Below are 115,343 nucleotides of genomic sequence, written 5' to 3' on the forward strand. Positions count from 1 at the left end.
TCCGCGGCACTCCCCCACGACGAGGCGATCGGGGCGCATGCGCAGCGCCTCGCGCACGAGCCGGGCAAGCGGCACAGCGCCGGCGCCCTCGAGATTGGGTTGTCGTGCTTCGAGCCGGACGTGGTGCGGGTGCGCGATGCGCAGCTCGGCGACGTCCTCGATCGTGACGATGCGCTCGGAGGCGGGCACCCGACCGAGCAGTGCCGCCAGCAGTGTCGTCTTTCCTGCACCAGTCGCGCCCGTGACCAGGAGGTTGGCCCGACGTTCGACGAGCGCCTCGAGCCTGGCGCCGGTCACCGCGTCGAACATCCCCGACCGGCCGAGCGCGTCGAGGTCCGGCACCTCCACGTGCGGCAGGCGGATCGAGATCGCCGCGCCCGAGCACGCGACCGGCGGCAGCACGGCGTGCACGCGCGCACCGTGCTCCCAGCGCACATCGACGAGCGGCGAGCCGTCGTCCAGATGCCGCCCGCCGATTCCGATGAGCGCCACCGCGAGCGCGCGCAGCTCGTCGGCGCCGGCGCTCCACCCCGCCACCGGCTCGACGCCGTGCCCGCGATCGACGAAGAGGCCGTCGGTGCCGTTGACGAAGACGTCGCTGACGGCGGGGTCTGCCAGCAGATCGCGCAACGGCGCGAGCGCGGGGTGGTCGGGCAACTCGCGACGTGCCGCGGGCGCAACCGGCGCCGCGGCGGCAGCAGACGCAAGAGGCGCAAGAGGCGCAGCCAGGGCATCCACAACAGGCACCGCAGCACCGGCGGCCATCCCCCACGCCTGCGCGGGCGCCTCACGACGCACCGCCTCGGGGATGCGGCGACGGACGATGAACGGCTCGGACATGCCCACGACGGTAGATCGCGCCGGCGCGCCGTGGCGGGCCAGCACGGCGATCCGTGGACAGTCTGCGAAACCCGCCGATTGGGGAGGAGGCGGTGAATTAAGAAGGGCGGCATCCCATTTGGGGGGAAATGGGATGCCGCCTGCGCAGTGCCGTCAGTTGGGGGGGTGATCTGACACTGCGGTGCTCGAATCGAGTTCGGCCGGACACGAGCATACGCATCCAGATCACGGACGAAGAATCCCGGCGCCGTGTCGCCGGCGATATATCACCTGACGAGCGCGCGGCCGACTCCCTACTATCGGAGGTAGTGAGGCCGCGACGGGTCTGGCTAGATTTCCTCCATCCCTCGGGAAACACCGCCGCAAAGGAGCGCGCACTGATGACCAGCCAGATCGACCACCTGCTGACCGAGAACCGCCGATTCGCCCCGTCGCCTGAGTTCGCCGCGAACGCGATCGCGAGCGCCGACCTGTACGCGGCGGCCGAAGCCGACCGCGACGGCTTCTGGGCCGAGCAGGCGCGCGCGCTGCACTGGCACAAGCCCTTCACCCAGGTGCTCGACTGGTCGAACCCACCGTTCGCGCAGTGGTTCGCCGACGGTGAGCTCAACGTTGCGTACAACTGCCTCGACCGCCACGTCGAGGCAGGTCTGGGCGACCGCGTCGCGCTGCTGTGGGAGGGCGAGCCCGGCGACGAGCGCCGCGTCACCTACGCAGAGCTGACCGACGAGGTCAAGCGGCTGGCGAACGTCCTCGGCGACCTCGGCATCGGTGACGGCGACCGCGTCGCGATCTACATGCCGATGATCCCCGAGGCGGTCGCGGCGATGCTGGCCGTCGCCCGCGTCGGCGCGATCCACTCCGTCATCTTCGGCGGCTTCTCGGCCGACAGCCTGCGCACGCGCATCGACGATGCGGGCGCGCGGCTCGTGATCACCTCCGACGGCGGCTACCGTAAGGGCCGCGTCTCGCCGCTCAAGCCCGCCGTCGATCAGGCCCTCGCCGATCGTGGCGCGGGGCCGCAGCAGAGCGTCGAACACGTGATCGTCGTCCAGCGCACCGGTGGTGAGGTCGCGTGGACCGAAGGTCGCGACCTGTGGTGGCACGACGTCGTCGCCACCGCCTCCACCGAGCACGAAGCGCAGCCGTTCCCCGCCGAGAACCCGCTGTTCATCCTCTACACGTCGGGGACGACCGGAAAGCCCAAGGGCATCCTGCACACCTCCGGCGGATATCTGACGCAGGCGGCGTTCACGAACCGGGTCGTGCACGACCTGCACCCCGAGTCCGATGTGTTCTGGTGCACGGCCGACATCGGCTGGGTCACGGGGCACACCTACGTCACGTACGGACCGCTCGCCAACGCGGCGACCCAGGTGCTGTACGAAGGAACGCCGGATGCCCCGCACCCGGGCCGCTGGTGGGAGCTCGTCCAGAAGTACGGCGTGACGATCCTCTACACGGCACCCACGGCGATCCGCTCGTTCATGAAGCTCGGCCGCGAGATCCCGAAGAAGTTCGATCTGTCGTCGATCCGCCTGCTGGGCTCGGTGGGTGAGCCCATCAACCCCGAGGCATGGATGTGGTACCGCAAGATCATCGGCGGCAAGACCGCGCCGATCGTCGACACGTGGTGGCAGACCGAGACGGGCGCGATCATGATCTCAGCCCTGCCCGGCGTCACCGAGACCAAGCCCGGCAGCGCGCAGGTGCCGGTGCCCGGCATCGCCGTCGATGTCGTGGACGAAGACGGCGCGCACGTGGGCAACGGCAACGGCGGACTGCTCGTGCTGACCAAGCCGTGGCCGAGCATGCTGCGCGGCATCTGGGGCGACCCGGAGCGGTTCGTCGAGACGTACTGGGAAAAGTTCCAGAAGCAGGGCTACTACTTCGCCGGCGACGGCGCCCGCCTCGACGAGGACGGCGATGTGTGGTTCCTCGGCCGCGTCGACGACGTCATGAACGTGTCGGGCCACCGCTTGTCGACGACCGAGATCGAGTCGGCACTGGTCGGCAATGAAGCGGTCGCCGAAGCGGCGGTCGTCGGCGCAAGCGACGAGACGACGGGCCAGGCGGTGGTCGCCTTTTGCGTCATCAAAGAGTCGTACATGAAGGAGCACGAGCTCGACGGGTTGGTCGATGGCCTGCGTCGGTGGGTTGGCGAGCAGATCGGCCCCATCGCTCGGCCGCGAGACGTGTACATCGTGACCGAACTGCCGAAGACACGCTCCGGCAAGATCATGCGTCGTCTCCTCCGCGACGTTGCAGAGGGGCGCGATGTGGGCGACACGACGACCCTCGCAGACACGATGGTGATGAGCACGATTCAAGGGCAGGTCAAGAAGCGGTAGCAGCGGGCGATGATCAGCGGCACCGGCTGAACGATATCGCTCTCATCGGCGCGGGATCTCGTGCCGCGAGGGTGTCCGGGTTCGTCCGGGATTGCGGGAACGGCTTGGTACAAGGGCGCGCGGGTTCGTACCTTCGAGGCGACGGATGCGCAGGCGTCCATTCAACTGGACGCCTGCTCACCGAGAGGTTCCCCCATGCCCCACGGCATCCCGTCGGCCCATGCCGCTCACCGTGCGCGAGCGCTGCTCGCGATGATCGTGTCTGCCGTACTGGTGATGTTTGGCCTGGCTGCTGGGTCACTGCGGCCGTCGCCGCAGACGCGGAAAGCTACACGATCCGCGGACACATCTCGGTGCCGGGCGGCGTGACGCCCGCCGACTACCTCGCCGACGCCACGCTGGGGCGGTACGACGACAGCTAGACCTACGGCGCAGACAATGCCTACGGCACGCTGTCGCTCGACAAGACAACCGGCGACTACGAGATCAGGGGCGTCGATGCCGGCCGCTACTCGATCGAGCTCGCGGGATCGACCACGATCGGCGACATCACGGTTCAGTGGCGCGGTGCCGCAGGCGCCAACGAGCCGGCTGTGCCCTGCACGAGCGTCTGCACCGGGGCGGGCACGGGAGTAGGTCTGGACTCGGCGGCGCGCGCCGCGGTGTACAACGTCGCGGTCGTCGACCAGGATGTGGTCGCCCCGGACATCGAGACATCCGCATTCGGGCGGGTCAGCATCGCCGTCACGCTCGCGGATCCCGTCGTTGCCAGCGTCTACGCCGACGTCTGGTTCGAAGTCAGCGCCGACGGCGACGGCGGTGCGACGCGCGGCTCCGTGGAACTCGAGGCGGGTCAGCAGACGGCGAGCTACAGCTTCCTCACCGGGGCCGCCGCAACCTACTCCATCAACGCCTACTACAGGGTGTACGACGGGGAAAACTACACGACGTGGGACCGGATCGGGAGCTTCACGGGCGTCGTCGTCAACGCCTGGACGACCACGACGCTGACTGTCCCGACGGTCACTGGCCCCGAGCCTGCCGAAACAGGTGGACCGTCCGAGGCGGAGCTGACCGCCGATTCCACGTGCGGGGTGTCCGTGCCGGCTTCCGGTACTCGAGGCGCCACGGTTCAGGTGGACGTCGGTGCCGGGTACGCCGCCACCGAGGTCGTCGCGTACATCTTCTCGACGCCCATCTCGCTGGGTGCGCACACGGTCGCCGCCGACGGCACGATCTCGGTGACGATCCCCGCCACCATCGCAGGAGATTCGCATCGGATCGCCGTCTACGCAGGGGACGGGACGCTCATCGGATGGGGTGCGATCACGCTGAGTGCAACCTCGACACCCAGCGGGGAGGCGACCTCGACACCCAGCGGAGACAAGGTGCTGGCCGCGACTGGCGCCGGAGACGTCCGAGGACTCGTCGCGCTCGCCACGCTTCTACTCTCGCTGGGAGGTGTGCTGCTGCTCGTTCGCAGACACCGCCGCGCTACCGCCTGAGCCGCGGGCTGAGAGCGGCGCCGGGGGTCACTCCCAGCGGAAAACAACCTCGACCTCGACGGGGCTATCCAAGGGCAGCACCGGCACACCCACGGCCGACCGCGCGTGCCGCCCTGCCTCGCCGAAGATGTCACCGAGCACTTCGCTGGCGCCCGCCTCGATGAGGACGGGGATGTGTGGTTCCTCGGCCGCGTCGACGACGCCATCAACGTGTCGGGCCACGGCCTGTCGACGACCGAGATCGAGTCGGCACTGGTCGGCAACGAAGCGGTCGCGAAGCGGGCACGGCCATGCGGCGCCTGCTGCGCGACACCGCCGTCATGAGCAATCTCTGCGCAGGTGAAGTAGCGAGGGCCTCGAACGTCTCGCGCCGCTGCTCGTGGTGCGGGGCGCTCACCGCGCGGGGGCGTTGAGTGTCTGCATCCGCTCGCGCACGGTGCGAAACACCGCAGGGTCGAACGGGAAGTCCCCTCCGTCCTCGCCGACCAGCCGCATGACCTCGTCGCCGAGTGTGACGGAGAAGTTCACGATCATCCGCGCCTCGGTGGCGTGATCGGCGTCCACCAGACGAGCGGATGCCGGATGCTTATCAAGCCATCTCTTGATCACTTCCTGCAGCCCGGCGCGACTCGTCCCCGCTGCCCACGACACCGTCGTTGTCGTTCCCGGCTCACGCGCGAAGAGTGCGAATCTCTTGCGCAGGAGTTCGTCATCCCCTTGCCCGCGTACGGACTCCATCACGATCAATGAGGCCGCGACCACGAGATCGTCCTCGTGCGCCGCGAGGATGCGCTCGGTAAGGGCGAGGTCGTATGTCAACGCGGGCCCGAAGATCGCGTGTTCGAGCGACGGGAAGTAGTTGAAGAACGTGCTGCGCGAGACCATCGCAATCGCGCAGACGCGGTCGACCGTCACCGCTTGTACGCCGTCGTCGTAAGCGAGCCCGACCGCCGCTTCTTCCATCGCGCGACGCGCGAGACGCATCTTGCGCCCTCTGAGCCCTTCGGTCATCACTCTCCCCTCGATCCGGATGCCATCCTACGTTCGTCGATACTTGGCTTGTATCCAAAATTGGACCTAGTCCATACTTAACGGAGAACGATCAGAAGGGATCGCCATGCCCCGCCTCACCGAACCACGTCGTCGCGACCGGATGCCACGTGCGCACACCCTCGGCGCGCTGTCAGCGATCACCGGACTCGTCCTCATGACGCTGCCGTTGACCGCCAACGCCGCTGAAGCCGAACGTGTGCTCATCACGACGAGGATCTCGGACGACGTGGCCTCGGCGCCACTGGGCGGCACGACCGTGAGCGTGCACCCCGCAGACGACCCTGATCAGGTGATCGCCACAGGCGTCACGGGCGCCGACGGAACCGTTTCTCTCGACGTGCCGGCGACCGACACCAGCTTCATCGCCGAGGCATCCTGGCGCGGCGCCATCGGCGACCTCGTCGACTCCGCGGCGCGGACCGAGTTCAATCCCGCCCTGGGCGAGCCGGTCTCCGTCGTACTGGGAGGTTCATTCGGCGCCATAGGCGGATCGGTCACGGCGACGACGGATGCGGGACCCGTCTCAGACCTCTCCGGCTCGACCATCACCATTCTCAGCGGCGGCACGGCTGTGCAGCGCATCGCCGTCGCCGCCGACGGCACTTTCACGTCCGGCGCCCTACCGACCACATCCACCGACGACTACAGCATCTCCTTCGAACCCGCCACGGGCTTCACGCTCACCGACGCGCAACCGTCGACCAACCCCGCCTTCGCCCTTCCCCGCGGCGTCGAAAGCCCCAGCACCATCGATGTGACCCGGTCGTTCGCGCTCACCGCGGACAGCGCGACACCGACTCCGACACCGACACCGGATCCCTCGCCGTCGACACCGACACCGACACCGACACCGACACCGGATCCCTCGCCGTCGACTCCGACTCCGACTCCGGATGTACCCTCCATCGGCCCGATTCAGCAGCCCTACGTCACCTTCTTCCAACGCCCCGATGACACCGGCCTTACTGACGTGTTCAGCGGCATATCGGAATCCGAGCTTGCAGCTCTGCTCGCGACCGCGGCAGGCACGCCGAACAGCGCAGTCCCCCTTCTCAACGCCTCAGGACAGGCGCTCGGCCTCGCACAGCAGCCGACGGCGGACAAGGCGGCCGCCGCATCCCAGTTGTTGGCGCCGGTCGTCGCCGACGGACCGGGATTGACCGTGAACCAGATCTCGCTCACCGCGTTCGATCTCGAAGGAGCTCTGCTCGCTGTCCAGAGTGGGCGCGCTCAGCTGCTCGACCAGCAGCTGTCTTCGCAGCTCACGGATGTGCACAAGCGCAACGCCCGCGTCGCCACACTCAACAAGGCCATCTCGGCCCTCCGCGCATACGTCGCCGACCCGACTGACGGATCGCTGGCCGTTGCAGTCACGACCGCAGGCGCGGCGGTGGAGTCGCACGATCTCCTCTCGGCGACGTCGGACTCGCCCGAGGCGAGAACGGCCGCCGCCTCGCTCGTCGCATCGTTGCGCATCGAACTCGACTCCGTCACGAACACTCAGCAGACGGACATGCTGCGGCTGGCCAGCCTGTCGAACAAGCGCAATGACGCGTTCGACATGATGACCGACGTCTTCCAGAAGATGCTGGACTCGCGGTCGGCGATCATCGGCAGCATGCGGTCGACCCCGGTCTCGATCGGCACCGTCCAGTGGGACAGTGGAGCCATCACCGGCCGCTTCGATCTCGCCGCCGTCGAGGACGGCGAGCACCACCTCATCATCACCTTCGACGACATCGGCCTCACAGTGGTCGCCGCGGTCACCGTCGAGCGCCGCGAACTGGCAGCGACCGGCTTCGAGTCGAGTCCGGCTCCCTGGGTGGGTGCTGCCCTGCTTGTGCTCGGGGGCGCGGCGCTGATCGGCTCATCTGTCCGGGCGAGGCGCCACGAGCACGTCTGACCTCGAACTGCAACGGGGATCGTGGCGTGAAAGCGGCGCCTGGGCTCACACCGTCGGCTCAATGTCGCCGACGGCCGTGACATCGGCGACACGACGACGCTCACCGACACCACCGTCCTGAGCGTCCTCTCGGCGCAGGTGAAGTGAGCACGGCCGACGCGAGCGTCGCTGAAATGCGGCGCCGCGTCAGGCCCAGCTGAAGACGACCTCGACCTCGACGGGGCTGTCCAGGGGCAGGACCGGCACGCCCACAGCCGAGCGGGCGTGCCGTCCTGCCTCGCCGAAGATGTCGCCGAGCACTTCGCTGGCACCGTTGATGACGCCGGGCTGTCCGGTGAAATCGGGCACGGATGCCACGAACCCGGTGACCTTCACGACACCGACGAGACGGTCGACACCGCCGACGGCGGCGGCAGCCGCGGCGACGGCGTTCAGCGCGCTCTGGCGCGCGTAGGCCTTGGCATCCTCGGCGTCCACAGTGCCGCCGACCTTGCCGGTCGCGGGCAGCGAGCCCGCCACCATCGGCAGCTGCCCCGAGGTGTAGACGAGGTCGCCGTGCACCGTCGCGGGGAGGTACGCGGCTACCGGCGGAACGACGGACGGCAACTCGATGCCGAGCTCGGCGAGGCGGGCGGCCACGCTCATGCCTGACCGCCCTCGAACTGCTGCGCGGCGACGGCCGCAGCATCCAGCCCGGCGTTGGCGGCACCGCCGCCGGCGGGACGCTTGAAGTAGGCGACGAGCCCACCCTCGGGGCCGGGGACGATCTGCACGAGCTCCCAGCCCTGCTTGCCCCAGTTGTTCAAGATGGCTGCCGTGTTGTGGATCAGCAGCGGCGTCGTGAGGTACTCCCACGTGATCATGAGGGGCTCCTGTGGTGGTGGATCGCGGTCGGGCCGCCGCCGATACGCACGCCGGCGCATCAAGGCTTCGCCCAGGGTTTTCCCTTACGATCAAGCCTATGCCCCATGTGAATAGGACAGCCACCGGCGTGCTCGGAGGCCTCGCAGGCCTCGTCGGACTGAGCGTCGTCGCCGGTGTTCTCGTGACCGCGACGGTGACCCCCGCACTCGCCGTCTCGGGCTACGCGGCCACGAGCGCCCTCGACTCGTTCGACAACATGCCCAGCGTGCTCGAGATCGACCCGCTCATGCTGCCGACCGAGATCTACCGCAAGGATTCTGCGGGCAACGACGTGCTGATGGCCGAGTTCTACGACCAGAACCGCATCCCCGTCACCTACGACGAGGTCAACCCCGTCATGTACGAGGCGATGGTCTCGAGTGAAGACAAGAACTTCTACACGCACGGTGGCGTCGACTTCGTCGGCACCCTCAGCGCACTCGTCGGCAACGCCTCCAGCGGCGGCAACCGCGGTGGCTCGACGATCACGCAGCAGTACGTCAAGAACGTGCTGCAGCAGAACTGTGAGACGCAGGCCAACGGCGACCAGGATCTCGTCGACGCGTGCTACGCCGCGACGACGGTGAACTCGGGCACCGAGGGCTACCAGCGCAAGCTGCAGGAGATGCGGTACGCGATCCAGGTCGAGAAGCAGTACTCCAAAGAAGAGATCCTGCTCGGCTACCTGAACATCACCAACTTCGGCGGCACGGTGTACGGCATCGGCGCAGCCGCCGAGCACTACTTCGGCGTCTCGGCCGCCGACCTCACGATCGCGCAGGCGGCGACCATCGCCGGCATGGTGCAAGAGCCCAACACGTTCCGCATCGACCAGCCGGGCGGCACCACGACCGACAAGGCCGGCAACGCGGTCAACGGTGAGGCGGACGGCTACTCGCTGACCCTCGACCGCCGCAACTACGTGCTCGGGCGCATGCTCGAAGACGGCAAGATCTCGCAGGCCGAGTACGACGAGGCCTACGCGACCCCCATCACTCCGAACATCGTGAACCGCCAGCAGGGTTGCCAGATGGCATCGGGCGCCGAGTTCTTCTGCGAGTACGTCGTCTCGATCATCAAGAGCGACCCCGCCTTCGGAGACGAAGACGAGCGCGCGCTCAACCTGCGTCGCGGCGGCTTCAAGGTCTACACGACGCTCGACCCCGACCTGCAGCAGACCGCGAACGACGCGATCTCGATCGTCCCCGCGACCGTCAGCTACATGGACCTCGGCTCGTCGGGCGTCCAGGTCGAGGTCGGCACCGGCCGTATCCTCTCGATGGTGCAGAACCGGCCCTACAGCGCGACGGGCACCGAAGAAGGCAAGACTCCCGTCAACTACAACGTGCGCGAGGCCAACGGCGGCAGCATCGGACACTCCGCCGGCTCGACGTACAAGGTCTTCAGCCTGCTCAACTGGCTGCAGCAGGGCAGGTCCGTCAACGAGGTGATCAACGGTCGCATCGGCGTCAAGAAGGTGCAGACCTGTGACGGCGCAACCCAGAGCGTCCCCGCCGACAACACCGGCGTGGCAGGCCACATCGGCAACTTCGAGAACAGCAGCGGCTACACCGGCACGATCTACAACTTCACCCGCGACTCGCTCAACTCGGGCTTCCTGGCGATGGCCGAGCAGCTGAGCGTGTGCTCGACAAACGAGGTCGCCGGCCAGATGGGCGTCACGTGGGGCGACGGCACGCCGCTCACCTCGGTGCCCTCGTGGTCGACCGACCCCGCCAACGCGCCGTACAACGTGCTCGGCTCGTCGGCCGTCGCGCCGCTGGACATGGCCGAGGCCTACGCCGCGATCGCCGCGAACGGCGTGCTGTGCCAGCCGAAGTCGATCGACAAGGCGCTGGATGCCGACGGCAACGACATCACGCCGCAGACCACCTGCAACCAGGCGCTGACCACAGAGGTCGCCTCGACGGCGGCGTACACGCTCGTCGGCGTCATGAGCGGCACCGGTGTGGGCGCGCGCATCGGCGATGGTGTGCCGGTCTTCGGCAAGACCGGTATCCACCAGTACGAGCAGACCTGGATGGACGGCTCGTCGACGAAGGTCGCGACGGTCGTCTGGGTCGGCAACGCGACGGGTGCGGCCAAGCTCAACCTGTACCGCGAGAACGGGTGGCAGCTCTCGCGCATCCGCAACGCGATCTGGCCGGCGATGCAGGGTGCCGCCAACGCCAAGTACGGCGGCGACAACTTCCCCGATCCGGCAGCCGAGCTCACCAAGCGGGTGCTGACCGACCTGCCGAGCGTCATCGGTATGACGGTCGACCAGGCGACGACGACTCTTGAGGCCGCTGGATTCTCGGTGACTGTCGGCGACGCGGTCGACGGTGTCGAGGCAGCCGGCACCATCGTCCAGCAGGATCCCGCGGCCGGAAAGGTCGGTGGCGGCACGACCGTCACGATCAACCCGAGCAATGGGAACGGGCTGACCGTGCCCGCCGTCAGCGGCACGCTGAGCAGCGCCACCCAGACGCTGCGGTCGGCCGGGTTCAGCGATATCAGCAGCTCGTGCACGCAGCGTGACAGCGCTTCGGACGAGGGTACGGTCACCGGCACCGATCCGTCGGCCGGCACGGTCGTCTCGCGCAGCGCGTCGATCACGATCAACTACCAGGCGAAGTCCTGCGGCAACAGCAACCGCGGCAACAACAACGGCAACAACGGGTGACCGTCTCCGCGCCGCGCACCGCCCTCGCCGCCGCCTCGGCGGTGGGGGCGGTGGGAGTCGGCGCCGTCGTGTGGGGAACCTGCATCGAGCGGTTCCTGTTCACGGTGCGCCGCCACGACCTCGCCGTGCTCCCCGCCGGATCGCCGTCGCTGACGGTGCTGCACCTGTCCGATGCGCACATGGCGCCGTGGCAGCATCGCAAGCAGGCGTGGATCGCGCGGCTTGCCGAGCACGTGCAGCCCGACCTCGTGATCAACACGGGCGACAACCTCGGGCATGAGGACGGGCTGCGGGGCATCCGCACCGCTTTCGCGCCGCTGCGCGGCGTGCCGGGCCTGTTCGTGCACGGATCGAACGATGTCATCGGCCCGTCCGGCCGCAATCCCCTGCGGTACTTCCAGGGGCCGTCGCAGCGCAACGACCGCGGCGTCGACCTCGACACGGCGGCGATGGACGCCTTCTTCACCGACGAGCTCGGCTGGAACGATCTCGACAACACCGCCGCGACGATGACCGTCGCGGGACTGCGCGTCGACGCCTTCGGCGTCGACGACGCGCACCGCGACTGGGACGAGCTGGACGCACTGCCCGCGGCGATCGCGCAGATGCGGCGGCGGCCGCTGCTGCGGCCCGCCGCCACCGCTGCGCTGACCCTCGGCGTCACGCACGCGCCGTACCGCCGCGTGCTCGACCGGTTCGTCGACCTCGGCGCCGATGTGCTGCTCGCGGGGCACACGCACGGCGGCCAGGTGCGCATCCCGTTCTCCCCCTCGGCGCTCGTCGCGAACTGCGACATCCCCTTGGACCAGGCGCGCGGCATGAGCACGTGGACCCACGACGGGCGCACCGTGCCGCTGAACGTGTCGGCGGGGCTCGGACACTCGATCTACGCGCCGGTGCGATTCGGCTGCCGGCCGGAGGCATCCGTTCTCACCCTGCGCGCGGTCAACTGATCGTGCGCGGCCGATTCGCGCCGACCCGATTCGTGCCTGGCCGATTCGTGCACAGCCGCGGAACACTGTAGACTCGGAGGGTTGCCACGGGGTGTGGCGCAGCTTGGTAGCGCGCGTCGTTCGGGACGACGAGGCCGCAGGTTCAAATCCTGTCACCCCGACAGCTGAAGGGCTCCGCTATGCGGAGCCCTTCGTTGCAGAACCCCCCGAAACGGAGCGCCGATGACTTCCCCTCGCCTGGTCGCCTTCGACCTCGACGACACACTCGCCCCCTCCAAGAGCGCGATCGACCCGCGCATCGGCGAGCTGCTCATCGCCCTCGCCGAGCGTGTCGAGGTCGCCATCATCTCGGGCGGTCAGCTCGCACAGTTCACGAAGCAGGTCGTCGACCGCCTGCCCGCGACGACTTCCACCGTGCTGAGTCGCATCCACCTCATGCCCACGTGCGGCACGCAGTACTACACGCTGTCCGCGTCGGGCATCGAGACCGTGTACACGCGGTCGCTGACCGACGACGAGAAGACGCGCGCGCTGACCGCCGTCGAAGAAGAGGCACGGCGCCTGGGTCTGTGGGCGAGCGAGACGTGGGGCGACATCCTCGAAGACCGCGGATCGCAGATCACGTTCTCGGCGCTCGGCCAGAGCGCACCGTTGGATGCCAAGAAGGCGTGGGACCCGACCGGCGAGAAGAAGAACACGCTCCGCGCCGCCGTGGCTGACCGCATCCCCGACCTCGAGGTGCGCTCAGGTGGATCGACGTCGGTCGACATCACCCACCGCGGCATCGACAAGGCCTACGGCATGCGCCAGCTGGCCGAGCAGACGGGCATCCCGCTCGATGACATGCTCTTCGTCGGCGACCGCCTCGACCCCGACGGCAACGACTACCCCGTGCTCGCGATGGGTGTCGCCTGCCGCGCCGTCGAGGGCTGGGAAGAGACCGCCGACTTCCTCGACGAGCTCATCCCCACCCTCCCCGCGCGCTGACGGCGGGCGCGGCGGGGTGCGCGGCGATGCCTCGGCGGCCCGTCCCGCACCCCGCCCACCCCACCCTCATCCGCGAGACTGCAGTGGTGCACCGAGACTGCACGCGACGGCTGCTGTCTCGGTGCACCACTGCTGTTTCGGCGTCGGGGCGGGGTGCGGCGGCCCGCGCGCTGACGGCGGTCAGGCCTTCGCGCGAGCGGGGGTGCGACGGGCGGGAGTGGCGGCCGCTCCCCCAACACCCGCGATGGGCGTGAGGCGCTGCAGCTGCGTCACGTGGCGCGGCTCGAGCTCGGCGAGCGTCGAGACGCCGAGCAGCTTCATCGTGCGCTCGATCTCGGTGCGCAGGATCTCGATCGTGCGGTCGACGCCGCGGCGCCCACCCGCCATCAGCCCGTACAGGTAGGCACGGCCGATCAGGGTGAACTTCGCGCCGAGCGCGACGGATGCCACGATGTCGGCGCCGTTCATGATGCCGGTGTCGACCATGATCGTGGAATCCTTGCCGACTTCGCGCACGACCTGCGGCAGCAGGTGGAACGGGATCGGCGCACGGTCGAGCTGGCGTCCGCCGTGGTTCGACAGCACGATGCCGTCGACGCCGAGGTCGATCAGGCGCTTCGAGTCGGCGACGTTCTGGACGCCCTTGATGACGATCTTCCCGGGCCACATCGAGCGGATGACCTCGAGGTCTTCGTAGCTGATCGTGGGGTCCATCGCGGCGTTGAGCAGCTCGCCCACGGTGCCGCCGGTCGTCGTCAGCGACGCGAACTCGAGGCTCGGCGTCGTGAGGAAGTCGATCCACCACCACGGCCGCGGGATCGCGTTGATGATCGTGCCGAGCGTCAGCTGCGGCGGGATCGAGAAGCCGTTGCGCTTGTCGCGCAGGCGCGCGCCGGCAACCGGAGTGTCGACGGTGAACATGAGCGTGTCGAAGCCCGCCTTCGCGGCCCGCTCGACGAGTCCGTACGAGATCTCACGCTCGCGCATGACGTACAGCTGGAACCAGTTGCGCCCATGCGGGTTCGCGGCGCGCACGTTCTCGATCGAGGTCGTCCCGAGGGTCGAGAGGGTGAACGGGATGCCCGCGGCGCCCGCCGCCCCCGCTCCGGCGATCTCGCCCTCGGTCTGCATGAGCCGCGTGAACCCGGTCGGGGCGATGCCGAACGGCAGCGCCGACGGGCCGCCGAGGATCTCGGTCGAGGTGTCGACGTCGGCCGCCGGGCGGAGGATGTCGGGGTGGAACTCGATGTCTTCGAACGCCTGGCGGGCGCGCGCGAGCGACAGCTCGCCCTCGGCGGCGCCGTCGGTGTAGTCGAAGGCGGCCTTGGGGGTGCGGCGCTTCGCGATCGCGCGGAGGTCCGCGATCGTCAGCGCGCCGTCGAGGCGCCGCTTCACGCCGTCGAGCTCGGGCTTCTTGAACTGCATGAGCTCGAGCAGTTCGGGGATCTTGGGCAGCTGACGCTGAACCATGGTGTGCCTTTCGGGTGTCAGGATGTGTCAGGACGCGGTGGGCGCCGGCAGCCCGGCATCCGCGTAGTAGCCGGTGATGTGCGCGCGCACGAGGCCGCGCGCCGTCTCGGATTCGCCGCGTTCGATCGCGTGGAGGATCTCGGCGTGTTCGTGCCGCAGGCGGGCGCCTGTGGCCGTCCAGTCGGGCACACGCTCGGCTCCGGCCCGGATGTAGCTCTCGATCGTCTCGCGCAGGCCCGCCATGGTCGCCGAGACGACGAGGTTGCCGGATGCCTCGACGAGGCGCACGTGGAACTGCGAGTCGAGGGCGAGGAAGTCCTCGAGCGAGAGCTCCGGGGCATCCATCGCGACAAGCGTCGCGCGCGCCTCGGCGAGGTCTGCGCTCTCGCGGTCGGCGAGGTGGGCGACGGCCCACTCCTCCAGCAACAGGCGGGTCTCGTAGACGTCGGGGATCGGGAACCCGTGCGCGGCCACCTGCAGGCGCAGCAACTGGGCGAGGCCGCCCTGCGGCGTCGCCGTGACGATCGCACCCGCCGCGGGGCCCGAGCCCGTCGCCGTGCGGATCAGGCCCATCACCTCGAGCACGCGCAGCGCTTCGCGCACACTCGAGCGCCCGACGCCGAGTGTCGACGCGAGCTCGCGCTCGGGGGGCAGCCGGTCGCCGGGTCCGATCGTGCCGCTCAACAGGTCACCCTCGATCTTGTCGAGGACGACACGCCACGCCTTCGCCGGTGTGCTGTCGGTCATACGACCCCTTCCGTTGTCTGACCACATTATCTCCAGTGGTCAGACCTTGCAACGTGAGGGTCGATGCGATATCAGTTCAGGCGGCCGCCGGACTCACGCAGGTAGCACTCCGCGCACATCGACTCGTACGTGACCTTCTGGTGCGAGAGCTCGTCGATCGCGACCTGATCGCCGTCGAAGACGAACCTCCCGCCGACCAGCCGCGCGTTGAACAGCGCCTTGCGCCCGCACCGGCAGATGGTCTTGAGCTCTTCCAGGCTGTGCGACAGCTCAAGCAGGCGCGCAGAGCCGGGGAACGCGCGCGTCTGGAAGTCGGTGCGGATGCCGTACGCGAGCACCGGGATGCGGTCTTCGACGACGATCCGCAGCAGATCGTCGACCTGCGCGGGGGTGAGGAACTGCGCCTCATCGATCAGCAGGCATGCGACCTCGCCGACGCGGTCGGCGTGCGCCGAGACGAGCGCACGCACATCGTCATCGGGTGCGATCAGGAAGTCGACCGTGCGCGCGACGCCGAGCCGACTGGAGATCTGATCGGCACCCTTCGTGTCGATCTCGGGCTTGGCCAACAGCACGTGCTGCCCGCGCTCCTCGTAGTTGAACGCCGCCTGCAGCAGCGCCGTCGACTTGCCCGAGTTCATCGCCCCGTAGCGGAAGTACAGCTTGGCCACGCGCGCCTCAGCGGTTGATCTGCAGCGCCTGCGCTGTCGCGCTCAGCGAGGCGTCGGCGCGTGCGGCATCCGGGTTCAGCTGCTCGCCGTAGCTCGGGATGAGCTCTCGCAGGGTCGGCTCCCACTCGGGCATCCGGTCGGGGAAGCACGTCTGCAGCAGGTTCAGCATGATGGATGCCGCCGTCGACGCGCCCGGCGAGGCACCCAGCAGGCCCGCGATCGAGCCGTCGGCCGAAGTGACGACCTCGGTGCCGAACTGCAGCACGCCACCCTTCGTTGGATCCTTCTTCATGACCTGGGCGCGCTGGCCGGCCTGGATGAGCTCCCAGTCCTCGTCCTTCGCGGTGGGCATGAACACCCGCAGCGAGTCGACCTTCTTCTTGTGGTTCTTCAGCAGTTCGCTGAGCAGGTACGTGATGAGGCTCGGGTTGTCGATCGCAACCTTGAGCATCGGGCCGAGGTTGCCGGGGCGCACCTGCGCGACGATGTCGGTGATGCGGCCGTTCTTGAGGAACTTCGGGCTGAACGTCGCGAACGGACCGAACAGCAGCGACGCCTCGCCGTCGACGACGCGCGTGTCCAGGTGCGGCACCGACATGGGCGGGGCGCCGACGGATGCCTGCGAGTACACCTTCGCCTTGTGCTGGGCGACGATCGCGGGGTTCGAGGTCTTGAGGAACTGACCGCCGATCGGGAACACGCCGTAGCCGGAGATCTCGGGGATACGCGAGGACTGTAGCAACTTGATGGCCCAGCCACCCGCGCCGACGAACACGAAGCGTGCGTTCAGGCTGCCGGGGGTCTTGCCGAGCGAGCGGCGGTACGAGACCTTCCACGTGCCGTCGGCCTGCTTGCGCAGCTTGCGCGCCTCGATGTTGGTGCGCACGTCGACACCCTCGGATGCCAGGTTCGCGAACAGCTGACGCGTCAGCGCCCCGAAGTCGACGTCGGTGCCGGCGGGCACCCGGGTCGCGGCGAACGGCTCGCCCACGCGGCGCTTCTGCATGAGCAGCGGCGCCCACTGGTTGATGACGCGGGAGTCCTCGGAGTACTCGATGCCCTCGAACAGGGGCTGGGTCTTGAGCGCCTCGTAGCGCTTCTTGAGGTAGGCGACGTCCTTCTCGCCGCGGACGAACGTCATGTGCGGCGTCGCGTTGATGAAGGTCGAAGGCCCGTCGAGGATGCCCCGGTCGATGAAGCTCGACCACAGTTGCCGGCTCTGCTGGAACTGCTCGTTGATCGACACGGCCTTCGCGGGGTCGACCGAGCCGTCGCTCGCTTCGGGCATGTAGTTGAGCTCGCACAGGGCCGCGTGGCCGGTACCGGCGTTGTTCCAGGCGTTGGAGGATTCCTCGGCGACATCGCTGAGGCGCTCGAGCACGACGATCTTCCAGTCCGGCTGGAGCTGGCGCAGCAGGGTTCCGAGGGTGGCGCTCATGATGCCACCGCCGATCAGGACGACATCAACGGGTTCACTCACGATGTCCCAGTCTAGGCGCGGTTTCGCGCGCGGCCCGCCGCCGTGGCATCCCTCGCCTGTCAACTCCGGTGGTTCTTACGCGAACCGTGAATTTCGCAGGGTGCGGGTCAGGCCACGGGGGCGGCGAGGCGGGCGGCGACGATCTCGGCGATCTGGACGGCGTTGAGGGCCGCGCCCTTGCGCAGGTTGTCGTTCGACAGGAACAGCACGAGGCCCTTCCCCTCGGGCGCCGACTGGTCGGCGCGGATGCGGCCGACGTAGCTCGGGTCGTTGCCGGCCGCCTGCAGCGGCGTCGGCACCTCTTCGAGGGCGACACCGGGGGCGGATGCCAGGATCTCGCGCGCCTGGTCGGGCGTGATGTCGTCGCGGAACTCGGCGTGGATCGACAGCGAGTGCCCCGTGAAGACGGGCACGCGCACGCACGTGCCGGCGACGCGCAGGTCAGGCAGCTCGAGGATCTTGCGGCTCTCGTTGCGCAGCTTCTTCTCTTCGTCGGTCTCGTTGTCGCCGTCGTCGACGAGGTTGCCCGCGAACGGGATGACGTCGAACGCGATCGGGGCGACATACTTCTCGGGCTGCGGGAAGTCCACCGACGAGCCGTCGTGCACGAGGTCGAGCGTGTGGTTCTGCGCCAGGACGCCCTCGACCTGGCCGAGGAGTTCCTGGGCCCCGGCGAGGCCCGAGCCCGAAACGGCCTGATAGGTCGACACGATGAGGCGCTCGAGGCCAGCGGCGGCGTGCAGGGGCTTGAGCACCGGCATCGCGGCCATCGTCGTGCAGTTGGGGTTGGCGATGATGCCCTTGGGCAGGTTCAGGGTCGCGTGCGGGTTGACCTCGCTCACGACGAGGGGAACCTCGTGGTCCATGCGCCAGGCGCTGGAGTTGTCGATGACGACGGCGCCAGCCTCGGCGAACCGCGGCGCGTGCGCGCGCGATCCGGTCGCACCGGCCGAGAACAGGGCGATGTCGATGCCGGCCGGGTCAGCCGTCGCGACGTCTTCGATGATGATCGTCTCGCCGCCGAACTCGACCGCGGTACCCGCCGAGCGCGCCGTCGCGAACAGGCGCAGCTCACGGATCGGGAACGAGCGCTCCGCGAGAATCTCGCGCATGACGGTCCCGACCTGGCCGGTGGCGCCGACGACGGCGACGGAGAGTCCTGAATCGGAGATGCGGGTCATGACGGATCCTTGCGTGCGCGCCGCGGGTGCGGCGAAGTCGGGGTTTTCGGCGATTCTACCCGCCGGCGCGCGGCAGCTTCGGCCGCATGACGGAGGCATCCTGCCGAATCCACTGCCAACCATGTCCCAAAAACGGTTGTTCAGGGCCGGGGAATCCAGCGTTTATTGGGACATGCTCCGCATCAAGTGGGACATGGAGGGGCGGCGGATGCCCGGGCGCTGGCTCAACGGCCGGTGCCGGCGTGGACGACGGCTTCGGCTTCGCCGTCCAGGCCGTAGGCCGTGTGCACGACGCGCGCGGCCTCGGCGAGGTCGTCGCCGCGGACGACGACCGAGATGCGGATCTCCGACGTCGAGATCATCTCGATGTTCACGCCCGCGGTCGACAGCGCCTCGAACAGCGTCGCCGAGACGCCCGAATGCGTGCGCATGCCCGCGCCGACGACCGACAGCTTGCCGATCTGGTCGTCGTGGACGAGGCTCTCGAACCCGATGCCGGGCTGCTCGGCAGACAGCGCGCGCAGCGCCGTCGCGGCATCCGACTTAGGCACGGTGAACGAGATGTCGGTGCGCCCGGTCGCGGCGGCCGACACGTTCTGCACGATCATGTCGACGTTCGCGCCGCTCTTGGCGACGACGGTGAAGATCTCGGCGGCCTTGCCGGGCACGTCGGGCACGCCGATGATGGTGATCTTGGCCTGGCCGAGGTCGGTGGCGACACCGGCGACGATGGGCTCTTCCATGGCGGACTCCTCTAGGTGAGCCGCGATCGCGGCGGGGACGGTCATACCGGCGCCGAGCACGAACGTGCCCTGGCCGGAGCTGAAGGTGGAACGGGCGTTGATCATGACGCCGTGGCGGCGCGCGTACTCGACGGCGCGGATGTAGAGCACCTTGGCGCCATTGGCGGCCAGCTCGAGCATCTCTTCGGACGAGACGACGTCGAGCTTGCGCGCCTTGGGCACGACGCGCGGGTCGGCGGTGAAGATGCCGTCGACGTCGCTGTAGATTTCACACACGTCGGCGTCGAGGGCCGCAGCGAGGGCGACGGCGGTCGTGTCGGAGCCGCCGCGGCCGAGGGTCGTGATGTCGCGGGTGTCGCGGTTGAAGCCCTGGAAGCCGGCGACGATGACGATCGCGCCCTCGTCGAGGGCTTCGCGCAGGCGCACCGGGGTGACGTCGACGATGCGTGCGGCACCGTGCGTGGCATCCGTGATCATGCCGGCCTGGCTGCCGGTGAAAGACCGCGCCTCGAAGCCCATCGAGTGGATCGCCATCGCGAGCAGCGCCATGGAGATGCGCTCGCCCGAGCTGAGCAGCATGTCGAGTTCGCGCGGCGCCGAGATCGGCGCGACCTCGTGCGCGAGGTCGAGCAGCTCGTCGGTCGTGTCGCCCATCGCGCTGACGGCGACGACGACGTCGTGGCCGGCCCTGCGGGTGTCGACGATGCGCTTGGCGACGCGCTTGATGCTTTCGGCGTCGGCGACGGACGAGCCGCCGTACTTCTGGACGATCAGCGCCACGTGTGGAACTCCCGAGTGTGTCGACGGGGCGACGGACAGATGCCGACCCCAAAGGAACATTCTAGAGACGGCAGGATGCCGCATCCGCCATGTGACGGCGGCGCCGGCGACCAGAAGCGGCCGTCACTGCAGCGTGAGTCCCGCCGCCGCGGTGCAGAGAGCGTCCCTCACGCCGCGGGCGGTGCGGGTGGCGCCGGCTGCGCTGGCTCTGCCAGCGGCATACTCACCGCGGCATCCGCTCGTCTGAGCCTGCCGCCGGTCGCGGCGAGCCAGCAGCCGACGATGACGATCGGGAAGCCGATCAGCAGGCCGCCCGACAGGTGCTCACCGAGCACGAGCACGCCGAGCAGGATCGCGACGACGGGGTTCACATACGTGAACAGCGGCGCGCGCACGGGGCCGACCTCGCCGATGAGCGCGAAGAACGCGAGGAACGCGAGGGCCGTGCACAGGATGCCGAGCAGTACCAGCGACACCGCGCTGCGCGCGGTCGGAACCTCGTGCTGGGTCAGCAGCGCGAACGGCAGGTACGCGATGCCGACGACCATCAGTGACAGCGTGATCGTGCCCAGTGAGGGCACGTGTGCGAGCTTCGTCGCGATGATGAAGGGCGCGACCGCGTAGAGGAACGCGACGAGCAGCACCTCGCCCATCGCGGCAAGTGCCTGCCCCGGGTCGCCGATCGACAGGCCGGGGCCGATGACGATGACCCCGACGCCGATGAACCCGACGACCAGGCCGATCGCGCGCAGTGGCGAGAGCATCGTGCGGTCGCCGCGTGCGAGGGCGATCACCGCGGCGAACAGCGGCACCGTCGCGACGAGCAGGCCGGTGATGCCGGAGGGCAGGGTCTGCTCAGCGTGCCCCAGCAGGAAGAACGGCCCCGCCATCTCGATCGCCCCGAACGCGAGCACCCACGGCCACAGCTTGAGCGCGGGTCGCAGCGCGCCGCGGCGCAGCGCGATCGGCAGCAGGATCGCGGCGCCGATCAGCGTGCGCCCCGACACGATCGCGGCGGGCGAGAACGTGTCGACGGCCTCTTTGATGAACAGGTACGGGATGCCCCACAGCAGCGCCATCAGTCCGTAGAGCATCCACGCCCGCCCCGAGACGGCCGCGCTCATCAGACGCTCCGTCGGCCCTCGAACGCGCGGCCCAGGGTCACCTCGTCGGCGTATTCGAGGTCTCCCCCGACGGGAAGACCCGACGCGAGCCGGGTGACGCGGATCTCGAGCGTGTGCAGCAGCCGGCTGAGGTAGGTCGCGGTCGCCTCACCCTCGAGGTTGGGATTGGTCGCGAGGATGACCTCCTGCACCGTGCCGTCGGCGAGGCGCTGCATGAGCTGCGTGATGCGCAGATCGTCGGGTCCGATGCCCGCGATGGGGCTGATCGCCCCACCCAGCACGTGGTAGAGCCCGCGGAACTCGCGCGTGCGCTCGATGGCCGACACATCCTTGGCATCCTCGACGACGCAGATGAGGCTGCCATCGCGCCGCGGATCGCGGCAGATGGCGCAGCGCTCCTGCTCGCTCACGTTGCCGCAGATCTCGCAGAAGCGCACGCGTTCGCGCAGCTCGCCGAGCAGTTGCGACAGGCGCGTGACGTCGAACGTGGGTGTCTGCAGGATGTGGAACGCGATGCGCTGGGCCGACTTCGGGCCGATGCCCGGAAGTCGCCCGAACTCATCGATGAGATCTTGGACGATGCCGTCGTACATGAATCAGTTGAACCTCGTCGGCGGGTTGTGCGGCTCTTCCCGCACGAAAGTGGCGCCCAGCACCTGGCGGACGACGGCCTCGCCGACACGTTCGATGCCGTTCGTGCGCGGCGCGCGCGGCGGCGCCGCCGAGGCACGCCGCTCGACCGCGACCGGCGCACGCGGCGGCAGCGGGGCGTCGTCGTCGGGCGGCGGCGGGACGTCGTCTTCGTCGTCGGGCGGGATGTCGGAGACCGGGATCACATCGCCGTCGTGCTCGCGCTGGATCGTGAGGGTGCGCACGGGCGCCGCCTCGGCATCCTCGGGCTCGTCGTCGACGGCCAGCTGCGCGACCGGGCCCGGCTCGCCGTCGGCCGGGATCGCGGCGACGGCCCACTCGGTCACCGGCGCGGCCGCGCTCGCGGAGCTGCGCGGGGGTGCGGATGCCTCGGGACGCACGACGGGCGGCGTGCCGCCGTGGCCTACCTGACCTGCGGGCGGGGTGCCCGGGCCTGCGGCGGGCGAGGCGGGGGTGCCGCCGGGGCCGGCCTGACCGGCGGGCGGGGTGCCCGGGCCCGCGGCGGGCGGGGCCTGCGGGGCCTGCTGCCCACCCGCGTCGTGGCGTGCGACATACTTCACGCGCACATCGAGCACCGCCAGGATCGCGCTGCGGAGGTCTTCACTCGGCCCCTTGCCCGCGGCGAGCTTCTTGAACGCTGCGACATCGCCCTGACTCTGGAAGTTCAGAGCCAGCACGTCGTCGGCGTAGCCGACGGGGGTCGCCGCCGCCGCGAGCATCCACGAGGTGCGGCTGATCGGCTCGAGCGTGTCGAGGATCCGCTGCCAGGAGTCGAGCACGGTGGCGAGGGTGACGGGCCCGGCGGGAGGCGCCGGGTCGGATGCCGGCTGCGCCTGCGCCGCGGGAGCGGGGGTGGGCGCGGCCGGCGGCTGGGCCGCGGGAGCCGGCGTCGCCGCCGGAGGCGCGGCAGGCGCCTGCGCCTGCGGCGCGGGCGTGGCCGCCGGAGCGGCCGCAGGAGCGGCAACAGGCGCGGCAGGAGCGACCACCGGCGCAGCGGAGGCGATCGGCGCACGCGAGGCATCCACCGGCACCGACGCGACGGGGCCGCCCGCCGTGTGTGCGAGCACGCGCGCGACCAGCAGTTCCAGTTGCAGCCGCGGCGAGGTCGCACCCGACATCTCGTCGAGCGTCCCGACGACGAGGTCGGCGATCTGCGAGAGGCCGTCGGTGCTGAACGCGCGTGCTTGCTGCGACATCCGTTCGAGCTCGTCGGCGGGGATGCCTCGCAGCACCGCGGCCGCGCCGTCGCCGGTCGCGGCGACGATGATGAGGTCGCGCAGCCGCTCGAGCAGGTCGTCGACGAAGCGGCGCGGGTCCTGACCGGTCTGCACGACCCGGTCGACGGCGGCGAAGGCCGCTCCGGCGTTGTGCGCGGCGAACGCCGAGACGACCTCGTCGAGGAGCTCCGCGTGCGTGTAGCCGAGCAGCGCGACGGCGCGCTCGTACCGCACGACACCGTCTTCGGAACCGGCGATCAGCTGGTCGAGCAGTGAGAGCGTGTCACGCGGCGAGCCGCCGCCGGCACGGACGACGAGCGGCAGGACGCCGGGTTCGACCTGCACGCTCTCTTGCGCGCACAGCTGCTCGACGTACTCGAGCATCGCGGCGGGGGCGACGAGGCGGAACGGATAGTGGTGCGTGCGCGAGCGGATCGTGCCGATGACCTTCTCGGGCTCGGTCGTCGCGAAGATGAACTTGACGTGATCGGGCGGCTCTTCGACGAGCTTGAGCAGGGCGTTGAATCCCTGCGGCGTCACCATGTGCGCCTCGTCGAGAATGAAGATCTTGAACCGGTCGCGGGCGGGAGCGAAGATCGCGCGCTCGCGCAGGTCGCGGGCATCGTCGACACCGTTGTGGGATGCCGCGTCGATCTCGACGACGTCGAGCGATCCGCCGCCGCCGCGCCCGAGCTCGATGCAACTGTCGCACTTTCCGCACGGGGTGTCGGTCGGGCCCTCGGCGCAGTTGAGGCAGCGCGCCAGGATGCGCGCCGAGGTGGTCTTGCCGCACCCGCGCGGACCGCTGAACAGATAGGCGTGCCCGACCCGGTCGCCGCGCAGCGCCGTCATCAGCGGATCGGTGACCTGGGCCTGCCCGATCATCTCACCGAAGCTCTCGGGCCGGTAGCGGCGGTACAGGGCTGTGGTCACCTGAACAGACTACGGCGTACGCCCGACATCGCGGCCGGCGCCATGCACAGCTCGCGAGCGCGCGCCCGGTGTTTCGGACGTTTGAGGGGACCGAAACTCCGATCAGGCGAGTTTCGGCCGCTTCAGGGGTCCGAAACTCGCGCGGCGTCTGTCCGAGCGGGCCGTGGGAACAGTGCCGCGGGGCGGGGCGTTGCAGCAGGCATGGAACCCCGCCTCGTCGACGTCGTCGTCATCGGCGCCGGGCAGGCAGGGCTGTCGGCGGCCTATCACTTGCGGCGGCGCGGCTACTCCCCCGCGGTGATCCCCGCCCCGACCCGCACCCCACCCGACGGCCCGTCGTTCGTCGTCCTCGACGCCGACGAGAAGCCCGGCGGCGCCTGGCAGCACCGCTGGGAGTCGCTGCGGATGGCGACGGTCAACGGCATCCATGAACTGCCCGGTTTTCCGGTGCCGCCTGCCGATCCGAACGCGCCCGCGCGCGACGTGCTGCCCGACTACTTCGCCGAGTACGAGCGGCGCTACGACCTGCGCGTCGAGCGCCCCGTGGAGGTGCGCGCGGTGCGCCGCGAGGACGACGATCCGCACGGCCGGCTGCTCGTCCAGACCGACCGGGGTGACTGGAGCGCCCGCTACGTCATCAACGCGACGGGCACGTGGCGACGCCCGTTCTGGCCGCGCTACCCGGGCGGCGAGACCTTCCGCGGGCGCCAGCTGCACGTGCACGACTACGTCTCGGCATCCGAGTTCGCGGGCCGGCGCGTCGTGATCGTCGGCGCGGGCATCTCGGCCGTGCAGCTGCTAGACGAGATCTCGCACGTCGCCAACACGTTCTGGGTGACGCGGCACGAAGTGCGGTGGGATGCCACCGAGTTCGACACCGCCGCGCGCATCGCGGCGATCGCCGGCGTCGAAGAGCGCGTGCGGCGCGGCGAGCCACCCGGCAGCGTCATCTCGGTGACCGGCCAGCACCGCACCGCGTGGTCGGAGGCCGCGCAGGCGCGGGGCGTGCTCGTGCGGCATCCGATGTTTTCGCGCATCGAACCAGACGGCATCCGGATGCCCGACGGGACGCTCGAGCGCGCCGACGTGATCCTGTGGGCGACGGGCTTCCGCGCCGACATCGTCCACCTCGCACCCCTCGCGCTGCGCACGCCCGCGGGCGGCATCCGCGTCGCGAACGGGCGGTCGCTCGACGAGCCGCGGGTGTTCCTCATCGGGTACGGCCCGTCGCAGTCGACCGTCGGCGCGAACCGCGCGGGCCGCGACGCCGTGCGCGCGATCGTCGCCGAGGAACGCGGTTCGGGGTCGCCTGTGGTCGCCTCAGCCCACGCGTAGCGACCACACGCGACCCCAAACCCGGACGCACGCGACTACACGCGACCCCAAACTGAGGAGCGAGCGGGCGAAAGGGACCGCACGCGACCCCAAACCCGGGATGCCTCAGGAGTCGAGTGCCTCCTCGGGCAGCTCGCCGATGATGGGGATCGACCCCGTGATCACGGGGATGCTCGTCGTCAGGGTGGGCACCGAGGCCGACAGCAGCGTGCCGTCGTCGCGCACCGACTCGCCGATGTCGCTGAGGCTCGGGCGGCCCGACAGGCGAGGGCCCTGGCCGCGCAACGGGATCGTGATCGAGGCATCCCGCTTGACGATGTAGTCGCGCCCGCGCACCGAGAACTCGACGTCGTCGCCACCGGTGGCATCGACCTGCAGCGTGTCGGCGGTCACCGTGACCTGCAGGGCCGTCCCGTGCCAGTGCAGCGGGAACGACAGCGACGGCCAGTCGGCGGGCAGCCGCGGATCGAACGACAGCTCGCCGTAGTGGTCGCGCATGCCGCCGAAGCCCGACACGAGCGCCGTCCACACCCCGCCCGCCGATGCGACGTGCACGCCGTCGGCCGCGTTGTGGTGCAGGTCACCCAGGTCGACGAAGATCGACTGCGAGAAGTACTCGAGAGCGAGGTCTTGGTAGCCCACTTCGGCGGCGAGGATCGACTGCACGACCGCCGAGAGGGTCGAGTCACCCGTCGTCAGCGGGTCGTAGTACTCGAAGTCGGCGAGCTTCTCGTCATCGGTGAAGTGGTTGCCCTGCAAGAACAGCGCCAGCACGACATCGGCCTGCTTGAGCACCTGGTAGCGGTAGATCACGAGCGGGTGGAAGTGCAGCAGCAGCGGCCGCTGCTCGGCCGGCGTTGACTCCAGGTCCCACACCTCGCGCTCGAGGAACACCTCATCCTGCGGGTGGATGCCGAGCGTGTCGCTGTACGGGATGTGCATCGCCTCGGCGGCGGAATCCCAGGCATCCGCTTCGGTCTCATCGAACTCGAGACGCTCGACCATCGCGGCGTACTGCTCGGGCGCTTCGGCGGCCATCTCGCGCACGACGCGCGCCGCGTAGCGCAGGTTGTAACGGGCCATCACGTTGGTGAACAGGTTGTCGTTGACGACCGTCGTGTACTCGTCGGGGCCGGTCACGCCGTGGATGTGGAACACGCCCTCGACACCGTCCTCATTGGCGCGCCAGAACCCGAGCGTGGCCCACAGTCGCGCCGTCTCGACGATGATGTCGACGCCCTCGCGGTAGAGGAACTCGTTGTCGCCGGTCGCCCGCACATACTTGCCGAGCGCGAAGCTCACGTCGGCGTTGATGTGGTACTGCGCCGTGCCGGCAGCGTAATAGGCGGATGCCTCTTCGCCGTTGATCGTGCGCCAGGGGAACAGGGCCCCCGCCTCGTTGAGCTGCCCCGCGCGCTTGCGCGCCGCCGGCAGCATCAGGTAGCGCATGCGCAGAGCGTTGCGTGCCCACAGTGGCGTCGAGTAGATGAGGAACGGGAGCACGTAGATCTCGGTGTCCCAGAAGTAGTGACCGCTGTAGCCCGACCCGGTCACACCCTTCGCGGGCACGCCCTGGCCGTCAGCGCGCGCCGCGGCCTGCGCGAGCTGGAACAGGCACCAGCGCGTCGCCTGCTGCAGGTCGGGGTGGCCCCCGATGACGACGTCGGAGCGCTGCCAGAACGCAGCCATCCACGCCGCCTGCCGGTCGTACTGTGTCTGCACGCCCTCCGACTCGACGCGGTCGAGGGTGCGCCGACCACGGTCGACGAGCTCGCGCGCGGGCACGCCGCGCGAGGTGTGATAGCTCACAAGCTTGGTGACGGTGATGGGGACGCCCGCCTTCGCCTGCACGCGGAACACGTTCTTGGCGATGTCGGGCTCGATGAGCGAGCGCGCCGAGAACTCGTTCTCGGTGTCGATGAGGTGGTCGGCGACGATGGCCATCGTCATGCCGGATGCCGTGACCTGGTACGACATCGCCGAGCGTCCGCCGTCCTGCCAGTACTCCTGCGGCTGCAGCACGCGCTCGTGGATCTTCTCGGCCTTGCGCGGGTCGAAACCGCCCTTGCCGCCGCGGCCGTGCGCGACCGGCGCGGCGCCGCCGTACACGTCTTCGCCGTCTTGCCGGTTGATCAGCTGACAGCTGATCGTGACCGGGGCATCCGCGTTGAGCACCGTCACCGTGACGCGCATGATCGCGAGGTGCTTCTCTTCGAAGGACACGAGCCGGTCGAAGTCGATCACGACGTCCTTGCCGCTCGGGGTCATCCAGCGCAGGTGTCGGCTGAGCGTGCCCGTCCGCATGTCGAGCACGCGCTCGTACTCACGGATGTCGGCGACATCGAACGCAAGCGGCTCGTCGTCGACGTAGACGCGCATGACCTTGGCATCCGGCGCGTTGATGATCGTCTGGCCCACCTCGGCGAACCCGTAGGCCTGCTCTGCATGCCGAATCGGGAATGTTTCATGGAAGCCGTTGATGAAGGTGCCGTGCTCGTGCGCGTGCCGACCCTCGGGGTGGTTGCCACGCAACCCCAGGTAGCCGTTGCCGAGCGCGAACAGGGTCTCGGTGACGCCGACGTCATCCAGCGAGAACGAGTTCTCGACGAGGCGCCATTCGTCGACGGGGAAGCGATCGCGATCCAACTTGTCCATCCCTCGGTGCTCAGTGTTGTGGTCGGTGCGGCGTGTGGTCGTCACGAGACGAACGCTGCGAGGTCGTCGACGACGAGGTCGGCGCCCAGGTCGAGCAGGGCCTGCGCGCCGGCGCCGCGGTCGACGCCGATGACGAGGCCGTACCCGGCTGCCGCGGCCGACTGCACGCCCGAGTGGGCATCCTCGACGGCGGCGCTGCGGGCGGGGTCGACGCCGAGCATGCGCGCGCCGGCGGCGAACATGTCGGGCTCGGGCTTGGAGCGCAGCCCGTCGCGCGCCGAGACGACGCCGTCCACGACGATCGCGAAGAAGTCGCGGATGCCCGCGGCGCGCAGCACCTCTTCGGCGTTCTTCGAGCTCGACACGACTCCGATCGGCGTGCCCGCGTCGCGCAACTTCTCGATCAGGGCGAGCGAACCCGGGTAGGGATCGATGCCGTCGGCGCGCAGCACGGCGGCGAAGACCTCGTTCTTGCGGTTGCCGATGCCGCACACCGTGTCGGCGGTCGGCAGGTCGTCGGGGTCGCCCCAGGGCACTTCGACGTCACGCGAGCGCAGCAGGCTCGCGACGCCGTCGTAGCGCTGCTTGCCGTCGAGATAGCGGAAGTAGTCGTCCTGCGTGTACGCGGGCTCGATGCCCCACGCCGAGAACAGGTCGGCGAACATCGTCTGCCACGCGTGCATGTGCACTTCGGCGGTCGGGGTGAGCACGCCGTCGAGGTCGAAGAGAACGCCCTCGAGAGTCGTCAGGTCGGGAAGATCCTCGGTCACGCACCCAGCGTAGCCGCGGGGTGCGAACGGTGCGTGTCGGATCTTCGATTCACGCCGGTCCCGCAACCTGCAGGGTCTGTCGCGCGATCTCGAGCTCTTCGTTGGTCGGCACGACGAGCACCGTCACCGCCGAGTCGTCGGCCGAGATCACCCGCACATCGCGGCGGCGCTCTTCGTTGCGCTCGGGGTCGAGCTTCACCCCGAGGAACCCGAGGGTCGCGATCGCCTCGGCCCGCACGAGCGGCGAGTTCTCGCCGACCCCGGCGGTGAACGAGATCACGTCGACGCCGCCGAGCTGGGCGATGTACGCACCGATATACGCCCGCAGTCGGTGGATGTACACGTCGAACGCGAGGCGCGCGGCGCCGTTGCCCTCGGCGCGACGCTCTTCGATGTCGCGCATGTCGGATGCCCCGGCAAGGCCCAGCATGCCGCTGCGCTTGTTCAGGAAGGTGTCGAGCTCGCCCGGCGACATCTCCTCGCGGCGCGCCAGCACCAGCAGCACCGACGGGTCGATGTCGCCCGAGCGCGTGCCCATGACGAGACCCTCCAGCGGTGTGAGTCCCATCGAGGTCTCCACCGAGTGACCGCCGTCGACGGCGGTCACCGACGCGCCGTTGCCCAGGTGCAGGACGATCTGCTTGAGATCGCGCAGCGGGCGTCCGACGTACTCGGCCGCAGCCTCGCTGACGAACTTGTGCGACGTGCCGTGGAACCCGTACCGGCGGATGCGGTGCTTGCGCGCCATGTCGCGGTCGATCGCGTACGTGTATGCGGCCGGGGGCAGCGTCTGGTGGAACGCGGTATCGAAGACGGCGACGTGCGGCAGATCGGGGAACGAGTCGCGCGCCGCACGGATGCCCTGCACCGCGCCGGGGTTGTGCAGCGGCGCCAGCACCGCGAGCTCGTCGATGTTGATCTCGACGAGATCGTCGATGAGTGTCGGCTGGAAGAACCGCGCGCCACCCTGGACGACCCGGTGGCCGACCGCGACCGGCGGAGCGTCGTGCAGCAGCGGGCCGTACTCCTCGAACGCCCGCAGCATCACCGCGAACCCCTCGGTGTGGTCGGGGATCGGCAGCTCGCGCTCGAACTCGACATCCCCGGTACTGGCCCCGAGCACCTTGTGCTTGAGCGCACCCATCGGCTGCCCGATGCGCTCGACGAGGCCGGATGCCAGCGGCGTCTGCGACTCGACGTCGAGCAGCTGGTACTTGAACGACGACGAGCCGCTGTTGATGACGAGGACGACGGTCACGCAGACACTCCCTGAGCTTGGATCGCGGTGATCGCGATCGTGTTGACGATGTCTTCGACGAGGGCGCCGCGGGACAGATCGTTGATCGGCTTGTTGAGCCCCTGCAGCACCGGCCCCATCGCGATGGCGCCGGCCGAGCGCTGCACGGCCTTGTAGGTGTTGTTGCCGGTGTTCAGGTCGGGGAACACGAACACCGTCGCCCGGCCCGCCACCTGCGACCCCGGCATCTTGGCCTTCGCGACAGCGGCATCGGCGGCGGCGTCGTACTGGATCGGGCCTTCGACCAGCAGTTCCGCGGCGCGCTCGCGCACGATCGCGGTCGCGGCGCGCACCTTGTCGACGTCTTCCCCCGAGCCCGATTCACCCGTCGAGTACGACAGCATCGCGACGCGCGGGTCGATGCCGAACTGGCGCGCGGTCGCCGCCGACGAGATCGCGATGTCGGCGAGCTGCGTCGCACTCGGGTCGGGGATGACGGCGCAGTCGCCGTAGACGAGCACACGATCGGCGAGCGCCATCAGGAACACGCTCGAGACGACCGAGACGCCGGGGCGGGTCTTGATGATCTCGAACGCGGGGCGGATCGTGTGCGCCGTCGTGTGCGCGGCGCCCGACACCATGCCGTCGGCCAGGCCCAGGTGCACCATCATCGTGCCGAAGTACGAGACGTCGGTGACGGTGTCGGCGGCCTTCTCGTACGTGACGCCTTTGTGCTTGCGCAGTTCGGCGTACTCGCGGGCGAAGCGGTCGACCGTCACGGGGTCGAACGGGCTGAGCACGTGCGCCGCGCTGAGGTCGAGCCCGAGCTCGACGGCGCGCCCGCGCACGTCGGCCTCTTCACCGAGGATCGTGAGGTCGGCGATGCCGCGTGCGAGCACGGTCGCGGCGGCCTTGAGCACGCGGTCGTCGCCGCCCTCGGGCAGCACGATGCGCTTGCGGGTCGTGCGGGCGTGCTCGAGCAGCTGGTACTCGAACATGAGCGGCGTCACGACGGCGGAGTGGGCCAGGCCGAGCGCGCGCGTGAGCTCGTCGGTGTCGACGTGCTGCTCGAACAGCGCGACAGCCGTGTCGAAGCGGCGCTGAGAGCCGGCCGCGAGGCGGCCCCGCGTGCTCATGACGTGCACCGCGGTGTCGTACGTATCGAGGTCGGTCTGGATGATCGGCAGCGAAGAGTCCAGGCCCGCCATCAGCTCTTGCACGGCATCCGGCAATGCGAACGGACCGTTGAGGATGATGCCCGCGATCGAGGGGAACGTGCCGGACGAGTTGGCCAGCAGCAGGCCGAGCAGCACTTCGGTGCGGTCGGCGGGGACGATCACGATCGAGCCTTCGGTCAGGCGCGGCAGGATGTTGTTGAGCGACATGCCCGCCACGACGACGTCGAGCACCTCACGGGTGAGCAGCGCCTCGTCTCCGCGCAGCAGATGACCGTCCAGACGCCACATGATGTCGCGCACGGCGGGTGCCACGAGGAAGACGTCTTCGGGGATCGACCAGACCCCGACGGGCGCTTCGCGCGTGCCGTCGACGGCGGGGGTCTGCGCCACGACTGCTCGCACGGCCGCGTTGATCTGCGGCAGCGCGGCGGGATCGGCGCGGTTGGTGATCACGGCGAACAGCTCGGCGCGCTGGTGGGCGATGTCTGTCAGCGCGAGCGACATCACCTGGCCGACCTGCTCGGGTGTACGCGCGACGCTCGCGCCGAGTCGGTCGCCCTCGCCGGCGCGACCGTTGAGCACCACCAGGACGGGCGCGCCGAGGTTCGCCGCGATGCGGGCGTTGTAGCCGAGTTCGCTCGTGGACCCGACGTCGGTGAAGTCGCTGCCGACGATCACGACGGCGTCGCACTTGGCCTCGACGGCTTTGAACCGCTCGACGATCGTCGACAGCGCGGCATCCGGGTCGCGTCGCACATCGTCATAGGTGACCCCGACGCACTCTTCGTAGTCGAGGTCGACGCCGATGTGGTCGAGCAACATCTCGAGGACGTAGTCGCGCTCGGCGGTGGAGCGAGCGATCGACCGGAACACCCCCACTCGCGGGATCGATCGGGTCAGCGCATCGATGACACCCAGCACGATCGTGGATTTTCCGGACAGGCCCTCGGTGGAGGTGATGTAGATGCTCTCTGCCACCCCGCCAGCCTATGGCGGCACGCTCCCCCGAGGGCACGAAAGGCCCGGAGAAAATCCCCGCCTGTTGAGGACCACGGGGAAAAGAAAGACTCTCCGCGAACCCGGCAGAGCCTGGTTACCCTTGCTACGTTTCCGTCCTGGGGGAGTTGGCCTGGATGCCGCCTCGCGGAGAGCTTCAGACAGTCTACGCGATCACAGCACCCAGCAACCTCGCAGGGTGCGTGAGACGGGATGCCACCCCTCATCGTCGCCGCATTGTTACGATCTGACCGTGGTGCACCCGTGCCGCACGTCTTTCCGAAGGGGGTTCGGATGATCGATGCCGCGACGACAGGGGGCCAGCCGCGCACGGCCGCGACCGCGGAGGACTTCGCCCGCGACACCGGCCGCATCCTGACGGCCATCGAGAGCGTGATCGACGGCAAACCCGCCGCCGTCCGCGCCGCGCTCGTGTGTCTGCTCGCCGAAGGCCACCTGCTCATCGAAGATGTGCCCGGAGTCGGCAAGACGATGCTGGCGCGCGCTCTCGCGGCATCCGCCGACGCGACCGTCCGTCGCATTCAGTTCACGCCCGACCTGCTCCCGGGCGATGTGACCGGCGTGAGCGTCTACAACCCGGTCGATCGTGAGTTCGAGTTCAAGCCGGGCGCGATCTTCGCCCACATCGTGATCGCCGACGAGATCAACCGCTCCTCCCCCAAGACGCAGTCGGCGCTGCTGGAGGCCATGGAAGAGCGCCAGGTCACCGTCGACGGCGTCTCGCACACGCTTGAAGACCCCTTCCTCGTCGTCGCGACGCAGAACCCGCTCGAGATGGAGGGCACGTACGCGCTGCCCGAAGCGCAGCGCGACCGCTTCATGATGCGCATCTCGATGGGGTACCCGGATGCCACGAGCGAAGCCCTCATGCTGCGCCAGCGCGACACCGCCAACCCGCTCGACGCGCTGACCGCGGTCGTCGATGCCGACGCCGTGCGCGCGCTGATCCTGTGGGCGCGCGGCGTGCACGTCTCCCCCGCCGTCGAGGAGTACACGGTCGCCCTCGCGCGCGCGACGCGCGAGCACCCCGAGGTGCGCCTGGGCGCGAGCCCCCGCGCGACGCTGCAACTGATCCGCGCCGCGAAGGTGTGGGCCGCCCTCGACGGCCGCGAGTTCGTGATCCCCGACGACGTCGCCACCCTGATCGAGCCGGTGTTCGCGCATCGCATGGTCGCCGCCCGCGGCTCGGCGAGCGCGCGTGCGCGCTCGAACGCCGAGACCATCAGCCTGATCCTGCGCGGCATCGTGGGCTCGGTGCGCGTGCCGCTCGCCACCCGCTGAGGTCGCCCGGATGTCCCGCTGGCCGCTGACGGTACGACGCACCGGCGCCGTGCTGCTCGCCGTGCTGTGCTTCATCGTCGCGCACGCCGCGAAGATCACCGAGCTGCTCTACGTGAGTGCGCTGCTGGTCGCGGTCGTCGCGGCGAGCATCGCGACGCTCTACGTCGTGCGCCGCACCGAGAAGGTCAGCCGCTCATTCTCGCCCGACGTCGCCACGGCGGGGCGCGAGGTCGACGTGCACCTGCAGGTCGAGATCCGCTCGCCGCTGCCCGGCGCGCAGGGCCGCTGGCGCGATGCGCTGCCCGACGGCGTCACGGGCGACGCGGTCGGGGTGTTTCCCGAGACGGCGTCCGGCATGCGGTCGGGCGGCGGCGTGCATCTGGCGTACACGGTCGTGGCGCAGCGCCGTGGCATCCGCCCCATCGGGCCCGTCTCGGTCGTCACGACCGATCCCTTCGCCTTCGCACGGCGCCGACACACGATCGGGCAGGCACTGCCGCTCACGGTCGCCCCCGCCATCGTCGACCTGGGACCGCTGGCCGACCAGCCCGGCGAAGCGGGTGGCAGCATGCACTCGACGACCGATCAGCTCGGCCAGGGCACCGACAACCTCATCCCCCGCCACTACATCCCCGGCGATTCGATGCGCCGCATCCACTGGCGCGCCAGCGCGCACCGCGACGAGCTCATGGTGCGCCAGGAAGAGCAGGAGACGACACCCGAGGCCATCGTCGTCCTTGATCGCGGCGCGACGCGCTGGGACCCCGATGCCGTCCGCGCCCCCGGTGCCGACCCCGGCTTCGAGATCGCGGTGTCGGCGTGCGTCTCGACCGCGGCGCGGCTCGTGCACGAGGGATACCTCGTGCACGTCGTCGACGCGGACGGCACAGCACTCGCCGACCCCATCGACGGCGGAGACACCACGGCGATCGAGCAGCTCACGATCGACTTCGCGACGATCACCGCCCACCGCGGCGACACCACCGCCGCACCGGTCGCGTTCCTCGCCGGCACGATGACCGGGCCGCTCGTGTACATCACCGGAGCGATCGGCGAAACGGATGCCGCGCTGCTGGCACCGCTCGCGCACCACAGCTCGCTGCCGATTCTGCTGGCCGTCACCCCGCGTGGCGATGCGCTCGCCCGCGCCGCCGCAGCCGGCTGGCGCGTCGCGGCGATCGGCACCGACACCGATCTGGCCCTCGCGTGGGGTTCGGTCGTGGACCGAGGGGCGCACCGTGTCAGCTTCTGAGGCGGCGCCCCGGCAGAAGCGGCCGCGCGGCGAGGTGCGGCTGACGATCGCCCTGTGGATCGCGATCGTCGCGGTCATCGTCCCGCTGCTGCGCGTCGTCGCAGGCGGCCCGTGGCTGCTCGGTGTGACGCTGCTGCCCGCCGCACTGCTCGGCATCGGCTTCGGGCTGCGGCGGCTGCGCGCGCCGGCGATCGGGGTGACCCTGGTCGAGCTCGCCGTGTGGGTGGGGACGGTGACCGCGTTCTTCCTGCCCACCGCCTCGTTCCTGGGCGTCATCCCGACCGGCGCCGCCATCGCCGAGGTGCCGCGGCTGGTCGAAGTCGCCTCCGGCGAGATCTTCCTCGGCGTCGCTCCGCTCGAGCCGACGCTCGCGCTCAGCTTCGTGATCGTCGCATCGCTCGGACTGCTGACGGTGGCGCTCGACCACGTCGTCCTGACGGCACGGATGCCTCTGCTGGCGGCAGCGGCGCTCGTGATGGTCTGGCTGATCCCCTCGATCGCGGTTCCCGCCGACATCGACGTGTTCGCGTTCGTGCTGCTCGCGGCATCCCTGCTCTACCTCATCCGCGCCGAGACCCGCACGCGCGAGGCAACCGTCATGGCGGCCCGCTCGCGTGGCGTCATGGCGGTCGCGACGGCCATCGGCGCGGTCGCCATCGTCGGCGCGCTCGTCGTCGGCCCGGCGCTGCCGCCGCCGACGATCGCGGCCGCCGGGTCGGGAGTGGCCGCCAGCATCGACGCGAGCCTCGACCTTGGGCGCGATCTGCGCCGGCGCAGCGATGTCACCGTCCTCACGATGCGCAGCGACGCGCCGCAACTGCCCAACCTGCGCGTCGCGACGCTGTCGGTGTTCGACGGCGACGTGTGGCTGCCCGACCGCATGCGCTCGATGTCGGCGACCGAGGTGGTCTTCGACCCGGTGGCCGTCACCGAGGGCATCCGCGTCACCGAGTACCGCACCAACGTCGAGGTCGCTCAGCTGTCGTCGGCGTACCTGCCGATCTCGTACCCGGCCGTCGAGATCACCGGGCTGGAGGGCATCTGGCGCACCGTGCCGTACAGCCGCACGATCGTCAGCGGTCAGAGCAACGCGCAGGGGCAGAGCTACGAGGTCGTCTCGCACGTGCCGCGCCCGACGCTCGAGCAGATCCGCGCGGCACAGACGACCACGCGTTCGTCGGTGGTCGACGTCTTCTCACTGCCCGAGGGCACCCCCGCCGTGATCGGCGAGCTCGCGCAGGAGGTGACGGCGGATGCCGCGACCGACTACGACAAGCTCGTGGCGCTGCAGAGCTGGTTCCGCGGGCCCGAGTTCACCTACTCGCTGTCCACCCCCGTCGCCGACGGATTCGACGGCACCGGCGTCGACGCGGTCGCCACGTTCCTCGACGTGAAGGAGGGCTACTGCATCCATTTCGCCAGTGCGTTCGCGCTCATGGCGCGGTCGCTCGGCATGCCGTCGCGCGTCGTGGTCGGCTTCCTGCCCGGCGACTACACCGGCGATACCGTCGACGGCGAGCGCGTCGCCGAAGTCACGACGGGGCAGTTGCATGCTTGGCCCGAGGTCGAGTTCGACGGCATCGGCTGGGTCGCGTTCGAGCCGACGAAGAGCCTGGGAGCGCCGACCACGTTCTCGAGCGCCGCGTCGCCCGTCGACGAGTCGGGCGAAGACGTGACGGATGCCACGATCGCACCGACGCCCACGACAACGTCGACGGCGACCGCCGACGAGCGTCCGGCGGATGCGCAGGATGAGGCATCCGGAACCTCCGTGCGCCTGGTCGACCTGCGACCCTACCTCGCCGTTGTCGGCACGCTGCTGGTGCTCGCGTTCGCACCGGGTGCTGCGGCAGCCCTGCGGCGCCAGCTGTTGCGCCGGCGCGGCACGGTCGCCGCCGCGTGGCGGCTCGTGCAAGACACGGCGATCGATCTGGGCGTCGCCGTGCCCGGCGCGGAGTCGCCGCGCGCGTTCGGCGCGCGGCTGATGGCGACCCACGATGCGCCGCACACCGAGACGGCACGACTCGTCGCCGCCGTCGAACGCGCCAGCTACGCCGATGCGGCGACCGCGACGGACGCCGCCGCGCGCGGAGCGCAGGCGGTCGCCGACGCCGAGGGCATCCGCCGCGAGATGCTCGCCGCCCTCACCGGCAGCGAGCGGGTCCGCGCGCTCGCGCTGCCCCGCTCGCTCGTGATCCGTCCGGGGTCGGCCTTCGCCGATCGCGACCAGCTGGCATGAGTGAGGGGGTGGATGCCTCGGCATCCACCCCCTCACTCACCTCACGCTCGCGTCACGCGCGGGCTGCGGCGAGCTCTTCCTCGCTGTCGTCGGCGAACGGTTCGCCGTCGCGGGGCGCGTTGTACAGATCGATGTCCAGGATGCCTTCGCGCTTGGCCACGATCGTCGGCACGAGCGCCTGACCTGCGACGTTGACCGCGGTGCGGCCCATGTCGAGGATCGGGTCGATCGCGAGCAGCAGGCCGACGCCCTCGAGCGGCAGGCCGAGCGTCGAGAGGGTCAGCGTCAGCATGACCGTCGCGCCGGTGGTGCCCGCTGTCGCGGCCGAGCCGACAACCGAGACGAGCGCAATCAGCAGGTACGAGACGATGTTCAGCTCTATGCCGAAGAACTGGGCGACGAAGATCGCGGCGATCGCCGGGTAGATCGCGGCGCAGCCGTCCATCTTGGTCGTCGCGCCCAGCGGCACCGCAAACGACGCGTACTCGCGCGGCACGCCGAGGTTGCGCTCGGTGACGCGCTCGGTCAGCGGCAGGGTGCCGATCGACGAGCGCGAGACGAAGCCGAGCTGCACCGCCGGCCACACGCCGGAGAAGTACTGCTTGATCGACAGCCCGTGCGCACGCACGAGGATCGGGTAGACGACGAACAGCACCAGCACGAGGCCCGCGTACACCGCGATGACGAACCAGACGAGCGTGAGCAGCTTGTCGGTGCCGTAGTTGACGACGGCCGACGCGATGAGACCGAGCGTGCCGATCGGTGCGATGCGGATGATCCACCAGAGCACCCGCTGGACGATCTTCAGGCTCGACTGCGTGAACACCACGAACGGCTCGGCGCGCTTGCCGAGCTTGAGCGCGGCGATGCCGACGGCGACCGAGATGACGATGACCTGCAGGATGTTGAAGCCGACCGTCGATGTGACGGCGCCGGTCGTGGCATCCGCCGAGCTCGACACCGTCAGGCCGAGGAAGTTCTGCGGGATGAGCCCCTTGAGGAAGTTCCACCACGTGCCGACGGCGTACGGGTCACCCGTCGTGAGCTCGTCGTGCGCGACCCGGCTGCCGGGCTGGATCGTGATGCCCAGGACGATCCCGATCGTCACGGCGATCAGCGCCGTGATGCCGAACCACAGCAGCGTCTGGCCGGCCAGTCGCGCGGCGTTGGTGACGTTGCGCAGCTGCGTGATGCTCGCGACGATCGCGAGGAAGATGAGCGGGACGACAGCGACCTTCAGAAGCGTGACGTACGCGCTGCCGATCGTGGACAGCGTCGCCGTGAGGCCGTTGGGGTTGCCCTCGGCATCGGGCCCGAGGTTCAGCGCGAGGATGCCGAGCAGGATGCCGGCAATCAGCGCGATCGTGATCTGGAACCCGAACGACCGGTAGAACGGCTTCTTCGGCTTGGGTGCGCGCGCGGGCGCAGGCACAGCGGAGCTGGTGGAACTCATGGGGGGTGTTTCTCCTGAAGCGGGATGTGACTCGAGAAGACAACCACCGTGGCGCGGGGTGCATTCCCGTGTGACGAAACATGAACCCGTATGACGAAAGATGAGCGCCGCCCTCGGGCGACGCTCATCTCGTGGCGGAAGTGACAGGATTTGAACCTGCGAGGCGAGTTACCCCGCCTACATGGATTCCAGCCATGCTCCTTAGGCCGCTCGGACACACTTCCAAGGGGAGATCCTATCATCGGCGCTGAGGCGCCCAGAATCGCGGCAGCCCGTCGCAGAACGCGTTACGGCACCAGTGGTAGCTCACGTTCGCGGTCCCACGGCTCGGTCCAGCCGAGGCGGTCGAACAGCACGTCGAGCACCGTCCCGGTGAACCCCCAGACCAGGTGCGTGCCGCCGTCGTGGCGCGGCACGAGGAACCCCGGCCCGCGCCACTGCTGCCCGTCGCGCTCGATCACCGTGACGACCCGGCGCGCCGGGTCGAGAAGGTCGGCGACGGGCGCGCGGAAGACATCGGCAGACTCGGCTTCGTCGACGACGCGAACGGCCGACGGATGCCGCCACCACCCCAGCACGGGAGTCACGAGATGCCCCGAATACTCCAGCGGGATGTCGGGCAGCGTGCCGAGCACCTCGACGCCTGCCGGATCGAGGCCGGTCTCCTCCTCCGCCTCGCGCAGCGCCGCGGCGACAGGGCCGTCGTCGCCCGGGTCGAGGCGTCCACCGGGGAACGCCACCTGACCGGGGTGGGAGCGCAGTGTCGCGGCGCGTGCCAGCAGCAGCACATCGAGGTCACGCGAGACCGCGGCATCCTGCGCCTCATACGTCGAAGGGCGGTCGTCGAGCACTCCGAACAGGATGAGCACCGCTGCCGCACGCGCCGGTGCCCCGGCAGGCAGCTCGAGCGGCGGCACACCCCACGGAGTGCCCGCCGCCGCGAGGGCGGCAAGCTCGGCACGCGCGGCGTGGCCGGCGCGCTCCGCACGCTGCGACGACAGCACCTCTGTCACGCCCGCAGCGCGTCGGCGATCGGCACGTCGCCGTCGTTGAACGCGACCGTGCGCCTGATCGTCGCGGGTTCGTCGAGGGATGCCGCGATGACGGCGGCCACGTTCGCACGCGACACCGCTGTCGAGGCGGGTGCCGCCACCTCGATGCGCCCGGTCGGCGCCTCGAGCGTGAGCGCCGACGGCGCGAGGATCGTCCAGTCCAGCTCGCTGACACGCAGGTACGCGTCGGCCGCCGCCTTCGCCTCGGCGTAGGCGAAGAACGGGTTGTCGGCGGGGATGCCGTGGTTCAGTCCCGCATCGAAGTACGACACCATGACGTAGCGTCGCACGCCCGCGGCCGTCGCCGCATCGATCGAGCGGATGGCTGCGTCGCGATCGACGGCGTACGTGCGGGCGGGGTTGCCGCCGCCGGCGCCGGCCGACCACACGATGGCATCCGCCCCGGTGAACAGTTCCGCAAGCTCCGCCGTCTCGAGGTTCTCGACGTCGGCGACGCGCGGTGTGGCACCGGTCGCGGCGACCTCGCCGGCGTGCGCAGGATTGCGGATCAGGGCGATGACCTCGTGGCCGGCCGCGACGAGCAACGGCTCGAGCAGCAGGGCGACTTTTCCGTGTCCGCCGATGATCAGGATGCGGGCCATGGCAGGCTCCTTTCCCCTCGCTTCGACTCTACGCGGTCACTTCCGCGCGAGGATCGCCGGGTCGTCGGTGCGCCAGTGCTCGATCGACTGCAGAATCCAGAACGCCGCGAACAGCACGAGCGCGACGACCTCGCCGACCAAGACAGCATGCCGCGCCGACGGATGGGCCTGGTCGTACAGCGGGATCGCGATCACGACGCCCGACAGCGCCACGGCGATCGCGATGTAGGTCCCGCGCAGCCATCGTGGTGCCGAGCCCGATGACGGCGTGGCCGCGTTGACAACGGCGACGACGGCGATCAGTCCGAAGAAGCAGACCGCGGCGACCAGGTGCGCCCAGCGCAGGAACACGTCGTGCGCGAGCCACCAGGTCAGCCACACGATGCACAGGATGCCCGCCGCGATCGCCATCGTCCACAGCGTCGCCCGCCGGTCGACCTCGCCCGCCCAGGCGAGCACGCCGGCGACGACGCCGATGACGACGCCCACGATCAGGTACGTCGCGACGCCGTTGTCGACGATCGCGTCGTAGCCGGTCGGGACGCACGAGCGCGCACCGTTCGGGCATCCCGCATCGACGCCCGGCACCGAATGCGGCGCGATCGGCGTCGGAACGATCGCCACGACCGGGACGATCACCGCCGCGATATCGAGCAGGATGCGCTCGGCGCCCCGCCCCGACAGCGCGAAGAAGCACACCGAGACGGCGACGAGCGCCGCGACGAACAGCGGCCCCGCCGGCGAGTAGTAGTACTGGCTGATCGAGTGCAGCAGCCCCACGCTCGGCATCGCGACGCCGATCGCCGTGAACACGACCACGACCGAGCCGCCGATCGCCAGGCGCAGGTACCGGTAGGTGCGCTGCAGCGAGGTCGTGGGCGGGCCGGCGCTCATGAGCAGCCGATCAGCGCAGGAACTGTGCGGGATCGAACTCGTCGATCGCGATGATCCGCACGCGCGGCAGCGACGCATCGAACGCCTCGACGTCGTACTCGAGGTCGAAGAACTGGATGCCCGGCAGCTCGGCGAACCCCGCGTTGCGGAACTCGGTGAAGCCCATCACGCCCACGCGGCGACCATCGAGCAGCGCCCCGAGGTCATCGACGAAGTCGCCGTCGTGGCTGACGAGCACGACGTCGCCTTCGCGATCGCGCAGTGCCTGCATCGTGCGCTGGATCGCGATGTCGACGACCTTCTCGTCAGCGTCACCCGACAGCGGGATCGGCTGGTAGCCGAGCGCGAGCAGCGCCTGGATGAACGGCATCGGCAGGTTCGTCGACGCGTTGAGGAAGAACAACCCGCGCGCCTGCTGGTTCCACCGGCCGGCGATGAAGGCGAGGATCCGATCCCAGCGGGGACGCTCGTCGGGCTGCGGCCGCCGGCCGAGGATCGAGCTGCCGAGCGTCGCATCGATGTTCTCGCCGTCGATGAGGACCCAGGTCGTTCGCTCTGCCACAGTCATCTCCCTCGTGCTGTCAGGCTCATCCTACGATCCGCGCCCGACACCGCGCGTAGGCTGGAGCAGTGACCGACACGGCTCCCCTCGTTCTTGTGGCCAACGCCGGCGACGGCTCCATCTCGACGTTCCGCTTCACGGCCGATCGCCTCGAACGCCTCTCGGTGACCGAGGGCCTCACGGGCTGCTCCACGTTCGCCGTGGATGCCGAGCGCGACCTCGTCTACGCGGGCGTGAAGGGCGATCCGGCCGGGATCGTGACGCTCAAGCTCGACCGCGCCGCGGGCACGCTCACCCCGGTCTCACGCCTGGATCTCGTCGGCGGCGGCATGAACTACATCGCGCTCGCGCGCGGCGGCGCGGGCCTGCTCGGGATCAGCTACGGCGGCGGGTACGGCATCAGCTGCCCGATCGCAGACGGCGTGCTCGGCGAGCCCGTGTCGCGCGTCTCGTTCCCGAACCTGCACTCCGTGCTGCCGAGCCGCGACGGTCGATTCGCGTACCTCGTCTCGCTCGGCGCCGACCTCGTCGCGCAGTACGCCCTCGCCGACGATCTGACGCTCGTGCCGCTCGACCCGCCGACGGTCGCCGCGCCCGCCGGCAGCGGACCGCGCCACCTCGTCGTCGAGGATGATCACGTGTACGTCATGACCGAGTTCTCGGCCGAGGTGCTGCACTACCGGCGTGACGCCGCGTCGGGCACGCTGACGCTCGCCGAGGCGGCGACGGCATCCGACCCCGCCGCGGAGCTCGGACGCAGCGAGTTCGGAGCCGACCCGCTCGCGAACCACTACGCGTGGGGCGCCGACCTGCACCGCGCGGGCGACGTGCTGTGGGCCTCGGAGCGCACCGCGAACACGCTCGCCGCGGTGCCGGTGGCATCCGATGGTTCACTGTCGGATGCCACGTCGTTCACCGTCACCGAGCAGCAGCCGCGCGGGTTCGCGGTGAGCGCGGACGGGCGGTTCCTCGTCGCGGCGGGCGAGAAGTCGACGACGGTGTCGCTGTACGCGATCGACGGCGAGCGCCTCGAGCTGCTGCAGCAGGCCGAGACCGGCGGCGGCGCGAACTGGGTGCGCTTCGTCTGACGCGTGCGAGCGCCGGGCTTCGTCTGGCGCGAGTCAGGCGGTCTGCGCCGCGGCGGTGACCGTGACGGGTGCCGCACGCCGCTCCATGACGGCGTTCACGAGACCCAGCACGACCACGACACCGCCCGCGACGGCGGGCAGCAGCATGGCGGTGCCGAGCGAGAACTCCTCGACGACCCACCCGGTCACCGCCGACGACAGCGCCTGCGCGAGCGTCAGCGCCGACCCCAGCAGGGTCAGCGTCGTCGCGGCGCGGCCGAGCGGCGCCCGCTCGCCCGCGAGTGAGAACAGCGTCACGAGCGTCGGCCCGACACCGAGACCCATGACCAGCAGCCAGACGGTGATCGCGCCGAAACCGTCCGAGGTCGCGTAGCCGGCCGCCGAGGCCACCAGCACGAGTGCGAACACGACCCACCGCCAGCGCAGCGTGAAGCGCGCCGGCAATACGGCGACGCCGAGCGCCAGCGCGGCTGAGCCGACACCCATCAGGCCGTAGAGCAGACCCGCGCGCGACTCGTCGCCCTGGGCCTGCGCGAACGCGGTCAGCGACGTCAGCGACGCACCGAAGAACATCCCGACGCCGAACGTCGCCCCGACCAGCACGAGGATCCGACCCGTGAAGACGGCGCGCATCGGCGCGCGCTCGGCCGCGGCTTCCTCGTGCGGCAGGGCGACTCTCGCCGTCGGGTGCAGCGCGAACGCCGTCACGAAGCCGAAGCTGAGCGCCGCCGCGACTGCGATCGGCGCCCACGGCGCGACGAGCGCCGCGAGGATCCCGACCAGGAACGGGCCGATCACGAAGGCGGTCTCATCGGCGGCGGACTCGTAGGACATGATCCGCGTCGTGGCCTGCGCCCGCCGCGACGGCGCGAGCAGCGCCGCGATGATCGTCAGCAGCCGGCTGCGCGACATGACGGCCGCCTGCGGACCGGTCAGCCCGATCGCAAGCCCTGCGATCAGCAGGACCGATTCCGACGCACCACCCAGCACGATGACGGGGAACACGGCGAGAAGGATGCCGTTGGCGAGCCCGATAGGAATGAGCACGCGGCGCTGGCCGTACCGGTCGACGAGGTCGCCGATGATCGGCCCCGCGATGACGACGCCGATGCCCACTGCGGCGCTGGTGAGGCCGCCGAGCCCGACGAGTCCCGTCGCCGAGACGACGAGCATGAGCACGCCGACCGTCATCATCGCGAACGGCAGTCGGGCGATGAAGGCGATGGGCCAGTACGCCCAGCCCGTGTGCTGGATCAGCGTGCGATCGTCGGTGTGCTGATCGTCGGTGTGTTCCACGCGCTCCTCCGAAGAATCGGCTCGTTGTTCACGTGCCGCCGTTTCCCGGATTCGACTGGTCGCCGGTCGAGCTGGTAGATGCACCTCGCGGCGCCGATGGGCGCTGCGGAGGCATCCATTGTCTCATGACGCGGCTCCCAGCGTCCTGAGAGGTTCGGAAGGGACCAGAATCGAAGGGTCGGGTGTTATCTCGGATGACGCCGCCACCGCGGCATCCCCACCCGTTCTCGAAGGAGCACATCATGACCGACGACGGCAGCATCACCCGCACCCCCGGAACCGAGACCGCGGTCCTGGCCGGCGGATGCTTCTGGGGCTTGGAAGACCTCATCCGCCGCCAGCCCGGCGTCCTTGACACCCGCGTCGGCTACACCGGCGGGCAGAACGACCACGCCACCTATCGCAACCACCCGGGTCACGCCGAGGCCGTCGAGATCGTGTTCGACCCGAGCAAGACGACGTACCGCGACATCCTCGCGTTCTTCTTCCAGATCCACGACCCGTCGACCCTGAACCGCCAGGGCAACGACATCGGGTCGAGCTACCGCTCGGCGATCTTCCCGCTGAGCGCCGCGCAGGCTGAGGTCGCCCGCGACACGATCGCCGACGTTGACGCGTCGGGCCTGTGGCCCGGCAAGGCCGTCACCACGATCGAGCCCGAGGGCCCGTTCTGGGAGGCCGAGCCCGAGCACCAGGACTACCTGCAGCGCATCCCGAACGGCTACACATGCCACTTCCCGCGCGCCGGCTGGGTGCTGCCGAAGCGCGCCGCGGTCTGATCCTCCGGGCTGCGCGCTCGGTCTGACAGCTTCAGCGGCGCACGCACCGGGGCTTCCCCGCAATAACTCAGGAGACCCGGCCCCGGACGACGGCGCGGGCCGCGGAATCCCGGGGTCGAAACCGTGGCTGAGCCCCGCGGTTCCTGAGTTATTGCGGTGGGCCGTGCAAGACGCGCGGCGGCTGGCCACGGCGGGCCTGTTGTGGCGGCGGGCTACTTGCAGCGGCAGGCCGCGAGGGCGACGACTCAGGCGCGGAAGAACGCCTCGGCCACGCGGCTGAGCGCGTGCAGGTCAGCCGTGCCGGCGAGTTCGCGCGCGGAGTGCATCGACAGGATCGGGATGCCCACGTCGATCGTGCGGATGCCGAGGCGGGTCGCCGTGATCGGCCCGATCGTCGATCCGCACGGGACGGCGTTGTTCGACACGAACTCCTGCGAGGCGACACCCGCCGCGACGCACCAGCCGTGCCAGGCCGCCGCGCCCGGGGCATCCGTCGCGTAGCGCTGGTTCGCGTTGATCTTCAGGATCGGCCCCGACCCCAGCAGCGGCTGCACGACGGGGTCGTGCTTCTCGGGGTAGTTCGGGTGCACCGAGTGGCCGACGTCGCTCGACGCGCACCACGACGCCGCCAGCGCACGCAACTGCTGGTCGCGATCGGCACCGAGCCCGAGCTGGATCCGCTCGATGACGTCGGCGAGGAAGGGGCCCGCCGCTCCCGACCGGCTGCCCGAGCCGACCTCTTCGTGATCGAAGACGGCGAGCATCGCGATGTGCGGAGCGTCGGTGCCCGCCGACTCGAGCGCGACGAGGCCGGCGTGCACGGATGCGAGGTCGTCGAGGCGGCCTGCCGCGAAGAACGCGTGATCCTTGCCGAAGACGGTGCCGCGCGCGGCATCCGCCGTCACGAGGTCATACCCGCGGATCCGGGCGGCGTCGACCCCCGCCGTCGACGCGACCTCGGCGAGCAGATCTGCGGATGCCGCCTCCCCGAGCCCCCACACGGGCTGGGTCTGGGTCTGCTTGTTCAGGGCGAGGTGGTCGTTCGCCTCGCGGTCGAGATGGATCGCGAGCTGCGGCAGGCGCAGCAGAGGCCCCGTCGCCGCGAGCACCTCGGTGCCGTCGTCGAGCGCGAGACGCCCGGCGAGGCGCAGCTCGCGGTCGAGCCACGAGTTCAGCAGCGGCCCACCGTAGATCTCGACACCGGCCTGCAGCCAGCCGAACCGGCCCGTCGTGGGCTTCGGCTTGAGCTTGAGCGCCGGCGAATCGCTGTGCGCACCGAAGATGCGCAGCGGAGTGTCTGCGGTCGCGGCGGCCGGCACGATCCACGCGATGACGGCGCCGTCGCGCACGACGAGCTGGCGTGCACCGGGCGTCACCTGCCAGGGCGCGGTCTCGCCGAGGGCCGTGAACCCGGCATCCGTCAGCCGCTGCGCGACCGTCGCCGCGGCATGGAAGCTCGACGGCGACTGGGCGACGAACTCCGCGAGATCGGCGGCATGGGCGAGGGCTGCAGCGTTGTCGGGCACCCGTCCAGCGTAGTTCGAACCGGGGAATGGATGCCCAGGGCCCGGCGTTGCCCGAGGCATGACAACCGTAGGAATCATCGGAGCAGGACACATCGGCAGCGCACTCGCGGAGGGTCTCGCCCAGCACGGCTACGACGTCGTGATCTCGAACTCGCGGGGGCCCGAGACCCTCGCCGACCTCGCCTCGCGACTCGGCGACAACGTGCGCGCGGCGACGGCGGCCGAAGCAGCCGAAGCAGCCGACTGGGCGATCATGACGGTGCCGCTGAAGGCGCTCGGCGACGTGCCGGCCGAACCGCTGGCCGGCAAGATCGTGCTCGACACCAACAACTACTACTGGGAGCGCGACGGCCACATCACGATCCTCGACGAGAACCGCGCCACGACGACGGGCCTCGCCCAGGAGCACCTGGCGAACTCGCGCGTCGTGAAGGCGTTCAACCACATCCCCGCCGCCGACATCCTGACGACCGGCTCGCTCGCCGGCACGCCGGGTCGCCGTGCGCTGGCGATCGCGAGCGATCACGCGGATGCCGCGACGCTCGCCACCGAGGTCTACGACCTGTTCGGCTTCGACGCCGTCGACGTCGGCTCGGTCGCCGAGAGCTGGCGCGTCGAGCGCGACCGCCCCGCGTACGTCGTGCGTCAGGACGCCGACGAGCTGCGCGAGAACCTCGCGCGCGCCGTGCGCTGAACCGGGGCGACCCCGTCCTCGGTCGCGTCGCCGACACCGGCGGTGCGGCCGAGGATCAGCCACACCCCGACCGCGAACTCCCACACGGCGATCGGCGCCGCGAGCAGTCCCGCGACGGGTGAGACCTGATCGAGTACGCCCGCGAGCGTGAGCACGACCGAGACGAGCAGCAGCGGGGCGCCGGCGAGCCCGATGATCGGGATCGCGCGCGGGATCGGCTGCGTGCGCAGCAGCGCCGTCGCGAGCAGCAGCGCGTTGGCGGCGGGGATCGTTCCCGGCCCGAGCAGGAACGCCGCATCGTGCAGCGAGCGCAGCGGGATGAGGGCGTCCGCCGGCCCCCGCAGCAGCGCCGCGAGCGCGGCGACGCCGAGCAGCACGAGCCCCGCCTCGGCGACGCGTGAGGCGACGAAGCCGATCGCTCGCACGGGCGTACCGCGGCGCAGCACCGGATACAGCGCGACCGCGGTGCCCACGCACGCGGCGGCGAGGATCAGCTCGAGGATGATCGCGACGACCCCCGGGGCCTCGGCGCCAGGTTCGCCCGCCAGAAGGGGCGTCTTCAACGCGAGCGCGGGGATCGACGTCACGAACGTGACGAGGTACAGGATGCCCGCGATGCGGGCCAGCGTGGAATCGCGCATGAGGTCTCCTCGACTCACTGGTACACGGCGGTAGGTGTACGGTGTACACCTCGCCTGAAATCCTAGGTGTACTGCGTACACTGAGTCAAGCCCCGAGCCCCATGCCCCGTGCCCGTCCGACCCGCGAAAGAAGGCCACCGTGACCGCAGCCCGCGCTCCCCTCGATCGCGCACACGTGCTGACGTCTGCGATCGCGGCCGCCGACGAGTCGGGGCTGGATGCCCTCAGCATGCGCGCGCTCGCGGCGCGCCTGGGCGTCGTGCCGATGGCGCTGTACAAGCACGTCGCCGACAAGGACGACCTGATCGGGGGCATGATCGACACGCTCGTCGCCGCCTACCCGGCTCCCCCGGCAGAGTCCACGTGGGACGATCGCGTGCGGTCGCGCGTCGCGGGTGCCCGCGCTGCCGTGCGCGCCCATCCGTGGCTGCCGTCGGCGATCGAGAGCCGCACGACGCCGACGCTGTCGGTGTTGGCGCACATGGATGCCGTGGCCGGTGACCTGCGCTCGGGCGGACTCTCGGTGGATCTCACGCACTACGCGATGCATGCACTGGGCAGCCGCATCTGGGGATTCAGCCCCGAAGCGTTCTCGGGCGCGCCCGCGGCAGACGCGGGCGCGGACCCCGCCGCGCAGGCGGCGCTCGCACAGCGCTTCCCGAACGTCGTCGCGATCGCGCTCGACGCTGCGACCCGCAATCCGACCGGCGCGTGCGCGCCCGACGCCGAGTTCGACTTCACACTCGACCTGCTGCTCGGCGGATTCGCGCGCCTCGCGACCGCCGACTGGAGCTCAACCGGTGCGACCGACTGACGCGCGAGCGCGGCGGGCGCGCTACCGCCGCCGGCGCCGCCACCCGCCGAGCAGTGCATAGCCGAGCGGCACCACCGACGCGATCATGAACACGGTGCCGACCACGGGCAGCGCGGCGAACAGCAGCGCGCCGCCGACGAGCAGGGCGGCGAACACGACGGCGCCCATCGTGCTGCGCAGGAGCACCTCCAGCTGGTCGAGGCGTCGGTCGATCTGCGGCGTGCCGACCTCGAGGTCGCCGCGGTCGATGCGCGCCGCCACCGAGGCGATCTGCGGCGGAAGCTGCACGAGGGTGCGCGCGTAGTCGACGGCGCGAGTCGCGGCATCCCGCACGACGTGTCGCCCCTCCTCGGCGAGGAGGCGCTGCGCGTACGGCTCGATGGCGTTCCAGATGTTGAACGCCGGATCGAGCGCGCTGCACACGCCCGACGTGAGTGAGACGGCGCGCGTGATCAGCAGGAAGTTCTCGGGCAGTTGGATGGGCAGCTCGCGCATCGCCTCGCCGAACTCGGCTGCGAAGTCGCGGAACTCCGCCGGATCGACGCTCTGCAGCTCGCCGAAGCCCATGCCGCCGAACCGCTGGAACAGCGCCGTGAGCGCCCGCTCGAGCTGCGCCGTGTCGGCGTCGGGCAGCAGCACGCCGATCTGCTGGATGCCCGCGACCAGCCCCTTGCCGTCGCGTGCGGCGACGGCGATGACGAGCCGGCGCAGCCCGTCGCGCAGCCCTTCGGGGATCTGCCCCATCATGCCGAAGTCGATGAAGGTCAGCGTCCAGGTGCGACCTTCGGTGTCGGGCTCGTGCGGCGTGACGAAAACGTTGCCGGGATGCGGATCGGCGTGGAAGAACCCCGCGCCGAACAACTGGTCGAACATGACCTGCGCGAACGCCTGGGCGACGTCGGCGGGGTCGATACCGGCCGCGCGCAGGCTCTCGGCGTCGGCGAGCTTGATCGCCGTGACGTCGGAGAGCGTCAGCACGCGCCGCGTCGTGCGCTCCCACACGATTGTCGGCGCGGCGACCCGCACGCCGTCGGCGAAGAGCTCCTCGAAGCGCTCGGCGTTGACGCCCTCGTGCAGGTAGTCGACCTCTTCGCGGCTCGTCGTGGCGAACTCGTCGACGAGGTGCGGCACGTCGACGCGGTCGGCGACGAAGCGGATGCGCGACAGGCGGTCGGCGATCGTGCGCAACGCTGCGAGGTCGGTCTCGACGATCTCGTCGATGGCGGGCCGCTGCACCTTGACAACGACGTCCGCGAAGCCCGCGATCGCGGCATCCTCCGCCGACAGCCGCGCGCGGTGCGCCTGACCGAGGGATGCCGCGGCGACAGGCGTCTCGTCGAACCACGCGTACGCACGCTCAAGCGGCACACCGAGTTCGGCCTCGGCCGACGCACGGATCTCAGCGAACGCGACCGGCGGCACTTCATCCTGCAGTTGCTCGAGCTCGGCGGTCACCTCCGGCGGCAGGACGTCGAGCCGCGACGAGAGGAACTGGCCGACCTTGATCATGAGTCCGCCGAGGTCGACGGCGAGCACGCGGAAGCGACGCGACGTCTGCCGCAGGCGCTCGATGCGCCCACGCTCGGCGAAGGAACGGAAACCGATCCGCGGCAGGATGACGTCGAACCACCACGTCGAGATCATCACCCGCGTCGCGAATCGGATGATCCGGTTGTAGCGGGCGCGGGAGCGCGGCGGCACCGGCGATCAGCCCTCGGCGAGGATCGCGTACAGCTTGCGACGAGCCTCGTCGATGATCTCGACCGCCTGCGCGACCTGCTCGGGCGTGCCGGTGCGCCCGACCTGCATCGCCGCCTGTGCGAGGTTGGCGCCGGCCTTGGGCAGCGCGCCGAAGCCGGGACCCGCCGGGGCCGCGTCACCGGCCGCGCCGGTGGCACCCGCCGAGCTCTGCCACGGTGCGGGCTTGTCGTCGGCCTCGGCACGACCGGCCTCGGTGAGCGAGTAGGTCTTGCGCCCGCCGGCTTCTTCGACCTCGATGACACCCTCATCGGTCAGCAGCTGCAGCGTCGGGTACACCGAGCCGGGACTCGGCTTCCACGCGCCGCCGCTGCGCTCCTCGATCTGCTGGATGATCTGGTAGCCGTGCATCGGCTGCTCGGACAGCAGCGCGAGGATCGCGACACGCACGTCGCCGCGGCCCATGCGCGAGCCGCCCTTCTGGTCGAAGCGCTGCGAGAAGCCGTCGCCGAGGTTCTGCTTCAGCTGACCGAGCGCCTCGAAGAGCTCGTTCACGCCCTGGCCGGCGAGGTTGCCGAGCCCCTGTGCGTTGAATCCCTGGCCGCCGAATCCCTGCCCGAATGATGTGCTCATGAGAACCCTCCGATGTGTTCCGAACGATATATAACGATATATCGTTCACGGGTCGAGCGATACCACGTTCGCCGTCAGCGGACGATGCCGGGACGTCCGTACCGTTCGAGCCAGCGCAGCCACAACTCGCTCACCGTCGGGTACGACGGCACGGCATGCCACAGGCGCGCGAGCGGCACTTCCCCGACGACCGCGATCGTCGCCGCCTGCAGCAGTTCGGCGACGTCGGGCCCGACGAGCGTCGCCCCGACGATGACGCCGCGGTCCTCATCGACGACGGCACGCGCCGTGCCCGCGTAGTCGTCGGCGTGCGTCGCGGCGCCGGCGAGCGCGGCAAGATCGATGTCGAGGATGCGCACGGGCAGCCCGGCATCCTCGGCATGTTGCGCCGTGAGCCCGACCGTCGCGACCTGCGGCTCGGTGAACACCACCTGCGGTACCGCCGCGTGGTCGGCCGTCGCCACATGAGTGCCCCACGGGGCATCGTCGACGGCCGCGCCGACCGCCCGCGCGACGATGACGTCGCCGGCGGCGCGGGCCTGGTACTTGCCCTGGTGCGTGAGCAGTGCGCGATGGTTGACGTCGCCGACCGCGTACAGCCAGTCGCTGCCGTGCACGCGAAGGGTGTCGTCGACGACCAGCCACGAGCCGGGTATCAGACCCACGGCATCCAGCCCGATGTCCGTCGTCCGCGGCACGCGACCCGTCGCGACGAGAAGCTCGGCCGCGCGCACCTGCCCGCCGTCACCGAGCGTGAGCACGACGCCCTCGTCATCGCGCGTGACAGCGGTCACGTCGGTGTGCCGGTGCACGTCGACGCCCGCGCCCTGCAGCGCCGCCGCGACGGCCTCGCCCGCGAAGGGCTCGAGACCGCGCAGCAGCTCAGAGCGCGCGATGACGGTGACGGCCGTGCCGAACGACGCGAACGCCGTCGCGAGTTCGCACGCGACCACGCCACCACCGAGGATCACGAGCGAGCTCGGCACGTCGTGCACGGCCGTCGCCTCGCGGCTGGTCCATGGCTCGGCATCCGCGAGCCCCGGGATGTCGGGCAGCAGCGCGGCCGAGCCCGTGCAGACGGCAACGGCGCGCCGAGCGCGGAGGATGCGCTCGGATCCGTCGGAATCGGTCACGCGCACGGTCTTCACGCCGACCAGGCGACCGTGACCGCGCACGAGGTCGATGTGCGCGGACTCGAGCCAGCCGACCTGGCCGTCATCGTTCCAGTCGTGCACCATCGCGTCGCGCGAGCGCAGGGTGGCGGCGACGTCGATGCCGCCGGCGATGGCGGCCGCGGCGCCCGGCACCGCACGGGCAGCGCGCAGCGCCGCGACGGGGCGCAGCAGGGTCTTCGACGGCATGCACGCCCAATACGAGCACTCTCCGCCGACGAGCTCGCTCTCGACGATCGCGGCCGTGAGACCGCCCTGCACAGCCCGGTCGGCGACGTTTTCGCCGACGGGTCCGGCGCCGATCACGATGAGGTCGTACTCTTCCGTCTCCATGTGCTCACGTCTACCGGAGTGTGACGTCGTGTGCCACCCCTCTGGGCGATGTCGGAGGCATGTGGTTTGGTGGATCTGACCCGACCGGAGGTTGCATGGCCATCGAGTTCCGCTCCGTCACGAAGCGATTCGCCGACGGCACCGTCGCGGTGGATGAGTTCAGTCTGCTCATCCCGCCACGCAAGACGACGGTGTTCGTGGGCTCGTCGGGGTGCGGCAAGACGACGCTGCTGCGCATGATCAACCGCCTCATCGAACCGACGTCGGGCGACATCACGATCGACGACGAGTCCATTCGCGGTCGCGATCCCGTGAAGCTGCGCCGTGGCATCGGCTACGTCCTGCAGAATGCCGGGCTGCTCCCCCACTTCAGCGTCGTCGACAACATCGCGACCGTGCCGGTGCTCAGCGGCACACCGCGGTCCGTGGCCCGCGCCCGCGCGCTCGAGCTGCTGGACGTCGTGGGCCTCGACCGCACGCTCGCCGACCGCTACCCGCGGCAGCTGTCCGGGGGCCAGCAGCAGCGCGTCGGCGTCGCGCGTGCCCTCGCGGCCGACCCCAACATCCTCCTCATGGACGAGCCGTTCGGTGCCGTCGATCCGATCGTGCGCGCCGAGTTGCAGACGGAGACGCTGCGCCTGCAGCGCGAGCTCGACAAGACCGTCGTGTTCGTGACGCACGACATCGACGAGGCGTTCCTGCTGGGCGACCAGGTCGTGATCCTCGAGAAGGGCGCGCACATCGCGCAGGTCGGGTCGCCGAACGAGATCCTCGAGAACCCGGCGAGCCCGTTCGTCGCCGAGTTCATCGGCGCCGAACGCGGCGCACGCGCCCTCTCGCTCAAGCGCACCGACCATGGCACCGTCGTGGTCGACGCGACGGGTCGTGCGCAGGGTGTGCTGACGGATGCCGCTGCCTCTCGCGCGGAGGGCAGCGCGTGAGCTGGATCTGGGACAACCTCGACCTGATCTGGCAGCTGAGCCTTCCGCATCTGCGGCAGAGCGTCATCCCGATCATCGTCGGCTTCGTCATCGCGCTGCCCCTGGGCTGGCTCGCGTTCCGCTACACGCGCTGGCGCGGCGCGATCCTGACGACCGTGGGACTGCTCTACACGATCCCCTCGTTCGGGCTGTTCGCCGTCGTCGCGGCCGCGTTCGGCCTGAGCCTGCGCTCAGAGACGACGCTCATCGTCGCGCTCACGATCTACGCCGTCGCGATCATGACGCGCTCGACGACCGACGGACTGGCGTCGGTCGACCCCGTGACGCGCGAAGCTGCCGTTGCGGTGGGCTACGGGCCGTGGCGCCGGTTCTGGACGGTCGACCTGCCTCTGGCGGGGCCCGTGCTGCTCGCGGGCCTGCGCGTGACGGCGACCTCGACGATCTCGCTCGTGACGGTCGGCGCCCTGATCGGCGTGCAGAACCTCGGCTACCTGTTCACCGACGGCTCGCAGCGCCGCATCATCCCCGAGGTGCTGTCGGGCGTCATCGCCGTCGTCGTGATCGCACTCGTCGTCGATCTCGTGCTGATCGTGCTCGGCCGCCTGCTCATGCCGTGGGCGCCGCGGCGTGAGAGCCGCCGTGAACGCCGGGCCTTGCAGCGGCTCGCCGCGGAAGGGGTCGCATGAATCTCTTCCTCGACGCGTTCGCGTGGATCTTCTCCCCCGACCGGCTGACCGGCTCGCTGACGCTGCCGACTGCGATCTGGCAGCACCTCGCCTTCACGTTCGGGTCGGTCGCGATCGCCGCGGTCATCGCGATCCCGGCGGGCTGGGCGATCGGTCACACTGGCCGCGGGCGCGAGTTCGCCGTTGCGCTCTCGGGCGCGGCCCGGGCCATCCCGACGCTCGGTCTCGTCGTGCTGCTGTATCTCGTGATCGGCGTCGTCTACAAGACCGAGGCGGCCGTCGTCGCCTTCATCGTGCTCGCGATCCCGTCGATCCTCGCCGGTGCGTACGCCGGGTTCGAGGCGATCGACCGCAGTGTGATCAGCGCCGGGCGCGCCGTCGGCATGACCGAATGGCAGATCCTCTGGCGCATCGAAGTGCCGCTCGGGCTGACGCTGCTCATCGGCGGCCTGCGCTCGGCGACCCTTCAGGTCGTCGCGACCGTCACGATCGCCGCGTACATCGGCCTCGGCGGCATCGGCTTCTTCATCCTGCAGGGCATCCCGCTGCGCCGGTTCGATGAGGTGCTCGGCGCCTCGATCGTCGTCGTGGTGCTCGCCCTCGCCCTCGACGGACTGTTCGCGCTTGTGCAGCGGTTCGTCGTCCCCCGCGGTGCCACCGCACGCGCGCTTCCCGCGCGCGAGACGCGGCGCCGTCCCGCACCCGCCATCACAGCACCCTGAAAGGCACCACCATGACACGCATCCGCTCCCGTCTGACCCTCGCGGCCGGGCTCGCCGCCGTCGCCGCTCTCGCTCTCACCGCATGTGGGTCGAGCGATCCGCTCGACAGCGGCGCAGGCTCATCGGATGCCCCGGCATCGGACACGATCGTCATCGGCAGCCAGGACTACTACTCGAACGAGATCATCGCCGAGATCTACGCGCAGGCGCTCGAGGGTGCCGGCTTCACCGTCGATCGCCAGTTCCGCATCGGTCAGCGCGACGCGTACATCCCGTCGCTCGAGGACGGCTCGATCCAGCTGTTCCCCGAGTACACCGGCAATCTGCTGCAGTTCTTCGACGAGGGCACGACCGCGAGGACGTCCGACGACGTGTACGCCGCGCTGAAGGGTGCCCTGCCCGACGGACTGACCGTGCTCGATCAGTCCACCGCGACCGACCAGGACTCGTACAACGTGACCGCCGACTTCGCCGCCGAGCACAACCTGACGAGCATCGGCGACCTCGCCGGCATCACGCCGCTCGTCCTCGGCGGTGCCCCCGAACTCGAGGAGCGCCCCTACGGCCCGACGGGCCTGAAGGAGAAGTACGGCGTCGACGTCACCTTCTCGGGGACGGCCGACACGACGGTCGACGAACTCGTCGCCGGCAACATCCAGGTCGCTAACGTGTACAGCGCCGACCCGCGCATCCAGACGCAGGACCTCGTGACGCTGGAAGACCCCGAGGGCCTCTTCCTCGCGTCGAATGTCGTCCCCGTCGTGAGCACGTCGGTCGCCGATGAGATCGCCGACGTGATCAACGCCGTCAGCGCCAAGCTCACGCCGCAGGGCCTCGTCGCGCTGAATGTCCAGTCGACCCAAGACCAGATGTCTGCCGCGGACATCGCGGCCGGCTGGCTGGCAGACAACGGCCTGGCCGGCTGACGCCCGTTCGAAAGCCCCGACATCCCGCGCGCGGGTGTCGGGGCTTTTGCGTGGGGGTCTCAGAACGCCCGAAGGTCGGCGCGCAGGCCCTGACCGGTGTAGTCGCGACGCAGGATGCCCCGCCGCCGCAGCACCGGCACGAGCTCGTCGAGCGTGCGGTGCACCGTGACGGGGTGCAGGTCGCCCCACAGCAGCACGCCGTCGTTGCCCCACTCGCCGAGTTCCTCGATGAGGTCGGCGAACTCCTCCGCCGTGCCGACGAATCCCGACCGGTCGCTGATGCGGCCGAGCCGTGCGAGTGCCGTCAGATGCGCCCGCAGCGGCGTCGCGCTGACGTCACGGTCTCCGACGAGACGCCGAAGCGACCCGTGCGACACATTCTCGGCGAACAGCTCCGCGGGCAGCGGTGCGTCGAGATCGAGTGCCGTCAGGTCGGTCTCGAGATCGCTGGACTGCCGCTGCGCGAGGTGGCGCAGCACAGTGTCGTCGGGGTGGGCGGATGCCGCGACGAGCCGGTCGGCCTCCTCGCGCGAGGCCACGATGACGGGCTGGATCGCGAACATGATCCGGATGTCGGACGGCGCGCGTCCGCGCTCGACGGCAGCCGCGTGGATCTTCGCGCGATACTCGCGCACGCTCTTCTCGTGCAGCGGCGCGAGCGCGAGCTGGATGTCGGAGTTCGCGCCCGCGAACGCGAGCCCGCGCCCCGACCCGCCCGGCGAGGCGATGACGGGCTCGCCGCGAGTGAACGGGATGGCGTTGAGCGGGCCGTCGAAGGCGAAGTGCTCGCCGCGGTGTCGCACAGCGTCGAGCTTCGTCCCGTCGGCATATACGCCCGACGCCGTGTCGCGCACGAGCGCGCCCTCGCCCCACGAGCGCCATAGCTCACGCAGCGAGGTGACCCACTCCTCGGCGCGGTCGTACGCCGCATCGTGCCCGAGGGGTGCGGCATCCGAGAAGTGACGTGCACTGCCGGTGTCGGTCACGACGTTCAGCCCCAGCCGGTCGCCGCTCAGGTGCTGCAGCGTCGCGAACTGTCGCGCCGCCGTGTACGGCAGATAGGCGGCGGGGTTGACGGTCGGGATGACACCGAGGTGCCGGGTCGCCTGGAACAGGTACGGCGCGAGCAGCAGCGGATCGAGCTTGGGCCCACCGAACGCGTGCCGCACGCGCAGGTCGATCGTCTCCGCCGACCCGAGCGAGGGGGCATCCTCGATCAGCACGAAGTCGAAGCCGGCCTGCTCCAGTTCGCGCGCGGACTGCTGGTACAGGTCGGGCCGTGTCCAGTCGTAGTCCCAGTCGAGGTACGGATGCCCCCAGCCGTGCGGGCCGAAACCGCGAGCCAGGAACCACCCGAAGTGCTGCGGTCGGGTCATACCGCGGCGACCGCGGCGTCGTCCGCGAATGCGAGGGCCGCCGCGAGGTCGTCGATGAGATCGGCGGCATCCTCGATACCGATCGAGAACCGCAGCGTGTCCGGCTCGACGCCGACGGCGCGCTGCTCGGCTTCGGTCAGGAAGACGTGCGACGTCGACGCGGGGTGCAGCACGAGCGAGCGCACGTCGCCCAGGTGCGTCATGTGGGTGAAGACCTCGAGGCGCTCGACGAACGCGCGCGCCGCTGCCGCACCGCCGCGGACGGTGAAGCTGAAGACGGCACCGTAGCCGTCGGGAAGATAGCGCTGCGCGAGCGCGTGGTCGGGGTGACTGGGCAGCCCGACGTAGTCGACCGTCTCGATCTGCGGACAGGACTCAAGCCACTGCGCGACGGCGAGCGCATTCTCGCTCTGCCGCTGGACGCGCAGGCTCAGCGTCTCCATGCCCTGGCCGAGCAGGAAGGCGTTCAGCGGCGATGGGGTCGTGCCGAAGCGCGGCGCGACGCTCTCGCGCAGGTACGCGATGCGCGCGTCGCCGCCCCAGCGCTCGGCGAAGCTCGGTGCTCCCGTGCGACCGGGTGCGACCAGCTGCGGGAAGAGCGCTCCGGAGCGCTCGGCGTCGAACGTGCCGGCATCGACGATCGCGCCGCCGATCACGCTGCCGTGGCCGGAGAGGAACTTGCTCGTGGAGTGCACGACGACATCCGCGCCGTGCTCGATCGGGCGCACGAGGTAGGGCGTCGCGAACGTGCTGTCGACGACGAGTGGGATGCCGTGGCTGTGCGCGAGGCCGGCAAGCGCGGCGATGTCGACGAGGCGGTTGGTCGCGTTGGAGATCGACTCGACGAACAGGGCGCGCGTGTTCGGACGGATCGCCGCTTCCCAGGCATCCAGGTCATCAATGTCGTCGACGAAGGTCGTCGTGATGCCGAGTCGCACGAGGTTGTCGCGCAGCAGCCCGCGCGTGCCCTCGTAGATGTGCGTCGACGAGACGATGTGCTGGCCGGATTCGAGCAGGCCCAGCAGCGCGACGCTCGTGGCCGCCTGTCCACTCGAGAGCAGCAGCGCCTGCGAACCGCCCTCGAGTGACGCGAGCCGGTGCTCGACCGCCTCGATGGTCGGGTTTCCGGTGCGCGTGTAGGCGTAGCCGTGTCCTTCACCGAAGTGCGAGGCCGCGGCGTCGTACTCGTCGAACTCGAACCCGGCGGTGAGATAGATCGGCGTCGCGCGGGCCGTCGGTGCGGGCACGGCTTCACGCTCATGCAGCTGCCGTGTAGTGAATCCCCGTCGGCCCATCGCCCGTACCCTCTCTCGGAATGTGACCTCCATCGTCGCGTGAGGGCCGCTATCACGCGTGATCGCGTGTCGCCGTGTTACGGACCGGGGAATGCGAGCGCCACGCCGAGCCACTCCGCGAGGTCGCGCACCTCGGCGTCGATCATCTCGCGCTCCTCGGCATCCAGGTCTTCCAGCTCGTGCACGGCGGTGACGACGAGGGTCTCCTTCTTCTTGTCCAGCTCGGCATCGAGCAGCCCGACGAAGCGGTCGCCGAGCAGGATCGGATGCGCGAAATAGCCGTACCGGCGCTGAGCCTTCGGCTTGAACTGCTCGAGGATGTACTCGAACTCGAAGAGCTCCTGCAGCCGGGGTCGGTCGAACAGCATGCCGTCGTACGGGTTGAGGATCGCGACGCGTCCACCGGGGTCGTCATCGAGCGTCTCGAGAGCGGCGGGATCGACGCGCCACTTCCAGGCGGATCCTTCGACGGATGCCGGCTCACCCGCCGTCCCCACGGGGGTCCACGGCGAGCGCTGTCGTGCGATGCCCGCGGCCTGCAGGCGGCGCTGGTCCAGGATCTCGCCGGCGTCGTCGTGGTCGAGCACGGGCACGTCGGCGTAGACACGCTCGCCGAGGTCCCACATGCGCTGACGCCCCTCGCGCCCGACGATCGCCGTCTCACCGACATACGAGAGCAGCTCCAGCATCCGCGGGACCTGATTCGACCCGTACCACCCGGCTTCATTCTTGTGGGCGACCTGGCTCGTGTCGGGGATCTGCGCCGCGAGCACGGGGCCTTCCGCACGGAGCTGTGCGAGCACATCGGCGCGGAACCGCGCGTTCGCCTCGAGCCACGCGCTCGCCTGCGCTCGGAAGAGGCGGCCGCGCATGCGCGCGAGATGCGCGGGCAACAGCGACGCGGGGCGAAAGTGCCCGTCGTACTCGAAGAGCAGGCGGTCCTGCTCGACGGCCTTCTTCAGCTGGCCGGGCTCGTACGCCCAGCCGATGCGACTCCACGGGATGGTCTGCTCCGACGGCGCGATCGTCGCGGTCGGGTCGATCTTGACGGCACCGAGCTGCTCGGCGACCTCGATGACGTCGCCGGGGCGGTCGGCATCGAGCAGCTGTGCGCGGACAACGAGTCGCCGCGCGTCGTCTCGACTCAGCTCGTGCACGCGGCATCCCATCGGTTCAGTGCACGCTGCGCGAGGAAGGTCACCCACCGTGACGGCTCGCCGGGTGGCACATCGTGCTCGATCCACGTGTCGCCGCCGAAGAACCAGCCCTGCAGCCAGCGACCGTCGTCCTGGCGGGCGGCGCGCAGCCGCTCGACCGCTTCACCGGCGCGCGGGTCGGGCGCCACGCCGTCGAACTCGGCGGCTTCGGTGATGTGGTCGACGGCCTTGAGAAGCGTGAACGGCGCGCGATACGGGTAGCAGATGAGGTCGGTCCACCGGCCGACCTGCTCGCCCGTCGACAGCCGATAGCGCAGCCGTCGCGCCAGCAGGTACTCCTCACCGCTGTGGCGCGCGGCTCGCACGCTGGCATCCCCCGTGATCTGCTCGTAGGCGAGCAGCCCCCGCACGGCGTTGATCGTCGAGTGGAACGACGAGTGCACCGAGCCCTCGACCCATTCGCAGTCCCACCCGCCGTCGGACTGCAGGTGCGCAGGAAACCATGCCGCAAGGCCGGTCATGTCCTCCCCCAACCAGGCACCGTTGGCGAGCGTCATCGCGTTGATGCACACGTCGACCTCACCGTCCCAGTAGGGCAGGTCGTCGTACTCCCAGCGGCAGTTCTCGCGCAGCTTCTCGCCTGTGCCGGCGAGCACCGCGGCATCCAACCCGCCTTCGCGCAGCGCCGTGAGGGTCCACGTCGTCGCGGTGTAGGGCTGCTCGTCCTGCGGCGGCTGCTCGGTCATCGTCGCGGGGAAGAACGCTCCGCCCGCCCACTGCCCGTCGGGGTCTTGATGCGACAGCAGCGCGGCGCCGTCGCCGGTCGTCGCCACGAGGGCGCGCGTGGATTCCCACGCCTCGGCACTCTCACCCGCGAGGTCGCGCTGTACCTGCCAGCGCAGCGTCGGGTCAGAGTCGAGCAACCAGTCCAGAACCGTGTCTGTGGTCATGGATGCCACGCTACGCCGCACCGCCGACATCCGTCAGCGGCCGGTCTCCGGTCAGGCGCGGGCCAGGGCCTCCAGTGCGTCGCCGGTGAGGCGCTGCGTCGTCCACTCGTCCTGCGGTGTCGCACCGAGCGACCGGTAGAACGCGATCGAGGGTGCGTTCCAGTCGAGCACGGTCCACTCGAAGCGCGAGTAGCCGCGCTCGACGCACAGTGCCGCGAGCGCCGCCATGAGCGCCTTGCCGTAGCCGCCACCGCGCTCGGTCTCGTCGACGTAGAGGTCTTCGAGCCAGATGCCGTGGCGGCCCGTCCACGTCGAGTACGTGAGGAACCAGATCGCGATGCCGACGACGGTCCCGTCGCGCTCGACGACGTGCGCGAAGGCGCGCGGGTCGGCGCCGAAGAGCGTCTCGGTGAGCAGCTCGGGGGTGTTCTCCACGGCATCCGGCTCGCGTTCGTAGACGGCGAGCGCCTGGATGAGGGCGAGGATGCCGGGGACGTCCGCCGGCTGTGCTTCGCGCAGAACCGCTCCCCCGGCGAGATCGCGCGCGCTCACGCGGCAGGCCCCGCCGTGCGGGCGAGCGTGCGCGGCCCGGGTGAGGGCGCGAGGTCAGCCGTGAGCGCTTCGCGATCGTCGAAGACGAAGCAGTCGCCGCGGTAGTGGTCGCCGCCGACATGCTCGAACCAGCCGAGGATCCCGCCGTCGAGCTGCCACGCGTCGATGCCCTCCTCGCGCAGGTGGATCGCCGCCTTCTCGCAGCGGATGCCGCCCGTGCAGTAGCTGACGACGGTCTTGCCCGCGAGGTCGTCGCGGTGCGCGGCGACGGCATCCGAGAACTGCGTGAAACGGTCGATGCGCCAGTCGAGCGCCCCATCGAAGCCGCCGTAGTCGACCTCGAACGCGTTGCGCGTGTCGAGCATGACGACCTCGCGGCCCTCGTCGTCGTGGCCCTGATCGAGCCAGCGGCGCAGCGTCGCGGGCGCGACGGCGGGCGCGCGGCCCGCCTCGGGGCGGATCGTCGGGTGGTCCATCCGGATGATCTCGCGCTTGTGCTTGACGAGCATCTTGCGGAACGGCTGATCCTGCGACCAGCTCTCCTTCGCCGTGAGGGCGGCGAACCGGGCATCCGCCCGCAGGTCGTCGAGGAACCCGCGCACGGCGTCCGCGTCACCGGCGAGGAAGAGGTTGATGCCCTCCTCCGCGAGGATGATCGTGCCCTTCAGCCCCGCCGCGACGGCGCGCTCGCGGAGAACGGGGCGCAACTGCGCGGCATCCGTCAGCTGCGTGAACAGATACGCGGAGACGTTGAGGACCTCGGGCATCGCCCCAGTTTACGTGGGGTTGTGGCGCACGCTGGGGGTGGCCAGCGTCACATGTCAGCGGGCGTCCACTCCGAGACGTCGTCGAGCTCGGCGACCTCATCGGCCGTGAGGTCGGTGGTCGCGCCGGCGAGCAGGTCGGGCACCTGCTCGAGCTTCGAGGCCGAGGCGATCGGCGCGACAACCGTCGGCTTGGCACGCAGCCAGGCGAGCGCGATCGCGGCGGTCGAGACGCCGTGGGCTGCGCCGATGCGCTCCATGACCTCGATGATCTGCAGACCCTGCGGCGTCGCGTACTTCGCGGCGCCCGCGGCGCGCGGCGATGCCGCCCCCTCGGCATCCGTCGACCGGTACTTGCCGGTCAGGAATCCCTTCGCGAGCGAGAAGTACGGCACGACGCCGAGACCGAAGTCGGCGGCGACGGGGATGATGTCGTTCTCGGTCTCGCGGTGCACGAGGTTGTAGTGCGGCTGCACCGCGACCGGCTCGGCGACGCCCAGGTCGCGCGCGATGCGCACCCACTCACGGATGCGCTCGGCAGAGTAGTTCGACACCGCCGTGTAGCGCACGAGGCCGTCCGAGACGAGCTCGCCGAACGCGGCGACGGTCTCTTCGAGTGGCGTCTCGGCGTCATCGAAGTGCGCGAAGTAAAGGTCGATCGACTCGACACCGAGGCGCTCGAGGGATGCCTCGGCAGCAGCCCGCACGTTCGCGGCGGCGAGCCCGCCGAACTGCGGGTGCTGGCTGACCTTCGTCGCGACCGTCACGCCGCGGGGCTTGCGGTCGGCGAGCCACGCGCCGATGATGCGCTCGCTCTCGCCACCCTCATGGCCGGGCACCCACGCGCTGTACGAGTCGGCCGTGTCGATGAAGTTGCCGCCGCCCGCGTGGAACGCGTCGAGGATGGCGAACGAGGCATCGCGGTCGGCCGTCCAGCCGAACACGTTGCCGCCGAGGGCGAGGGGGAACACATCGAGGTCACTGGTGCCGATACGCGTCATGCTTCGATCCAAGCACGTGGATGCCCGGTGTATTCCGCGGGTGTCGCGTCGCGACGTACGATCGGACGATGTTCGGTGCCGTGCTGATGTGGACGTTCCTCGGCGGGCTGGTCGGGCTCCCCGTCTGGTTCGCCTGGTACGCGTGGGACGCGGCTCGGCGCCGACGCCGCGGCGACGTCGTCGAGCGCCCCTCGGGTGGCACCTTCGGCTTCGACGAGATCTGGCGCCCCTCGGCCGCCGAAGCGCAAGCCGTGTGGGAGGCGGAACAGATCACCCCCGCCCCAGCACCCACGCCCGGCGACGGTCCGGGCGTGATCACTGGTGGCCGCATCGTGATCGAGACGGGCCTACGCCACGCCCCACACGACTCTCCGGGCTCGCCCCCTCCCCAGGCATCCGAGTTTCGGGCGCTTGAGGGGCCCGAAACTGTTGCTAGGCGAGTTTCGGACGCTTGAGGGGTCCGAAACTCTTGCGGGGCGAGTTTCGGGCGCTTGAGGGGACCGAAACTCCCGCGGGGCGAGCGGGCGGATGCCCCGGGCATCCATTCACCGGAATGGATGCGGGCGGCGTAGCGTTGCGCGTGACATGGAACGCTTCGGAACACTCTCGTTCGGACATTACGGACCGCTCGGTGGCGGGCGGCAGCTCACCGCCGGCGACATGCTGCACCAGGCGATCGACCTCGCCCAGGGCATGGACGAGCTCGGCGCGAACGGCATCTTCTTCCGCGTGCACCACTTCGCGCGCCAGCAGGCGTCGCCGATGCCGCTGCTCGCCGCGATCGCAGCCAAGACCGAGCGCATCGAGATGGGCACGGGCGTCGTCGACATGCGCTACGAGAACCCGCTCTACCTCGCCGAAGAGGCGGCGGCCGTCGACCTCATATCGGACGGCCGACTCGCGCTCGGCGTGAGCCGTGGGTCACCCGAGACGGTCGTGCGCGGCTACGAGAGCTTCGGCTACACGGCGCAGGACCCGCGTGGCGCCGACCTGGCCCGCGAGCACTTCGACCTGTTCTGGCGCGCGATCGGCGGCGAGGGCATCGCCGAGCGCGACGCGAACTCGCCGTTCGGCGGCGGGTCCGGCCTGCAGCGCATCGAGCCACACTCCGAGGGCCTGCGCTCGCGCATCTGGTGGGGTGCCGGTTCGCGCGAGACGGCCGAGTGGGCGGGACGCACCGGCCTCAACCTCATGTCGTCGACCCTGGTGACCGAGGCCGACGGGCGCCCGTTCGACATCCTGCAGGCCGAGCAGATCGACCGCTTCCGCGCGGCGTGGAAGGATGCCGGGCATCCGGGCACCCCTCGCGTCTCGGTGAGCCGCTCGGTCTTCCCGATCACGACCGCTGAGGACGAGCTGTACTTCGGGCACAGCCAGGAAGGCGACGGCATCGGCTACATCGACGGGTTCCGCTCGACGTTCGGCAAGACCTACGCGGCCGCGCCCGACGTACTGATCGAGCAGTTGCAGCAGGATGCCGCGGTCATGAGCGCCGACACCCTGATGCTGACGATCCCGAGCCAGCTCGGCGTCGCCTTCAACCTGCACGTCGTCGAGTCGTTCGCAAAACACGTTGCACCGGCGCTGGGCTGGAAGAGCACGCGCGCCTGACGCCGTGCGGCTGACGCTCAGGCCGGCACGGCCTCGCGCAGCACGCCGTCGTGGATCTCGAGCACGCGGTCGGCACGCGCCCGAACCATCGGGTCGTGCGTCGACAGCAGCACCGCGACGCCGTCGTCGCGCGCGATCGAGGCGATGAGGTCGATCATCTGCGCCGCCGTGTGCGAATCGAGCTGGCCCGTCGGCTCGTCGGCGAGCAGGATGCGCGGCGAGCCGGCGAGTGCACGGGCGATGCCGACGCGCTGCTGCTGCCCTCCCGAGAGTTCGCCGGGTCGCTGCCGCGCGTGCGCGGCGAGGCCCACCCGCTCGAGCAGCGAGGCGACGCGCGCCGCGCGCACGGCAGGGTCGACCCCGGCGATCCGCAGCGGCAACTCGACGTTCTCTTCGGCCGATAGGGCGCTGATCAGCCCGAACGACTGGAAGACGTAGCCGAGGTCGTCGCGGCGCACGCGGTCGACGTCGCGCTCAGACGCGCTCGTCACCTCGACATCGCCGACACGCACCGTCCCGGTCGTGACGGGCTGGATGCCCCCGAGCACGTGCAGCAGCGTCGTCTTGCCCGCGCCGGACGGCCCCACGAGCACGACCAGTTCGCCGGCTGACAGCGTCAGCGCGGCATCCGTCAGGGCATGGACGCCGCCGGCGGCCGTGCGGTGCACGACCGAGAGTCCGGATGCCTCGAGCACCAACTCACTCATCGGTTGCTCCCTTCTGCTCGCCCTGGGCGGCGTGCTCGGCCTGTTCGCGCAGGGCGCGCCGCGTGGGCGGCTGGGGCGCGCCCGCGCCCGCGCCAGCGCTCGCGCCCGCATCCCCCGGCCACACCCCGACGTGGTCGGGGTTGAGCTCGAGCCGCACGCGCTCGCGCAGCGAGAGGCGGGTCAGGTATTCGCTCGGCAGCTGCATGCGGCCGACCTTGTCGAGCACGACGAACTCCTGCGCGACGGTGTGCTCGCGCCCTTCGTCGTCGGTGTGCGTCGAGCGGAGCACTTCGGTCGAGGTGCGTCCGTCGCGGATCTGCACCGTGCGCTGCACGTGCTCGGAGACGGCGGCGTCGTGCGTCACGATCAGCGCGGTCGTGCCGAGCTCGCGGTTGACCGTCTCGAAGGTGGCGAGCACGTCGGCGGTCGCGTGTTCGTCGAGGTCACCCGTGGGCTCATCGGCGAGCAGCACACGCGGGTCGTTCGCGAGAGCGACGGCGATCGCGACGCGCTGCTGCTGCCCGCCCGAGAGCTCGGCGGGGCGCCGCGCGGCGACGGCCGCAACGCCAGTGAGCTCGAGCAGCTCCTTCGCTCGTGCCGGGTTCGAGCGGTCGCCGCCGATCGCGCGGGCCAGCTGCACGTTCTCTTCGGCGGAGAGGTAGGGCAGCAGGTTGCGGGCAGTCTGCTGCCAGACGAACCCGACGACCTCGCGTCGGTAGTCGACGCGCTGACGTGCCGAGAGCGTCGTGAGGTCGCGGCCCGCGACCGTCGCCTTGCCCGCCGTGGGCGCGTCGAGCGCGGACAGGATCGACAGCAGCGTCGATTTGCCCGAGCCGGATGCCCCGACGAGTGCGACGAGCTCGCCACGGTCGATGCGCAGGTCGAGTCCCTGCAGGGCCTGCACCTCGATGTCGGCGACGGCGAAGATGCGCACCAGTCCTTCGCAGACGATGTCGGGTTCGGTCATCAGTCCTCCTCCGTTCTCAGCACGGTGGCGATCGAAGTGGTTCGGGCAGAGGCGACGCCGGCGACGACGGCGATGCCCAGCGCGACGATCACGGCCGCGATCAGGCTTCCGCTCAGCAGCGGGTCGACCGTGAGTGCCGGCTGGGCGCCGCCGCCGGTGAACGGTCGCAGGTCGATCGAGACGACCACGAGCAGGGGCAGCACCGCTCCCAGGATCATCCCGCCGACAAGCGCCGTGATGCCCAGTGGTGCGAACTCCCACGCGACGATCCCGCGGGCGCGGCGCCGGTCGAGGCCCATCGTGCGCAGCAGGGCGATCACGCGCGAACGCGCGTCGCGCGCGACGCCGGCGACCAGCAGCAGGGCGATGACCGACAGCAGTCCCGCGACGCCGAGGGCCGACAGCAGCACGAACCGCAGGGCCGTGACGGCCGGCGAGGCCTGGATCTCGGCGGTCGAGTCGGTGAGGAACCGCACCGTGTGGTTCTGGCCGATGATCTCGCTCAGGGCGTCGGCGACGGCGTGCACGTCGGCCCCTGCCGTGATATCCACGAGGACGGTGCGCGGATAGAAGCCGAGCCCGGTGAGGGCGGTGTAGTCGGATGCCGCGAGCACGACGAACTCGCTCGTGCCGGCCATCCCGAGCAGCTCGTCGACGGTGGCCACGGCCTGCGCGGGGCGGTTCTGCACGGTCGTCACCCCTCCCGTCTCTTCGGTGACGGCGGTCGACACCGCGACCTGCAGCGGGTCGGATCCGGCGGCCAGTCCGCCGGGGAACGCACCGACGAAGCCGCGCTGGGCGGCGGCGAGGCGATCGGGTTCGGTGACGAGAGCGAGCACAGACGCCCGCCCGCCGGGCCCCGTGACGGTGAGGTAGTCGCCGCGCAGGATGCCGACGGCATCCGTCACCCCGTCGACCTCGCGCAGTCGGTCGATCGTCGCCTGCTCGAAGTAGGGGCCGGCGATGCGGATGTCGGCCCCGACGTCGCGCTGCGCGGCGACGACGGCGCCGCGGTCGACGGTGGCCAGCACGACGGAGGAGAACACCGCGATCGCGACGGCGACGACCATCGCGAGCACGGCCGTCGTGCCCGCCGCGGGGTCGCGCAGGCTGCGGGCGGCGCCGACGAGGCCGACCACCCCGCGCCCGCGCTTCGCGGCGGCGAAAGCGGCCGCGATCGGCAGCGGGTGCAGGCGCACGACGATGAGCGCGAGCGCGACGGTCGCGAGCAACGGCGCCGCGATGACGAGCGGATCGATCGTCGTCGTGCCCGAGCCGACGCCGCGCAGCACGAGCTGGACGACGGCGACGACGGCGAGCAGCCCGACGATCGCCTCGGCGATGCGCGTCCAGCGGCTGCGCACGGGGGCATCCAGATCCGACCGGCCGCGCTCGAGCAGCGCGGGGCGCAGGGTCAGCGCAAGCGCGAGGCCCGGCGCCGCCCCGACGAGCACGGCGAGCGCCGTCGGCATCCATCCCGCGTCGTTCGCGGTGACAAGCACGCCGACACCCGCGCCGATGACCGCCGCGGGCACACCCAGCAGCACGCCCTCGCCCAGCAGCAGGCGGCGCAGTCGCGAGAGCGGCGCGCCACGCGCCGACAGCAGGGCGAGGTCGGTGCGGCGGCGGCGCACGATGAGTGCCGCCGCGAGCACGATGAGCGCGACGCTGACGGCGAGCGGTCCGACGGCGGCGACGGCGAGGATCGCGCTGGCCGCGCCCGAGCGCCCGAGCGCCGTCGACAGGACGGTCTCGAGGTCGGACGACAGTCGCACGCGCAGCTGCCCGGACTCGTCGAGCGGGATCGACGCCGAGGTCGCGCCGCGCACGGCGGCGAGCAGTTCCGTGGGGTCGACGCCGCGCGCAGCATCGGCGTCGACGGGGTACCACAGCGTGATCTGCGAGCCGCCGAGCTGGCCAGACACGCGCTCCCACGTGCCGGCCGGCACCCACGCCGCGGCCGTCGCGCGCGGGCGCGAGTTGCCGTCGTCGAACACCGTCGCCGTCAGCGCGGTCGGCAGATGCAGCCACCGGTCGGCGGCGGGGTCGACGGCGGTGAAGGTGCCGGCCAGCACGAAGGCCGGCGCATCCGGCCACCATCCGTCGCTCAGGTTCCGCGCGTTGGCCGGAACGCGGCGCTGCTCGCCGACCGTCCAGCCCATCGTCGCCGCGGCGTCAGCGCTCAGCACGATGCCGATCGGGCTGTCGCCGCCGTCCCACGCCTGCGGCCATGCACCCTCGACCAGCGTCATCTGCGCTGTCGCAGTCGGTTCCGACAGCAGCTGGATGACGGCGAACGGCGCATCCGCCGGCTGGGCGGGCTCGGCGTCGCCCGGCACGACGACCAGACCCGTCGCCTTGTACTCGGCGAACTGCGCGGGCGAAGTGAGATCGCGCAGCACGGGATCGAACCCGTCGCGCGCGTTCTCAAGCTGCTCCGCGACGGCGCCGAAGACGTCGGATGCCCCCGGGTCCCAACCCTCGGTCGACACGTCGCCGGGGCCGAAGGCCGGGGCATCCAGCGCCGTGCCGGACAGGTCGCGTGAGGTCGGAGCCACCCCGCCCAGCTGGTGCGACACCTCGGCGCGCACGACGCCGACGAGGGCGCGCGGCGCCGCCGCGACGACGAACGCGGCCAGGGCCGTCAAGGCGATGATCACGAGTGCGGCGCTGCGTGGGGTCGCGAAGCGGCGGCGGGTCAGGGCGAACAGGCCGGGTGAGGTGCTCATTCGTCACCTCGCAGGGGTGCGGCGAGTGCGCGTGGCACGCGCACCGACGCCATCACCAGGCCGCACAGCGCGGCGAACACGCCCACCGTCACGGCGAGCAGCGGCAGGTTCCAGACGAGCGGAACGGGGTATCCGTCCGGCACCGTGCCGTAGGCCGCGCGCACGAGCGGCGGCACGATCAGCCAGGCCGTCACGACGCCGGCGACGAGCCCACCGACGATCCCCATCGCGAGCGCCGTGAGGTCTTCTGCGACGCGCACGCGGCCGGCGCGGCGCCGGCCGAGCCCCAGGACTGCCAGCAGCGCGAGCTCGCGCGCGTCGGCCGGCGTGCGCGAGCGGCGCAGCCAGAGCACGACGAGGGCGAGGACGGCGCCACCGACCGCCGCGAGCAGGAACAGCCAGCTGGTCGCGGCCGCGGCCGACCCCTGACGCGGATCGGCGACGAGCACCGTCGGGCCGGAGTAGGCGTCCGAGACCGCTGCCGCGACGGCATCCGGATCATCGGCCTGAACCCACACCTGATTGGCGATCACGGGAACGGTCGACAGGAACGCGAGCGTGTCGAAGCCTGCCAGCATGCCCTGGCCGGTCGGGGTGCCCGGCAACACGGGCACGGTCTGCGCGAGCGTGACGGACGCATCGAAGTCGGGTCCGTCGAAGGCGAGGTCGAGCGTGTCACCGACATCGAGACTCAGCGACGCGGCGAGCTCGGCCGTCATGACGACCGGTGCCGACGTAGGCGCGTCCGGCGCCATCGCGCGCGTGAGCAGCGCCGTGCCGCGATCGCTGTACGTCGGCGCGAGCGTGAGGATGCCGTCGTCGACGGTGACCGCACCCGCGGTGCCGGGCGCCGCGACCATCGACGCGAGATCAAGCGCCGCACCACCACTGGTCGCTGTGACGCCCAGAACACCGTCGCTGTACGTGAAGCCGGTCGGCGACGCCGACACCGCCAGCAGCGTCCAGGTCGATCCGGTCGGCAGCGCGATGTGCTCGTGGTGTTCGGCGTCGACGTCGACCGACGAGAACGCCGCGACGTCGCCGGCAGGGGCCTCGGTCAGCGTCCCGTTCAGGAACGTCGTCTCCCACACTGCGCCCGCGTCGGAGACGAACGTGAGCCGGATGCTCGCGAGGGTCGCGCTCTGCGGGAACGACTCGCCGCCGAGCTCGCGGGGCGGAGGCACGGGAGCCGTGACTGTGACATCGACGGCGTCGCCGCTGATCGGGATGCCCACCCCCTGCGGCAGCGCGAGCGCGGATGCCAGCTCTGCGGGGTCGAGCGTGCCGCCGGCATCCAGCAGGACGGCGCCGATCTCCGTGCTCTCGATCGCGACGACCGGGATGCGTGTGGCCGCCTGCGCGCTGAACCCCCGCGCGAGCGCCGCTGTCTGCGCTCCTGCAGCGACGGCGGTGTCGGCGACGTCGTGCGCATCGATCGTGTCGGGGATCGTCGTGACCCGCACGTCGGCGCCGACCCGCAGCGCTTCGGGGGCGTCGCCAAGCGTGCGCACCGTGCCGACGTACGCGCTCGCGATGACGGCGATGCCGACGGTGAATGCGACGACCGTGATCGGCAGCGCGTGCCGCCCCGGCCGCCGCGACGCAAGCCGCAGCGCCGTGACGGGAAGCACGCCGCGCGCGCCAGAGGTGGATGCCGCAGCGATGCGCGTCACCGGCGACGCCGCCATCACCGCGACGACGGCCGACAGCCCCAGCACGAGCGCGGGGCCGATCGCGACGAGCGGGTCGATCGTGCCGCCGCGGCCGACGGGAGTGCCCGCCTCGGCGAACCGCCAGGCCGCAAGCCCCGTGAGCACGGCCAGGATGACGGCGGCGCCCGCGAACACGGCGACCTGCGCGCGGGTGCGCGGAGCGTCGACGCCGCGCGCCGTGACGATCGCGGCGACGAGCGTCGCCGTCAGGGCGACCGCGAGCGCGATGACGCCTGCGAACAGGATGCCGGGTGAGGGCAGCGTCAGCACCGGGGCGAGCAGCACGACCACCGCGGCGCCGACAGCCGCGCCGAGGATCGCCACGGAAAGCGCCTCGACGGCCGCACCCACGCTCAGCGTGCGACGCCGAGCGCCGCGGGCGCGCAGCAGCTGCGACTCGCCCGCGCGCACGCGCACCGGCTCGAGGGCGACCGCGCCGACCACGACGACGGCGAGCAGACCCACGAAACCGATCGCGACCACGGCCGGGCCGCGGCGTGTCTGGAGGCCCTCTTCGATGTCGTCGAGGGTGATCGACAGGCCACCGGTCACCTGAACGCGCCCCTCGACGGCATCCGGAATCGCATCGAGCGCGGCCGTGAGCGCTGTCACCTCGCCGCCGGTGAACCGCGTGGCATCCGGAGTGATCACGACACGCCCGTCTTCGGTCGTCACGACGACCGCGTCGACTCCGTGCCCCGCCAGGACGCTGCGCACGGCTGTCTCGAGCGCGGCCACGTCATCACCCGAGACGCGAGCGACGCCGCGGTCACCCGTCGTCGCGGCGAGCACCGCGCGCACATCCTGCGCTTCGACGGCGCGCAGCGCGGCGACGAGTCCGACCACGAGAGCGGCGGCGACCGCGGCGGTCACGGCGAGGGCCACCAGCGGCGGCACGGCCGCACGTGCCCGCGCCCACGCGAAGCGGATGCCGCCGAAGCGGCCCCCGAGCCTCACGCGTGTCCTCGCACCTTTGCACCCTAACCGGTGCCATAGCCGACGCAGGGGAACCCCCGACCCTTCGGTCGGGGGTTCCCCTGCCGGTAGGCCGCGCTCAGGCGGTCTCAGGCGGTCACGCGCGCTGCGTGCGCCGTGCGCGACGCACAAGGGCCGCACCGATCGCGAACGCCACGACCGCGGCGATCGCGAGGGTGCCCTGCGCTGCACCGTCGCCACCGGTCGTGGCGAGGGTGGCGACGGCCGTCACGGTGATCTCCGTCCAGCCGATGACGGCTCCCGAGGCATCCGTCACGACGATGCGGTGCTGCCCGGTCGGCACGGATGCCGGGATCGCGACCGACACCGTGTGCGCCGTCGTCACGGTCGCCGCGCCGAGGTCGGTCGGCGTGGAGAACAGCCACACGTGCACGCTCTGCCCCGGCGCCGCGGCCGGCACTGTGAGCGTCACCGTCGAGCCGGCGACGGCACTCGCCGGGCCGGTCAGCCCGCCGCGCGTGGCGGCGGTGAGGTCGTCCGTCGAGGGGGCCTCACTGCCGGTTGCAGGCAGCGTCGCGGTCGGGCTCGGCGTGGCCGTCGGCGCGGGCGTCGCGGTGGGTTCGGCCGTGGCCGTCGGCTCAGGCGTCGCCGTCGGCTCGGGTGTAGCCGTTGCTGTGGGCTCCGGCGTTGCCGTTGCCGTCGGCTCCGGCGTTGCAGTCGCCGTCGGCTCCGGCGTGGGCGTCGCCGTCGGCTCGGGCGTGGGCGTCGTGCCGGTGGTGCAGTTCAGCGTGCCGCTGCGCAGCGAGAATCCGTCGGTGTCGTTGTCGTCGGCGTAGAAGGTCTGCGCGACGCCATCGACGCACTCGGCGCCGATCGCGAAGCCCTCGTTGGCGACGTTGGCCGCGTTCGCGGGGCGTGCGTAGACGTGGGTCGGAACGAAAGCACCGCTCTCGTCGATCTCGTACGTCGCCGTGCGGCCGTCACAGGCCTCGTCGCAGACGACCCACAGCAGGTCGCGGTCGAACTGCACGTCGGCGACGAGCGCGAACGGCGTCGCGATCGTCGCGACACGGGCGAAGCCACCGTCCTCCTGCAGCGCGTAGGCGTACACCGACGCCGTGCCCTCGACTCCGACGAAGAACAGGCCGTCGCCGTGGTCGGGGTAGCTCGCGGGGTCGTACGCCGCGGCCGTGCGCTCGTCGGTGAAGCCCTGCGCGACCAACCACGCGTCCGAGATCCACGTGACGCCCTCAAGCCCCGCGTTGGCGCCCAGGCCCGGGAAGTCCGCGGCGAGGTTCCACTCGGCCTCGGCCACCAGCTCGTCGCCCGCGTCCGACGGGTCGAAGCGCAACACAGCGGGACGGCTGACCGACCCCTGATCGTTGTTGCGCTCGCTCGAGACGTAGACGCGGTCACCGAGCGCCGTCACGCCCTCGGCGTCGACCGTGCCGGTGCCGTCGGCGTAGCGCAGCTTGCGGCCGTCCTCCCAGCCGGATGCCGGGGCGAAGTCCGCGCCCTCGAGTCGGTAGAGCAGTCCGTCGCCGTTCTGCACGGCCCACAGGCCGCCGTCGGCGTAGTCGAGGCCGCTGAGGTCGCCGCTCGGGAAGGTGTCGGCTTCATCGAGCACCGTGACGTCGACACCGCCCGGCCACGTCTCGACGACGAGCTCGCCGGCGCAGCGGTTCGCGGCGCCCTTGGTCGCCGCCTCGGTCACACCGAAGTCGCCGACGGCGTCGGGGCAGCGGCCCCACGTCGTCGCCGCGTGCGTGGTCCACGACGTGGCATCCAGCTCGGTGGTGCCGTCGGTGTCGAACAGGTGCACTTCGTCTTCGCCGCCGAGGCCGTAGCCGAAGTCGGCCTCCTCCAGCACGAGGTAGCCGCGCGCGGCGATCGTGGTGTCGGCCGGAATCTCGTAACGGTGCGACGCCTTCGTCACGTCGGCATCGGTCACGATGAGTCCGCTCGCGTCGAGGTCGCTGTCGCTGAGGTTGACGAGCTCGATCCAGTCACCCGGCGTGCCGCCGCTGGACTCGACCTCGTTGATCGCGATGGGCAGCGAGCAGTTGTTCGACTCGCCCTTCGTCGAGACTGTCGTCTCGCGCAGCACGCCGACGCCGTCGGGGCACAGCCCGTAGGTGATCGTCGCGTGCGTGGTCCATGACGCCTCGGCGATGAGCGTCTCACCGTCGGGCGCAAACAGACGCACCTTGTCCTCACCACCGAGCCCGAAGTCGAACCCGGGGTCGTGCGCCGTCAGCTGGTCGACGAGCAGGATGCCCTGAGCCGGGACGATCGAGCCGGTCGGCAGGTCGTAGCGGTGGTCGTCGTCGTTGTCGCGGACGATGAAGCCGCTGATGTCGATCGGGGCATCCGTCGTGTTGTACAGCTCGAACCAGTCGGTGTCATCGCCGTTGGACTCGACCTCGTTGACGACGAGCGCACCCGCCGCCGGCAGGTCGGCGCTCGACGTCGGCGTGGGGGTCGGGCTCAACGTCTCGGTCGGCGTGGGAGTCGACGTCGCGCAGTCGTTGGCCGCACCCGGGGTTGCAGACACCGTCGTGGTGAAGGCGCTGACGCCGTCGGGACAGCGCCCGTACGTCGTCGCCGCGTGGTCCGTCCAGCTATAGGAGTCGACGAGCGTCGTCGCGTCGGGCAGGAACAGGCGCGCGGCATCGGCACCGCCCAGACCGAAGCTCATCGTCGGCTCGGAGTACACGTAGAACTCACCGGGCTGAAGGATCGTATCGGCCGGGATGGCGTCGGTGCGCTTGTCGTTGTCGTCCTTGAGGACCCAGCCGGAGATGTCGACCGGTGCGCTCGATGCGTTGACGAGTTCGATCCAGTCGACGTTCGCGACCTTGTCGTTGGACTCGATCTCGTTGATGACGACGCCAGGCTCGGCGGCTTGTGCGGGCAGCACGACGACAGCAGTCGCCGCGACGACAGCGGCTGCAGCTGCCGCGGCGCCCAGGCGGAAGGGCAAACGGGGAGAGGGCATCTCGCTCCAGGGGGCTCGGTCCGGACTCGGACGCGTGACGGGTGGGCACGCATGCGCGCGCCCTCGTGACACTGTCGGGGCAAGAAGAACGAGAGACAGATGGCGGGTGAACGGATGCCTAATCCGCGCCTTCCTGGCGGCCGGAAGAAACCCACTCCTTTCGGAGGTGGCGCGCCGCGGAAATCCCGTGAATAATGTGTGGCATGACCACAGGTCGCCCCGCGGGGTACAGCGCCATTTCCAACTACTCGCGCGTCGAGATCCTCCACCTTGTACAGGAGCAGCCTCGTCGCACTGTCGCCGAGCTCGTCGACGCGACAGACCTTCACCCGAACACGGTGCGTGAGCACCTGCAGCGGCTGATCGACGACGGCTACGTCGTGTCGGCCAGCGAGCACCGCACGACACGGGGCCGGCCGCGGGTGCTCTACAGCGCCACCGACGGCATCAACTCGCACAGCCCCGTGCAGCACCGGCGCGTGCGCGCCGCCGCCGAGCGCGGCGACCTCATGCGGCGGGTGCTCCCCGGCAGCACACCCGACCTCGACACCGCGGCACTGCACCAGATCGACGCGCTCGTCGAAGACCTCGTCGACGCCGGCTTCGACCCCCTCGTCGACGAGCGCGAGCTCACGGTCGAGTTGACCCCGTGCGCGCAGGCATCGGCACAGGCCGACCACCGCGAAGTGCTGTGCAGCGTGCACCTGGGCATCATGCAGAGTGTGCTGAGCTCGGCCGACGGACCCCTGTCGGTCGACGGCATGCGCTCGTCGTGCGACCCGCGCGAGTGCATCGTGCAGCTGCTGCACTCGGCGCAGCGCGTGCCGCAGCAGGCGTGATCTCGCCCGCTTTGCGCGGCGGCAAGCCGCACGGGGTTATTCACGGCCGCCCGTCTTCTGTCCTGAGAACAGGCTGTGTACCTTCAGTCGAAGGGAAGACCGGCCCGTCTCGGCCGGCATGAGGAAGGACCGCGATGGACTTCTTGGATCCACTGCTGCTGGCCCGTTGGCAGTTCGGCCTGACGACGCTGTACCACTTCATCTTCGTTCCGCTGACGCTCGGCATGTCGCTGTTCGTCGCGATCTTCCAGACGATGTGGGTGCGCACCGCGAACGTGAAGTGGCTGCACCTGACGCGCTTCTTCGGCAAGATCTTCCTGATCAACTTCGCGATGGGCATCGTCACCGGCATCGTGCAGGAGTTCCAGTTCGGCATGAACTGGTCGAGCTACTCGCGCTTCGTCGGTGACGTCTTCGGCGCTCCCCTCGCCTTCGAGGGCCTGATGGCCTTCTTCTTCGAAGCGACCTTCATCGGGCTGTGGATCTTCGGCTGGAATAAGCTGCCCCGAGGCATCCACCTCGCCACGATCTGGATCACCGTGGCCGGTACCTGGATGTCGGCGTACTTCATCCTCGCCGCCAACGCCTTCATGCAGAACCCGCTGGGCTACCAGATGTCCACCGAGGGGCACCGCGCCGAGATGGCCGACTTCTGGCAGGTGCTGACCAACCCCGTCGCCCTCACGCAGCTGCCGCACACGCTCTCGTCGGCGATCATGTTCGCCGCGGGTGTCATGATCGCCGCCTCCGCATGGCAGCTGGCGCGCGGGCAGAACATCGAGACGATGCGCACGTCGCTGCGCTTCGGACTGTGGGCGATGATCGCCGGGTTCGCCGCGACGGCACTCTCGGGCGACCAGCTGGGCCTGGTCATGGTCGAGACCCAGCCCATGAAGATGGCAGCCGCCGAAGCGATGTTCAACTCGGCGTGCGGGGCGGATGCCTCGTTCTCGATCTTCTCGATCGGCACGCCCGACGGCACGGGCGAGATCTGGTCATTGCGCGTGCCCTACGTGCTGGCCTTCCTGTCGACGCACGACTTCAACGGTTGCGTCGAAGGCATCAACGACCTGAACCTGCTCTACACGCAGGAGATGTTCCCGCAGTTCGCCGACCAGGTCGACGGCAACTTCGCGCCGATCCTGTGGGTCACGTACTGGTCGTTCCGCTGGATGATGGGCTTCGGCGGTCTCGCGACGCTCATCGCGGTCGTGGGCCTCTGGGTCACTCGCAAGAACGCCAAGCGCCCCGTCGCGGGCTGGATGTGGAAGATCGCGATCTGGCAGGCGCCGCTCGCACTGCTCGGCATCCTCGTCGGCTGGATCTTCACCGAGATGGGCCGCCAGCCCTGGATCGTGTTCGGGCTCATGCTCACCGAGGACGGCGTCTCGCCGAACGTGCCGGGCTGGACCGTGCTGATCTCGCTGATCGCCTTCACGCTGATCTACCTCGCGCTCGCGATCGTCGAGTTCGGGCTGATCTTCAAGACCGTGCGCGAAGGCCCCGCGCCGCTGCCCGCCCCGGGTGAACCCGATCCCACCGACGTGTCTGTCGAAGACACCCCGTCGACGGTGTACTAGGAGCTGACATGGACCTCGCAACCCTCTGGTTCTTCATCGTCGGAGTTCTCTTCGTCGGCTACTTCACCCTCGACGGCTTCGACTTCGGTGTCGGCATGTCGCTGCCCTTCCTCGGCAAGGACGAGGTCTCGCGCCGTCAGGTGATCAACACGATCGGCCCCGTGTGGGACCTCAACGAGACGTGGGTCATCGTCGCCGGTGCGTGCCTGTTCGCCGCGTTCCCCGAGTGGTACGCCACGCTGTTCAGCGGCTTCTACCTGCCGCTGCTGCTGATCCTGCTCGCACTGATCCTGCGCGGTGTCTCGTTCGAGTACCGGCACCAGCGTGAGGATGCCACGTGGAAGCGCCGCTTCGACTGGATGATCACGATCGGCTCGGCCGCCCCCGCACTGCTGTGGGGTGTCGCCGTCGGCAACATCGTGCAGGGCGTACCGATCGATGCCGACAAGAACTTCACCGGGTCGCTGCTGACGCTGCTCAACCCGTACGGCCTGTGGGTGGGCGTCACGACGCTGCTGCTGTTCTTCCTGCACGGCGTGTACTTCGTGGGACTCAAGACCGACGGCCAGGTGCACCACGACGCGCAGGCGCTCGGCAAGAAGCTCGCGATCCCGACCGTGATCTTCGCCGCGGGCACGGTCGTGTGGACGATCATCATCGCCGCGGGCCGCGAGGCGCCGCTGCTGTGGGCCGTGATCGCCGCCGGCGTCATCGCCGCTGTGGCACTCTTGGCATCCGTCTTCTTCAACTGGATCGACCGTGACGGTCGCGCGTTCGCGGCGGGGGCGGTGACGATCGTGTTCGCCGTGCTCACGCTGTGGCTGGCGCTGTTCCCGTACGTCATGCCGGCGTCCAATGATCCGGCGAACAGCCTCACGATCGCGAACGCCTCTTCGACGCAGACGACGCTCGAGATCATGAGCTGGGCCGCGCTGATCTTCCTGCCGCTCGTGCTCGCGTACCAGGGCTGGACCTACTGGATCTTCCGCAAGCGCATCACCCGCACCATGATCGAGCAGGCCGAGGTCGCCGCGCACTGAGTCGCCGGGCGCGGCCCCGCGCCGCTCCCCGTGGCGCCGAGTGCGCCGGTTCGTGTCGAGTGCGCCGGTTGTGGCGCACCAGGAACGGGCGCACTCGGCACTACCGGGCGCACTCGGGGCGGAGAACCCACATCAGTGAGGCAGGATCGAAGCATGGCATCCGAGGCGAGACCGACGCGTGTGCGCCCGGTCGACCCGCGTCTCGTGCGGTACGCGGCGGCGTCGCGCGGGTTCTTCGTCGCGATCGCGGCGATCGGGGTCGCGCAGACGGCCGTCGTCATCGCGTTCGCGTGGCTGCTGACCCGCGCCGTCACACGCGTGATCGAAGGGATGCCTTGGGCTGAGCTCACCGGCATCCTGTTCTGGCTCGGCGTCACCGTCGCGATCCGCGCGCTGCTGATCTGGGCGCGCGAGGCGGCGTCGGCGCGCGCCGCGGCGCGGGTGCAGCTGCAGCTGCGCGAGCAGCTGGTCGGCGCCGTGGGCAAGCTCGGCCCGGGCTGGCTCGCGGGCCGCAGCACGGCGAAGCTCGCCGTCACCGCCGGGCGTGGGCTCGAAGCGCTGGATGCCTACTTCGGCAGATATCTGCCCCAGCTCGTGCTCACGGTCATCGCGACCCCGGTGCTCGTCGCCGTCATGTGGTGGCAGGACTGGATCTCGGGGCTCACGGTGCTCATCACACTGCCCCTGATCCCCCTGTTCATGGTGCTGATCGGCCTCGCGACCCGCACGGTGCAGCAGAAGCAGTGGCAGACGCTCGGACAGCTCGCCGCGCGCTTCGCCGACACCGTGCAGGGCCTGTCGACCCTCAAGGTCTTCGGCCGCCAGCACCGCGCCGCGACCTCGATCGAGAAGGTCACCGACACGTATCGCGGCGAGACGATGCGCGTGCTGCGCGTGTCGTTCCTGTCGGGGTTCGCGCTCGAGCTGCTGGCATCCATCTCAGTCGCGATCGTCGCGGTGTCGATCGGATTCCGCCTGCTCGACGGATCGCTCGCCCTGCCCGTGGGACTGTTCGTGCTGCTGCTCGCGCCCGAGGCGTACCTGCCGCTGCGGCAGGTCGGCGTGCAGTTCCACGCCGCCGCCGAGGGCGTCGCCGCGACGGAGGACGTGTTCGCGGTGCTCGATGAGGCCCGCGCGGTCGCGGCCGGGCCCGCGAGCCGGCCTGCAGCTCGGCCTGCAGCTCGGGAGGAGATTTCGCTTCCGGAGGGCCAGATCGGGGCATCCACTCCTCCCGAACGGAAATCTCCTCCCGAAGTGCAGGCCGGGCACCTCGAGGTACGCGACCTGAGCGTGCGTCGCGGCGAGCTGGTGCTGCCGCCCGTGACGTTCACGGCGGCGCCCGGCACGGTGACCCTCATCGAGGGGCCGAGCGGATCGGGCAAGTCGAGCCTGCTCGCCGCGCTGCGCGGTGCGGCCCGCTTCGACGGCGACGCGACGGTCGATGGGATGCCCGTGACAGGGCTCTCCCCCGCGACGTGGCTCGCGTGGGCGGGCCAGCAGCCCGGGCTCATCGCCGGGACGGTGGCGGAGAACGTCGCGCTCGGGGATGCGGGGGACAGCCCCTCGACAAGCTCGGGGACCACGATCGCGCGCGCCCTGCAGCTCGCGCAGGCGGGCGAGCTCGACCAGGCCCGCGAGCTCGGCGTGCAGGGGGCTGGCCTCTCGGGCGGGCAGGCGCAGCGCGTGGCGGTCGCCCGCGCGATCTACCGCCACCTGCGCGGGCTCGCGCCGGTGCTCGCCCTCGACGAGCCGAGCTCGGCCCTCGACGCCGATACCGAGGGCGCGCTGTGGCGCAACGTGCGGGCACTGGCCGATGCCGGTGCCACGGTCCTGCTCGTCTCGCACCGGCGCAGCGCGCGCGAGATCGCCGATCAGGTCGTGACCCTCGCCGCGCGCACCGTGGAGGTGGTCTCGTGACGACCGCGACCGACATCCTGCGCCGCGCGATGCCGCCGCTGCGACGGTTCTGGCCGGGGGCCGCGTCGGGGTTCCTGTCCGAGGCATCCGCCGTGGCTCTGCTCGCCTGCAGCGCGTGGCTCATCGTGCGCGCGAGTGAGCAGCCGGCCGTCATGTACCTGTCGGCGGCTGTCGTCGGGGTGCGCGCGTTCGCGCTCAGCCGCGCCGCGTTCCGCTACACCGACCGCCTCGCGAGCCACGACGCGGCCCTGCGCCAGCTCGCCGTGACCCGCACCGATCTGGTGCGCCGGCTCATCCCGCTCGCTCCCGACGGGCTGACGCGCACGCGCCGCGGGTCGGTGCTGGGCGCCCTCGTCGACGACGTCGACGATCTGCAGAACCTGCCGCTGCGCGTGGTGCTGCCGCTCGTGTCGTCGGCCGCCGTCGCGATCGGTGCTGTCATCCTCGTCGCTCTCGTGTGGTGGCCTGCCGCCCTCACCCTGCTCGCGTGTCTCGTCGTCGCCACGATCGCCGCGACCGCGTGGGGCTGGGCATCGGGCTCGCGCGCCGAGCGCGCCATCGCGCCGTTGCGCGCACGCCTCGCCGATGCTGTGCTCGATCACCTCGCGAGCCTCGATGTGCTCGTCGCGTTCGGGGCCGAGCGGGCGAGCGCCGAACGCATCGCACAGGCCGATGCGGCGCTCCGCCGCGCCGTCGTCCGCCGTGCCGGAGCGCAGGCCGGCACGGCCGCGGTCGTCTCGCTCGCCGCCGGAGCTGCGTCTCTGTTCGCGGTCATCGCCACCGTCCCGGCGCTCGGATCGGGCACGATCACAGCCCCCGCCTTCGCCGTCGCGGTACTCGTGCCGATGGCCGTTTTCGAGGTGTTCGCGGCGGTGCCGGCCGCGGCGGCGTCATGGCGGCAGGTGCGCGCCTCCGCCGAGCGGATCGCTCAGGCCATCCCCGACGAGATCCCCGCGGGCATCCCATCGGAGGTCACTCCCGCTGCCACGGGCGACGCACCCGCGCTCGGCACAGGCCTCGCCCTGCGTGGCGTCCACGCCCAGTGGCCGGGTGGCGCAGGCGACAGTCTGCACGGCGTCGACCTCGAGGTGGGCCGCGGCGAGCGCGTCCTCGTCGTGGGGTCGAGTGGTGCCGGCAAGACGACCCTCGCGCACGTGCTCGTGCGGTTCCTCGACACGACCGCGGGTGGTTACATGATCGGCGGTGTCGACGTCGCGACGCTCGCCGCCGACGATGTCCGCCGCACTGTGGGCCTCTGCGAGCAGCACCCGATGCTGTTCGACGAGGACATCCGCCAGAATCTGCTGTTCGCGCGCGACACGGCAACGGATGCCGAGCTCGAGGCCGTGCTCGGCCGCGTCGGCCTCGGCGACTGGCTGCACGAGCGCGGCGGCCTGGACGCCCGCGTCGGCGAGCGCGGCGCGCTCGTGTCGGGCGGGCAGGCCCAGCGCATCGCCCTCGCGCGGGCGCTGCTGCGCGGCTTCCCGGTGCTCGTGCTCGACGAGCCGACGGCGGGCGTCGACGCGGATGCCTCGGACGCCCTGCTCACCGACCTGCTGACCGCCGTCGACGGCGACCAGGCAGTCGTGCTGATCTCGCACGTCGCGGTGCCCGCAGGTCTCGTCGACCGCACCGTACGCCTCGAGGCAGGCCGCCTGCACGGCTGACGCAGTCAGCCGTGCAGGCACGCCTGAGGTGATCAGCCGCCGATCGCGTTCATCCCGCGCGCCGGCTGCAGGAAGCTCGGGTCGTCGATCGCGTGTCCGGGCAGCTTTCCCGCGACGCACCCGCGCAGCATCCGGTCGACCGCAACGTCGTCGGCCCCCGCGCGCAGCACCGGCAGCAGGTCGTACTCGTCGAGCGAGAACAGGCAGTTGCGCAACTGCCCGTCGGCGGTCAGGCGCAACCGGTCGCAGTCGCCGCAGAAGGGCGCCGTGACCGAGGCGATGACGCCGACCGACGCCGGCCCGCCGTCGAGCAGGAACCGCTCGGCGGGCGCTCCCCCGCGGCCGGGCACCGGCTCGAGATCCCAGCGGGTGCGCAGCGCCGCGAGGATCTCGTCGCGCGTCACCATCTGCCGGCGGTCCCACGTGTGTCCGGCATCCAGCGGCATCTGCTCGATGAACCGCATCTGTGCGCCGTGCGCGAGGGCGAACTCGACGAGGTCGACGAGCTCGTCGTCGTTGACGCCGCGCATCGCGACGGCGTTGAGCTTGAGGGGGCGAAGCCCGGATGCCGCGGCGGCGGCGATCCCCGCGCGCACATCCTCGAGACGGTCGCGCCGGGTGAGCTCTCGGAAGCGCTCCCGATCCAGCGTGTCGATCGAGATGTTGAGGCGATCCAGGCCCGCCGCGACGAGGTCGGGAAGCATGTCAGCGAGGCGAATGCCGTTGGTCGTCATCGCGATCTCGACGGGGCCCTGCGGACCCGAGATCGCGGCGAGACGGCGCACGATATCGACGACGTCGGTGCGCAGCAGCGGTTCGCCACCGGTCAGGCGGAACGTCGTGATGCCGGATGCCGCGGCGATGCCCGCGACCCGCACGATCTCGTCGGCGGTCATGAGGCCTGCACGGGCGAGCCACTCGTTGCCCTGCTCGGGCATGCAGTACGTGCAGCGCAGCGAGCAGCGGTCGGTCAGCGAGATGCGCAGGTCGCGGTGCACCCGCCCGAAGCGGTCGACGAGGGCGTCGCCGGGCACCCCCGCGGTGGCACGCTCGTCGACCGCACGCGCCGGGCGCGTGGGCGAGAGATTGACGGCCACCATAGTGAGAGGCTACCCGCGGTGCGAGGGCACCCGTCCCGGCACGACCGGGGTATTTCCTCCGGCCCGACATTCGGCCCGGCACGACTCGGCGCTCCGGCTCGCCGTCATGCCAGCAGGCGCACCGCCTCGGGCGGCACCGACAGCCGCACCGCCGCGCCGACGGCGAGACCACGCTCGGCGACCGTCTCGACCGACACGTCGGCGGCGAGCGTCGGCTCGGTCGTGTGCACGCGCACGCCCGCGGGGGTCTGCTCCAGCCGCGCGATGCGCGCGACCGGTGCACCGGGGCCGGCAGGTTCCGTTCCCGCCGCCGGCTCGATCCCCACGGCCGACGGCGGGAACAATGCGACGGCGGCTCCGGCCGTGCGGAGCGTCACGGGAACCCGCAGCGCGCCCGCCGACCACACGCCGTCCGAAATCTCACCCGCGACCCGGTTGACGCCCGCGACCGCGGCCCCGAAGGGAGTCGCCGGCGCCGCGAGCACGGACCGCACGGGCCCCGTCTGCGTGACGCGGCCGTCCTCGAGCAGCACGATGTCGCCGGCGAGCGCGACGGCATCCACCGCGTCGTGCGTCACGATGACGGTCGTCGTGCCCGTCGCCGCCAGGCGCTCGGCGAGCAGTGCCCGCACGCCCGACGCCGTCTCGGCATCGAGCGCCGTCAGCGGCTCGTCGAGCAGCAGCACGTCGGGCCGCGTCGCGAGCGCGCGCGCGAGCGCGACGCGTTGCTGCTGCCCGCCGGACAGCTCGCGGGGGCGACGGTCGCCCGCCTGCACATCTGCGAGCCCCACCTGCGCGAGCCACTCGTCGGCTTCGGCAAGGGCATCCGTTTTCGCCGTGCCGCGTGCCCGCAGTCCGAACGCGATGTTCTCGCGCGCCGTGAGGTGCGGGAACAGGTGCGGGTCCTGTCGCAGCAGCACGACGCCGCGGCGCTGCGGCGCGACGACCTGCCGCGGCGAGGTGAGCTCCCGACCACCGACACGCACATGCCCCTCGGTGACGCCGGCCAGGCCCGCGATGGCGTCGAGCAGCGTCGACTTGCCGGCACCGCTGGGCCCGAGCACCGCGACGGTCTCCCCCGCGGCGACCGCGAGTTCGACGTCGAGCCGGTACGCGCCGCGGTCGACGACGGCTTTGACCTCGAGCCCGCTCATCGGACACCCCCCGCGACGTTGCCGGGGCGCCACGCGCGCACGAGCAGCAGCACCGCGATCGCTGTGACGAGCAGCAGCAGCGACAGCGCGACGGCCGTGCCCTGCGAGACGCCGGCGCCGTTGAAGGCTGTGTAGATGGCCAGCGGCATCGTCTGCGTGACGCCGGGCGCGTTGCCGGCGAACAGCGCCGTCGCTCCGAACTCGCCGACGGCGCGCGCGAAGCACAGCACGACACCCGACACGAGGCCGGGGGCGGCCAGGGGCAGCGTGACCTGCCCGAGAATGCGCCAGCGGCCCGCGCCGAGCGCCGCGGCGGCGCGCTCGTACTCGACGCCCGTCGAGCGCAGCGCGCCCTCGAGGGCGAGAACGAGGAACGGCATCGCGACGAACGTCTGGGCGAGCACGACGGCCGTCGTCGTGAACGGGATGCGGACGCCGAACTCGAGCAACACCTGCCCGACGGCGCCGTTGCGGCCGAACAGGAACAGCAGCGCCACGCCGCCGACCATGGGCGGCAGCACGAGCGGCACCGTCACGATCGCGCGCAGCACCGACGCGGTGCGCCCGCCCGAGCGGGCGATCAGGAGGGCCAGCGGCACGCCCAGCAGCAGGCACATGAGCGTCGCGACGAGCGCCGTCACGAGCGACAGGCCGAGGGCCGACAGCGCCTCGGGTGAGGTGATGTCGGCCCACAGCGTCGTCCACTCGACGCGGGCGACGAGCGCCCCGAGCGGCACGACCAGTAGCGCCAGCCCAAGCAGCGCGGGCACGAGGAGGATCTGCGGCATGAAGCCGCTCTCCCCCCGCCCGCGCCGGGCGAGGCCGCTCGACCGGCCGCTCACGGTGTGGCTCAAGGAGCGCCGAAGCCCAGTCCGCTGAGCACCGAGCGACCGGTGTCACTCAGCACGAAGGCGACGAAGGCGGCGGCGACCTCAGAGTCGGGGGCACCGGTCAGGGCGACGATCGGGTACCGGTTGACGACGGCATCCGCGCCCTCGGTCTCGACGGTCTCGACCTCGTCGGTCGTCGCGGCATCCGTGACATAAACCAGGCCCGCGTCTGCCTCGCCGCTCGCGACCTTCGTCAGCACGGCGGTGACGTTCTGCTCGTAGCTGTCGACGCTCGCGGTGACGCCGGCGTTCTCGAGCAGCGTTGCGGATGCCGCGCCGCACGGCACTTCGGCCGCGCACAGCACGACCGTGAGGTCGGCGTTCGCGAGGTCGGCGAGACCCGTCACACCACCGGGGTTGCCGACCGGCGTGACGAGGGTCAGCACGTTCGTCGCGAACAGCTCGGGGTCGGTCGCAAGGTCTGCGTCGACGACCTTCTGCATGTTCTTCTCGTCGGCCGATGCGAACACATCGACGCTCGCGCCCTCGATGATCTGCGTCGCGAGGGTCGACGAGCCGTCGTAGCTGATCGGGTTGACCGTCACACCGGGGTTCTCGGCCTCGAACTGTGTCGCGAGCTCGTCGAACGCGGTCTTCAGCGACGCGGCCGCGAAGACGGTCAGTTCACCCTCGAGCTGCGGCTCGGCGCTCGCGGAGGCATCCGATGTCGCGGTCGGGTCGGCGTCAGAAGCAGCGGTGGAGCAGCCGGTGAGCAACAGCAGGGCGGCGGCGGCGACAGCCGCGAGTCGGAGGGTGCGCATGAATCAGTCCTTCGGGGTTTCGACGATGACGGTGGTGGCTTTGACGACGGCGACAGCGAGCGAACCCGGCTCGAGCCCGAGCTCGCGCACGGCTTCGGCCGACATGAGCGAGACGACGCGGTGCGGGCCGGCCTGGATGTCGACCTGCGCCATCACCCCGTCGACCTGCACGCGGGTCACGATGCCGACGAACCGGTTACGCGCGCTGGAGAGCACATCGGTCGGGTCTTTGGCGGCGTGGGCGAGCTCGACAGCGCGGGCAGCGAGCGCGTCGCCGGGGATCCGCGTGGGCGAATCCCCCGTCGTCGGCAACGTGCCGTGATCGACCCATCGGCGCACGGTGTCGTCGCTGACACCGAGCAGCCGCGCGGCTTCGGCAATGCGGAAGGTATCCATGCATCGACACTATCGCGCAGATGCGGAGCAGATGACCGTGCTTATTCCGCAGATGCGGGTGCGGTGCCGGATGTCCCGCGCCGCGCCGCCGCGAATACTCACGGCATCCCGGCCACCACCGTCCCCGGTGCGGCCTACGCTGGGACGGTGCCCCTGCCACCCCTGGTCGAGCCTGTCGCCGCACTGAGCGACGCCGAGCGCGCGCGCACGGCGCGGCACGCCCCGCTGCGGGGGCTCGGCGAGACGGGCCAACGCCGCCTGGCCGCGGCGCGCGTCGCGGTGATCGGCGCGGGTGGGCTCGGCTCTCCGGTCATCCTCGCGCTGTCGGCCGCCGGGGTCGGGACGCTCACCGTCATCGACGACGACGTCGTGGATGCCTCGAACCTGCAGCGCCAGGTGCTGCACCGCCACGCCGACGTCGGATCGGACAAGGTCGCCTCGGCCGTCCGCGCCGCCGCCGACCTCTCCCCCGAGACGACCGTGATCGCGGTGCGCGAGCGCCTGACGGCAGACAATGCACAGCGCCTGCTCGCGGGAGCCGACATCGTCGTGGACGGCAGCGACAGCTTCGCGACCCGCGGCCTCGTCGCGGCCGCGACCGAAGCGCTCGGCGTGCCGCTCGTGTGGGGCGTGCTGCAGGAGTTCCACGCGCAGGTGACGGTGTTCTGGAACGCGCCGCCCACAGGTGTGCCGGCGGTGCGCCTGTCGGATCTGCATCCGCCGGATGCCGTCGGCGAACCGCCCTCGTGCGCCGTCGTCGGTGTGCTCGGCGCGCTGTGCCTGCAGGTCGGCGGGCTCATGGCGATCGAGACGATCAAGCTCATCGCGGGGCTCGGCGAACCGCTGCTCGGCCGCGTCGTCGTGATCGATGCACTCACCGGCACCCAGCGCGAGGTGCCACTCGCAGCGGCGGATGCCGCACCCGTCACCGCCGCGCCGATGGCAGCCGCCGCCCCACCCGAGATCGCCGAACTGACGGCGGGCGAGATGCTCGCCGCGCAGGAGGCCGGCGCGACCCTGCTCGACGTGCGCGAACCGTGGGAGACCGCATCGGGCGTCGTTGCGGGGTCGGTCGTGATCCCGCTCGGCGACTTCCTCGACGACCCGGGCCTGCTCGACGAGCACCGCGACGACGACGGCCCCGTCGTCGTCATCTGCGCGCACGGCATCCGTGCCCGCACCGCCGCAGAGGTCCTGCAGACCCGCGGCATCGACGCGTCGATCCTCACCGGCGGCCTGGCGCAATGGCAGCGCGCATGAGCGGGTACCGCACGGTCGAGGAGCAGCTGGGCGACGTGCTCGCAGCGGTACACCCGCTGCCCGTCGAGACGCGCGCCGTCGCGGACGCGCGCGGGATGACCCTGCGCGAGACGGCACGTGCCGCGGTCGACATCCCGGTGTTCGACAACTCGGCGATGGACGGGTTCGCCGTCCGTCACGCCGACGTCGCGGATGCCTCGGCAGACCACCCCGTCACGCTGCGCGTCGTCGCTGACATCCCCGCCGGCAGCGACGCCGATCCGGTCCTGGCCCCCGGCGAGGCCGCACGCATCATGACGGGCTCACCCGTCCCGACCGACGCCGACGCGATCGTCCCGTTCGAAGACACCGTCGGCGGTCTCGCTGACTCGCTGCAACAGACGACCGTGCTGCAGTCGCCGCGACCGGCCGCGCACATCCGTCGCGCCGGTGAAGACCTGCGCGCGGGCGACCCGGTGCTCGGCCCGGGCACCCTGCTCGGGCCGCTGCAGCTGGGCGCAATGGCCGCGGCGGGCGTCACGGACGTCGTCGTCTCCCGCCGTCCGCGCGTCGCGATCGTCTCGACCGGCAGCGAACTCGTCGAAGCCGGCGCGCCCCTGCGCCGCGGACAGATCCCCGAGTCCAACAGCCTGCTGCTCGCGGCGATGGCCGAGGCCGCCGGTGCCGAGGTCGACGGCCGCACGAGCGTCGACGACGAAGGTGGCGCGCTGCGCGACGTCGTCGATGCGTGCGCCGCGGCATCCGTCGACGTCATCGTGTTCTCCGGCGGGGTCAGCGCAGGCGCGTTCGAAGTCGTCCGCAACGAGCTGTCGGCGACGATGACGTTCTCGCGCGTGGGCTTGCAGCCCGGCAAGCCGCAGGGATTCGGTGTGCTGCCGGTCGCCGGCGGGCACTCGGCGCTGCTGTTCGGCCTGCCCGGAAACCCGGTGAGCGCCGCGATCTCGTTCGAGGTGTTCGTGCGGCCCGCGCTCCTCGCGCTGCAGGGGCGTACGGCGATCCACCGGCCGGTGCTGCGCCTGCCGGCATCCACCGCGTGGCGCACGCCGCCCGGTCGGCGCCAATACCTTCCCGCCGTCGTCGACACCGACCCGGCGTGGTCGGTGCGCCCCGCCACCGCCGGCGGATCCGGCTCGCACCTCGCCGGCGGGCTCGGTCAGGCTCGGGCCGTCGCGATCGTCCCCGCCGAAGTCGATGCCGTCGCGGTCGGCGATGAGGTCGACGTGTGGCTGCTGGAAGGATGGGACGCATGAGCTTCACGCACCTGGATGCCGCAGGTCACGCCCGCATGGTCGACGTGACCGACAAGCAGCCGACGATCCGCGCCGCGACCGCGCGCGGGTTCGTGCGGTGCGCCCCGCACGTCGTCGCGGCGCTGCGCGACGGGTCGGTGCCCAAGGGCGACGTGCTCGCCGTGGCGCGAATCTCGGGCATCCAGGCCGCCAAGCGCACCCCCGAGCTGCTGCCGCTCGCGCACGTCATCGGCGTGCACGGCTGCACCGTCGACCTCGAGATCGCAGATGAGGGCGTCGAGATCACGGCGACCGTCCGCACGGCCGACCGCACGGGCGTCGAGATGGAGGCGCTGACATCGGTCTCGGTCGCCGCCCTCGCGATCGTCGACATGGTCAAGGCGCTCGACAAGGGCACCTCGATCGAGAACGTGCGCCTCATCGCCAAGACCGGCGGCAAGAGCGGCGACTGGGTGCGGGAGGGCGCCGAGCAGTGACCGGCGCGATCCTGCTGGCGGGTGGCCGCGCGTCGCGCGTCGGCGGATCCGACAAGACGCTGTTCGCCCTCGCCGGTACGACGCTGCTGCAGCGCGCCGTCGACGCCGTCGCTGGTGCCGACCCGATCACGGTCGTCGGCGATCCGGTGCCGGGTATCGCGGGTGTCGCGTGGACCCGCGAAGACCCGCCGTTCGGCGGACCCGCCGCCGCCGTCGTCGCCGCGCTCGCGACCTGGAGCGACGACCCCGAGTGGACGTACCTGCTCGCGTGCGATCTGCCCGAGGCCGTCGCCGCGGCATCCCGCCTCGCTGACGCACGCCCCCTGCTGCCCCGCGAGACCGACGGCGTGTGCCTGTCGGCGGCCGACAGTCGCCCGCAGTGGCTCATCGGCCTGTACCGCACGGCGGCGCTCCGCCGCGGTGCCGACGCGCTGCCGAACAAGGGGCAGGATGCCTCGATGCGGGCGCTGCTCGATGACGCCGCGATCGCCGTGATCGCAGCCCCCGACCCCGAGACGCAGGACGTGGACACGTGGGAGGATCTCTCCGAGGCCCGCGCCCGACTGGAGGAGACACGATGAGCGACAGCTCCCGCACCCTGCCGCCCGAGGCGCTCGACGAGTGGGCCGCCGCCTTGCGCGAGCGGTTCGGCCTGGCATCCGAAGATCTGCCGATCCCGCTGATCCTCGACCTCGCGCGCGACGTCGCGCACGATGTCGCCCGACCGGCCGCGCCGTTCAGCGCGTTCGTCGCAGGCCTGGTCGCGGGGCGCGCAGGCGGCACTCCCGCCGACGCCGAGGCAGCCGTCGCCGCCGTCGTCGAGCTTGCCGCGCAGTGGGCGCAGCGGTCTGCCGAGGACGCGACCTGATGGCACGCGTGCGCTATTTCGCCGCCGCGGAGGAGTTCGCCGGCCGCGCCGAAGAGCACCGCGTCGAACCTGATGTCGCGACCTTGCGCCGCGCGCTGACGGCGGAGTACCCGGCGCTCGGGCGCATCCTCACGCAATGCGCCGTGCTCGTCGGCGGCCGCCGCGTCGGCGATGACACGGTGCTGGCAATCGACGCGACCGTCGACGTGCTGCCGCCGTTCGCGGGCGGCTGAGCGGGCGCCCAGTGGCGTGCTCGGCCGCGCGCGGTTACCCGCCGATGCCCTTCCAGGTCGCGGCACCGTCGTCAGTGAGCTGACGCTTCCACACCGGAAGCTCGCGCTTGATCGCTTCGATGATCTCGCGACAGATCGTGAACGCCTCGTCGCGGTGCGGCGTCGCGACGGCGATCACGACCGCGGCGTCCCCGACCTCGAGGCGCCCGATGCGGTGGCTGACCGCGATCGCGGCGCGACGCGTGGCGCTCGCGGCGAGGGCGATGTCGTGCAGCGTCGCCTCGGCATCCGGATGAGCGGAGTACTCGAGCGCGACGACGGTGCCCGCAGCATCCGGGTCGTGGTCGCGGACCGTGCCGACGAAGGATGCCACGGCGCCCATTGCGCGGTCTTCGACGGCGGCGAGGTGCGCCGCGATGTCGAGTGGGATGTCGCTGATCCGGGCGATGCGTATCGCGGTCATGAGTGGTCTCCTCCCTGGAGCTGGTCGAGGACGTGCGCTGCGACGGACAGGATCACGGGCATCCCGTCGGTGACAGCGGCGGGCGATCCGGGCAGGTTGACGACGAGGGCGTCGCCGACGACACCGGCGAGCCCCCGTGACAGCATGCCTGCGGGTTTGGCTGCGGCACCGATGCGGCGCAGCTCTTCCGCGATCCCCGGGACGAGGTGCTCGAGCACGCGCGCTGTGCCCTCGGGGGTCTGATCACGCGGCGACAGGCCCGTGCCACCCGTCGTCACGATCAGGCGTGCGCCCGCGGCGAGCGCCGCCTGCAGCGCACTCTGCACGGCATCCGCCCCGTCGGGTGTGACGATCGGGCCCGCGCAGTCGAATCCCGCCTCGCGCAGCGCCGCGACCGCGATGGGGCCCGCCGCATCGGCCCGGAGGCCCGCGGCAGAGCGGTCCGAGACGGTGATGACGGCGGCAGGGGTCGACACATCGCCAGCCTACGCCGCGCCGACCGAACCCCGTCCGGCCCCGGCACGGGAGAATCCGACGGATAATGAAGCATGCCCCGCCCGATGCACGCTCACCGCGGACTGGCACAGGCCAGCCGACTCGAGGTCGCGTACCTCGTGATGGAGCGTCCCGGCATCTCGCTCGCCGAGCTATCCGAAGAGACCGGTCTGCACGCCAACACGCTGCGCGATCACGTGCGCGTGCTCATCGCCGAGGGCATCATCCGCAGCGAGACCGAGCGCCGGCCCACCCGCGGACGCCCGCCGGCCGTGTACTTCCCGGTGCGCGCGACGACCGACAACGAGGCGGCACAGCGGCGCATCGACGAGGCGAAGCGTCACGGCGACCTGCTGCGCCGCATCATGGCATCCGAAGCGCCCGAGCTCGATGAGGATGCCATGCACCAGCTCGACGCGCTCTACGAGCACCTCGACGAACTGGGGCTTGAACCCGACCTCGACGAGAAGAACCTGCAGGTCGCGCTGTCGCCGTGCCGGTTCCACACGCTCGTCGCCGAGCACGGGTACGCCGTCTGTCGCGTGCACGAGGGCCTCATCCGCGACGTCCTCGACCGCGCCGAGGGCCCCCTCGAGGTCGACCAGCTGCTGCCGCTGGTGACCGACCACCAGTGCGAGCTGCTGCTGCGCCTGCGCCCCGCCGACGCCTGACCACGCCTGCGCGCGCCTACTTCGCCGACCGCGCGTCGCGCAGCATGCCCGCCACGACGAGCGCCGCGGCCCCGACGAGCACCAGAAGCCACAGGCCGAGCGCGTACGAGTTCGTCTCGGCGTGGTAGGTCGCACCCATCACGAGCGGCGGGAAGTATCCGCCCAAGCCCCCTGCCGCGGCGACGACACCCGTGACGGCGCCGACCTTGTCGGGCGGGGTCGACGGCCCGACCCACGCGAACACGGCACCCATGCCGAGGCCCATGGCGGATGCCATCAACAGGAACACGAACCCGGTCAGCACGCCCTCGGGCGGCTGCTGCCCGACGACGTACGCCGCCGCGACGATGCCGGCGAGCGAGATGAGCGAGACGATCTTCGGGCCGAACTTGTCGGCGAGCACGCCACCGATCGGGCGGGCGATGACAGCGGCCGCGGCGAACAGCGCCGTGCGCGTGCCGGCACCGACGGCATCCACGTCTTCGGGGTAGATCGTGAGCAGGTACTTCGGCAGGTACGTCGAGAAGGCGACGAAGCCGCCGAAGACGATCGCGTAGAGGAACGACATCTCCCACGTGATCGCGAGCTTCAGAGCCCCGGTCACCTTCGGGACGAGCGGCTGGCTGCTCGAGGCCCACGCCGGCGACTCGCGCATGAAGAACCAGACGGCCAGCGCCGCGACGACGAGCACCACCGCGATCAGCAGGTGCGTCGACAGGGTGCCGATCGCCTGCGCGAGCCGTGGCGTCGCGAACGCCGAGACGGCCGTGCCGATCATGCCCATGCCGAACACACCGGTCGCAAAACCCCGCTGCGGCGCGGGGTACCACGCGCTCGAGAACGGCACACCGACGGCGAAGATCGTCCCCGCGACACCCAGCAGGAACCCCGCGGCGACCAGTAGCGGGTAGCTGCCGATCGACCCGGCGAGCGCGACGAGCAGCACGGCGGGGACGGATGCCAGCAGCACCAACGCGAACATCTTCCGTCCGCCGAAGCGGTCGGTCAGAGCCCCCACGACGATGCGGCCGAGCGCACCGACTAGCACGGGGGTCGCGAGCATGATCGAGACCTGTCCTTGATCGAGGCCCATGCTCTGCGCGTAGATGTTCTGCAGCGGCGCGATCGACATCCATGCCCAGAATCCGACGGTCGAGGCGAGGGTCGCGAGGATGACCTGACCGAGCCCGCCGCGCAGGTCAGGCGCGGGCTCTACGGTAGCGGCGGCGGGGGCGGGGACCTTCGTTGTCACGGCGACTCCTATCGTCTGCGGCTCAAGGTAGCGCCTCCGACAGCCCGCGTCACCGGGTTCACCGTTGTTATTCGAGGGCCCCCATTGCCCGCAACCTTCAGTCCCGATTAAATACGGGATACGGGGTGACTCTGCATCGAGACCACACGGATACTGGGGTCACCTGTCCGGCTGGAGGATGCTGATGACCCCCGACTCGCGCGCGATTCACCCCGCGACGGACGGCCCGCTGGCCGACACTCTGCTGAACATGGGCCGGTTCCTCAGGCGCGGTGAGACCAGCGGCGATCTGCGCGCACTCTTCCTCGAGGGCGGCCGCTCGGGCGACGTCTTCTACCGCGACCGGTGGGCGCACGACAAGGTCGTCCGCTCCACGCACGGCGTCAACTGCACCGGATCGTGCTCGTGGAAGGTGTACGTCAAAGACGGCATCATCACGTGGGAGACGCAGCAGACCGACTATCCCTCGGTCGGCCCGGACTCGCCCGAGTACGAGCCGCGCGGCTGCCCGCGCGGGGCCGCGTTCAGCTGGTACACCTACTCGCCCACGCGCGTGCGCTACCCATACATCCGCGACACCCTGGCATCCCTCTACCGCGAGGCGAAGCAGCAGCATCCCGATCCGGTGGATGCCTGGGCCTCGATCGTCGAAGACCCCGAGAAGGCGCGTGCGTACAAGAGCGCGCGCGGCAAGGGCGGCCTGATCCGCACGACGTGGGACGAGGCCCTCGAGATCGCGGCGGCGGCACACGTGCACACCGTCAAGGTGTACGGCCCCGACCGGGTCGCCGGCTTCTCGCCGATTCCCGCGATGTCGATGGTCAGTCACGGCGCGGGGGCACGGTTCTTGAACCTGCTGGGCGGGGCGATCCTGTCGTTCTACGACTGGTACGCTGACCTGCCTGTCGCGAGCCCCCAGGTCTTCGGCGACCAGACCGACGTGCCCGAGTCGGCGGACTGGTGGAACGCGGGCTACCTCATCATGTGGGGTTCGAACGTGCCCGTCACGCGCACGCCCGACGCGCACTTCATGACCGAGGCGCGCTATCGCGGTCAGAAGGTCGTCACGGTCTCGCCCGACTACACCGACAACACGAAGTTCGCCGACGAGTGGATCGCCCCGCACCCGGGCACCGATGCGGCCCTCGCGATGGCGATGGGCCATGTCATCCTCACCGAGCACTTCGTGCAGAAGCGCACGGCGCGGTTCGAGGACTACATGCAGCGCTACACCGATGCGCCGTACCTCGTGACGCTCGACGAGCACCCAGACGGCCTGGTTCCGGGCAAGTTCCTGACGGCGAGCGACCTCGGCGGGACGGATGCCGCGGTGCCGCGCGCCGACTTCAAGACGGTGCTGCTCGATCAGCACGGCGCGCCGGTCGTGCCGGGCGGATCGCTCGGCCACCGCTTCACCCCCGAAGACGAGGGCACCTGGAACCTCGACCTCGGCGACGTCATGCCCCCACTGTCGGTGGGCGACCTCGCCGACACGACCGAGTCGGCCGAGATCCTGCTGCCGCGCTTCGACCTGACCCCCGAGGCCGGGTCCGAGCACGCCGGCGGCACGGGCGTCGTGCGCCGCGGCGTGCCGGTGCGCCGCGTCGCGGGGCGTCTGGTCACGACCGTGTTCGACCTGCTGCTGGCGCAGTACGGCGTTGCGCGCGAGGGCCTGCCCGGCCAGTGGCCGACCGGCTACGACGACCCGACGAGCCCCGGCACGCCGGCGTGGCAGGAAGAGCTCACGAGCGTCCCCGCCGAGCAGGCGATCCGCGTGGGCCGCGAGTTCGCCGACAACGCCGACCGCTCGGGCGGCCGCTCGATGATCCTCATGGGCGCCGGCACGAATCACTGGTTCCACTCCGACACGATCTACCGCACGTTCCTCGCCCTGACGACGATGACCGGATGCCAGGGCATCAACGGCGGCGGGTGGGCGCACTACGTCGGGCAGGAGAAGGTGCGCCCCATCACGGGCTACTCGCAGTACGCGACGGCCGGCGACTGGAACCGCCCGCCGCGTCAGGCGATCGGCACGGCGTTCTGGTACATGGCGACGAGCCAGTGGCGCTACGACGGCCTGCCGGCCGACCAGCTGGCATCCCCCCTCGCGCGCGGTCAGTTCGACGGACGCACGACGGCGGACTGCCTCGTCGACTCCGTCAAGCGCGGGTGGATGCCGAGCTACCCGACCTTCTCGCGCAATCCCCTCGACCTGTACGACGAGGCGCAGGCGGCCGGCAAGGAGCCCGCGCAGCACATCGTCGACAGCCTCACCGACGGCTCGCTGCACTACGCGATGGAAGACCCCGACGCACCCGAGAACTTCCCCCGCGTCGTCTCGGTGTGGCGCGCGAACATCCTCGGCTCGTCGGGCAAGGGCAACGAGTACTTCCTCAAGCATCTGCTGGGCACCGACTCCGCGATCCGGGCAGCGGAGAGTGCGGAAGGATCACGCCCGCGCGACATCGTCTGGCGCGACGATGCGGCCGTCGGGAAGCTCGATCTGCTCATGACGGCCGACTTCCGCATGACCTCGACGACGCTGTTCAGCGACCTCGTGTTCCCGGCGGCCACCTGGTATGAGAAGCACGATCTGTCCTCGACCGACATGCACCCGTTCATCCACGCGTTCTCACCCGCGATCAACCCGCCGTGGCAGACCCGCACCGACTTCGACCTGTTCGGCGGGCTCGCCGAGCGCTTCAGCGAGATGGCGCGCACGCACCTGGGCATCCGCCACGACGTCGTCGCCTCACCGCTGCAGCACGACACGGCGGATGTCATGTCGACGGCGCACGGCGAGGTCCGCGACGGCCTGCCGCTCGTGCCGGGCACGACGATGGCCAAGCTCATCACGGTCGAACGCGACTACCCGAATCTGTACGAGCGGTGGAAGAGCCTCGGCCCGCTGACCGAGAAGCTCGGCATGACGACGAAGGCGATCACGTACCACCCCGACCGCGAGATCGAGCGGCTGAAGCAGGTCAACGGCGTCGTGACGACGGGCCCGTACGCCGGCAGCGTGCGGCTCGACACCGATCAGCGCGCGTGCGAGATGATCCTCGCCTTCTCGGGCACGAGCAACGGCCGCCTCGCGGTGCAGGGGTTCCGCCAGCTCGAGAAGAAGACCGGTCAGCGCATCGCGCAGCTCGCAGAAGACCACGAGGGCGCGCACATCTCGTTCCGCGACGTGCAGATCCAGCCGCGCAGCGTCATCACCTCGCCGGAGTGGTCGGGATCCGAGCACGGCGGCCGCCGCTACACGGCGTTCGCGATCAACGTCGAGCACCTCAAGCCCTGGCACACTCTCACGGGGCGCCAGCACTTCTACCTCGACCACGACTGGATGAGCGAGCTCGGCGAGAACCTGCCGGTGTACCGGCCGCCGCTCGACATGCACCGCCTCTTCGGCGACGGGGTGCCCGGCACGAGCGGCACGAGCGCGAGCGGCCACGCCGAGGTCACGGTGCGCTACCTGACGCCGCACTCGAAGTGGTCGATCCACTCCGAATACCAGGACAACCTGTTCATGCTGTCGCTGAGCCGTGGCGGCCCCACGATCTGGATGAGTCCTCAGGATGCCGAGAAGATAGGCGTCCGCGACAACGACTGGATCGAGTCGTACAACCGCAACGGCGTCGTGGTCGCCCGCGCGATCGTGTCGCACCGGATGCCCGAGGGCACGGTGTACATGTACCACGCGAAGGACCGCACGGTCGATGTGCCGATCGCCGAGACGAGCGGGCTGCGCGGAGGCATCCACAATTCCCTCACGCGCATCCTCCTCAAGCCCAGCCACCTCATCGGCGGGTACGCGCAGCTCGCGTGGGCGTTCAACTATCTCGGGCCCACGGGCAACCAGCGCGACGAGATCACCTCTATCCGCCGCCGCAGCCAGGAGGTCGAGTACTGATGAAGGTCATGGCGCAGATGTCGATGATCATGAATCTCGACAAGTGCATCGGATGCCACACGTGCTCGGTCACGTGCAAGCAGGCGTGGACGAACCGCACGGGCGTCGAGTACGTCTGGTTCAACAACGTCGAGACGCGGCCCGGCGTCGGCTACCCGCGCACGTACGAGAACCAGGAGAAGTGGGGCGGCGGCTGGGTGCGCACCAAGCGCGGCCGCCTGAAGCTGCGCAGCGGCGGGCGTCTGTCGAAGCTCGCGCACATCTTCTCGAACCCGAAGCTGCCCGAGATCCACGACTACTACGAGCCGTGGACGTACGACTACGACATGCTGCTGAATGCGCCGAAGGGCCAGCAGACACCCGTCGCGCGGCCCAAGAGCCTGCTCACCGGCGAAGACATGAAGATCTCGTGGTCGGCGAACTGGGACGACGACCTGGGCGGGTCGCTCGAGACGATGCAGGACGACCCGATCCTGCAGAAGATGAGCGAAGAGGTGAAGGCCGAGTTCGAGAAGGCCTTCATGTTCTACCTGCCGCGCATCTGCGAGCACTGCCTGAACCCGTCGTGTGTGGCATCCTGCCCCTCAGGCGCGATGTACAAGCGCGCCGAAGACGGCATCGTGCTCGTCGATCAGGACCAGTGCCGCGGCTGGCGCATGTGCGTGTCGGGATGCCCGTACAAGAAGGTCTACTTCAACCACCGCACCGGCAAGGCCGAGAAGTGCACGATGTGCTACCCGCGCATCGAGGTGGGCCTGCCGACCGTGTGCTCAGAGACGTGCGTCGGGCGCCTGCGGTACCTCGGCCTCGTGCTGTACGACGCCGACCGGGTTGCCGAGGCGGCATCCGTAGAGGACGACAAGGCGCTGCTGCAGGCGCAGCGCGACATCATCCTCGACCCGCACGATCCTGCCGTCATCGAGGCGGCACGCGCCGAAGGCATCCCCGACGACTGGATCGAGGCCGCCCAGCGCAGCCCCATCTGGAAGCTCATGCAGTACCAGGTCGCCCTGCCGCTGCACCCCGAGTACCGCACGATGCCGATGGTCTGGTACATCCCGCCGCTGTCCCCCGTCGTCGACGTCGTCACCGGGTCGGGCAACGACGGTGAGGATGCCCGGACGCTGTTCGCGGCGATCGACAAGCTGCGCATCCCGATCGGCTACCTCGCCGAACTGTTCACGGCGGGCGACATCCAGCCCGTGGATGCGGCGCTGCGGCGCCTCGCCGCGATGCGCTCGTACATGCGCGGCATCAACCTCGACGACGAGCGCGACGAGCGCATCGCGAACGCGGTCGGCATGACCGGCGCCGAGGTCGAAGAGATGTACCGGCTGCTCGCGATCGCGAAGTACGAGGAGCGATACGTCATCCCGTCGGCCCACACCGAGCAGGCGCACGCGCTGGAGGAGATGGCGTGCTCGCTCGACTTCGAGGGCGGTCCGGGCATGGGCGGCGCAGGGCCGTTCGGCTCGTCGAGCGGCCCGTCGGTGCCCGTCGCGGTGGAGAACTTCCACATCCTCGCCGACCGGCAGACCGCCGACCGGCCGTCGACGCCGGGGCGCGTCAACCTGCTCAATTGGGACGGCAACGGCGGCACCGAGGGGCTGTTCCCGCCGTCGTCGACGACCGCCGTGCGCGAGACGGGCAAGCGGAAGGACGACAAATGAGCCGCACCGTCACCCGCGTCACGCCGCGGCGCGAGCTACCGCCCGACCTGCCGGCGGTGCACCTTGACCGCGCCGCGCGGCAGACCGCGCACATGCTGGCATCCCTGCTGCTGGACTACCCCGACGACGCGTGGTTCGCACGGCTGGACACCCTGCAGGCGCACGCCGCGCGGCTACCGGACGCGATCGGCGACCCCCTGCGCACGTTCACCATGCAGGCGCGGGATGCCGGGGTCACCGAGTGGCAGCGGCGGTATGTCACGACGTTCGACCTCAAGCGCAAGTGCAGTCTGTACCTCAGCTACTACGCGACCGGCGACACCCGTCGGCGCGGGGTGGCGCTCGTGACCTTCCTCGAGGCGTACCGCGCCGCGGGGTGGGAGTTCGACGCCGACGACCTGCCCGACTATCTGCCGGCTGTGCTGGAGTTCTCGGCGCGGAGCGAGTCGGAGGTGGCATCCGCCCTCATCGCCTCGCACCGCGAGGGCATCGAGGTGCTGCGCGCAGCCCTGGAGGGCATGGCCAGCCCGTGGGCGCTCGTCGTGCGCACCGTGACACAGTCGCTGCCGCCGATCGACGCGCGCACGCGCGAGCGCTTCCTCGACCTGATCAGCGAGGGCCCGCCCACCGAGACGGTGGGGCTCAGCTTTCTGGGGCAGCTGCCGCCGTTTCAGCCGGTGTCGTCGGCCTCGGCGTTTGTGTCTGCGTCTGGTTCTGCGTCCCGTGAGGAGTCGTCGTGAGCACCCTGTCGATCATCCTGTGGGTCGCCGTCCCCTACGCCGCCATCGCGGTGTTCATCGTCGGGCACATCTGGCGGTACCGCTACGACAAGTTCGGCTGGACGACCCGGTCGAGCCAGACGTACGAGAACCGGTTGCTGCGGTGGGGGTCGCCGATGTTCCACTTCGGCATCCTCATGGTCATCGCCGGTCACGCGGTGGGTCTGTTGATCCCCCGCGAGTGGCTGTACGCGATCGGCATCACCGAGGAGATGTACCACATCGGGGCGACCGTGCTCGGCACATTCGCCGCCGTGCTGACCCTCGCGGGGCTCGCGATCCTGATCTACCGGCGCCGCACGGTCGGGCCGGTATTCCTCGCGACGACCACGATGGACAAGGTCATGTACGTCTTCCTCGGGGCGACGCTGCTGTTCGGCACTGCCGCGACCGTGGTGTACCAGGTGTTCGGCGGCGGATTCCACTACCGCGAGACGATCTCGCCGTGGATCCGCTCGATCCTCGGCTTCCAGCCGCAGCCCGAGCTCATGCTCGACGTGCCGCTGCTGTTCCAGCTGCACGTGCTGACGGCGTTCGCACTGTTCGCGCTGTGGCCCTTCACGCGGCTCGTGCACGTCTTCTCGGCGCCGGTCGGCTACCTCTTCCGCCCGTACGTCGTGTACCGCTCGCGCGACGCAGTGCGCGGCGCCCGCCCCGCCCGCCGCGGCTGGGACCCGGTGAAGGCCCCCGACCCGGAGAAGCTGCGGCGGCTGTAGCGCGCGGCCCGGGCGCGGCACCCGGGCCCGCGCCGACTCGCCGGATACGGTCGGGAGCATGGGAACTGGGGTCAGGGCGCGGAAGCCCTGGTATGCGAAATGGTGGGTCTGGGCGAGTGTCGCGGTCGTCGGCATCGGCGGAGTGACGAACGTCATCACGGGCGGACGTGATGAGCCCGCACCGACAGCCACCATCGCCGCCGCGGAGACACCGTCTGCCGAGCCGACGGTCGAAACGGAACCGGCCGTGACGTTCGTGTCGGTCATCGACGGTGACACGATCGAGACCAGCGAGGGCCGTGTGCGGATCATCGGGATCGATGCGCCCGAGCGCGGAGTCTGCGGCAGCGACGAAGCGACGGCGCTGGTGTCGAGCCTGCTGACCGCCGGCGATGAGCTCACGCTCACGCTTCCCACCGGACAGAACGACACCGACAGCTACGACCGCCTGCTGCGGTACGTGGACACGACCGCGGGCGTCGATGTTGCGCGCGCACAGCTTGAGGCGGGCCTCGCGGTCGCACGGTACGACTCCGCGGACGGGTACCCGCAGCATCCGCGTGAGACGGACTATCGCACAGCGCAGCTGGCGACTCTGCAGGGCGGCGAGGTCGTGACGGTCGAGTGCGCCGAGCAGGCGCGCATCGCGGAAGAGCAGCGCGCCGCCGAGGAGCAGCGCGCCGCGGACGAAGCCGCGAAAGCAGCGGCCGAGCAGCAAGCGCAGCAACAGGCGGCGCAACCCCAGACCGACCAGTGGTGGCGGCAGTACTCGTCGTGCACGAAGCTGAAGAAGAACACCGTCGGCCATCCGACCGGCCCGTTCTCCTCGGCATCCGACCCCGAACTTTATGACTGGTTCGCGAACGGCACCGGCAACAACGGCGACGGCGATGGCGACGGCCTCGCCTGCGAGTGAGCGGTAGCCCACTCAACAGCAGGCGATCGCACCAGAACAGGCCGATTCAGCCCACATCGGCCTGTCTTGGTGCGGATGCCTGTTTTCGCGCGCGCCGCGCCGCCGCCGCGCGCCGTCACTCGACGTGGAAGATCCCCTTCGCGCCCTTCTCGGCGTCGCTCATGATGTGGGTGACGAACGGGTAGTCGCCGGCCTCGGGGAAGGTCAGCTCGACGAAGCCGCCCTGCGCGGGCTGCAGCGCGAGCGCCTGCGCTCCGCCGGGGTCGCCCTGCTGCAGCGTGTAGGCGCCCTCGAGGTACACGGTGTCGAACTGCCCGCCGACGATGTGGAAGGCGGATGCCGTGTTGGGTCCGGCATCCAGCACCCACACCCGCACGCGTTCGCCGACCGTCGCCGTCAGCGGCTCGTACGCGTACTGGTTGGCGTAGCCGTTGAAGGTGACGAGGTCGGGCGTCTGTGCCGCGCTCTTGTCGGCATCCGCCGTGTCGCCCTGCGCGCCGAGATACAGCTCGCCCTGCACGAGCACGTACTCCGCGTCGACGGGCGCCAGGTCGGGCGGATCGATGATGACCGCGCCGAACATTCCGTTCGCGATATGCATCGACATGGGCATGGTCGAGCAGTGATACATCCAGATTCCGGCGCGCGTCGCGGTGAACGTGTAGGTGAGCGTCTCGCCGGGCTGGATCGTCCGCATCGGCTCGTTGGGTGCGAGCGACCCGGCATGGAAGTCGATCGAGTGGCCGATCGTGCCGTCGTTGACGAGGGTGATGATGAAAGTGTCACCGATCTTGCCGCGCAGCGCCGGACCCGGAGCGGTGCCTCCGAACGTCCACCGGGTCTGGCTGACACCGGGCGCGACGTCTTCGACGACCTCCTCGACCTGCAGCGTGATGCGGTGCACGGTGTCGGCGGATGCCGGCGCCAGCGCGGCAGGCCACGGCGTGAAGCCCGCCGCCGGCATCGCCTCGAGGTCGATGTCGTCGGCGGCGGACCCTGCCGAGGCATCCGACGACCCTGACCCGTGGCCTGCGTGATCACCGCTCGCGGTGCCTGTGCCACCGGCCGGCGCGCCCGTCACGACGACCGTGAGCTCCATCCCCATCTGTCGGTGGCCCGCGATCGAGCACCAGCCGTCGAGGTCGGCGCCGATGAGCCCGACGTCGATCGTCTCGCTCTCGCCCGGGGCGAGCCGCTGCGTGCGCACGCCGTTGGCGAAGGTGAGGTCGTGCACGTCGGTGCCCGTGTTGCGGAACGTCACGACGAGGTCGTCGCCGTACGGCACCTCGATTTCGGCGGGAGTGAACCGCATGCCCGACACCTCGACCGTGATCTCGGTGACCTCGCCGGATGCCGTGACGTCGCCCCCGGCTGCCGTCGAGATGCCGACGGCGGCGGGGTCAGCGGCGACTCCCCCGGCGACGCACAGCGCGAGCACCGTGAAGGCGGCCGCGACCATGCCGACGCGGCGCGGGGGCGCCGTGGGAGCGGCGGCGACGGGCACTCCGAGCCCGACCCGACCGCTGCGGTCAGGGTTCTCGCCCTCGGCACGGCGCACGCGTCGCCCCACGACGATCGCGCGGATCGCGAGGACGAGAAACGCGATGACGACCCCGGCCGCCACGAACGACAGCAGCACGCGCGCGACCGACGGCATCGGCAGCAGGTACAGCACGATCGCACCGTTGAACGCCGTGACGCGGAACGCGGCGCCGCGATCGAGCACCTCGGCACCCGCTTTGGCCGCGGCGGGGCTGCCGAGCGCGACGACGGGCAGCAGGTAGCTCATCGCTCCGGTCAGCAGCTGCACCGCGAACCCGGCGACGAGGGGGCCGAGCACCATGAGGTAGCTCTCGCGCAGCGTCACCCAGTCGGGACTGATCGCGGCGATGACGGCAAGGCTCGCCGCGGCGATGACAACCCAGCCGTACGCGGCCGCGAGACTCCAGCCGGCGAAGGTTCCCGGCGGCATGCTCCGCGCCTGTCGCCAGCCCTCGATGCCGATGCGGGCCGCACCGACGATCCAGATCGCCATGCCGAGCGTCACGAGCAGCCGCAGGTCGAGGAGGGGCCCGGATGCCGCGACGACGAGCCCCGCGACGAGCACGGGCAGCGCGAATCGCGCCCCGGCATCCGCCGTATCAGCCATGCGTGCGTGCAGCACGGTCGGGAACAGCAGCACGAGCGTGCCGAGCGCGGTCAGGCCGATCCAGCCGTACGCGTTGAGCACGAGGTGCGCCGTCACGAGCCGGTCGGTGAGGTCGGGGTCGCCCGCGGCGCTCATCGTGGCGCCGATCGCGATGCCGCCGAGGAACACCACGGCCGCCGCGACGTAGTACCGCACGAGCGGCCCGAACCGCGACGGCAGCGCGCGGCGGAGCTGCAGGAACAGCACGACGGCGTGCGCGAGGATCGCGGCGGCCACGACCGACGCGCCGACGATCACGAGCGGGACGGATGCCCCGAGCACGCCCGCCACGACGAGGCCCGCGCCGACGGTGTGCAGGCCCAGTCGGATGCCGAGCCCGGCACGGCCCGCCGGCGCTTCACGCCGCAGCAGCGTGTCGGAGAAGTGCTGCGACCAGATGAGGATCGCCGCCGTCACGGCGCCCAGCAGCGGCACGTGCACCATGAGCCACATCGGCTGCGGCACGAACCGGTGGATCGTCACGGCGACGACCGTCAGCACGATCCACGCGAGCACGACCGAGTTGGTCAGCAGATACCAGTTACGCCGGGACACGACCGCGGCTCCTTTCCGGTGTGCGGGCGCCGGCCCGCAGCGATACGACGACGACCGTGACGCCGAACCCGAGGATCGCGACGGCGGCGCCGATGCCACCCGCCTGCAGCCCGAGGGTCAGTCCCCACGCGTCGCCGACGACGACGCGCACGAGCAGCGACAGCTGCAGCAGGGTCACCGGCACGTACAGCGCCACGTGGTACGGGATCCGCACGCCGAGCACGGCGGGCAGGATGACGGGCGCGTGCGCCATGATCATCGTGATCACGAAGCCGAGGAAGATCGCGTGCGTCGTCGCGTCGTAGATGACACCCTCGGTGCGCGCGCCGCCCAGCAGCCACCCGGCGCCCGCGACAGCGAGCCAGCCGTACCCGAGCAGCAGGCACACGGCGACGTACCGCGGCAGCCCCGGCATCCGCACCGTCGCACGGGCGACGTCGTACCGCAGCAGCCACGCGACGACGCCCAGCAGCAGGATGCCGGCCACCGGCACCGCGACCACGGGCGACGTGAGACTCAGGATGGCGACCGCCGACAGCGCGAGCGACAGCGCGAACAGCAGGCGTTCGGCGCGGATGCCCGGGGCCGCGATGCGGGCGAGCTCGAGCCGCTCGGCGGTGATCGTGAGGATGAGGAAGACCCCGAGCAGCGGCACGAGCCGCGGGGCGGGGACGCCGGCGCACCACACGACCGCCGCGACGAGCCCCGTCACGGCGCCGAGTCCCTGGATCGCGGTCGCCGTCATCGGCTGGCGCGCCCAGATCGCGCGGTACTGCAGCGCGTGCACGGCCATGCCGACCGCGATCGCAGCCTGGCCTGCGATGACCGGTGCGGGCGTGAGCGCGAGGATCGTGCCCGCCGCGAGCAGCGCGGGGGCGACGTACGCCCACGCCGCCCGCAGCGCGACGGCCCGTTCGAGGCTGATGAGGGTGCCGACGAAACCGAACACCATGAGCGCCGAGTGCAGTTCGGGCAGCCGCGCGCTGACGATGGGCAGCGCGATGCCCATGAGCAGCAGCCCCGCGACCAGGCCCAGCACGAGCAGTCCCGCGGCGGGGATCACCAGCAGCAGGCGCGGCCAGGTGCGGCGGCGCGCGGAGGTGTCCATACTTCGACGGTAGGCCCCCGCGCGCGGCCATGGGCCGGGGATGACCGTGGTTATCTCCGGCGGCTACGTCGGATGGCGAGCTCGGGCGGCTACAGATCCCGCGCGAACGCGACGACGTCGTCGTGCGAGGGGATGCGGGTGAACCCGAGCCGCGGGTAGAAGGCGATCGCGCCGGTGTTGCGCACGTCGGCGGCCAGGTGCAGGCCGGTGACGCCGCGCCCCCGTAGCGCCGCGACCAGGGTGTCGATGAGCCTGCGGCCCAGGCCCCTCCCCTGCAGTTCGGGCAGCAGATCGATGTGCAGGTGCGCGGGATACCTGTCGCCGAACGGCTCGGCCCCCGCGCGCCGTCCGTACGCATGGGTCAGGATGCCGTCCTGCCGGGTCACCTCCGCAACAGGCTGCGGCCAGCGCTGCGCGAAGCGCGGCCACCACTCGGTGGCGAACCAGTCCTCGAACGCGCGGGTGTCATCCGTGCCGACGACGTACCCCGCGACGCGGCCGTCGTCGGTCAGGGCGACGAACGCGAGATCGGGATGCCGCGCCACGTACGGCAGCACGAACACGGCCGCCCACACGTCGTCGTCGACGAGGACGCCGGTGGCATCCGCCCCGGCATCCGCCGTCTTCAGGCAGATCTCGGCGAGCGCGGCTTCGTCGCCCGCGCGGAACGGCCGGATGTCAGGCATGCCGCGAGTCTAGGCCGCGCCGCCCCCGCCCCGCGCGCCCCGCCGGGACCCCTCCGTCGTCGAGACTGCGTTCCTGCGCCGAGACTGCGTGCGTCGTCCGCAGTCTCGTCGCGAAAACGCAGTCTCGTGGATACGCCGGGTGCGCGCGCCCACCCGGCGGGTCAGCGCCGGCCGGTGCCGAACATGCCGCGGATGACCGAGTTCAGGATCGTCTGGGTCGACTTGGAGTTGAGGATCTGGTCGAGCGGCGAGGCATCCGCCTTGCGCGTCGTGCGCGTCGTGCGGCTCTTGGCGGTGCCGCCGGTCGCCTTCATGAGGCGGTCGTACTCGCGCTGGCGCTCCTTCTCGGCGGCCGCGTCGGCCTTCGCGATCGCGGCCTGCTGCTTCGCGAGTTCCTTGTCGGCGGCGGCCTTGGCCTTGGCGGCTTCCGCCGCGGCATCCGCCTCGGCGGCCGCATTCATCTTGGCCGTGAGGATCTCGCGCGCTGATTCGCGGTCGATCGCCGTGCCGTACTTGGCGAGCAGCGGCGACGCGTGCACGGCCCGCTCGATGTCGGGGTCGGGTGTCGGCGACATGAGCCCCTGCGGGGCGCGCAGCCGCGTCCACGCGACGGGCGTCGGCGCACCCTTCTCGCTCATGACGGTCACGATTGCCTCACCGGTGCCGAGCTCTTGCAGCACGCGCTCGAGGTCGTACCCGCTCTTCGGATACGTGCCGACCGTCGCGCGCAGCGCCTTCGCGTCGTCGGGAGTGAACGCGCGCAGCGCGTGCTGCACGCGCGAGCCCAGCTGCGCGAGCACGTCGGAGGGCACGTCCTTCGGCGTCTGCGTCACGAAGAAGACGCCGACGCCCTTCGAGCGGATCAGACGCACGGTCTGTGTGATCGCCGACAGGAAGTCCTTCGACGCGTCCTTGAACAGCAGGTGCGCCTCGTCGAAGAAGAACACGAGCTTCGGCTTGTCGAGATCGCCGACCTCGGGCAGGATCTCGAACAGCTCGGCCAGCAGGTACATCAGGAACGTCGAGAAAAGTGCGGGCTTGTCGGCGACGCCGGGAACCTCGAGCAGCGAGATGATGCCGCGACCATCGGATGCCGTGCGCAGGAAGTCCTGCACATCGAACTCAGGCTCGCCGAAGAACACGTCGGCACCGCCGTCGGCGAACGTGATGAGCTCGCGCAGGATCACGCCCGCCGTCGCCGACGACAGCCCGCCCAGCTCCTTCAGCTCAGCCTTGCCCTCGTCGCTCGTGAGGTAGCTCAGCACGGCGCGCAGGTCAGACAGGTCGACGAGCGCAAGCCCGTTGGCATCCGCATAGTGGAACACGAGCCCGAGACTCGACTCCTGCGTCGCGTTGAGGCCGAGCACCTTGCTCAGCAGCAGCGGCCCGAAGCCCGAGACGGTCGCACGCACGGGCACGCCCTTGCCGATGCCGCCGAGCGCGAAGTACTCGGTGGCGGATGCCTCGGGCTTCCACTCCTGCCCGATCGCCGTCGTGCGCGCGAGCAGCTTGTCGCTGGGCGTGCCCGGCGTCGCGACGCCCGACAGATCGCCCTTGATGTCGGCCGCGAACACCGGCACGCCCTTCGCGGCGAGCTGCTCGGCGAGCCCCTGCAGCGTGCGGGTCTTGCCTGTGCCGGTGGCGCCTGCGACCAGGCCATGCCGGTTCATCATCGCCAGCGGGATGCGGATCTGCGCGCTGGGCACCGGGTCCGTGTTCACGAGCGCGCCGAGGTCGAGCGTCGCCGCCTCGAACGTGTACCCCTTCGTCACCGCCGCGACCTCGTCGGTGGAGAGGGGGCCGGATGCCGCGGCATCCGCCGGTGCGGCCTGCGCAGGGGCATCCGCGGCCTGCGCTTCGGGAGGAGATTTCGCTTCGGGAGGATCGATCTGCCCGGTTGTCTCCTCCGGAACGGAAATCTCCTCCCCAACTGCAGCCGCAGCCTCCCCCGCCTTCGCGGCCTCGGCCTGCGCCGCGGCGAGCGCGGCCTTGGCCTGCGCGAGCTTCAGCGCGGCTTCGGCGGCTTCCGCTTCGGCTTGCAGTCGGGCGAGTTCGGCATCCTGTGCGGCGCTCATGCCGTCAGCCTACCGAGGGAGCGCTGCTCGCTCGCGATCTATCCGGAGCGTGAGGGCCGCCGCGACCACGAGCGCGACGCCGGTGCCGACGAGCGCGCCGCCGACGGTGTCGCTGAACCAATGTGCGTGCACCTCGGTGCGGCTGAACGCCATCAGCAGCACCCACGCCGCACCGACGACCGCGACCCACACGCGCGGGAAGAGCACGACCGCGATGACCGCGAGCGTCGCGGCATTGGCGGTGTGCCCCGACGGGTATGATCCGTGGTCGGCGGCGACGAGGATGTCCTCGGGCCGCGCCCGCCCGAATGTCGCCTTGAGCAGTTGCACGCCCACCGCGCTCGCAGCGGAAGCGACAATCACGAGCGCTCCGCCCCAGGGCCGCCGCAGCGCGAGCATGATCGCGAGCCCCGCGAGCGGCACGACGAAGGTCGCGAACCACCCCCCGCCGACGAAGTTCATGCCCAGCGCGAACGAACGGAGGAAGTCGAAGTGGTCGACGAACGAGTTCCACCACTCATCAAGGTCGAGGTCGGCATCGACGGTCACGAGGATGCCGAGACCGATCGCCGCGACCACCAGAACGACACCGACCACGAGCCGTTGCAGCGCGATCGTCGTCAGCCGGTCATCGACGGGTACGTCCATCGCCCCATTGTGCCCGAGCCGCTGCGCGGCGCACAGCGCGGCAGGCAGCAACAGCGCGTCAGGGCGCGAGGCGCTCGACCGTGCGCGGGCGCACGACGAGCCACAGGGCGAGGCATCCGATCACGGCGCAGCCGACCATGACGCTCGCCATCGTCGTCGCGGTGATCCCGGTGTCGCGGGCGACCCAGCCGACGATCGGCGAGATCAGGCCGGCGACGCCGAAGTTGGTGGCACCGATGATGGATGCCGCGGTGCCCGCCGCCTTGCCGTGCCGGTCGAGCGCGAGCACCTGCACGCACGGGAAGGTGAAGCCGCACGCCGTCATGAAGACGAACAGCGCGATCATGGTGCCCCACAGGCCACCACCCAGCTGATCGTTCAGGATGATCGCCGTCGAGGCGAGCACCAGCACTGCCGTCGAGAAGGCGAGCACCCACTGCGGTCCGAACCGGGCGGCAAGCCGCGACGCCGTCTGCACGCCCAGGACGACACCGAGGGAGTTGACGGCGAACAGCAGACCGTACTGTTGCGCATCGAATCCGTAGCCTTCCTGGAACAGGAACGACGACGCCGACAGGTACGAGAACAGGCCGCTGAAGGTCATGCCGCCGATGATCAGCACGCCGATGAACACGCGGTCGCTGAAGACGCTCTTGTACCGCTGCAGCACAGTCGCGCCGCCGCGCTCGCTGCGGCGGGCCTTGGGCAGCGTCTCGGGCACGAGCGCGATCGCCGAGATGAGCATGATGAGTCCGTAGATCGCGAGCACGACGAAGATGCCGCGCCACGGCATGACGGCCAGCAGCGCCGAGCCGATGAGCGGCGCGATGACGGGTGCGACGCCCGACACGAGCGCGAGGCGGCTCAGCATGACGACGAGACGCCTGCCGCCGAACAGGTCGCGCACGATCGCCATGGCGACGACACCGCCGGCCGCCGCTCCCATCCCCATGAGCACGCGCGCGACGCCGAGCAGGGCGAGGTCGGGCGCGAGGGCGGCCGCGGTCGAGGCGAGCACGTGCAGCGCCGTGACCGCCAGCAGCGGCATGCGACGACCGACCTTGTCGCTGAGCGGCCCGACGATGAGCTGGCCGAGGGCGAAGCCGATCATGGTGCCGGTGAGGGTCAGCTGGATCGCCGCAGCCGTCGTGTGGAAGTCCTCCTGCAGCACCGGGAACGCCGGCAGGTACAGGTCGATCGTGAAGGGGCCGAGGGCCGTGAGCGCGCCGAGCAGGATGATGTAGACGACCCGACGAGGCGTCGAGATCGCGTCGCCGGGGTGCAGCACGATCGGGGCTGTGGCGGGGTTCGATCCGAGCGTGCGGATGGCTCCCGTCGAAGTCGATCCGGTCGGCGCGGGGATGGGGGCGTTGTCGCGCACGTTGAGTCCGTCCAAGTGAGGATGCCCGGCGAAGGGGCGGATGCCCGGAGCCGGGCCAGGCCATCCGAAACGATTCGACGGCCACTCGATGATAGCGCCTTCCCCGCTTCAGACCCCATTCGCACGCATAGGATCGATAGGCCGCGTCATCCGCGCGGATCCCCGAGCCGAGATCACAGCACATGACCCCGACTGCCTCTGACAACTCCGCCAAGTCCGCCAAGCGCCAGAGCGGCAACCCCGCCACCCAGGCGAAGATCGATCTGACCGTCAAACAGCAACGCGAGCAGCAGAAACAGCAGAAGCTCGCCGAGTACCAGCGTCAGCTCGCCAAGCGCCGCCGCAGCAAGCTCACGTGGTGGATCGTCGGCGGCGCAGCCGCCGTCGCGGTGATCGCGCTGGTCGCGGCATCCATCATCTTCGCTCCCCCGTCCGCGCCGACCTACAGCGCCGGCGGCGACGGCACGGCGATCGAGGGCGTCGAGACGTTCTCGAACGAGACGCAGCACGTCGAGGGCACGGTCGACTACCCGCAGAACCCGCCGGCGGGCGGCCCGCACAACCAGTACTGGCTCAACTGCGGCGTCTACGACCAGCCGCAGCAGAACGAGAACGCCGTCCACTCACTCGAGCACGGCGCGGTCTGGGTGACGTATGACGCGACGCAGGTTACGGGCGACGAACTGGCGACCCTGAAGTCGTACCTGCCGTCGACGTACGTGATCCTCTCGCCGTACGAGGGTCTGCCGAGCCCGATCGTGCTGAGCGCCTGGAACGCACAGCTGCAGCTGCAGAGCGCCGACGACGAGCGCATCCCGACGTTCTTCGAGGAGTATTGGCGCAACCAGAACGTGCCCGAGCCCAACGCCACCTGCAGCGGCGCGATCGACGGCCCCGGCAAGCAGTCGTGAGCGAGCCCGCGACGCCGCCCGTCCGCACGCTGCCGCCCTGGTGGGCGGTGCTGCTCGTGGCGCTCGGCGTCGCGGCGCTCGCCTTCGCGATCGGCCGGTTCTCGACTTTCGGCTCGGGAGCGCCCGCAACGCCTGGCACCACCTCGCCCGAGGCGGGCTTCGCCCGCGACATGCAGGTGCACCACGGCCAGGCGGTCGAGATGGCGATGGACATCTACCGCGCGACCGACAGCGAGGATGTCCGCGTGCTCGCGTACGACATCGCCACCACCCAATCGGCTCAGAAGGGCGAGTTCTACGACTGGCTCGTCAAGTGGGGCCTGCCGCAGGCGGGCGGCCCGCTCATGGCGTGGATGACGGATGCCGACACCGGCCACAACCACGGCGCGGCGTCGAGCGGGGCGGATGCCACGGCACCCACAGAGGCCGAGCTCATGACCCAGATGGGCATGGCCAGCGCTGACGAGCTTGCGGCGATGCGCGCGGCGACCGGAACCGAGGCCGACTGCATGTTCCTCTCGCTCATGATCCACCACCACGAGGGCGCGATCCCGATGGCGCAGGCGCTGCTGCAGCTCGGCTCCGACCCGCGCGCCCTCACCGTCGCGCAGGGCGTCATCGACACCCAATCGGCCGAGATCGACCTCATGACCTCGCTGCAGAACGGGCTCGCCTGCGGGTGAGATTGCGCGCCCCACACCGGGCATCCCACAATGGCGCATGCCCCACTACGGACCATGTCCCACAAATGGTCGGTTCAGGGATGCCTGACCAACCATTTGTGGGACATGGTCTGCCGTAAGTGGGACACGGCCGCGGGGATCAACCCTTGGTCGCGCCAGCCAGCAGGCCCCGCACGAAGAAGCGCTGCAGACCGAAGAACACGAGCAACGGCACGATGATCGAGATGAACGTTCCCGCCGCCTGCAGGAACCACTTGTTGCCCCATGTGCCCGACAGCGAGTTGAGCGATTGCGTCAACGGCAACGATGACGAGGGCGCGAAGATCGTCGCGACGAGCAGGTCGTTCCATACCCAGATGAACTCCAGCACCGCGAACGACGCGAGGGCGGGCGCCGCGAGCGGCAGGATCATCCGGAAGAAGATCTGACCATGCCCGGCACCGTCCACGCGCGCGGCCTCGATGACCTCGCTCGGGATCTCGGCGATGAAGTTGTGCAGCAGGAACACGGCAAGCGGCAACGCGAAGATCGTGTGCGCGATCCACACCGTCGCGAAACTGTGATCCATCTCGCGCAGGTCGAACCCCGGAAAGACCGTCACCTCGCCGATCGTGAGCCCGCGCGAGAACAGGCTCAGCAGCGGCACGAGCGCCATCTGCAGTGGCACGATCTGCAGCGCGAACACCGAGATGAACGCGATGTTGCGCCCCTTGAAGTCGATCCACGCGAACGCGTATGCGAGCAGTGACGCGACCGCGAGGGCGAAGAACACGACCGGGATCGTGATCGCCAGCGAGTTCAGGAACGACTGGCCGAGCGTCAGCGCGGTGCCGCCGGAGTTCAGCGCCTCGGAGTAGTTCTGCAGCGTGAACGACGGGTCGACGAAGACCGTCCACCAGCCTGTGGTCTGCACGTCGGCGCCCGGGCGGAACGACGTGACGAACAGGCCGAACGTGGGGATCGTCCAGAAGAAGGCGATGATGATCGCGGCGATCGTCGCGCCTTTCGAGGTGAGGCGCTTGCGCGCCATCGCCTCGTGCTTGCGGGTCTCGCGCGCGACCTGGCGTGCGGTCCGGCCGTCCAGCCGCGGCTCGATGATGTCGACTCCGGTACTCATCGGACTTCCCTCTGCTTCCGGATCTGGATGACGTTGAAGACGATCAGCGGCGTGACGAACAGGAACAGCACGACGGCCAGCGCCGCCGAGTGCCCGTAGCTCTGGAACCGCTGCTGCTGGTTGACCATCTCGAACGCGAGGACCGAGGTGTTCGCGCGACCGCCGGTCATGACGGCGACGATGTCGTAGATCTTCAGGGCGCCGATCGCGACGGTCGTGACGACGACGACGATCGAAGAGCGGATGCCGGGGACCGTGACGTTGCGGAATCTCTCCCACGCGTTGGCGCCGTCGAGCTCCGCGGCCTCGTTCTGTTCGGCCGGGACCGCCTTGATCGCCGCGGACAGGATGACCATCGCGAGCCCCGTCTGACTCCAGACGAACACGACCATCAGCAACAGGCTGTTCACGAGCGGGGTGAACGTCAGCCACGACACCGGCTCGCCGCCGAAGAGCGTGACGATCGCGTTCAGGATGCCGAGCTGCTCGCCTTGGCGGTAGTCGTAGACGAACTTCCAGATGATGCCGGCGCCCACGAACGAGATCGCGAACGGCATGAAGATGAGCACCTTCAGGAACTTCTCTCCGCGCGCCCGGTCGATGAAGACGGCGTACGCGAGTCCGATGATCGTCGCGACGGCGGGGGCGATGAGCACCCAGATCACCGTGTTGATGACCGACCAGAAGCCCTCCGGGTTGGTGAACACCCACTGGTAGTTCTCGAACCCGACGAAGTCTTTGCCGGTCTTGTCGAAGAACGACTGGACGAACGTCGCGATCGCCGGGTAGATGAGGCCGACGAGCAGGAGGATCACCGCGGGAGCAGTGAACAGGACGAGCTGGAAGAGGTATCCGGCGCCCTGGCGTGAACGGTAGTCGAGCAGGAACAGCACACCCCCCAGGACGATCGCGATGCCGATGACGTACAGCACCGCGTTCTGGTACGGCCGCAGCAGCATGAACGCCAGCACCGGCAGGGCGAAGCAGGCGACGAGGCGGATCCAGAAGTAGACCTTGCCCGGACGCGGCGCGTACTCGATGAGCAGCAGGACGAGCCCCACGACGGCACCGAAGACGGCGAGGATGATCGGGATCTGCACCAGCTGGTTCAGGTTGCCGATCCACTGGAAGAAGCTGTTGAGCGAGAACCCGAGCGTCGTCGGTCGGGTCTCACGCGGCGCCTGGACGATGAGGAAGATGAACAGCGCGACGACGAGGATCGCGCCGATCAGTGCGATGAACTTCGAGGTGCGCGAGGAGTAGAACTTTCGTGGCCCCGGTGGGGCCGACTCCGCGGAGGCCGTGCGCTCCGCGACCTTGGTATCAGACATGCGAGGTGGCCTCCGTGTGCTTCAGTGAACGCGGGATAGGTGTGCCAGGCGGCGGGATGTCGGAGTCACCGGCATCCCACCGCCTGGCACAGTTCTATCAGTTCTCGTAGCCTGCCTGGATGTCGCTGAGGACCGTGGCCTGGTCCTTGCCATCGATCCAGTCGACCATGCCCTTCCAGAACGAACCCGAGCCCACCGTTGCCGGCATGAGGTCGGATGCGTCGAAACGGACCGTGGTCGAGTCGTTCTGCAGGAGCTCCATCGCGTCGGTCAGGAACGCACTGGATGCCAGCGAGGCGTCGGCGTTCTTGTTGGCCGAGATGACACCGCCGAGCTTGACGCGAGCGTTGGCGAAGTCTGCCGTGGCCATGAACTCCTGCACCTTCGCGGTCGCGTCGTTGTCGTTGAACGCGGCGACGAACTCGCCACCGGCCTCGACCTGCGACTCACCCGCGGTGAGGCCCGGGAGGACGAAGGCGTAGACGTCACCGTCGGGAGCGACCTCGGGGGTTGCCCCATCGGCGGTCTGCACGTCGAGGAAGTTCGACGACAGGAACGACGCCTGGTGCGTCAGCGCGCAGGTGCCGTTGGCGACCTGGGCGGCGACGTCCGCGAACGCCGTCGAGTTGATGCTCGCGACGTCGCCGAAGCCGGCGTTGACGTAGTCGGGGTTGAGCAGGATGTCGCCCACCGCGGTGAACGCGTCGGCGATCGGCTGGTCGGTGAACTTCACGTCGCCCGCGACCCAGTTGTCGTAGACCTCGGTGCCGGACTGGCGAAGGACGAGGTCCTCGATCCAGTCGGTACCGGGCCAGCCCGATGCCGTGCCGGACTCGAAGCCGGCGCACCAGGGAGCACTGCCGGTCTTCTCCTGGATCGTCTGGGTGAGGGTGAGCAGTTCATCCCACGTCGTCGGGACCTCGACGCCCCACTCGGCGAACTTCGCCGGGGAGTACCAGACGTAGCCCTTGACGTTGGCGAGCATCGGCGCGGCGTAGAACGTGCCGTCGACCGTGCCGTAGGTCTTCCAGTCGGCCGACCAGTTGGCATCGACCTGCGTCTCGACACCGGACGGGGCCGCCACGACGTCTCCGGTGCCGATGAGGGTCTGCAGCAGACCGGGCTGCGGGACGATGGCGATGTCGGGAGCGTCGCCGCCGGTCACCTTCGTGACGATGTTGCCCTCGAAGCCCTTGTCGCCGGTGTACTCGACCTTGATGCCCGTGTCGGCCGTGAAGCTGTCGAACGACTGCTGCAGCAGATCGGCCTCAGAGCCCGTGATACCACCCGAGATGCGTACCGTCTGGCCGGCGGCATCGGTGGAGTCGGTGCCGTCTGTGGAGCCCTCGGCACATCCGGCCAGCGCGAAGCTGGCCACGCTGATGACGGCGATCGGGGCGATCAGTCGTCGTTGAGTCTTTCGCACGTGATTCCTCCTCGTTGAGTGCGTAACTGGTCCCCCGTGCAAGGGTGCATTCGTGAGGAACCGATTCCAGATAACCGTATTGGTTTCCCGACGAAGGCACAAGATCACCAGGATCACGAGCGAATAACGGGATCCGACAGTACGTGGGAGCGCACTCACACTTCCGGAAGCGGTTCCACATTTTCCTGAGTATTTCGCTATCCTGTTGTCCGACTCAAGGAGGAGCCCTGATGGCAGGCATCGCGGACGTGGCGGCGCTCGCCGGCGTATCCAAAGCCACGGCGAGCCGCGCGCTCTCCGGCGCCGGATACGTGTCGCAGGCGACGCGGGCACGTGTGCAGGATGCGGCGACGCGCCTCGGCTACGTGCCGTCGACGAGCGCCGTGAGCCTCGCGACGGGACGCACGCAGAACATCGGCGTCGTCATGCCCTACCTCAACCGGTGGTTCTTCGCCGAGGTGCTCGAGGGCATCCAGCAGGCGCTGCTCGAGCGGGGTCTCGACCTGACGCTGTACG

General features: G+C 70.4%; 97 protein-coding genes, 2 tRNA genes, 1 other RNA gene and 1 pseudogene (2 of these 101 only partly in view). 41 read left to right on the plus strand and 60 right to left on the minus strand.

Annotation, left to right across the window (positions count from 1 at the left end; all coding sequences use genetic code 11):
• A protein-coding gene (locus BGO46_RS13785) for a TadA family conjugal transfer-associated ATPase (RefSeq protein WP_292675005.1) crosses the window boundary here: on the minus strand, positions 1-840 show its 5' portion. It extends 273 nt beyond the left edge of the window; the window shows 840 of its 1,113 coding nt (coding positions 1-840); the start codon lies at positions 838-840; its stop codon lies beyond the left edge, outside the window.
• A 380-nt stretch (positions 841-1,220) separates the two neighbouring features.
• On the opposite strand from BGO46_RS13785, the gene acs reads away from it, so the two are divergent.
• Positions 1,221-3,191, plus strand: coding sequence for an acetate--CoA ligase (gene acs / locus BGO46_RS13790; protein WP_292675002.1), 1,971 nt, complete (start codon positions 1,221-1,223; stop codon positions 3,189-3,191).
• Positions 3,192-3,784: 593 nt separating this feature from the next.
• On the plus strand, positions 3,785-4,696 hold the full coding sequence (locus tag BGO46_RS13795) for a hypothetical protein (RefSeq protein WP_292674999.1): 912 nt from the start codon (positions 3,785-3,787) through the stop codon (positions 4,694-4,696).
• 27 nt (positions 4,697-4,723) lie between these two features.
• Here the strand turns inward: BGO46_RS13795 and BGO46_RS13800 are convergent.
• Positions 4,724-4,867, minus strand: a pseudogene (locus BGO46_RS13800) (Atu1372/SO_1960 family protein); the annotation flags it as partial.
• 222 nt (positions 4,868-5,089) lie between these two features.
• The gene (locus tag BGO46_RS13805) at positions 5,090-5,707 is read right to left on the minus strand and encodes a TetR family transcriptional regulator (protein ID WP_292674997.1); all 618 of its coding nucleotides are present in this window, start codon (positions 5,705-5,707) and stop codon (positions 5,090-5,092) included.
• A gap of 106 nt (positions 5,708-5,813) precedes the next feature.
• On the opposite strand from BGO46_RS13805, the gene BGO46_RS13810 reads away from it, so the two are divergent.
• Positions 5,814-7,652, plus strand: coding sequence for a hypothetical protein (locus BGO46_RS13810; RefSeq protein ID WP_292674995.1), 1,839 nt, complete (start codon positions 5,814-5,816; stop codon positions 7,650-7,652).
• Between the two features lie 186 nt (positions 7,653-7,838).
• Here BGO46_RS13810 and BGO46_RS13815 read toward each other — a convergent pair whose 3' ends face one another.
• Together BGO46_RS13815 and BGO46_RS13820 are read right to left on the minus strand one after the other, a co-directional pair.
• Positions 7,839-8,297, minus strand: a complete 459-nt coding sequence (locus tag BGO46_RS13815; protein ID WP_292674992.1) for a RidA family protein — start codon at positions 8,295-8,297, stop codon at positions 7,839-7,841.
• Positions 8,294-8,515, minus strand: a complete 222-nt coding sequence (locus BGO46_RS13820) for a DUF4177 domain-containing protein (protein WP_292674989.1) — start codon at positions 8,513-8,515, stop codon at positions 8,294-8,296. The genes BGO46_RS13815 and BGO46_RS13820 overlap by 4 nt, the downstream gene beginning before the upstream one ends.
• Before the next feature lie 98 nt (positions 8,516-8,613).
• Between BGO46_RS13820 and BGO46_RS13825 the strand changes: the two genes are divergently transcribed.
• The 4 genes from BGO46_RS13825 (at position 8,614) to BGO46_RS13840 (ending at position 13,181) form a co-directional block, all read left to right on the plus strand.
• The gene (locus BGO46_RS13825; protein WP_292674987.1) at positions 8,614-11,241 is read left to right on the plus strand and encodes a transglycosylase domain-containing protein; all 2,628 of its coding nucleotides are present in this window, start codon (positions 8,614-8,616) and stop codon (positions 11,239-11,241) included.
• Positions 11,238-12,194 carry a metallophosphoesterase gene (locus BGO46_RS13830; RefSeq protein WP_292674984.1) on the plus strand — a complete coding sequence of 319 codons (957 nt, stop codon included), beginning with the start codon at positions 11,238-11,240 and terminating at the stop codon, positions 12,192-12,194. Before BGO46_RS13825 ends, BGO46_RS13830 begins: the two co-directional genes overlap by 4 nt.
• Before the next feature lie 87 nt (positions 12,195-12,281).
• Positions 12,282-12,355, plus strand: a tRNA-Pro gene (locus tag BGO46_RS13835).
• Positions 12,356-12,416: 61 nt separating this feature from the next.
• Positions 12,417-13,181 carry an HAD-IIB family hydrolase gene (locus tag BGO46_RS13840; protein WP_292674981.1) on the plus strand — a complete coding sequence of 255 codons (765 nt, stop codon included), beginning with the start codon at positions 12,417-12,419 and terminating at the stop codon, positions 13,179-13,181.
• 180 nt (positions 13,182-13,361) lie between these two features.
• On the opposite strand, the gene BGO46_RS13845 is transcribed toward BGO46_RS13840, so the two are convergent.
• The 9 genes from BGO46_RS13845 to BGO46_RS13885 all read right to left on the minus strand — a co-directional run bounded on the left by BGO46_RS13845 (position 13,362) and on the right by BGO46_RS13885 (position 24,178).
• Positions 13,362-14,651, minus strand: a complete 1,290-nt coding sequence (locus BGO46_RS13845) for an alpha-hydroxy acid oxidase (protein WP_292674978.1) — start codon at positions 14,649-14,651, stop codon at positions 13,362-13,364.
• Between the two features lie 27 nt (positions 14,652-14,678).
• Positions 14,679-15,398 (minus strand): FCD domain-containing protein, encoded by a 720-nt coding sequence (locus BGO46_RS13850; protein ID WP_292674975.1) that lies wholly within the window; start codon positions 15,396-15,398, stop codon positions 14,679-14,681.
• Positions 15,399-15,469: 71 nt separating this feature from the next.
• Positions 15,470-16,069, minus strand: a complete 600-nt coding sequence (locus tag BGO46_RS13855; RefSeq protein ID WP_292674972.1) for a thymidine kinase — start codon at positions 16,067-16,069, stop codon at positions 15,470-15,472.
• Between the two features lie 7 nt (positions 16,070-16,076).
• Positions 16,077-17,549, minus strand: a complete 1,473-nt coding sequence (locus tag BGO46_RS13860) for a malate:quinone oxidoreductase (RefSeq protein ID WP_292674970.1) — start codon at positions 17,547-17,549, stop codon at positions 16,077-16,079.
• A gap of 107 nt (positions 17,550-17,656) precedes the next feature.
• Complete coding sequence (locus BGO46_RS13865; RefSeq protein ID WP_292674968.1) at positions 17,657-18,730, minus strand: aspartate-semialdehyde dehydrogenase; 1,074 nt, start codon at positions 18,728-18,730, stop codon at positions 17,657-17,659.
• A gap of 224 nt (positions 18,731-18,954) precedes the next feature.
• A complete protein-coding gene (locus BGO46_RS13870) occupies positions 18,955-20,253 on the minus strand; it encodes an aspartate kinase (RefSeq protein WP_292674965.1) in 1,299 nt (432 codons plus the stop codon).
• 167 nt (positions 20,254-20,420) lie between these two features.
• On the minus strand, positions 20,421-21,377 hold the full coding sequence (locus BGO46_RS13875) for a DMT family transporter (RefSeq protein ID WP_292674962.1): 957 nt from the start codon (positions 21,375-21,377) through the stop codon (positions 20,421-20,423).
• The gene (recR, locus tag BGO46_RS13880) at positions 21,377-21,970 is read right to left on the minus strand and encodes a recombination mediator RecR (protein WP_292674959.1); all 594 of its coding nucleotides are present in this window, start codon (positions 21,968-21,970) and stop codon (positions 21,377-21,379) included. Before recR ends, BGO46_RS13875 begins: the two co-directional genes overlap by 1 nt.
• 3 nt (positions 21,971-21,973) lie before the next feature.
• Positions 21,974-24,178 (minus strand): DNA polymerase III subunit gamma and tau, encoded by a 2,205-nt coding sequence (locus BGO46_RS13885; RefSeq protein WP_292674957.1) that lies wholly within the window; start codon positions 24,176-24,178, stop codon positions 21,974-21,976.
• A gap of 201 nt (positions 24,179-24,379) precedes the next feature.
• Here BGO46_RS13885 and BGO46_RS13890 point away from each other — a divergent pair, with 201 nt between their 5' ends.
• Positions 24,380-25,513 carry an NAD(P)-binding domain-containing protein gene (locus tag BGO46_RS13890; protein ID WP_292674954.1) on the plus strand — a complete coding sequence of 378 codons (1,134 nt, stop codon included), beginning with the start codon at positions 24,380-24,382 and terminating at the stop codon, positions 25,511-25,513.
• A 105-nt stretch (positions 25,514-25,618) separates the two neighbouring features.
• Here the strand turns inward: BGO46_RS13890 and BGO46_RS13895 are convergent, their stop codons facing one another.
• From BGO46_RS13895 to ffs, 5 genes are all read right to left on the minus strand, one after another.
• Entirely contained in the window at positions 25,619-28,168 is a 2,550-nt protein-coding gene (locus BGO46_RS13895; RefSeq protein ID WP_292675152.1) for a glycosyl hydrolase family 65 protein, read from the minus strand.
• A gap of 41 nt (positions 28,169-28,209) precedes the next feature.
• Positions 28,210-28,938, minus strand: a complete 729-nt coding sequence (locus BGO46_RS13900) for an HAD-IA family hydrolase (protein ID WP_292674950.1) — start codon at positions 28,936-28,938, stop codon at positions 28,210-28,212.
• A gap of 49 nt (positions 28,939-28,987) precedes the next feature.
• On the minus strand, positions 28,988-30,196 hold the full coding sequence (locus tag BGO46_RS13905) for an acetate kinase (RefSeq protein ID WP_292674947.1): 1,209 nt from the start codon (positions 30,194-30,196) through the stop codon (positions 28,988-28,990).
• Positions 30,193-32,331 (minus strand): phosphate acetyltransferase, encoded by a 2,139-nt coding sequence (gene pta, locus BGO46_RS13910; RefSeq protein WP_292674943.1) that lies wholly within the window; start codon positions 32,329-32,331, stop codon positions 30,193-30,195. The genes BGO46_RS13905 and pta overlap by 4 nt, the downstream gene beginning before the upstream one ends.
• A gap of 81 nt (positions 32,332-32,412) precedes the next feature.
• Positions 32,413-32,509, minus strand: an RNA gene (ffs, locus tag BGO46_RS13915) — signal recognition particle sRNA small type.
• A gap of 134 nt (positions 32,510-32,643) precedes the next feature.
• On the opposite strand from ffs, the gene BGO46_RS13920 reads away from it, so the two are divergent.
• The 3 genes from BGO46_RS13920 to BGO46_RS13930 are packed head-to-tail and all read left to right on the plus strand — an operon-like array spanning position 32,644 to position 37,142.
• A complete protein-coding gene (locus tag BGO46_RS13920; RefSeq protein ID WP_292674941.1) occupies positions 32,644-33,651 on the plus strand; it encodes a MoxR family ATPase in 1,008 nt (335 codons plus the stop codon).
• Positions 33,652-33,661: 10 nt separating this feature from the next.
• Complete coding sequence (locus BGO46_RS13925) at positions 33,662-34,903, plus strand: DUF58 domain-containing protein (RefSeq protein WP_292674938.1); 1,242 nt, start codon at positions 33,662-33,664, stop codon at positions 34,901-34,903.
• On the plus strand, positions 34,890-37,142 hold the full coding sequence (locus BGO46_RS13930) for a DUF3488 and transglutaminase-like domain-containing protein (RefSeq protein WP_292674936.1): 2,253 nt from the start codon (positions 34,890-34,892) through the stop codon (positions 37,140-37,142). The genes BGO46_RS13925 and BGO46_RS13930 overlap by 14 nt, the downstream gene beginning before the upstream one ends.
• A gap of 52 nt (positions 37,143-37,194) precedes the next feature.
• Here BGO46_RS13930 and BGO46_RS13935 read toward each other — a convergent pair whose 3' ends face one another.
• The 6 genes from BGO46_RS13935 to BGO46_RS13960 all read right to left on the minus strand — a co-directional run bounded on the left by BGO46_RS13935 (position 37,195) and on the right by BGO46_RS13960 (position 41,711).
• A complete protein-coding gene (locus BGO46_RS13935) occupies positions 37,195-38,595 on the minus strand; it encodes a dicarboxylate/amino acid:cation symporter (RefSeq protein WP_292674933.1) in 1,401 nt (466 codons plus the stop codon).
• Between the two features lie 132 nt (positions 38,596-38,727).
• Positions 38,728-38,819, minus strand: a tRNA-Ser gene (locus BGO46_RS13940).
• 63 nt (positions 38,820-38,882) lie between these two features.
• Positions 38,883-39,512, minus strand: coding sequence for a CoA pyrophosphatase (locus BGO46_RS13945; protein ID WP_292675149.1), 630 nt, complete (start codon positions 39,510-39,512; stop codon positions 38,883-38,885).
• Positions 39,513-39,604: 92 nt separating this feature from the next.
• Positions 39,605-40,249 (minus strand): SDR family oxidoreductase, encoded by a 645-nt coding sequence (locus BGO46_RS13950; RefSeq protein ID WP_292674931.1) that lies wholly within the window; start codon positions 40,247-40,249, stop codon positions 39,605-39,607.
• Between the two features lie 36 nt (positions 40,250-40,285).
• Entirely contained in the window at positions 40,286-41,143 is an 858-nt protein-coding gene (locus BGO46_RS13955; protein ID WP_292674929.1) for a hypothetical protein, read from the minus strand.
• A gap of 10 nt (positions 41,144-41,153) precedes the next feature.
• Positions 41,154-41,711 carry an NYN domain-containing protein gene (locus BGO46_RS13960; RefSeq protein ID WP_292674926.1) on the minus strand — a complete coding sequence of 186 codons (558 nt, stop codon included), beginning with the start codon at positions 41,709-41,711 and terminating at the stop codon, positions 41,154-41,156.
• Between the two features lie 62 nt (positions 41,712-41,773).
• Between BGO46_RS13960 and BGO46_RS13965 the strand changes: the two genes are divergently transcribed.
• The gene (locus BGO46_RS13965) at positions 41,774-42,793 is read left to right on the plus strand and encodes a beta-propeller fold lactonase family protein (protein WP_292674923.1); all 1,020 of its coding nucleotides are present in this window, start codon (positions 41,774-41,776) and stop codon (positions 42,791-42,793) included.
• Between the two features lie 33 nt (positions 42,794-42,826).
• On the opposite strand, the gene BGO46_RS13970 is transcribed toward BGO46_RS13965, so the two are convergent.
• Positions 42,827-44,089 (minus strand): MFS transporter, encoded by a 1,263-nt coding sequence (locus tag BGO46_RS13970; RefSeq protein ID WP_292674920.1) that lies wholly within the window; start codon positions 44,087-44,089, stop codon positions 42,827-42,829.
• Positions 44,090-44,331: 242 nt separating this feature from the next.
• Between BGO46_RS13970 and msrA the strand changes: the two genes are divergently transcribed.
• Complete coding sequence (gene msrA, locus BGO46_RS13975; RefSeq protein ID WP_292674917.1) at positions 44,332-44,868, plus strand: peptide-methionine (S)-S-oxide reductase MsrA; 537 nt, start codon at positions 44,332-44,334, stop codon at positions 44,866-44,868.
• A 245-nt stretch (positions 44,869-45,113) separates the two neighbouring features.
• Here the strand turns inward: msrA and BGO46_RS13980 are convergent, their stop codons facing one another.
• Positions 45,114-46,394, minus strand: a complete 1,281-nt coding sequence (locus tag BGO46_RS13980) for a M18 family aminopeptidase (protein WP_292674914.1) — start codon at positions 46,392-46,394, stop codon at positions 45,114-45,116.
• 58 nt (positions 46,395-46,452) lie between these two features.
• Between BGO46_RS13980 and BGO46_RS13985 the strand changes: the two genes are divergently transcribed.
• A complete protein-coding gene (locus tag BGO46_RS13985) occupies positions 46,453-47,088 on the plus strand; it encodes an NAD(P)-binding domain-containing protein (protein WP_292674911.1) in 636 nt (211 codons plus the stop codon).
• Here BGO46_RS13985 and BGO46_RS13990 read toward each other — a convergent pair.
• The gene (locus BGO46_RS13990; protein WP_292674908.1) at positions 47,040-47,729 is read right to left on the minus strand and encodes a DUF4386 domain-containing protein; all 690 of its coding nucleotides are present in this window, start codon (positions 47,727-47,729) and stop codon (positions 47,040-47,042) included. The two genes, BGO46_RS13985 and BGO46_RS13990, sit on opposite strands and share 49 nt — an antisense overlap.
• A 139-nt stretch (positions 47,730-47,868) precedes the next feature.
• Here BGO46_RS13990 and BGO46_RS13995 point away from each other — a divergent pair, with 139 nt between their 5' ends.
• Positions 47,869-48,543, plus strand: coding sequence for a TetR/AcrR family transcriptional regulator C-terminal domain-containing protein (locus tag BGO46_RS13995; RefSeq protein ID WP_292674906.1), 675 nt, complete (start codon positions 47,869-47,871; stop codon positions 48,541-48,543).
• A gap of 21 nt (positions 48,544-48,564) precedes the next feature.
• Here BGO46_RS13995 and BGO46_RS14000 read toward each other — a convergent pair whose 3' ends face one another.
• The 3 genes from BGO46_RS14000 to BGO46_RS14010 all read right to left on the minus strand — a co-directional run bounded on the left by BGO46_RS14000 (position 48,565) and on the right by BGO46_RS14010 (position 52,379).
• Complete coding sequence (locus tag BGO46_RS14000; RefSeq protein ID WP_292675146.1) at positions 48,565-50,187, minus strand: AarF/UbiB family protein; 1,623 nt, start codon at positions 50,185-50,187, stop codon at positions 48,565-48,567.
• 63 nt (positions 50,188-50,250) lie between these two features.
• Positions 50,251-50,874, minus strand: coding sequence for a PadR family transcriptional regulator (locus tag BGO46_RS14005; protein WP_292674902.1), 624 nt, complete (start codon positions 50,872-50,874; stop codon positions 50,251-50,253).
• Between the two features lie 74 nt (positions 50,875-50,948).
• Positions 50,949-52,379 carry an NAD(P)/FAD-dependent oxidoreductase gene (locus BGO46_RS14010; RefSeq protein WP_292674899.1) on the minus strand — a complete coding sequence of 477 codons (1,431 nt, stop codon included), beginning with the start codon at positions 52,377-52,379 and terminating at the stop codon, positions 50,949-50,951.
• Positions 52,380-52,474: 95 nt separating this feature from the next.
• Between BGO46_RS14010 and BGO46_RS14015 the strand changes: the two genes are divergently transcribed.
• The 4 genes from BGO46_RS14015 to BGO46_RS14030 are packed head-to-tail and all read left to right on the plus strand — an operon-like array spanning position 52,475 to position 55,654.
• The gene (locus BGO46_RS14015) at positions 52,475-53,320 is read left to right on the plus strand and encodes an ATP-binding cassette domain-containing protein (RefSeq protein ID WP_292674897.1); all 846 of its coding nucleotides are present in this window, start codon (positions 52,475-52,477) and stop codon (positions 53,318-53,320) included.
• Positions 53,317-54,006 carry an ABC transporter permease subunit gene (locus tag BGO46_RS14020; RefSeq protein WP_292674895.1) on the plus strand — a complete coding sequence of 230 codons (690 nt, stop codon included), beginning with the start codon at positions 53,317-53,319 and terminating at the stop codon, positions 54,004-54,006. Before BGO46_RS14015 ends, BGO46_RS14020 begins: the two co-directional genes overlap by 4 nt.
• The gene (locus BGO46_RS14025) at positions 54,003-54,728 is read left to right on the plus strand and encodes an ABC transporter permease subunit (RefSeq protein ID WP_292674893.1); all 726 of its coding nucleotides are present in this window, start codon (positions 54,003-54,005) and stop codon (positions 54,726-54,728) included. Before BGO46_RS14020 ends, BGO46_RS14025 begins: the two co-directional genes overlap by 4 nt.
• An 11-nt stretch (positions 54,729-54,739) precedes the next feature.
• Positions 54,740-55,654 carry an ABC transporter substrate-binding protein gene (locus BGO46_RS14030; RefSeq protein ID WP_292674890.1) on the plus strand — a complete coding sequence of 305 codons (915 nt, stop codon included), beginning with the start codon at positions 54,740-54,742 and terminating at the stop codon, positions 55,652-55,654.
• Positions 55,655-55,713: 59 nt separating this feature from the next.
• Here the strand turns inward: BGO46_RS14030 and BGO46_RS14035 are convergent, their stop codons facing one another.
• The 7 genes from BGO46_RS14035 to BGO46_RS14065 all read right to left on the minus strand — a co-directional run bounded on the left by BGO46_RS14035 (position 55,714) and on the right by BGO46_RS14065 (position 62,749).
• Positions 55,714-57,030, minus strand: a complete 1,317-nt coding sequence (locus BGO46_RS14035; protein ID WP_292674887.1) for an LLM class flavin-dependent oxidoreductase — start codon at positions 57,028-57,030, stop codon at positions 55,714-55,716.
• Positions 57,027-58,325, minus strand: coding sequence for an aminotransferase class I/II-fold pyridoxal phosphate-dependent enzyme (locus BGO46_RS14040; protein ID WP_292674884.1), 1,299 nt, complete (start codon positions 58,323-58,325; stop codon positions 57,027-57,029). Before BGO46_RS14040 ends, BGO46_RS14035 begins: the two co-directional genes overlap by 4 nt.
• Before the next feature lie 77 nt (positions 58,326-58,402).
• Positions 58,403-59,482, minus strand: a complete 1,080-nt coding sequence (locus BGO46_RS14045) for a crosslink repair DNA glycosylase YcaQ family protein (protein ID WP_292674881.1) — start codon at positions 59,480-59,482, stop codon at positions 58,403-58,405.
• The gene (locus BGO46_RS14050; RefSeq protein ID WP_292674878.1) at positions 59,470-60,432 is read right to left on the minus strand and encodes a squalene cyclase; all 963 of its coding nucleotides are present in this window, start codon (positions 60,430-60,432) and stop codon (positions 59,470-59,472) included. The genes BGO46_RS14045 and BGO46_RS14050 overlap by 13 nt, the downstream gene beginning before the upstream one ends.
• A 51-nt stretch (positions 60,433-60,483) precedes the next feature.
• Positions 60,484-60,984 carry a GNAT family N-acetyltransferase gene (locus tag BGO46_RS14055; RefSeq protein ID WP_292674874.1) on the minus strand — a complete coding sequence of 167 codons (501 nt, stop codon included), beginning with the start codon at positions 60,982-60,984 and terminating at the stop codon, positions 60,484-60,486.
• On the minus strand, positions 60,981-61,751 hold the full coding sequence (locus BGO46_RS14060; RefSeq protein ID WP_292674872.1) for a sulfurtransferase: 771 nt from the start codon (positions 61,749-61,751) through the stop codon (positions 60,981-60,983). Before BGO46_RS14060 ends, BGO46_RS14055 begins: the two co-directional genes overlap by 4 nt.
• A gap of 47 nt (positions 61,752-61,798) precedes the next feature.
• On the minus strand, positions 61,799-62,749 hold the full coding sequence (locus tag BGO46_RS14065; protein WP_292674869.1) for an aldo/keto reductase: 951 nt from the start codon (positions 62,747-62,749) through the stop codon (positions 61,799-61,801).
• A 68-nt stretch (positions 62,750-62,817) separates the two neighbouring features.
• Here BGO46_RS14065 and BGO46_RS14070 point away from each other — a divergent pair, with 68 nt between their 5' ends.
• Together BGO46_RS14070 and BGO46_RS14075 are read left to right on the plus strand one after the other, a co-directional pair.
• Positions 62,818-63,204, plus strand: a complete 387-nt coding sequence (locus tag BGO46_RS14070) for a hypothetical protein (RefSeq protein ID WP_292674866.1) — start codon at positions 62,818-62,820, stop codon at positions 63,202-63,204.
• A 130-nt stretch (positions 63,205-63,334) separates the two neighbouring features.
• Positions 63,335-64,360, plus strand: a complete 1,026-nt coding sequence (locus BGO46_RS14075) for an LLM class flavin-dependent oxidoreductase (RefSeq protein ID WP_292674864.1) — start codon at positions 63,335-63,337, stop codon at positions 64,358-64,360.
• A gap of 17 nt (positions 64,361-64,377) precedes the next feature.
• Here BGO46_RS14075 and BGO46_RS14080 read toward each other — a convergent pair whose 3' ends face one another.
• The 5 genes from BGO46_RS14080 to BGO46_RS14100 form a co-directional block, all read right to left on the minus strand.
• Entirely contained in the window at positions 64,378-65,067 is a 690-nt protein-coding gene (locus BGO46_RS14080) for an ABC transporter ATP-binding protein (protein WP_292674861.1), read from the minus strand.
• Positions 65,060-66,034 carry an ABC transporter ATP-binding protein gene (locus BGO46_RS14085; RefSeq protein WP_292674858.1) on the minus strand — a complete coding sequence of 325 codons (975 nt, stop codon included), beginning with the start codon at positions 66,032-66,034 and terminating at the stop codon, positions 65,060-65,062. Before BGO46_RS14085 ends, BGO46_RS14080 begins: the two co-directional genes overlap by 8 nt.
• On the minus strand, positions 66,034-68,763 hold the full coding sequence (locus tag BGO46_RS14090; protein ID WP_292674856.1) for an FtsX-like permease family protein: 2,730 nt from the start codon (positions 68,761-68,763) through the stop codon (positions 66,034-66,036). The genes BGO46_RS14085 and BGO46_RS14090 overlap by 1 nt, the downstream gene beginning before the upstream one ends.
• Positions 68,760-71,432, minus strand: coding sequence for a hypothetical protein (locus tag BGO46_RS14095; protein WP_292674851.1), 2,673 nt, complete (start codon positions 71,430-71,432; stop codon positions 68,760-68,762). The genes BGO46_RS14090 and BGO46_RS14095 overlap by 4 nt, the downstream gene beginning before the upstream one ends.
• A 115-nt stretch (positions 71,433-71,547) precedes the next feature.
• Positions 71,548-74,409 (minus strand): lamin tail domain-containing protein, encoded by a 2,862-nt coding sequence (locus BGO46_RS14100; RefSeq protein ID WP_292674849.1) that lies wholly within the window; start codon positions 74,407-74,409, stop codon positions 71,548-71,550.
• A gap of 203 nt (positions 74,410-74,612) precedes the next feature.
• Between BGO46_RS14100 and BGO46_RS14105 the strand changes: the two genes are divergently transcribed.
• From BGO46_RS14105 to cydC, 5 genes are all read left to right on the plus strand, one after another.
• Positions 74,613-75,248, plus strand: a complete 636-nt coding sequence (locus BGO46_RS14105) for an ArsR family transcriptional regulator (RefSeq protein WP_292674847.1) — start codon at positions 74,613-74,615, stop codon at positions 75,246-75,248.
• 134 nt (positions 75,249-75,382) lie between these two features.
• Complete coding sequence (locus BGO46_RS14110; protein ID WP_292674844.1) at positions 75,383-76,828, plus strand: cytochrome ubiquinol oxidase subunit I; 1,446 nt, start codon at positions 75,383-75,385, stop codon at positions 76,826-76,828.
• An 8-nt stretch (positions 76,829-76,836) separates the two neighbouring features.
• Positions 76,837-77,868, plus strand: a complete 1,032-nt coding sequence (gene cydB, locus BGO46_RS14115) for a cytochrome d ubiquinol oxidase subunit II (RefSeq protein WP_292674842.1) — start codon at positions 76,837-76,839, stop codon at positions 77,866-77,868.
• Between the two features lie 153 nt (positions 77,869-78,021).
• A complete protein-coding gene (gene cydD, locus BGO46_RS14120; RefSeq protein ID WP_292674840.1) occupies positions 78,022-79,785 on the plus strand; it encodes a thiol reductant ABC exporter subunit CydD in 1,764 nt (587 codons plus the stop codon).
• Positions 79,782-81,452, plus strand: coding sequence for a thiol reductant ABC exporter subunit CydC (cydC, locus tag BGO46_RS14125; protein ID WP_292897087.1), 1,671 nt, complete (start codon positions 79,782-79,784; stop codon positions 81,450-81,452). Before cydD ends, cydC begins: the two co-directional genes overlap by 4 nt.
• Positions 81,453-81,484: 32 nt before the next feature.
• Here the strand turns inward: cydC and moaA are convergent, their stop codons facing one another.
• The 5 genes from moaA to BGO46_RS14150 all read right to left on the minus strand — a co-directional run bounded on the left by moaA (position 81,485) and on the right by BGO46_RS14150 (position 85,753).
• Positions 81,485-82,552, minus strand: coding sequence for a GTP 3',8-cyclase MoaA (gene moaA / locus BGO46_RS14130; RefSeq protein ID WP_292897089.1), 1,068 nt, complete (start codon positions 82,550-82,552; stop codon positions 81,485-81,487).
• Positions 82,553-82,656: 104 nt separating this feature from the next.
• Entirely contained in the window at positions 82,657-83,706 is a 1,050-nt protein-coding gene (locus BGO46_RS14135) for an ABC transporter ATP-binding protein (RefSeq protein WP_292897091.1), read from the minus strand.
• Positions 83,703-84,494 (minus strand): ABC transporter permease, encoded by a 792-nt coding sequence (locus BGO46_RS14140; RefSeq protein ID WP_292897093.1) that lies wholly within the window; start codon positions 84,492-84,494, stop codon positions 83,703-83,705. Before BGO46_RS14140 ends, BGO46_RS14135 begins: the two co-directional genes overlap by 4 nt.
• Before the next feature lie 62 nt (positions 84,495-84,556).
• Positions 84,557-85,357, minus strand: coding sequence for a molybdate ABC transporter substrate-binding protein (gene modA / locus BGO46_RS14145; protein ID WP_292897095.1), 801 nt, complete (start codon positions 85,355-85,357; stop codon positions 84,557-84,559).
• Between the two features lie 3 nt (positions 85,358-85,360).
• Positions 85,361-85,753 carry a TOBE domain-containing protein gene (locus tag BGO46_RS14150; protein ID WP_292897097.1) on the minus strand — a complete coding sequence of 131 codons (393 nt, stop codon included), beginning with the start codon at positions 85,751-85,753 and terminating at the stop codon, positions 85,361-85,363.
• 147 nt (positions 85,754-85,900) lie between these two features.
• On the opposite strand from BGO46_RS14150, the gene BGO46_RS14155 reads away from it, so the two are divergent.
• From BGO46_RS14155 to BGO46_RS14180, 6 genes are read left to right on the plus strand one after another with little or no spacing between them, the layout of a single operon-like run.
• Positions 85,901-87,013: a ThiF family adenylyltransferase gene (locus tag BGO46_RS14155; RefSeq protein ID WP_292897099.1), complete on the plus strand. Its 1,113-nt coding sequence runs from the start codon at positions 85,901-85,903 to the stop codon at positions 87,011-87,013.
• Positions 87,010-88,263, plus strand: a complete 1,254-nt coding sequence (gene glp / locus BGO46_RS14160) for a gephyrin-like molybdotransferase Glp (protein ID WP_292897101.1) — start codon at positions 87,010-87,012, stop codon at positions 88,261-88,263. Before BGO46_RS14155 ends, glp begins: the two co-directional genes overlap by 4 nt.
• Complete coding sequence (moaC, locus tag BGO46_RS14165; RefSeq protein WP_292678238.1) at positions 88,260-88,739, plus strand: cyclic pyranopterin monophosphate synthase MoaC; 480 nt, start codon at positions 88,260-88,262, stop codon at positions 88,737-88,739. Before glp ends, moaC begins: the two co-directional genes overlap by 4 nt.
• Positions 88,736-89,320, plus strand: coding sequence for an NTP transferase domain-containing protein (locus BGO46_RS14170; RefSeq protein ID WP_292678236.1), 585 nt, complete (start codon positions 88,736-88,738; stop codon positions 89,318-89,320). Before moaC ends, BGO46_RS14170 begins: the two co-directional genes overlap by 4 nt.
• A complete protein-coding gene (locus tag BGO46_RS14175; RefSeq protein ID WP_141379828.1) occupies positions 89,317-89,607 on the plus strand; it encodes a DUF6457 domain-containing protein in 291 nt (96 codons plus the stop codon). The genes BGO46_RS14170 and BGO46_RS14175 overlap by 4 nt, the downstream gene beginning before the upstream one ends.
• Positions 89,607-89,840 (plus strand): MoaD/ThiS family protein, encoded by a 234-nt coding sequence (locus tag BGO46_RS14180; protein ID WP_292897102.1) that lies wholly within the window; start codon positions 89,607-89,609, stop codon positions 89,838-89,840. The genes BGO46_RS14175 and BGO46_RS14180 overlap by 1 nt, the downstream gene beginning before the upstream one ends.
• Positions 89,841-89,874: 34 nt before the next feature.
• Here the strand turns inward: BGO46_RS14180 and BGO46_RS14185 are convergent, their stop codons facing one another.
• Positions 89,875-90,303, minus strand: a complete 429-nt coding sequence (locus tag BGO46_RS14185; protein WP_292678234.1) for a molybdenum cofactor biosynthesis protein MoaE — start codon at positions 90,301-90,303, stop codon at positions 89,875-89,877.
• Positions 90,300-90,779, minus strand: coding sequence for a MogA/MoaB family molybdenum cofactor biosynthesis protein (locus tag BGO46_RS14190; protein ID WP_292678232.1), 480 nt, complete (start codon positions 90,777-90,779; stop codon positions 90,300-90,302). The genes BGO46_RS14185 and BGO46_RS14190 overlap by 4 nt, the downstream gene beginning before the upstream one ends.
• Positions 90,780-90,851: 72 nt before the next feature.
• Between BGO46_RS14190 and BGO46_RS14195 the strand changes: the two genes are divergently transcribed.
• Positions 90,852-91,469: a winged helix-turn-helix transcriptional regulator gene (locus BGO46_RS14195; RefSeq protein WP_292678230.1), complete on the plus strand. Its 618-nt coding sequence runs from the start codon at positions 90,852-90,854 to the stop codon at positions 91,467-91,469.
• Positions 91,470-91,485: 16 nt separating this feature from the next.
• Here the strand turns inward: BGO46_RS14195 and BGO46_RS14200 are convergent, their stop codons facing one another.
• A complete protein-coding gene (locus BGO46_RS14200) occupies positions 91,486-92,721 on the minus strand; it encodes an MFS transporter (protein ID WP_292678228.1) in 1,236 nt (411 codons plus the stop codon).
• A 184-nt stretch (positions 92,722-92,905) separates the two neighbouring features.
• Here BGO46_RS14200 and BGO46_RS14205 point away from each other — a divergent pair, with 184 nt between their 5' ends.
• The 5 genes from BGO46_RS14205 to BGO46_RS14225 are packed head-to-tail and all read left to right on the plus strand — an operon-like array spanning position 92,906 to position 100,718.
• Positions 92,906-96,637: a nitrate reductase subunit alpha gene (locus tag BGO46_RS14205; RefSeq protein ID WP_292678226.1), complete on the plus strand. Its 3,732-nt coding sequence runs from the start codon at positions 92,906-92,908 to the stop codon at positions 96,635-96,637.
• Positions 96,637-98,307 carry a nitrate reductase subunit beta gene (narH, locus tag BGO46_RS14210; RefSeq protein WP_292897104.1) on the plus strand — a complete coding sequence of 557 codons (1,671 nt, stop codon included), beginning with the start codon at positions 96,637-96,639 and terminating at the stop codon, positions 98,305-98,307. The genes BGO46_RS14205 and narH overlap by 1 nt, the downstream gene beginning before the upstream one ends.
• The gene (gene narJ, locus BGO46_RS14215; RefSeq protein WP_292678224.1) at positions 98,304-99,047 is read left to right on the plus strand and encodes a nitrate reductase molybdenum cofactor assembly chaperone; all 744 of its coding nucleotides are present in this window, start codon (positions 98,304-98,306) and stop codon (positions 99,045-99,047) included. The genes narH and narJ overlap by 4 nt, the downstream gene beginning before the upstream one ends.
• Positions 99,044-99,802, plus strand: a complete 759-nt coding sequence (gene narI / locus BGO46_RS14220; RefSeq protein WP_292678222.1) for a respiratory nitrate reductase subunit gamma — start codon at positions 99,044-99,046, stop codon at positions 99,800-99,802. Before narJ ends, narI begins: the two co-directional genes overlap by 4 nt.
• Before the next feature lie 58 nt (positions 99,803-99,860).
• Entirely contained in the window at positions 99,861-100,718 is an 858-nt protein-coding gene (locus BGO46_RS14225) for a thermonuclease family protein (protein WP_292678220.1), read from the plus strand.
• A gap of 115 nt (positions 100,719-100,833) precedes the next feature.
• On the opposite strand, the gene BGO46_RS14230 is transcribed toward BGO46_RS14225, so the two are convergent.
• The 6 genes from BGO46_RS14230 to BGO46_RS14255 form a co-directional block, all read right to left on the minus strand.
• Positions 100,834-103,461 carry a multicopper oxidase domain-containing protein gene (locus BGO46_RS14230; RefSeq protein WP_292678218.1) on the minus strand — a complete coding sequence of 876 codons (2,628 nt, stop codon included), beginning with the start codon at positions 103,459-103,461 and terminating at the stop codon, positions 100,834-100,836.
• The gene (locus BGO46_RS14235; protein ID WP_292678216.1) at positions 103,448-104,569 is read right to left on the minus strand and encodes a hypothetical protein; all 1,122 of its coding nucleotides are present in this window, start codon (positions 104,567-104,569) and stop codon (positions 103,448-103,450) included. The genes BGO46_RS14230 and BGO46_RS14235 overlap by 14 nt, the downstream gene beginning before the upstream one ends.
• Before the next feature lie 89 nt (positions 104,570-104,658).
• Entirely contained in the window at positions 104,659-105,255 is a 597-nt protein-coding gene (locus tag BGO46_RS14240) for a GNAT family N-acetyltransferase (RefSeq protein WP_292678213.1), read from the minus strand.
• A 161-nt stretch (positions 105,256-105,416) separates the two neighbouring features.
• Positions 105,417-107,330 (minus strand): helicase HerA-like domain-containing protein, encoded by a 1,914-nt coding sequence (locus BGO46_RS14245; RefSeq protein ID WP_292678211.1) that lies wholly within the window; start codon positions 107,328-107,330, stop codon positions 105,417-105,419.
• 9 nt (positions 107,331-107,339) lie between these two features.
• Positions 107,340-107,978, minus strand: a complete 639-nt coding sequence (locus tag BGO46_RS14250) for a phosphatase PAP2 family protein (protein WP_292678209.1) — start codon at positions 107,976-107,978, stop codon at positions 107,340-107,342.
• A 58-nt stretch (positions 107,979-108,036) separates the two neighbouring features.
• Complete coding sequence (locus BGO46_RS14255; RefSeq protein WP_292678207.1) at positions 108,037-109,374, minus strand: multidrug effflux MFS transporter; 1,338 nt, start codon at positions 109,372-109,374, stop codon at positions 108,037-108,039.
• Positions 109,375-109,541: 167 nt separating this feature from the next.
• On the opposite strand from BGO46_RS14255, the gene BGO46_RS14260 reads away from it, so the two are divergent.
• Positions 109,542-110,270 carry a DUF3105 domain-containing protein gene (locus BGO46_RS14260; RefSeq protein WP_292678204.1) on the plus strand — a complete coding sequence of 243 codons (729 nt, stop codon included), beginning with the start codon at positions 109,542-109,544 and terminating at the stop codon, positions 110,268-110,270.
• Positions 110,267-110,953, plus strand: coding sequence for a DUF305 domain-containing protein (locus BGO46_RS14265; protein ID WP_292678201.1), 687 nt, complete (start codon positions 110,267-110,269; stop codon positions 110,951-110,953). Before BGO46_RS14260 ends, BGO46_RS14265 begins: the two co-directional genes overlap by 4 nt.
• 139 nt (positions 110,954-111,092) lie before the next feature.
• Here the strand turns inward: BGO46_RS14265 and BGO46_RS14270 are convergent, their stop codons facing one another.
• The 3 genes from BGO46_RS14270 to BGO46_RS14280 all read right to left on the minus strand — a co-directional run bounded on the left by BGO46_RS14270 (position 111,093) and on the right by BGO46_RS14280 (position 114,827).
• On the minus strand, positions 111,093-112,070 hold the full coding sequence (locus BGO46_RS14270) for a carbohydrate ABC transporter permease (RefSeq protein WP_292678199.1): 978 nt from the start codon (positions 112,068-112,070) through the stop codon (positions 111,093-111,095).
• Complete coding sequence (locus BGO46_RS14275) at positions 112,067-113,401, minus strand: sugar ABC transporter permease (RefSeq protein ID WP_292678197.1); 1,335 nt, start codon at positions 113,399-113,401, stop codon at positions 112,067-112,069. The genes BGO46_RS14270 and BGO46_RS14275 overlap by 4 nt, the downstream gene beginning before the upstream one ends.
• Before the next feature lie 97 nt (positions 113,402-113,498).
• A complete protein-coding gene (locus BGO46_RS14280) occupies positions 113,499-114,827 on the minus strand; it encodes an extracellular solute-binding protein (protein WP_292678195.1) in 1,329 nt (442 codons plus the stop codon).
• Positions 114,828-115,057: 230 nt separating this feature from the next.
• On the opposite strand from BGO46_RS14280, the gene BGO46_RS14285 reads away from it, so the two are divergent.
• Positions 115,058-115,343, plus strand: partial view of a LacI family DNA-binding transcriptional regulator gene (locus BGO46_RS14285; RefSeq protein WP_292678193.1) — the start only. The gene runs 731 nt beyond the window's last position; 286 of the gene's 1,017 nt are visible here — the first part of the coding sequence; the start codon lies at positions 115,058-115,060; the stop codon falls past the right edge of the window.

The sequence above is a fragment of the Microbacterium sp. 70-16 genome, from assembly GCF_001898315.1.
GTDB lineage: Bacteria > Actinomycetota > Actinomycetes > Actinomycetales > Microbacteriaceae > Microbacterium.

Coding starts and splice junctions, on each gene's coding strand:
- BGO46_RS14275 (WP_292678197.1), bottom strand. CDS start 113,401: ATGTCTGATACCAAGGTCGCGGAGCGCACGGCCTCCGCGGAGTCGGCC.
- BGO46_RS13955 (WP_292674929.1), bottom strand. CDS start 41,143: ATGAGCGCCGGCCCGCCCACGACCTCGCTGCAGCGCACCTACCGGTAC.
- BGO46_RS14150 (WP_292897097.1), bottom strand. CDS start 85,753: ATGGATACCTTCCGCATTGCCGAAGCCGCGCGGCTGCTCGGTGTCAGC.
- BGO46_RS14005 (WP_292674902.1), bottom strand. CDS start 50,874: ATGAGCACATCATTCGGGCAGGGATTCGGCGGCCAGGGATTCAACGCA.
- BGO46_RS14065 (WP_292674869.1), bottom strand. CDS start 62,749: ATGACGCGTATCGGCACCAGTGACCTCGATGTGTTCCCCCTCGCCCTC.
- BGO46_RS14175 (WP_141379828.1), top strand. CDS start 89,317: ATGAGCGACAGCTCCCGCACCCTGCCGCCCGAGGCGCTCGACGAGTGG.
- cydB (WP_292674842.1), top strand. CDS start 76,837: ATGGACCTCGCAACCCTCTGGTTCTTCATCGTCGGAGTTCTCTTCGTC.
- BGO46_RS14195 (WP_292678230.1), top strand. CDS start 90,852: ATGCCCCGCCCGATGCACGCTCACCGCGGACTGGCACAGGCCAGCCGA.
- BGO46_RS14070 (WP_292674866.1), top strand. CDS start 62,818: ATGTTCGGTGCCGTGCTGATGTGGACGTTCCTCGGCGGGCTGGTCGGG.
- BGO46_RS13960 (WP_292674926.1), bottom strand. CDS start 41,711: ATGACTGTGGCAGAGCGAACGACCTGGGTCCTCATCGACGGCGAGAAC.
- BGO46_RS13895 (WP_292675152.1), bottom strand. CDS start 28,168: ATGGACAAGTTGGATCGCGATCGCTTCCCCGTCGACGAATGGCGCCTC.
- BGO46_RS14245 (WP_292678211.1), bottom strand. CDS start 107,330: ATGAGCGCCGCACAGGATGCCGAACTCGCCCGACTGCAAGCCGAAGCG.
- BGO46_RS13890 (WP_292674954.1), top strand. CDS start 24,380: ATGGAACCCCGCCTCGTCGACGTCGTCGTCATCGGCGCCGGGCAGGCA.
- moaC (WP_292678238.1), top strand. CDS start 88,260: ATGAGCTTCACGCACCTGGATGCCGCAGGTCACGCCCGCATGGTCGAC.
- BGO46_RS14180 (WP_292897102.1), top strand. CDS start 89,607: ATGGCACGCGTGCGCTATTTCGCCGCCGCGGAGGAGTTCGCCGGCCGC.
- BGO46_RS14060 (WP_292674872.1), bottom strand. CDS start 61,751: ATGCCCGAGGTCCTCAACGTCTCCGCGTATCTGTTCACGCAGCTGACG.
- BGO46_RS14090 (WP_292674856.1), bottom strand. CDS start 68,763: ATGAGCACCTCACCCGGCCTGTTCGCCCTGACCCGCCGCCGCTTCGCG.
- BGO46_RS14035 (WP_292674887.1), bottom strand. CDS start 57,030: ATGACCCGACCGCAGCACTTCGGGTGGTTCCTGGCTCGCGGTTTCGGC.
- BGO46_RS14260 (WP_292678204.1), top strand. CDS start 109,542: ATGACCCCGACTGCCTCTGACAACTCCGCCAAGTCCGCCAAGCGCCAG.
- BGO46_RS14075 (WP_292674864.1), top strand. CDS start 63,335: ATGGAACGCTTCGGAACACTCTCGTTCGGACATTACGGACCGCTCGGT.
- BGO46_RS14025 (WP_292674893.1), top strand. CDS start 54,003: ATGAATCTCTTCCTCGACGCGTTCGCGTGGATCTTCTCCCCCGACCGG.
- BGO46_RS13935 (WP_292674933.1), bottom strand. CDS start 38,595: ATGAGTTCCACCAGCTCCGCTGTGCCTGCGCCCGCGCGCGCACCCAAG.
- acs (WP_292675002.1), top strand. CDS start 1,221: ATGACCAGCCAGATCGACCACCTGCTGACCGAGAACCGCCGATTCGCC.
- BGO46_RS14080 (WP_292674861.1), bottom strand. CDS start 65,067: ATGAGTGAGTTGGTGCTCGAGGCATCCGGACTCTCGGTCGTGCACCGC.
- BGO46_RS14270 (WP_292678199.1), bottom strand. CDS start 112,070: ATGAGTACCGGAGTCGACATCATCGAGCCGCGGCTGGACGGCCGGACC.
- modA (WP_292897095.1), bottom strand. CDS start 85,357: ATGCGCACCCTCCGACTCGCGGCTGTCGCCGCCGCCGCCCTGCTGTTG.
- BGO46_RS13990 (WP_292674908.1), bottom strand. CDS start 47,729: ATGCGCGATTCCACGCTGGCCCGCATCGCGGGCATCCTGTACCTCGTC.
- glp (WP_292897101.1), top strand. CDS start 87,010: ATGAGCGGGTACCGCACGGTCGAGGAGCAGCTGGGCGACGTGCTCGCA.
- BGO46_RS14030 (WP_292674890.1), top strand. CDS start 54,740: ATGACACGCATCCGCTCCCGTCTGACCCTCGCGGCCGGGCTCGCCGCC.
- BGO46_RS14015 (WP_292674897.1), top strand. CDS start 52,475: ATGGCCATCGAGTTCCGCTCCGTCACGAAGCGATTCGCCGACGGCACC.
- BGO46_RS13850 (WP_292674975.1), bottom strand. CDS start 15,398: ATGACCGACAGCACACCGGCGAAGGCGTGGCGTGTCGTCCTCGACAAG.
- BGO46_RS14235 (WP_292678216.1), bottom strand. CDS start 104,569: ATGGACACCTCCGCGCGCCGCCGCACCTGGCCGCGCCTGCTGCTGGTG.
- BGO46_RS14250 (WP_292678209.1), bottom strand. CDS start 107,978: ATGGACGTACCCGTCGATGACCGGCTGACGACGATCGCGCTGCAACGG.
- BGO46_RS13825 (WP_292674987.1), top strand. CDS start 8,614: ATGCCCCATGTGAATAGGACAGCCACCGGCGTGCTCGGAGGCCTCGCA.
- BGO46_RS13865 (WP_292674968.1), bottom strand. CDS start 18,730: ATGACCCGCATCTCCGATTCAGGACTCTCCGTCGCCGTCGTCGGCGCC.
- BGO46_RS13810 (WP_292674995.1), top strand. CDS start 5,814: ATGCCCCGCCTCACCGAACCACGTCGTCGCGACCGGATGCCACGTGCG.
- BGO46_RS14140 (WP_292897093.1), bottom strand. CDS start 84,494: ATGCCGCAGATCCTCCTCGTGCCCGCGCTGCTTGGGCTGGCGCTACTG.
- BGO46_RS14050 (WP_292674878.1), bottom strand. CDS start 60,432: ATGACCACAGACACGGTTCTGGACTGGTTGCTCGACTCTGACCCGACG.
- BGO46_RS14100 (WP_292674849.1), bottom strand. CDS start 74,409: ATGCCCTCTCCCCGTTTGCCCTTCCGCCTGGGCGCCGCGGCAGCTGCA.
- BGO46_RS13845 (WP_292674978.1), bottom strand. CDS start 14,651: ATGGTTCAGCGTCAGCTGCCCAAGATCCCCGAACTGCTCGAGCTCATG.
- BGO46_RS14105 (WP_292674847.1), top strand. CDS start 74,613: ATGACCACAGGTCGCCCCGCGGGGTACAGCGCCATTTCCAACTACTCG.
- BGO46_RS14185 (WP_292678234.1), bottom strand. CDS start 90,303: ATGACCGCGATACGCATCGCCCGGATCAGCGACATCCCACTCGACATC.
- BGO46_RS13805 (WP_292674997.1), bottom strand. CDS start 5,707: ATGACCGAAGGGCTCAGAGGGCGCAAGATGCGTCTCGCGCGTCGCGCG.
- BGO46_RS13815 (WP_292674992.1), bottom strand. CDS start 8,297: ATGAGCGTGGCCGCCCGCCTCGCCGAGCTCGGCATCGAGTTGCCGTCC.
- BGO46_RS13985 (WP_292674911.1), top strand. CDS start 46,453: ATGACAACCGTAGGAATCATCGGAGCAGGACACATCGGCAGCGCACTC.
- BGO46_RS14205 (WP_292678226.1), top strand. CDS start 92,906: ATGACCCCCGACTCGCGCGCGATTCACCCCGCGACGGACGGCCCGCTG.
- BGO46_RS13920 (WP_292674941.1), top strand. CDS start 32,644: ATGATCGATGCCGCGACGACAGGGGGCCAGCCGCGCACGGCCGCGACC.
- narH (WP_292897104.1), top strand. CDS start 96,637: ATGAAGGTCATGGCGCAGATGTCGATGATCATGAATCTCGACAAGTGC.
- BGO46_RS13950 (WP_292674931.1), bottom strand. CDS start 40,249: ATGGCCCGCATCCTGATCATCGGCGGACACGGAAAAGTCGCCCTGCTG.
- BGO46_RS14135 (WP_292897091.1), bottom strand. CDS start 83,706: ATGAGCGGGCTCGAGGTCAAAGCCGTCGTCGACCGCGGCGCGTACCGG.
- BGO46_RS14225 (WP_292678220.1), top strand. CDS start 99,861: ATGGGAACTGGGGTCAGGGCGCGGAAGCCCTGGTATGCGAAATGGTGG.
- narJ (WP_292678224.1), top strand. CDS start 98,304: ATGAGCCGCACCGTCACCCGCGTCACGCCGCGGCGCGAGCTACCGCCC.
- BGO46_RS14040 (WP_292674884.1), bottom strand. CDS start 58,325: ATGGGCCGACGGGGATTCACTACACGGCAGCTGCATGAGCGTGAAGCC.
- BGO46_RS13820 (WP_292674989.1), bottom strand. CDS start 8,515: ATGATCACGTGGGAGTACCTCACGACGCCGCTGCTGATCCACAACACG.
- BGO46_RS13840 (WP_292674981.1), top strand. CDS start 12,417: ATGACTTCCCCTCGCCTGGTCGCCTTCGACCTCGACGACACACTCGCC.
- recR (WP_292674959.1), bottom strand. CDS start 21,970: ATGTACGACGGCATCGTCCAAGATCTCATCGATGAGTTCGGGCGACTT.
- cydD (WP_292674840.1), top strand. CDS start 78,022: ATGGCATCCGAGGCGAGACCGACGCGTGTGCGCCCGGTCGACCCGCGT.
- BGO46_RS13925 (WP_292674938.1), top strand. CDS start 33,662: ATGTCCCGCTGGCCGCTGACGGTACGACGCACCGGCGCCGTGCTGCTC.
- msrA (WP_292674917.1), top strand. CDS start 44,332: ATGACCGACGACGGCAGCATCACCCGCACCCCCGGAACCGAGACCGCG.
- BGO46_RS14000 (WP_292675146.1), bottom strand. CDS start 50,187: ATGATCTCGACGTGGTGGTTCGACGTCATCCTGCCGCGGATCGGTTTC.
- moaA (WP_292897089.1), bottom strand. CDS start 82,552: ATGGTGGCCGTCAATCTCTCGCCCACGCGCCCGGCGCGTGCGGTCGAC.
- BGO46_RS14085 (WP_292674858.1), bottom strand. CDS start 66,034: ATGACCGAACCCGACATCGTCTGCGAAGGACTGGTGCGCATCTTCGCC.
- BGO46_RS14240 (WP_292678213.1), bottom strand. CDS start 105,255: ATGCCTGACATCCGGCCGTTCCGCGCGGGCGACGAAGCCGCGCTCGCC.
- BGO46_RS13875 (WP_292674962.1), bottom strand. CDS start 21,377: ATGAGCGCGGCCGTCTCGGGGCGGGCGTGGATGCTCTACGGACTGATG.
- BGO46_RS14110 (WP_292674844.1), top strand. CDS start 75,383: ATGGACTTCTTGGATCCACTGCTGCTGGCCCGTTGGCAGTTCGGCCTG.
- BGO46_RS14010 (WP_292674899.1), bottom strand. CDS start 52,379: ATGGAGACGGAAGAGTACGACCTCATCGTGATCGGCGCCGGACCCGTC.